Origin of the sequence: Leisingera sp. M658 (assembly GCF_025144145.1) — a bacterium.
Lineage (GTDB): Bacteria > Pseudomonadota > Alphaproteobacteria > Rhodobacterales > Rhodobacteraceae > Leisingera.
Window position 1 is genome coordinate 2,857,033 of record NZ_CP083546.1, and the last position, 111,287, is coordinate 2,968,319.

Annotated in this window: 110 protein-coding genes, 4 tRNA genes and 1 riboswitch (2 of these 115 only partly in view); of the genes, 71 read left to right on the forward strand and 43 right to left on the reverse strand. The window is 63.5% G+C overall.

Annotation, left to right across the window (positions count from 1 at the left end):
• On the reverse strand, positions 1 to 458 hold the start of the coding sequence (locus tag K3724_RS14220; protein WP_259992644.1) for an NAD(P)-dependent oxidoreductase. It extends 499 nt beyond the left edge of the window; 458 of the gene's 957 nt are visible here — the first part of the coding sequence; it begins with the start codon at positions 456 to 458; the stop codon falls past the left edge of the window.
• 122 nt (positions 459 to 580) lie between these two features.
• Here K3724_RS14220 and K3724_RS14225 point away from each other — a divergent pair, with 122 nt between their 5' ends.
• The 4 genes from K3724_RS14225 (at position 581) to K3724_RS14240 (ending at position 3,158) form a co-directional block, all read left to right on the forward strand.
• Positions 581 to 1,456, forward strand: coding sequence for a LysR family transcriptional regulator (locus K3724_RS14225; protein WP_259986240.1), 876 nt, complete (start codon positions 581 to 583; stop codon positions 1,454 to 1,456).
• Between the two features lie 14 nt (positions 1,457 to 1,470).
• On the forward strand, positions 1,471 to 1,764 hold the full coding sequence (locus tag K3724_RS14230; protein WP_311200182.1) for a hypothetical protein: 294 nt from the start codon (positions 1,471 to 1,473) through the stop codon (positions 1,762 to 1,764).
• Positions 1,765 to 1,870: 106 nt separating this feature from the next.
• Positions 1,871 to 2,782, forward strand: a complete 912-nt coding sequence (locus K3724_RS14235; protein ID WP_259986242.1) for a pirin family protein — start codon at positions 1,871 to 1,873, stop codon at positions 2,780 to 2,782.
• Between the two features lie 73 nt (positions 2,783 to 2,855).
• Positions 2,856 to 3,158, forward strand: coding sequence for an antibiotic biosynthesis monooxygenase (locus K3724_RS14240; RefSeq protein WP_259986244.1), 303 nt, complete (start codon positions 2,856 to 2,858; stop codon positions 3,156 to 3,158).
• A 16-nt stretch (positions 3,159 to 3,174) separates the two neighbouring features.
• Here K3724_RS14240 and K3724_RS14245 read toward each other — a convergent pair whose 3' ends face one another.
• Together K3724_RS14245 and K3724_RS14250 are read right to left on the reverse strand one after the other, a co-directional pair.
• A complete protein-coding gene (locus K3724_RS14245) occupies positions 3,175 to 3,654 on the reverse strand; it encodes a GNAT family N-acetyltransferase (protein ID WP_259986246.1) in 480 nt (159 codons plus the stop codon).
• Entirely contained in the window at positions 3,651 to 4,238 is a 588-nt protein-coding gene (locus tag K3724_RS14250; protein ID WP_129371594.1) for a TetR/AcrR family transcriptional regulator, read from the reverse strand. The genes K3724_RS14245 and K3724_RS14250 overlap by 4 nt, the downstream gene beginning before the upstream one ends.
• A 177-nt stretch (positions 4,239 to 4,415) precedes the next feature.
• On the opposite strand from K3724_RS14250, the gene K3724_RS14255 reads away from it, so the two are divergent.
• From K3724_RS14255 to K3724_RS14280, 6 genes are all read left to right on the forward strand, one after another.
• Positions 4,416 to 4,670 carry a hypothetical protein gene (locus K3724_RS14255; RefSeq protein WP_259986249.1) on the forward strand — a complete coding sequence of 85 codons (255 nt, stop codon included), beginning with the start codon at positions 4,416 to 4,418 and terminating at the stop codon, positions 4,668 to 4,670.
• Between the two features lie 116 nt (positions 4,671 to 4,786).
• The gene (locus K3724_RS14260; RefSeq protein ID WP_259986251.1) at positions 4,787 to 6,073 is read left to right on the forward strand and encodes a homoserine dehydrogenase; all 1,287 of its coding nucleotides are present in this window, start codon (positions 4,787 to 4,789) and stop codon (positions 6,071 to 6,073) included.
• Positions 6,074 to 6,229: 156 nt separating this feature from the next.
• Positions 6,230 to 7,216, forward strand: coding sequence for a class II fructose-bisphosphatase (gene glpX, locus K3724_RS14265; protein ID WP_259986253.1), 987 nt, complete (start codon positions 6,230 to 6,232; stop codon positions 7,214 to 7,216).
• Between the two features lie 108 nt (positions 7,217 to 7,324).
• On the forward strand, positions 7,325 to 9,064 hold the full coding sequence (gene recJ / locus K3724_RS14270) for a single-stranded-DNA-specific exonuclease RecJ (RefSeq protein WP_259986255.1): 1,740 nt from the start codon (positions 7,325 to 7,327) through the stop codon (positions 9,062 to 9,064).
• 104 nt (positions 9,065 to 9,168) lie between these two features.
• Positions 9,169 to 9,243, forward strand: a tRNA-Glu gene (locus tag K3724_RS14275).
• A gap of 170 nt (positions 9,244 to 9,413) precedes the next feature.
• Positions 9,414 to 9,488 (forward strand) — tRNA-Glu (locus K3724_RS14280).
• A 426-nt stretch (positions 9,489 to 9,914) separates the two neighbouring features.
• Here K3724_RS14280 and K3724_RS14285 read toward each other — a convergent pair.
• From K3724_RS14285 to K3724_RS14305, 5 genes are all read right to left on the reverse strand, one after another.
• On the reverse strand, positions 9,915 to 10,964 hold the full coding sequence (locus K3724_RS14285; protein ID WP_259986258.1) for a GGDEF domain-containing protein: 1,050 nt from the start codon (positions 10,962 to 10,964) through the stop codon (positions 9,915 to 9,917).
• Complete coding sequence (locus K3724_RS14290; protein ID WP_129371600.1) at positions 10,961 to 11,548, reverse strand: heme NO-binding domain-containing protein; 588 nt, start codon at positions 11,546 to 11,548, stop codon at positions 10,961 to 10,963. The genes K3724_RS14285 and K3724_RS14290 overlap by 4 nt, the downstream gene beginning before the upstream one ends.
• A gap of 441 nt (positions 11,549 to 11,989) precedes the next feature.
• Positions 11,990 to 13,549 (reverse strand): trimethylamine methyltransferase family protein, encoded by a 1,560-nt coding sequence (locus tag K3724_RS14295; protein WP_259986260.1) that lies wholly within the window; start codon positions 13,547 to 13,549, stop codon positions 11,990 to 11,992.
• Positions 13,550 to 13,784: 235 nt separating this feature from the next.
• Positions 13,785 to 14,474: an HAD family hydrolase gene (locus K3724_RS14300; RefSeq protein WP_259986263.1), complete on the reverse strand. Its 690-nt coding sequence runs from the start codon at positions 14,472 to 14,474 to the stop codon at positions 13,785 to 13,787.
• 57 nt (positions 14,475 to 14,531) lie between these two features.
• Positions 14,532 to 14,816, reverse strand: coding sequence for a DUF3572 domain-containing protein (locus K3724_RS14305; protein ID WP_129371603.1), 285 nt, complete (start codon positions 14,814 to 14,816; stop codon positions 14,532 to 14,534).
• 116 nt (positions 14,817 to 14,932) lie between these two features.
• Here K3724_RS14305 and K3724_RS14310 point away from each other — a divergent pair, with 116 nt between their 5' ends.
• Positions 14,933 to 16,327, forward strand: coding sequence for a diguanylate cyclase (locus K3724_RS14310; RefSeq protein ID WP_259986273.1), 1,395 nt, complete (start codon positions 14,933 to 14,935; stop codon positions 16,325 to 16,327).
• A 136-nt stretch (positions 16,328 to 16,463) separates the two neighbouring features.
• Here the strand turns inward: K3724_RS14310 and K3724_RS14315 are convergent, their stop codons facing one another.
• From K3724_RS14315 to K3724_RS14330, 4 genes are all read right to left on the reverse strand, one after another.
• The gene (locus K3724_RS14315; protein WP_259986280.1) at positions 16,464 to 16,967 is read right to left on the reverse strand and encodes a periplasmic heavy metal sensor; all 504 of its coding nucleotides are present in this window, start codon (positions 16,965 to 16,967) and stop codon (positions 16,464 to 16,466) included.
• Complete coding sequence (locus tag K3724_RS14320; protein ID WP_259986282.1) at positions 16,964 to 17,341, reverse strand: hypothetical protein; 378 nt, start codon at positions 17,339 to 17,341, stop codon at positions 16,964 to 16,966. The genes K3724_RS14315 and K3724_RS14320 overlap by 4 nt, the downstream gene beginning before the upstream one ends.
• Positions 17,331 to 17,912: an RNA polymerase sigma factor gene (locus tag K3724_RS14325; RefSeq protein WP_259986284.1), complete on the reverse strand. Its 582-nt coding sequence runs from the start codon at positions 17,910 to 17,912 to the stop codon at positions 17,331 to 17,333. The genes K3724_RS14320 and K3724_RS14325 overlap by 11 nt, the downstream gene beginning before the upstream one ends.
• A 67-nt stretch (positions 17,913 to 17,979) precedes the next feature.
• Positions 17,980 to 18,456, reverse strand: coding sequence for an EF-hand domain-containing protein (locus tag K3724_RS14330; protein ID WP_129371608.1), 477 nt, complete (start codon positions 18,454 to 18,456; stop codon positions 17,980 to 17,982).
• Between the two features lie 200 nt (positions 18,457 to 18,656).
• On the opposite strand from K3724_RS14330, the gene K3724_RS14335 reads away from it, so the two are divergent.
• Both K3724_RS14335 and K3724_RS14340 read left to right on the forward strand, forming a co-directional pair.
• Positions 18,657 to 19,091, forward strand: a complete 435-nt coding sequence (locus tag K3724_RS14335; protein ID WP_259986288.1) for a DUF983 domain-containing protein — start codon at positions 18,657 to 18,659, stop codon at positions 19,089 to 19,091.
• A 4-nt stretch (positions 19,092 to 19,095) separates the two neighbouring features.
• Positions 19,096 to 19,827 carry an NUDIX hydrolase gene (locus K3724_RS14340; RefSeq protein WP_259986290.1) on the forward strand — a complete coding sequence of 244 codons (732 nt, stop codon included), beginning with the start codon at positions 19,096 to 19,098 and terminating at the stop codon, positions 19,825 to 19,827.
• 34 nt (positions 19,828 to 19,861) lie between these two features.
• Here K3724_RS14340 and K3724_RS14345 read toward each other — a convergent pair whose 3' ends face one another.
• From K3724_RS14345 to K3724_RS14355, 3 genes are read right to left on the reverse strand one after another with little or no spacing between them, the layout of a single operon-like run.
• Complete coding sequence (locus tag K3724_RS14345; RefSeq protein ID WP_259986292.1) at positions 19,862 to 20,764, reverse strand: DMT family transporter; 903 nt, start codon at positions 20,762 to 20,764, stop codon at positions 19,862 to 19,864.
• Positions 20,765 to 20,782: 18 nt separating this feature from the next.
• On the reverse strand, positions 20,783 to 21,697 hold the full coding sequence (locus K3724_RS14350) for a fatty acid desaturase (protein WP_259986294.1): 915 nt from the start codon (positions 21,695 to 21,697) through the stop codon (positions 20,783 to 20,785).
• Positions 21,690 to 21,896 (reverse strand): DUF2061 domain-containing protein, encoded by a 207-nt coding sequence (locus K3724_RS14355; RefSeq protein ID WP_259986295.1) that lies wholly within the window; start codon positions 21,894 to 21,896, stop codon positions 21,690 to 21,692. The genes K3724_RS14350 and K3724_RS14355 overlap by 8 nt, the downstream gene beginning before the upstream one ends.
• A gap of 114 nt (positions 21,897 to 22,010) precedes the next feature.
• Here K3724_RS14355 and K3724_RS14360 point away from each other — a divergent pair, with 114 nt between their 5' ends.
• A complete protein-coding gene (locus tag K3724_RS14360) occupies positions 22,011 to 22,874 on the forward strand; it encodes a helix-turn-helix domain-containing protein (RefSeq protein WP_259986297.1) in 864 nt (287 codons plus the stop codon).
• 117 nt (positions 22,875 to 22,991) lie between these two features.
• Here the strand turns inward: K3724_RS14360 and K3724_RS14365 are convergent, their stop codons facing one another.
• From K3724_RS14365 to K3724_RS14375, 3 genes are all read right to left on the reverse strand, one after another.
• Entirely contained in the window at positions 22,992 to 23,765 is a 774-nt protein-coding gene (locus K3724_RS14365; RefSeq protein WP_259986299.1) for an SDR family oxidoreductase, read from the reverse strand.
• Positions 23,762 to 25,234, reverse strand: coding sequence for a carnitine 3-dehydrogenase (locus K3724_RS14370; protein ID WP_259986301.1), 1,473 nt, complete (start codon positions 25,232 to 25,234; stop codon positions 23,762 to 23,764). Before K3724_RS14370 ends, K3724_RS14365 begins: the two co-directional genes overlap by 4 nt.
• A 107-nt stretch (positions 25,235 to 25,341) precedes the next feature.
• Positions 25,342 to 26,259 carry a 3-keto-5-aminohexanoate cleavage protein gene (locus tag K3724_RS14375; protein WP_259986303.1) on the reverse strand — a complete coding sequence of 306 codons (918 nt, stop codon included), beginning with the start codon at positions 26,257 to 26,259 and terminating at the stop codon, positions 25,342 to 25,344.
• Between the two features lie 133 nt (positions 26,260 to 26,392).
• Between K3724_RS14375 and K3724_RS14380 the strand changes: the two genes are divergently transcribed.
• Positions 26,393 to 27,376, forward strand: coding sequence for a GlxA family transcriptional regulator (locus K3724_RS14380; protein WP_259986305.1), 984 nt, complete (start codon positions 26,393 to 26,395; stop codon positions 27,374 to 27,376).
• A gap of 266 nt (positions 27,377 to 27,642) precedes the next feature.
• Here K3724_RS14380 and K3724_RS14385 read toward each other — a convergent pair whose 3' ends face one another.
• Positions 27,643 to 28,686, reverse strand: a complete 1,044-nt coding sequence (locus K3724_RS14385) for an aldo/keto reductase (RefSeq protein WP_259986307.1) — start codon at positions 28,684 to 28,686, stop codon at positions 27,643 to 27,645.
• 122 nt (positions 28,687 to 28,808) lie between these two features.
• Here K3724_RS14385 and K3724_RS14390 point away from each other — a divergent pair, with 122 nt between their 5' ends.
• The 5 genes from K3724_RS14390 (at position 28,809) to K3724_RS14410 (ending at position 33,062) form a co-directional block, all read left to right on the forward strand.
• Entirely contained in the window at positions 28,809 to 29,210 is a 402-nt protein-coding gene (locus tag K3724_RS14390; protein ID WP_129371620.1) for a rhodanese-like domain-containing protein, read from the forward strand.
• Between the two features lie 21 nt (positions 29,211 to 29,231).
• Positions 29,232 to 30,023, forward strand: coding sequence for an alpha/beta fold hydrolase (locus K3724_RS14395; RefSeq protein ID WP_259986309.1), 792 nt, complete (start codon positions 29,232 to 29,234; stop codon positions 30,021 to 30,023).
• A gap of 95 nt (positions 30,024 to 30,118) precedes the next feature.
• Complete coding sequence (locus K3724_RS14400; protein WP_311200184.1) at positions 30,119 to 30,913, forward strand: hypothetical protein; 795 nt, start codon at positions 30,119 to 30,121, stop codon at positions 30,911 to 30,913.
• A 211-nt stretch (positions 30,914 to 31,124) separates the two neighbouring features.
• Complete coding sequence (locus K3724_RS14405) at positions 31,125 to 31,730, forward strand: YceI family protein (protein WP_259986311.1); 606 nt, start codon at positions 31,125 to 31,127, stop codon at positions 31,728 to 31,730.
• A gap of 108 nt (positions 31,731 to 31,838) precedes the next feature.
• A complete protein-coding gene (locus tag K3724_RS14410; protein WP_259986313.1) occupies positions 31,839 to 33,062 on the forward strand; it encodes an MFS transporter in 1,224 nt (407 codons plus the stop codon).
• Positions 33,063 to 33,202: 140 nt separating this feature from the next.
• On the opposite strand, the gene K3724_RS14415 is transcribed toward K3724_RS14410, so the two are convergent.
• Both K3724_RS14415 and K3724_RS14420 read right to left on the reverse strand, forming a co-directional pair.
• Positions 33,203 to 34,915: a flotillin family protein gene (locus tag K3724_RS14415; RefSeq protein ID WP_259986325.1), complete on the reverse strand. Its 1,713-nt coding sequence runs from the start codon at positions 34,913 to 34,915 to the stop codon at positions 33,203 to 33,205.
• 59 nt (positions 34,916 to 34,974) lie between these two features.
• Complete coding sequence (locus K3724_RS14420; RefSeq protein WP_259986327.1) at positions 34,975 to 35,709, reverse strand: YqiJ family protein; 735 nt, start codon at positions 35,707 to 35,709, stop codon at positions 34,975 to 34,977.
• Positions 35,710 to 35,942: 233 nt separating this feature from the next.
• On the opposite strand from K3724_RS14420, the gene metG reads away from it, so the two are divergent.
• From metG to glpD, 12 genes are all read left to right on the forward strand, one after another.
• Complete coding sequence (metG, locus tag K3724_RS14425; RefSeq protein ID WP_259986337.1) at positions 35,943 to 37,661, forward strand: methionine--tRNA ligase; 1,719 nt, start codon at positions 35,943 to 35,945, stop codon at positions 37,659 to 37,661.
• Between the two features lie 367 nt (positions 37,662 to 38,028).
• A complete protein-coding gene (gene hemP / locus K3724_RS14430) occupies positions 38,029 to 38,208 on the forward strand; it encodes a hemin uptake protein HemP (RefSeq protein ID WP_259986339.1) in 180 nt (59 codons plus the stop codon).
• 10 nt (positions 38,209 to 38,218) lie between these two features.
• Positions 38,219 to 38,698, forward strand: a complete 480-nt coding sequence (locus tag K3724_RS14435) for a hypothetical protein (protein WP_259986341.1) — start codon at positions 38,219 to 38,221, stop codon at positions 38,696 to 38,698.
• A gap of 28 nt (positions 38,699 to 38,726) precedes the next feature.
• Complete coding sequence (locus K3724_RS14440; RefSeq protein ID WP_259986343.1) at positions 38,727 to 39,995, forward strand: imelysin family protein; 1,269 nt, start codon at positions 38,727 to 38,729, stop codon at positions 39,993 to 39,995.
• 90 nt (positions 39,996 to 40,085) lie between these two features.
• Positions 40,086 to 41,099: a porin gene (locus K3724_RS14445; RefSeq protein WP_259986344.1), complete on the forward strand. Its 1,014-nt coding sequence runs from the start codon at positions 40,086 to 40,088 to the stop codon at positions 41,097 to 41,099.
• A gap of 211 nt (positions 41,100 to 41,310) precedes the next feature.
• The gene (locus K3724_RS14450; protein ID WP_129371629.1) at positions 41,311 to 41,604 is read left to right on the forward strand and encodes a bacterioferritin-associated ferredoxin; all 294 of its coding nucleotides are present in this window, start codon (positions 41,311 to 41,313) and stop codon (positions 41,602 to 41,604) included.
• The gene (gene bfr, locus K3724_RS14455) at positions 41,552 to 42,040 is read left to right on the forward strand and encodes a bacterioferritin (protein ID WP_259986352.1); all 489 of its coding nucleotides are present in this window, start codon (positions 41,552 to 41,554) and stop codon (positions 42,038 to 42,040) included. The genes K3724_RS14450 and bfr overlap by 53 nt, the downstream gene beginning before the upstream one ends.
• Positions 41,997 to 43,559, forward strand: a complete 1,563-nt coding sequence (locus K3724_RS14460; RefSeq protein ID WP_259986354.1) for a di-heme oxidoredictase family protein — start codon at positions 41,997 to 41,999, stop codon at positions 43,557 to 43,559. The genes bfr and K3724_RS14460 overlap by 44 nt, the downstream gene beginning before the upstream one ends.
• Positions 43,559 to 44,578, forward strand: a complete 1,020-nt coding sequence (locus K3724_RS14465; RefSeq protein ID WP_259986356.1) for an imelysin family protein — start codon at positions 43,559 to 43,561, stop codon at positions 44,576 to 44,578. Before K3724_RS14460 ends, K3724_RS14465 begins: the two co-directional genes overlap by 1 nt.
• A gap of 1 nt (position 44,579) precedes the next feature.
• Positions 44,580 to 45,659 (forward strand): DUF1513 domain-containing protein, encoded by a 1,080-nt coding sequence (locus K3724_RS14470; RefSeq protein ID WP_259986358.1) that lies wholly within the window; start codon positions 44,580 to 44,582, stop codon positions 45,657 to 45,659.
• Between the two features lie 139 nt (positions 45,660 to 45,798).
• Positions 45,799 to 46,584 carry a DeoR/GlpR family DNA-binding transcription regulator gene (locus tag K3724_RS14475; protein WP_259986359.1) on the forward strand — a complete coding sequence of 262 codons (786 nt, stop codon included), beginning with the start codon at positions 45,799 to 45,801 and terminating at the stop codon, positions 46,582 to 46,584.
• Positions 46,577 to 48,154 carry a glycerol-3-phosphate dehydrogenase gene (glpD, locus tag K3724_RS14480; RefSeq protein WP_259986369.1) on the forward strand — a complete coding sequence of 526 codons (1,578 nt, stop codon included), beginning with the start codon at positions 46,577 to 46,579 and terminating at the stop codon, positions 48,152 to 48,154. Before K3724_RS14475 ends, glpD begins: the two co-directional genes overlap by 8 nt.
• A gap of 191 nt (positions 48,155 to 48,345) precedes the next feature.
• Here the strand turns inward: glpD and cobO are convergent, their stop codons facing one another.
• Entirely contained in the window at positions 48,346 to 48,981 is a 636-nt protein-coding gene (gene cobO, locus K3724_RS14485) for a cob(I)yrinic acid a,c-diamide adenosyltransferase (protein WP_259986376.1), read from the reverse strand.
• Positions 48,982 to 49,032: 51 nt separating this feature from the next.
• Positions 49,033 to 49,237: riboswitch (cobalamin riboswitch) on the forward strand.
• A gap of 95 nt (positions 49,238 to 49,332) precedes the next feature.
• On the opposite strand from cobO, the gene K3724_RS14490 reads away from it, so the two are divergent.
• The 7 genes from K3724_RS14490 (at position 49,333) to cobJ (ending at position 57,494) form a co-directional block, all read left to right on the forward strand.
• Positions 49,333 to 49,743, forward strand: coding sequence for a DUF1636 domain-containing protein (locus tag K3724_RS14490; RefSeq protein ID WP_259986378.1), 411 nt, complete (start codon positions 49,333 to 49,335; stop codon positions 49,741 to 49,743).
• A gap of 2 nt (positions 49,744 to 49,745) precedes the next feature.
• Positions 49,746 to 50,780 (forward strand): cobalamin biosynthesis protein CobW, encoded by a 1,035-nt coding sequence (gene cobW / locus K3724_RS14495; RefSeq protein ID WP_259986380.1) that lies wholly within the window; start codon positions 49,746 to 49,748, stop codon positions 50,778 to 50,780.
• A gap of 184 nt (positions 50,781 to 50,964) precedes the next feature.
• The gene (gene cobN / locus K3724_RS14500; RefSeq protein ID WP_259986382.1) at positions 50,965 to 54,210 is read left to right on the forward strand and encodes a cobaltochelatase subunit CobN; all 3,246 of its coding nucleotides are present in this window, start codon (positions 50,965 to 50,967) and stop codon (positions 54,208 to 54,210) included.
• Positions 54,207 to 55,370: a precorrin-3B synthase gene (gene cobG, locus K3724_RS14505; RefSeq protein ID WP_259986391.1), complete on the forward strand. Its 1,164-nt coding sequence runs from the start codon at positions 54,207 to 54,209 to the stop codon at positions 55,368 to 55,370. Before cobN ends, cobG begins: the two co-directional genes overlap by 4 nt.
• A gap of 1 nt (position 55,371) precedes the next feature.
• On the forward strand, positions 55,372 to 56,001 hold the full coding sequence (locus K3724_RS14510) for a precorrin-8X methylmutase (protein ID WP_259986393.1): 630 nt from the start codon (positions 55,372 to 55,374) through the stop codon (positions 55,999 to 56,001).
• A gap of 3 nt (positions 56,002 to 56,004) precedes the next feature.
• On the forward strand, positions 56,005 to 56,733 hold the full coding sequence (locus K3724_RS14515; protein ID WP_259986395.1) for a precorrin-2 C(20)-methyltransferase: 729 nt from the start codon (positions 56,005 to 56,007) through the stop codon (positions 56,731 to 56,733).
• Entirely contained in the window at positions 56,730 to 57,494 is a 765-nt protein-coding gene (cobJ, locus tag K3724_RS14520) for a precorrin-3B C(17)-methyltransferase (RefSeq protein WP_259986397.1), read from the forward strand. Before K3724_RS14515 ends, cobJ begins: the two co-directional genes overlap by 4 nt.
• Here cobJ and K3724_RS14525 read toward each other — a convergent pair.
• Positions 57,491 to 58,231, reverse strand: coding sequence for a cobalt-precorrin-6A reductase (locus tag K3724_RS14525; protein ID WP_259986399.1), 741 nt, complete (start codon positions 58,229 to 58,231; stop codon positions 57,491 to 57,493). The genes cobJ and K3724_RS14525 overlap by 4 nt on opposite strands.
• On the opposite strand from K3724_RS14525, the gene cbiE reads away from it, so the two are divergent.
• From cbiE to cobF, 6 genes are read left to right on the forward strand one after another with little or no spacing between them, the layout of a single operon-like run.
• Positions 58,230 to 59,414 (forward strand): precorrin-6y C5,15-methyltransferase (decarboxylating) subunit CbiE, encoded by a 1,185-nt coding sequence (gene cbiE / locus K3724_RS14530; RefSeq protein ID WP_259986401.1) that lies wholly within the window; start codon positions 58,230 to 58,232, stop codon positions 59,412 to 59,414. The genes K3724_RS14525 and cbiE overlap by 2 nt on opposite strands.
• Positions 59,411 to 59,788: a cobalamin biosynthesis protein gene (locus K3724_RS14535; protein WP_259986403.1), complete on the forward strand. Its 378-nt coding sequence runs from the start codon at positions 59,411 to 59,413 to the stop codon at positions 59,786 to 59,788. The genes cbiE and K3724_RS14535 overlap by 4 nt, the downstream gene beginning before the upstream one ends.
• Positions 59,785 to 60,579, forward strand: a complete 795-nt coding sequence (gene cobM / locus K3724_RS14540) for a precorrin-4 C(11)-methyltransferase (protein WP_259986405.1) — start codon at positions 59,785 to 59,787, stop codon at positions 60,577 to 60,579. Before K3724_RS14535 ends, cobM begins: the two co-directional genes overlap by 4 nt.
• 16 nt (positions 60,580 to 60,595) lie before the next feature.
• Complete coding sequence (locus tag K3724_RS14545) at positions 60,596 to 61,915, forward strand: cobyrinate a,c-diamide synthase (RefSeq protein ID WP_259992645.1); 1,320 nt, start codon at positions 60,596 to 60,598, stop codon at positions 61,913 to 61,915.
• The gene (gene cobA / locus K3724_RS14550; RefSeq protein WP_259986407.1) at positions 61,912 to 62,634 is read left to right on the forward strand and encodes a uroporphyrinogen-III C-methyltransferase; all 723 of its coding nucleotides are present in this window, start codon (positions 61,912 to 61,914) and stop codon (positions 62,632 to 62,634) included. The genes K3724_RS14545 and cobA overlap by 4 nt, the downstream gene beginning before the upstream one ends.
• Positions 62,635 to 62,660: 26 nt before the next feature.
• Positions 62,661 to 63,413, forward strand: a complete 753-nt coding sequence (gene cobF / locus K3724_RS14555) for a precorrin-6A synthase (deacetylating) (protein ID WP_259986409.1) — start codon at positions 62,661 to 62,663, stop codon at positions 63,411 to 63,413.
• Between the two features lie 56 nt (positions 63,414 to 63,469).
• Here cobF and K3724_RS14560 read toward each other — a convergent pair.
• Positions 63,470 to 63,559 (reverse strand) — tRNA-Ser (locus tag K3724_RS14560).
• Between the two features lie 240 nt (positions 63,560 to 63,799).
• On the opposite strand from K3724_RS14560, the gene K3724_RS14565 reads away from it, so the two are divergent.
• The 7 genes from K3724_RS14565 to K3724_RS14595 all read left to right on the forward strand — a co-directional run bounded on the left by K3724_RS14565 (position 63,800) and on the right by K3724_RS14595 (position 70,390).
• Positions 63,800 to 64,699: an SPOR domain-containing protein gene (locus tag K3724_RS14565; protein ID WP_259986411.1), complete on the forward strand. Its 900-nt coding sequence runs from the start codon at positions 63,800 to 63,802 to the stop codon at positions 64,697 to 64,699.
• On the forward strand, positions 64,683 to 65,897 hold the full coding sequence (locus K3724_RS14570) for a D-alanyl-D-alanine carboxypeptidase family protein (protein ID WP_259986413.1): 1,215 nt from the start codon (positions 64,683 to 64,685) through the stop codon (positions 65,895 to 65,897). The genes K3724_RS14565 and K3724_RS14570 overlap by 17 nt, the downstream gene beginning before the upstream one ends.
• Complete coding sequence (gene tmk, locus K3724_RS14575; RefSeq protein ID WP_259986424.1) at positions 65,894 to 66,541, forward strand: dTMP kinase; 648 nt, start codon at positions 65,894 to 65,896, stop codon at positions 66,539 to 66,541. The genes K3724_RS14570 and tmk overlap by 4 nt, the downstream gene beginning before the upstream one ends.
• Positions 66,538 to 67,656 carry a DNA polymerase III subunit delta' gene (locus K3724_RS14580; RefSeq protein WP_259986426.1) on the forward strand — a complete coding sequence of 373 codons (1,119 nt, stop codon included), beginning with the start codon at positions 66,538 to 66,540 and terminating at the stop codon, positions 67,654 to 67,656. Before tmk ends, K3724_RS14580 begins: the two co-directional genes overlap by 4 nt.
• A 41-nt stretch (positions 67,657 to 67,697) precedes the next feature.
• The gene (locus tag K3724_RS14585; RefSeq protein WP_259986428.1) at positions 67,698 to 68,507 is read left to right on the forward strand and encodes a TatD family hydrolase; all 810 of its coding nucleotides are present in this window, start codon (positions 67,698 to 67,700) and stop codon (positions 68,505 to 68,507) included.
• Positions 68,507 to 69,304: an MBL fold metallo-hydrolase gene (locus K3724_RS14590; RefSeq protein WP_259992646.1), complete on the forward strand. Its 798-nt coding sequence runs from the start codon at positions 68,507 to 68,509 to the stop codon at positions 69,302 to 69,304. Before K3724_RS14585 ends, K3724_RS14590 begins: the two co-directional genes overlap by 1 nt.
• Positions 69,305 to 69,457: 153 nt before the next feature.
• A complete protein-coding gene (locus K3724_RS14595; protein ID WP_259986430.1) occupies positions 69,458 to 70,390 on the forward strand; it encodes an AEC family transporter in 933 nt (310 codons plus the stop codon).
• An 87-nt stretch (positions 70,391 to 70,477) separates the two neighbouring features.
• Here K3724_RS14595 and K3724_RS14600 read toward each other — a convergent pair whose 3' ends face one another.
• The 3 genes from K3724_RS14600 to K3724_RS14610 all read right to left on the reverse strand — a co-directional run bounded on the left by K3724_RS14600 (position 70,478) and on the right by K3724_RS14610 (position 72,912).
• Positions 70,478 to 71,212, reverse strand: coding sequence for an aspartate/glutamate racemase family protein (locus K3724_RS14600; protein ID WP_259986432.1), 735 nt, complete (start codon positions 71,210 to 71,212; stop codon positions 70,478 to 70,480).
• Between the two features lie 9 nt (positions 71,213 to 71,221).
• Complete coding sequence (locus tag K3724_RS14605) at positions 71,222 to 71,914, reverse strand: GntR family transcriptional regulator (RefSeq protein WP_259986434.1); 693 nt, start codon at positions 71,912 to 71,914, stop codon at positions 71,222 to 71,224.
• A 95-nt stretch (positions 71,915 to 72,009) separates the two neighbouring features.
• Positions 72,010 to 72,912 (reverse strand): LysR family transcriptional regulator, encoded by a 903-nt coding sequence (locus K3724_RS14610; protein WP_259986436.1) that lies wholly within the window; start codon positions 72,910 to 72,912, stop codon positions 72,010 to 72,012.
• A 102-nt stretch (positions 72,913 to 73,014) separates the two neighbouring features.
• Between K3724_RS14610 and K3724_RS14615 the strand changes: the two genes are divergently transcribed.
• The 6 genes from K3724_RS14615 (at position 73,015) to K3724_RS14640 (ending at position 79,281) form a co-directional block, all read left to right on the forward strand.
• Positions 73,015 to 74,142: an enolase C-terminal domain-like protein gene (locus K3724_RS14615; protein ID WP_259986438.1), complete on the forward strand. Its 1,128-nt coding sequence runs from the start codon at positions 73,015 to 73,017 to the stop codon at positions 74,140 to 74,142.
• Complete coding sequence (locus K3724_RS14620; RefSeq protein ID WP_259986440.1) at positions 74,139 to 75,392, forward strand: FAD-binding oxidoreductase; 1,254 nt, start codon at positions 74,139 to 74,141, stop codon at positions 75,390 to 75,392. The genes K3724_RS14615 and K3724_RS14620 overlap by 4 nt, the downstream gene beginning before the upstream one ends.
• Before the next feature lie 49 nt (positions 75,393 to 75,441).
• On the forward strand, positions 75,442 to 76,416 hold the full coding sequence (locus K3724_RS14625; RefSeq protein ID WP_259986442.1) for a TRAP transporter substrate-binding protein: 975 nt from the start codon (positions 75,442 to 75,444) through the stop codon (positions 76,414 to 76,416).
• A gap of 72 nt (positions 76,417 to 76,488) precedes the next feature.
• Positions 76,489 to 77,022 carry a TRAP transporter small permease gene (locus K3724_RS14630; protein ID WP_259986444.1) on the forward strand — a complete coding sequence of 178 codons (534 nt, stop codon included), beginning with the start codon at positions 76,489 to 76,491 and terminating at the stop codon, positions 77,020 to 77,022.
• Between the two features lie 5 nt (positions 77,023 to 77,027).
• Positions 77,028 to 78,338 (forward strand): TRAP transporter large permease, encoded by a 1,311-nt coding sequence (locus K3724_RS14635; RefSeq protein WP_259986446.1) that lies wholly within the window; start codon positions 77,028 to 77,030, stop codon positions 78,336 to 78,338.
• Between the two features lie 4 nt (positions 78,339 to 78,342).
• On the forward strand, positions 78,343 to 79,281 hold the full coding sequence (locus K3724_RS14640) for a hypothetical protein (protein ID WP_259986448.1): 939 nt from the start codon (positions 78,343 to 78,345) through the stop codon (positions 79,279 to 79,281).
• Here the strand turns inward: K3724_RS14640 and K3724_RS14645 are convergent.
• From K3724_RS14645 to K3724_RS14675, 7 genes are all read right to left on the reverse strand, one after another.
• Entirely contained in the window at positions 79,265 to 80,146 is an 882-nt protein-coding gene (locus K3724_RS14645) for a hypothetical protein (protein ID WP_259986450.1), read from the reverse strand. The two genes, K3724_RS14640 and K3724_RS14645, sit on opposite strands and share 17 nt — an antisense overlap.
• Before the next feature lie 93 nt (positions 80,147 to 80,239).
• Positions 80,240 to 81,613 (reverse strand): hypothetical protein, encoded by a 1,374-nt coding sequence (locus K3724_RS14650; protein ID WP_259986452.1) that lies wholly within the window; start codon positions 81,611 to 81,613, stop codon positions 80,240 to 80,242.
• Between the two features lie 140 nt (positions 81,614 to 81,753).
• Complete coding sequence (locus K3724_RS14655; RefSeq protein ID WP_259986455.1) at positions 81,754 to 83,322, reverse strand: class I SAM-dependent methyltransferase; 1,569 nt, start codon at positions 83,320 to 83,322, stop codon at positions 81,754 to 81,756.
• A gap of 108 nt (positions 83,323 to 83,430) precedes the next feature.
• Positions 83,431 to 85,674 carry a glycosyltransferase family 2 protein gene (locus K3724_RS14660; protein WP_259986457.1) on the reverse strand — a complete coding sequence of 748 codons (2,244 nt, stop codon included), beginning with the start codon at positions 85,672 to 85,674 and terminating at the stop codon, positions 83,431 to 83,433.
• A gap of 244 nt (positions 85,675 to 85,918) precedes the next feature.
• Positions 85,919 to 86,005 (reverse strand) — tRNA-Leu (locus tag K3724_RS14665).
• Between the two features lie 171 nt (positions 86,006 to 86,176).
• Entirely contained in the window at positions 86,177 to 87,775 is a 1,599-nt protein-coding gene (locus K3724_RS14670) for a caspase family protein (protein WP_259986468.1), read from the reverse strand.
• A gap of 208 nt (positions 87,776 to 87,983) precedes the next feature.
• On the reverse strand, positions 87,984 to 89,588 hold the full coding sequence (locus K3724_RS14675; RefSeq protein ID WP_259986470.1) for a peptidoglycan-binding domain-containing protein: 1,605 nt from the start codon (positions 89,586 to 89,588) through the stop codon (positions 87,984 to 87,986).
• A gap of 128 nt (positions 89,589 to 89,716) precedes the next feature.
• Here K3724_RS14675 and lipB point away from each other — a divergent pair, with 128 nt between their 5' ends.
• A complete protein-coding gene (gene lipB, locus K3724_RS14680; protein ID WP_259986481.1) occupies positions 89,717 to 90,367 on the forward strand; it encodes a lipoyl(octanoyl) transferase LipB in 651 nt (216 codons plus the stop codon).
• On the opposite strand, the gene K3724_RS14685 is transcribed toward lipB, so the two are convergent.
• Both K3724_RS14685 and K3724_RS14690 read right to left on the reverse strand, forming a co-directional pair.
• Positions 90,364 to 92,058: an alpha/beta hydrolase gene (locus K3724_RS14685; protein ID WP_259986483.1), complete on the reverse strand. Its 1,695-nt coding sequence runs from the start codon at positions 92,056 to 92,058 to the stop codon at positions 90,364 to 90,366. The genes lipB and K3724_RS14685 overlap by 4 nt on opposite strands.
• Positions 92,059 to 92,412: 354 nt before the next feature.
• A complete protein-coding gene (locus tag K3724_RS14690) occupies positions 92,413 to 92,838 on the reverse strand; it encodes an HIT family protein (RefSeq protein WP_259986485.1) in 426 nt (141 codons plus the stop codon).
• A gap of 235 nt (positions 92,839 to 93,073) precedes the next feature.
• Here K3724_RS14690 and K3724_RS14695 point away from each other — a divergent pair, with 235 nt between their 5' ends.
• Together K3724_RS14695 and K3724_RS14700 are read left to right on the forward strand one after the other, a co-directional pair.
• Complete coding sequence (locus K3724_RS14695; RefSeq protein WP_259986487.1) at positions 93,074 to 94,747, forward strand: cytochrome c oxidase subunit 1; 1,674 nt, start codon at positions 93,074 to 93,076, stop codon at positions 94,745 to 94,747.
• A 155-nt stretch (positions 94,748 to 94,902) separates the two neighbouring features.
• Positions 94,903 to 95,409, forward strand: a complete 507-nt coding sequence (locus tag K3724_RS14700) for a DUF2244 domain-containing protein (RefSeq protein ID WP_259992647.1) — start codon at positions 94,903 to 94,905, stop codon at positions 95,407 to 95,409.
• A gap of 120 nt (positions 95,410 to 95,529) precedes the next feature.
• Here the strand turns inward: K3724_RS14700 and K3724_RS14705 are convergent, their stop codons facing one another.
• Positions 95,530 to 96,129, reverse strand: coding sequence for a hypothetical protein (locus K3724_RS14705; protein WP_259986489.1), 600 nt, complete (start codon positions 96,127 to 96,129; stop codon positions 95,530 to 95,532).
• Positions 96,130 to 96,180: 51 nt separating this feature from the next.
• Between K3724_RS14705 and K3724_RS14710 the strand changes: the two genes are divergently transcribed.
• Positions 96,181 to 96,987, forward strand: a complete 807-nt coding sequence (locus tag K3724_RS14710; RefSeq protein ID WP_259986491.1) for a hypothetical protein — start codon at positions 96,181 to 96,183, stop codon at positions 96,985 to 96,987.
• 34 nt (positions 96,988 to 97,021) lie between these two features.
• On the opposite strand, the gene K3724_RS14715 is transcribed toward K3724_RS14710, so the two are convergent.
• The gene (locus K3724_RS14715; protein WP_259986493.1) at positions 97,022 to 97,495 is read right to left on the reverse strand and encodes a GatB/YqeY domain-containing protein; all 474 of its coding nucleotides are present in this window, start codon (positions 97,493 to 97,495) and stop codon (positions 97,022 to 97,024) included.
• A gap of 179 nt (positions 97,496 to 97,674) precedes the next feature.
• Here K3724_RS14715 and carA point away from each other — a divergent pair, with 179 nt between their 5' ends.
• Together carA and K3724_RS14725 are read left to right on the forward strand one after the other, a co-directional pair.
• Positions 97,675 to 98,835 (forward strand): glutamine-hydrolyzing carbamoyl-phosphate synthase small subunit, encoded by a 1,161-nt coding sequence (carA, locus tag K3724_RS14720; protein WP_259986503.1) that lies wholly within the window; start codon positions 97,675 to 97,677, stop codon positions 98,833 to 98,835.
• Between the two features lie 109 nt (positions 98,836 to 98,944).
• A complete protein-coding gene (locus K3724_RS14725) occupies positions 98,945 to 100,879 on the forward strand; it encodes a glycosyltransferase (protein WP_259986513.1) in 1,935 nt (644 codons plus the stop codon).
• On the opposite strand, the gene K3724_RS14730 is transcribed toward K3724_RS14725, so the two are convergent.
• Positions 100,839 to 101,483: a GntR family transcriptional regulator gene (locus tag K3724_RS14730; RefSeq protein WP_259986515.1), complete on the reverse strand. Its 645-nt coding sequence runs from the start codon at positions 101,481 to 101,483 to the stop codon at positions 100,839 to 100,841. The two genes, K3724_RS14725 and K3724_RS14730, sit on opposite strands and share 41 nt — an antisense overlap.
• Before the next feature lie 142 nt (positions 101,484 to 101,625).
• Between K3724_RS14730 and K3724_RS14735 the strand changes: the two genes are divergently transcribed.
• The 4 genes from K3724_RS14735 to K3724_RS14750 all read left to right on the forward strand — a co-directional run bounded on the left by K3724_RS14735 (position 101,626) and on the right by K3724_RS14750 (position 104,664).
• Positions 101,626 to 102,270: a pyrimidine 5'-nucleotidase gene (locus K3724_RS14735; protein WP_259986523.1), complete on the forward strand. Its 645-nt coding sequence runs from the start codon at positions 101,626 to 101,628 to the stop codon at positions 102,268 to 102,270.
• Positions 102,271 to 102,433: 163 nt separating this feature from the next.
• The gene (locus tag K3724_RS14740) at positions 102,434 to 102,682 is read left to right on the forward strand and encodes a hypothetical protein (protein WP_259986525.1); all 249 of its coding nucleotides are present in this window, start codon (positions 102,434 to 102,436) and stop codon (positions 102,680 to 102,682) included.
• Positions 102,683 to 102,761: 79 nt separating this feature from the next.
• Positions 102,762 to 103,958, forward strand: coding sequence for a UbiH/UbiF family hydroxylase (locus K3724_RS14745; RefSeq protein WP_259986527.1), 1,197 nt, complete (start codon positions 102,762 to 102,764; stop codon positions 103,956 to 103,958).
• 1 nt (position 103,959) lies between these two features.
• Entirely contained in the window at positions 103,960 to 104,664 is a 705-nt protein-coding gene (locus K3724_RS14750; protein WP_259986529.1) for a M50 family metallopeptidase, read from the forward strand.
• Here K3724_RS14750 and K3724_RS14755 read toward each other — a convergent pair.
• The 3 genes from K3724_RS14755 to K3724_RS14765 form a co-directional block, all read right to left on the reverse strand.
• A complete protein-coding gene (locus K3724_RS14755) occupies positions 104,661 to 105,785 on the reverse strand; it encodes an aminotransferase class V-fold PLP-dependent enzyme (RefSeq protein ID WP_259986531.1) in 1,125 nt (374 codons plus the stop codon). The genes K3724_RS14750 and K3724_RS14755 overlap by 4 nt on opposite strands.
• A gap of 189 nt (positions 105,786 to 105,974) precedes the next feature.
• Positions 105,975 to 106,433, reverse strand: a complete 459-nt coding sequence (locus K3724_RS14760; protein WP_259986533.1) for an Lrp/AsnC family transcriptional regulator — start codon at positions 106,431 to 106,433, stop codon at positions 105,975 to 105,977.
• Entirely contained in the window at positions 106,430 to 106,885 is a 456-nt protein-coding gene (locus K3724_RS14765; protein ID WP_259986535.1) for an Lrp/AsnC family transcriptional regulator, read from the reverse strand. The genes K3724_RS14760 and K3724_RS14765 overlap by 4 nt, the downstream gene beginning before the upstream one ends.
• A 132-nt stretch (positions 106,886 to 107,017) precedes the next feature.
• On the opposite strand from K3724_RS14765, the gene ilvC reads away from it, so the two are divergent.
• The 3 genes from ilvC to K3724_RS14780 all read left to right on the forward strand — a co-directional run bounded on the left by ilvC (position 107,018) and on the right by K3724_RS14780 (position 110,039).
• Positions 107,018 to 108,040, forward strand: coding sequence for a ketol-acid reductoisomerase (gene ilvC, locus K3724_RS14770; RefSeq protein WP_259986537.1), 1,023 nt, complete (start codon positions 107,018 to 107,020; stop codon positions 108,038 to 108,040).
• 91 nt (positions 108,041 to 108,131) lie between these two features.
• Entirely contained in the window at positions 108,132 to 109,040 is a 909-nt protein-coding gene (locus tag K3724_RS14775; protein ID WP_259986539.1) for a DMT family transporter, read from the forward strand.
• 93 nt (positions 109,041 to 109,133) lie between these two features.
• Positions 109,134 to 110,039, forward strand: a complete 906-nt coding sequence (locus tag K3724_RS14780; RefSeq protein ID WP_259986548.1) for a DMT family transporter — start codon at positions 109,134 to 109,136, stop codon at positions 110,037 to 110,039.
• Positions 110,040 to 110,054: 15 nt separating this feature from the next.
• Here K3724_RS14780 and glmM read toward each other — a convergent pair whose 3' ends face one another.
• Positions 110,055 to 111,287, reverse strand: partial view of a phosphoglucosamine mutase gene (glmM, locus tag K3724_RS14785; RefSeq protein ID WP_259986557.1) — the 3' portion only. The gene runs 114 nt beyond the window's last position; the window shows 1,233 of its 1,347 coding nt (coding positions 115-1,347); the start codon falls outside the window, past its right edge; the stop codon is at positions 110,055 to 110,057.

A 111,287-nucleotide genomic window follows, 5' to 3' on the forward strand; every position in this document is an offset into this window, starting at 1 on the left:
CGGCGCCCCATGGTGGTCAGGATCGGCAGAATGCGCTCAAAAGTCTCGCGCTCGCAGCCCGCATAGATCGAGATATTGCCTGTATCCGCCCGATGGCAGCCACCGGACACAGGGCAGTCGACCGGCTGACCGCCGCGTTCCACGATCAGGGCGCCCAGGCGCTTTACCTCGGCCACATCGGTGGTGGACATTTCCATCCAGACCTTGCCGGGCTGCACATGCGGCAGCATCTCGGTGACAACCGCATCGGATGCCGCAGGGCTTGGCAGGCAGGTGATGACCGCATCGCAATCCTGCATCATTTGCGCCGGGCTGCCGCCGGCCTTGGCACCGCGCTCCACGAAGTTTTGAACCAGTTCTGCGTCCAAATCGTGCACTGCCACGTCCAAGCCGTTGCGCACCAGGCTGCCCGCCAGTTTTCCGCCGACATTGCCAAGGCCGATAAAGCCGACTTTCAAAGTGGTTGCCATTTCGAGTTTCTCCTCCCGGGGCTGATCTTCTGCGATATGGCTAGCTTGACCTCCGCCGAAATTAAAACGAATAATAAAACGGCCTGACCCCAGAAAAATTTGCAACACTAATGTCCGACCTGCCCAATCTCGTCTGGCTGCGCGCGTTTGAGGCCGCCGCCCGTCTGAAAAGCTTCACCGCTGCGGCGGAGGAACTGGGGCTGACCCAGGCCGCCGTCAGCCATCAGGTGCGCAGTCTGGAGAAAAGCTTTGGCATCACCTTGTTTATCCGCCGGTCGCGCCATCTGGAACTGACAGAGCTGGGCCATGCCTATTACCCCTCGGTGGCGCAGGCGCTGACTGATATCGCGTATTCCACCCGCGGGCTGCTGGGGCATGCGCAGACCCGCACGGTGACGATACGGGCACCGGTCTCGACTGCTGTCCTGTGGGTGGCGCCGCGGCTGGGGGTGTTCCACGCCGCCAATCCGCATATCCGCATCCGGCTTATCTCTGCCGTCTGGGCCGACAGCACCCAGGACGAGGACGTGGATATCGACCTGCGGCTTGGGCCATCCGGCTGGTTCGGCCGCCGTGCGCATCTGCTTTCGGCTGAGACCGTGATCCCCGTGGCACAGCCGCAGCTGGCCGGACGGATGCGGTCCGTGGATCAGCTGTTCGACCAGACGCTGATCCATATCCACGGCTATCAGGACCACTGGCTGCGGCTGTCCGAACAAGAAGGCGTGCCGCTGAAGGACCGCACCGCGCCGCTCTATGTGGACACCTCTTTAGCGGCGATAGAAATGACGGCCTCTGGCGCTGGTGTGGCCATGCTGATGCGCCGCTATGCCGAACTGCCGCTGTCGCAGGGTCGGCTGGCACAGGTTCTTGGTGCAGAAATCCCCATGGGTCAGGGCCACTATTTGATGCCCGCCGCCGGAGAGGCCCCGAACAGCGCCGAAGTATCCCTGGTACGCGATTGGATTGTATCGCTGTTCGGCTGAACAGCAGCGGCCCCTTGCCCGGCCGCCGGGCGCATGATGGCATCCGCGAGGGGTTCCAGGCCGCCATCCGGCCCGGCACGCCGGTGGCCATGGAAGCGCTGGAGATCGATGATCCCGCCAAAATGCCCGCAGAAGTAAAGCGTATCGCCAAGTTCTTCGGCGCCGGTCATTGCGGTATCACCGATCTGGACGAGCGCTGGATAAACACCGCCCGTGTTGATACCCGCGACGATACCAAGCGGCGCTCCCGCCCGGCCTTGGCGCCTGCGGCGCCGCGTTCCGTTGGGCCGGGCAGCCCTGCGGGCTGAAGCGCTCCGTTCGCACACGCACAGAAGCCGTGTTTCAACGCCCGTTTTCCGGCGGCACCGCACAGCCTATCTTGCCGTCAGTCCATAAAACCCAGGAGACAGGCAGATGTCCCTCAGACCGATACTCGAAACCCGTCCGGCACAGCCCCATACCGAGGGCGCCGGCGTGAAACTGCACCGCGCCTTCGGCTTTCAGGATCCGTCAGAGCTGGACCCGTTCCTGCTGTTCGACGATTTCCGCAATGAAAATCCCGAAGACTATCTGCGCGGCTTCCCCTGGCACCCGCACCGGGGCATCGAGACCATAACTTATGTGCTGTCCGGCGCGGTCGAACATGGCGACTCGCTGGGCAATGCGGGCACCCTGGGTGCGGGCGACGTGCAGTGGATGACCGCCGGCTCCGGCATCCTGCATCAGGAGATGCCGTCGGGCAACGCGCAAGGCCAGATGCATGGTTTCCAGCTTTGGGGCAACCTGCCTGCCAGCGAGAAAATGACCGCGCCGCGCTATCAGGATGTGCAGGGCACCGAGATCCCCGAAATCATCGACGACGACGGCACACGGGTGAAAGTGATTGTCGGAGATTTCTGGGGCAAGCGCGGCCCGGTGGACGGGATTGCCGCCGATCCGCAGTATCTGGATGTGTTCATTCCGGCGGGCGTGAAAAAGACCCTGCCGGTCGACACCTACCGCCGCGCCTTCGCCTATGTGTTCGAAGGCCAGGCGGCTTTTGCTGATGCCTCTGCTCCGCAAGGTGTATTGCTGGAAAAAGAAGTTGCAGGTGAAGAGGTCAACATCCGTGACCTGTCCGGCGACCGTACCCTGATCCGCTTTGGCACCGGCGATGAGATCACCGTGCAAGCGGGCCCCGAGGGCGTGCGTTTCCTGCTGATCTCCGGCGCGCCGATCCACGAGCCGGTGGCCTGGCACGGGCCCATTGTGATGAATACCCAGGCAGAACTGCAACAGGCCTTCCGCGACCTGCGCAACGGGACGTTTATAAAGCCTGCGCACTGACCGGGAAAACCGCGTCCGCAAAAACGGACGCGGTATGCTATACTCCCTGCGCCAATAAGCGTTGGGGGGAGTGATGATTATCCGGGTATTCCGTGCCACCGTCCGCGAGGACAGGATCGAGGACTTCAAGGCCTTTCTGACCGGCAGCGCCATTCCGCATGTGCGCCGCCAGCCGGGGCTGGTCTCGGTCACCGCCGGGCTGCCCCGGCCGGACTCGCCTGCCACCTTCTGCGTCGTCATGATTTGGGAGAGCGTGGCCGCGCTGCAGGCCTTTGCAGGCGAGGATTGGGAACAGCCGCATGTGCTGCCGGAGGAAGACCCGATGGTGCTAAGCCGCCAGATCGACCATTATGACATGATCGGGCTGATCAGCTGAACCGCAAACGCAAGCGTCAGCCGTCTGCGCGCCAGCAGTAGACGGTTTCGCCCTGCGCAGCCTCCGGCGTGAAGCCCGCCTTTTCCAGCACCCGGGCCGAAGCCGCGTTTTCCTGCATGACGCCTCCGCTCAGCGTCACCGCGCTGCCGCTGAAATGCACCTGCAAGCCGGCAATCAGCTCACTTGCCAGACCCTGGCCCCAAGCTTTTTCGGCCAGAAGATATCCCAGATTGCGGGTGCGGCTGCCCTCCTCCGGATAAGAGAGGATCAACAGCCCGATGCCCTTTCCTTCAGCAAGCCGCAAAGCAACGATGTCTGCTTGCTGCGATACAGCCGCCAGGAAATCCCGGCGCGCCTGATCGCTGTCTTGCGTTTGAAACCCGGCAGGCAGCCATTGCACCACCTTAGGCGCAAACAGATCCGCCAGTTCCGGCTCCGGCAGATCCTGCCAGCGCCCGGCGCTCAGCCGCTGGGTTTGCAAGCTCAGAAGACTCATGCGCTGACCGCTTTTTGCACCATGTCCCAATAGACCTTCTCGACCTCATCCAGCGTCAGACGCCCCTCGGAACGGTACCATGTGTTGACCCCGTTCAGCATCGCAATCACCGCCAGAGTGGCGATTTTGGTATCGGGGATGCGGAACACACGCTGCTCCACCCCCTCCTTCAGGATCGCCTCCACGCCGTTCTCATAGTCCCGGCGCAACGATTCGAGGGCGGAGAAATTTTCCTCCGTCAGGTTGCGCAGCTCCATATAGGCGATGAACACCGCATCCGGGCGCTCCAGGTGAAAGCGGATGTGAAAGCCGGTAAAGGCCCGCAGCCGCTCTGCCGCGCCCGCGGCCCGCGGCACCGCGTCCCAGGCCGCCTGCAGTTCCACCATATGTCCTTGCATCAGGTTGAACAGCAGGCTTTGCTTGTCCGGTGTGTAGTTATACAGCGCCCCGGCCTGCACCCCCACCTCCTTGGCGATCTGGCGCATTGAGACGGCGGCGTAGCCATGCTGCGCAAACAGCCGTAAAGCGGCCTCGCGGATTTTGGGTCCGGTGATATCGGAATGGGAGCCTTGGGTACGTGCCATACCCGGACCGTAACTGAACACGCGTTCAGAAAAAAGAGCGGGAATGCCGAAAAGATGGTCTGACCCATACCCCTATAGCCCGACCAAGCCAATCCCGGCACCTGCAGGCGGGAAAGCAATTGTGCGGCGGCCCCGGACACCCTAGAACCACCAGGATAAAACACAGGATTTCGTACAATGCAGGTTTGGGTCCGGATTACATGTCTTCTGGTTATGGCAACCGCAGCCGCCTGCACCCGCGTGCCCGAGCTTGAGGATCGGCTGACCCCGGATCTGCGCGGTGCGGGCTATCCGGAATTGCTGCCGCTGGATGACGCGCTGGAACCGCTCGATCAGCCGCAGCAGGCCAGCGCAGACCTGCAGGATGAGCTTGACGCCCGCAGCGACCGGCTGAAACGCCGCGCCGAGGCGGTGAAAAACGCCGGATCTTAGGCCGTTCCCGGCTTTCCCTTCCGCATGTGCCGCACGCAGGCGGCAGCAGCGTTGCACGCCCGCGCCGAACCCGCTAAGGCGGGGCCTGAGCATTTCGGAACAAAGGACCTCCAGCTATGACAGAACCGCTTCGTCTTGGGATTGCAGGTTTGGGCACGGTTGGCATCGGCGTGGTGAAGATCATCCGCCGCCATGCTGCGCTGCTGGAGGCACGGACAGGACGCCCCGTTGTGATCACGGCGGTGTCTGCCCGCGACGCCAATAAGGACCGTGGTGTCTCGCTGAAAGACTACGCCTGGGAAACCGACCCGGTGGCGCTGGCCGTGCGCGACGACGTGGATGTATTTGTCGAGCTGATGGGCGGCCATGAAGGCGCTGCCAAAGCGGCAACCGAGGCCGCACTTGCCGCGGGCAAGGATGTGGTCACTGCCAACAAGGCGCTGCTGGCGATCCATGGCCAGGCGCTGGCCGAACAGGCCGAGACCGCAGGCCGGGTCATCCGGTTCGAGGCTGCCGTGGCCGGCGGCATCCCGGTGATCAAATCGCTGACCGAAGGTCTGGCCGGCAATGAGATTACCCGCGTCATGGGGGTGATGAACGGCACCTGCAACTTTATCCTGACCCAGATGCAGGCCACCGGCCAGGGCTACAATGCCCTGTTCGAGGAATGCGGCCGTCTGGGTTATCTGGAGGCCGATCCGAACCTGGACGTGGGCGGCATCGACGCGGGCCACAAGCTGGCGCTGCTGTCCTCAATCGCATTTGGCACCAAGCCAGCCTTTGACGACGTGCAATTGGAAGGCATCCAGCGCATCCAGCTGGACGACATCAATGCTGCCGCTGATATGGGTTACCGCATCAAACTGCTGGGTGTGGCGCAACGCACTGCCCGCGGGCTGGAGCAGCGCATGTCGCCCTGCCTGGTGCCTGCGAATTCCCCGCTCGGCCAGCTGGAAGGCGGCACCAATATGGTGGTGATTGAGGGCGACTCGATCGAACAAGTGGTGCTGCGCGGCCCCGGTGCCGGCGAAGGCCCGACGGCCAGCGCAGTAATGGGCGATGTGCTGGACCTGGCCCGCGGCCTGCGGATTGCAACTTTCGGCCAGCCCGCCGGCACCCTGCAAGAGGTGCCCGCAGCGCAAACCGGCCTGCCCGCGCCCTTCTACCTGCGTATGGGACTGCTGGACAAACCCGGCGCATTGGCCAAAGTTGCCGCCGTGCTGGGCGATGCCGGGGTCTCCATCGACCGGATGCGCCAGTACGGCCATTCCGAACCAACCGCACCGGTGCTGATCGTCACCCACAAATGCACCCGCGCCGCACTGGATGCGGCACTGGACGGCCTCGCCGCCACCGATGTGGTCGACGGCACTCCGGTTGCGCTGCGCATTGAAGAGGTTTGAGCCTCGCGATAGGCCGAAAACCGGCGGCTTTGGTCACTGCGGCTGGATTTTCCTGCCGCAGTAAACGCTATCTGCTCTTGCGAGCCTGCCCTGCCCCGCGCTATTCGGCTTTAAACGCCCACTTCACATCTGACCCGTTGAGACAGGATTTCCGGTATGACATCGAACACTTCTGACGCGCCTTTTCATGACCGCATGCTGTCGCTCGGCCTGGCCCGCGTTGCCGAGCAGGCCGCGCTGGCCTCTGCCTCGCTGATCGGCCGCGGCGACGAGAAAGCCGCCGACCAGGCAGCCGTGAACGCCATGCGCGAGCAGCTGAACCTGCTGGACATCGCCGGCGTCGTGGTGATCGGCGAAGGTGAACGCGACGAGGCGCCGATGCTGTACATCGGCGAAGAAGTCGGCTCTGGCAACGGCCCCGGCGTCGACATTGCGCTGGACCCGCTGGAAGGCACCACGCTGACCGCCAAAGACATGCCGAACGCGCTGACCGTGATCGCCATGGGGCCGCGCGGCTCGATGCTGCACGCGCCGGACACCTATATGGACAAGCTGGCAATCGGCCCGGGCTATGCCGAGGGCGTTGTGTCTCTGGACATGTCCCCGCGCGAACGGGTTGAGGCGCTGGCCGCGGCCAAGGGCTGCGCGCCCTCCGACATCACCGTCTGCATCCTGGAACGCCCACGCCATGAGGCGATGATCGCCGAAGTGCGCGAAACCGGCGCTTCGATCCGCCTGATCACCGACGGCGACGTGGCCGGCGTCATGCATTGCGCCGAATCCGAGATTACCGGCATCGACATGTATATGGGCCAGGGCGGCGCGCCTGAGGGCGTGCTGGCAGCCGCTGCGCTGAAATGCATGGGCGGTCAGATCTTCTGCCGTCTGGTGTTCCGCAACGACGACGAACGCGCCCGCGCCGCCAAGGCAGGCATCACCGATCTGGACCGCGTCTATACCCGCGACGAGATGGTCACCCAGGACGTGATTTTTGCCGCCACCGGCGTCACCGGCGGTTCGCTGCTGCCCAGCATCAAGCGCACACCGGGCTGGGTTGAGACCACCACCCTTCTGATGCGCTCAAAGACCGGTTCGGTGCGGCGCATGTCCTACCGCACGCCGCTGGCGCCGCATCAAGGCTGAGCGTTGCGCTTGGTAGCGGCTTGCGCCGTTGCCTCCGGCAGGGATATTTAAAGCCAGAAGAAGGGCCGGGTCCGTTTTGGGTCCGGCCTTTGCATATGGGGGAAACGCATGAGCTTTTTGGGTGTTGAGCAGTCCTTGACCGGGCGGCGCTGGGTCGGCCCCGGTGTGGAGATGGACCGCGCCTCCGAGATGATGGCACAGCAGACCGGCCTGCCCCGGTCTGTCTGCCAGGTGCTGGCACGGCGCGGGGTTCCGGCGATGGAAGCCAAGGGTTTTTTGGAACCCCGGCTGAAGGAACTGTTGCCCGATCCGCGTGAAATGAAGGACATGGAAGCGGCAGCTTCCCGTTTTCTGGATGCGGTGCGGCGCAAGGAGCGGATTGCGGTTTTTGCCGATTATGACGTCGATGGCGGCAGCTCGGCCGCGCTGCTGCTGGTCTGGCTGCGGCAGATGGGGCTGCAGGCCACGCTTTATATCCCCGACCGCATTGACGAGGGCTATGGCCCCAATGTGCCCGCGATGCAGGAGCTGGCCGCCGCCCACGACCTGATCATCTGCGTCGATTGCGGCACCCTCAGCCATGAGCCGATTGCTGCCGCCAAAGGCGCGGATGTGATCGTGCTGGACCACCACCTGGGCGGTGAGACGCTGCCGGACTGCGTAGCGGTGGTGAATCCCAACCGCCAGGACGAAAGCGGCGACCTTGGATATTTCTGCGCCGCAGGTGTGGTGTTCCTGATGCTGGTTGAGGCCGGGCGGCAAATGCGCGAAGCAGGCGCCAAGGGGCCGGATCTGATGGCCTTGCTGGATCTGGTGGCATTGGCCACCGTTGCCGATGTGGCGCCGCTGATCGGCGCCAACCGGGCGCTGGTGCGCCAGGGGCTGAAGGTCATGGGCGCACGCAAACGCCCCGGTCTGGTGGCCCTGTCCGATGTCAGCCGCATGGATTCGGCGCCCTCCACCTATCACCTCGGTTTCCTGCTGGGACCGCGGGTCAATGCCGGCGGGCGGATCGGCAAGGCCGATCTTGGCGCACGGCTGTTGTCAACAGACAACCCGCATGAAGCTGCCGCCCTGGCCGAACGGCTGGATGAGCTGAACACCGAACGCCGTGACATTGAAAACGCCGTGCGTGCCGCCGCCCTGGAACAGGCGGAAGACCGCGGGCTGGAGACTCCGCTGGTCTGGGCCGCTGGCGAAGGCTGGCATCCCGGCGTGGTCGGCATCGTCGCCTCGCGCCTGAAAGAAGCCGCCAACCGCCCCGCCGTTGTGATCGGTTTTGATGGCGAGGAAGGCAAGGGCTCTGGCCGGTCCGTGTCCGGCGTCGACCTGGGCGCCTCGATCCAGCGGCTGGCAGCCGAGGGGCTGCTGGTCAAAGGCGGCGGCCACAAGATGGCGGCAGGTCTCACTGTCATGCGGGACAAGCTGGAGCCGGCGATGGCGCGGCTGTCGGAGCTGTTGGAAAGACAAGGCGCCGGACAGGGCGGCCCGGCCGATCTGAAGCTGGACGGCGCCCTGATGCCCGGTGCCGCGACGGTAGACCTGATCGAACAGATCGAACAGGCAGGCCCCTTTGGCGCCGGCGCCCCTGCCCCGCGCTATGCGCTGCCGGATCTGCAGGTGCGTTTTGCCAAGAAGGTGGGGGAAAGCCATCTGAAGATTTCCCTTAGCGACGGTATGGGCGGCGGATTGGACGGGATCTGCTTTGGCGCCTTTGACACCGCGCTTGGTCCCCGCCTGCTGGAACACGGCGGCGCCCGCTTCCACTTTGCCGGCCGGCTGGAGGTGAACAGTTGGGGCGGTCGCCAAAGCCCTCAGCTGCGCCTGGAAGATGCCGCCGAAGCCTGATTTTTCAAAGGCTTATCCCCTGCGGACAAGAAACTTCACTGAGGCCCGCTTTTTCCCTTGCGGGATCCGGCTGTTGCGACTAAATACCCGCTCACACATAGAGTGGCCCGTTCGTCTATCGGTTAGGACGCCAGGTTTTCAACCTGGAAAGAGGGGTTCGATTCCCCTACGGGCTGCCACTTTTCCCACATATGAATGACGCATTCCCCAAGCCGGTGAAGCATGGCTTTTTCCTGTTCTTTCATCCACTTAGCAATTGAACTCGGGAGATGGAAAATCTTTGTGCCTCCGCAAAAAACCTCTTGCGCCCGGCCATGGCAATCAGTAAACACCGCTTCACAGACAGCGTGGCCCGTTCGTCTATCGGTTAGGACGCCAGGTTTTCAACCTGGAAAGAGGGGTTCGATTCCCCTACGGGCTGCCACTTTCTCCTGACATGCGCTCTTAAGCTGAACACACGCAGCAGCCAGCCGGTTGGTGCAGGGATGCTTGGCTGCTTTATGGTTCAAGCAGCTGTCCTAACCTCAGAAAACCGCAGCTGTCCTAGCCCAAAAACACGGCGTGCATGATCCTGCTGCGGATCACGCCAAGCGGTGTCGCCTCCCTGGCCCGTTCGGGACATTTTCGGTGCCAGCAGCCGGCCTTGTACCGGTGTTCTGGATGCTGGACACCAGCACTGCCCGAAACCTCCACAAGGAAATTGGCATGCCGCACTCAGCGCAGCGCTTGCCATCGCACACCCCGATGGCAAGCAAGACGCGGCCGCCTATCGCACCCCAGCGGCTGAGATCCAGGACCGGGGCCGACAGCCGCTGCACTGCCTGTACACAATCTTATAAACCGGTAATCTTCAGGCTGCCGGGCCCCGTGCCGCTGCTTGCGGCTGGGCAGCCTCGCTGATGCCGCATGCGTCTTCTTTCTCCATGCCTTCTCGGTAAAAAAAATGCTGCGCCCGTCCGGCGCGCTTGGCAGCATACAGCGCCATGTCCGCTTGGTTCAGCAGTTGATGAGCATCCGGAACTTTTTGCCAGGTGGACAGCGTGGTGCCGGCACTGGCCGAGATCCGGCACGTCAAGGCGCCAAACGGAACCGGCTCCTCCAGCCGCTGGATCAGCCGTTTGGCAATAGCAGCCAGCCTGGCCGTGTCCAGAACACCTTCGAGAATCATAACAAATTCATCGCCGCCGACACGGGCAACGGTATCGGACTGGCGGGTGCATTCCACCATGATCCGCGCCGCCTGCTGCAGCACCGCATCACCAGCCGCGTGGCCCATCGTGTCATTGACCTGCTTGAAATAGTCCAGGTCCAAATGCATCAGCGCAAATTCGCGGCCGCCGTTGATCAGCCGGCCCAGCACATGATCCATCGCCCGGCGGTTCTTCAACCCGGTCAGCGTGTCGGTAAAGGCTTGTTCCTCGGCTGCGATCTTTGCCCCTTGCAACCGCGTGTTCAACTGGCGCGACGCCTCCATCGCGGCCGATTTTGCCTCCACCAGATAGAGCATCTCGATGGTCAGATCCGTTGGCGAAAAATCAGCGCTGGTCAGATCATAATCGCGTACGGCCTCCAGCACGGAGATCCCAAAGGACAGATTGATGAAAGCGCCCTGACCGCCAGGCAGCGGCGTGCAAACGCCTTTCAGGCCGGTTTGCGGCCCGTCCCGGAACTGCAGATGCAGCTTGCTCCCGGAGGTCCTGACCAGATCCTCTATCGACCGCACCGAACGCGGCCGCGACAGGTCGAACACCCGGAAGAACCGCCGCCCCTCCCAGTTCAGTTGCGGGCGCAATTTTTTCAGCGTCGGCCCGGCAGAGGTGATCCGCCCCTTGGCATCGGCAATCACGTACATCGGGCAGATCACGCCTGCCATCTGTGTCAGCTGCTCGAGAGTCATCATAAGGAATGCGCCCCCAGATCAAATTCACGCCCGGCGGCAAACTCGGTTTCGATAAGGGTGATCGCAATCACCTCTGCCCCGTCCTGACTGCCGCTGTGATCCAGGAAAACAAGATCACCGTAATCATCGGCCATTGCCCGCAGAACCCCCATCAGAACATAGGCATAGCCAGGCAGCCCAGGCTGGCAAACCAGCTCGAACTGTTCCGGTGCCTGTTCCAGAAGCTCCAGCCCCGGCAGGTGCAAATCCGACACTGCCAGCCGGGCCCGGTCCGGCAAGTCGTCCAGCGAATGCAAAAATTCAACGTAATTCACCCCGCCGAAACGCAGCAGCCGCCGCAGTGCCTCCACCTGCGGATTGGACACCAGAAACGTGCCCATATCCTCCAGCATTTCCGGCAGCGGGCGCGCCAGAACCTTTTCCATCGCCGTCAGCATCTGGCTCGATTGCTCTTCAGAATAGAACAGCATCGCCTCGAACTCGGTAAACCCAAGCCCTGCCTCTTCCATAACCTCTTCCCAGCGGTCGGCCCCGTAGGTACTGGTCACAAAAGCCTGAATCGCCCTATTGATCAGACCGTGCATACAATGGCCCCTCTTTGCCTTTGCCACAGTCTTGACGCCTGCAGGTTAAGAAAGAACCAACAAAGCGAACTTGTACGATAAGCCGCGCGCGTTTCTTCTGACATTATCAACTCTTGCACGAACCCTGCACCCCCGGCAGCAGACGCCGGCCATATGCGCAGCGCGGCCATTGCCCGGCAGCCGGCCCTGCGGCCAGCCACATCTGAAACCAACTTCAAATTTGCACGCACCTGCACTCCCGCATTGGACCGTTCAGGCGCCTTTCCCTACTGGACCGGCTGGCGCCAGGAGGCAAGCCTGCTGCTGTGCATCCGCGCCGAACCGGCGGCTTCCAACCTGCCGCCGGCGCGCTGTGTTCGAAACCTGCAGCCCGCGCATAAACGCGCATAAAAAAGCGGAGGGGCTGCCTCCGCTTTTCCTGCTGGTGATAGGCCCGATGGCTCAGAAATCTGTCGGTGCGCCGCCCTCGGCCTTGCGGCGGGTGACGAAATCCGCAAGTTCGTCGCGGATCGCTGCATCCATCGGCGGTTCCTCGAAATCGGCGATGATCTCCTTGAACAGCTTGTGGGCGCGCTCAGCAGTCCAGGTCGCACCGGCCGCCTCCCAGGCCTCATAGTTGCGCCAGTCGCTCAGGAACGGCTGATAGAAGGCCTCGGAATAGCGGTCCTGGGTGTGCTGGATACCGAAGAAATGGCCGTCATTGCCGACCTCCCTGATCGCATCCAGGGCAATCTCTTCCGGGCCGGTGGCCGAAATCTGCGGCTGCATATAGCGTTCGATCTGCTGCAGGATCTCGCAGTCCATGATGAATTTTTCAGGCGAGGCAATCAGCCCGCCCTCCAGCCAGCCGGCCGCGTGATAGACCATATTGGTGCCCGACTGCACCGCCGCCCACAGCGAATTCGAGGTCTCCCAGATTGCCTGCCCGTCCGGCACATTGGCGGCACAAACCCCTGAGGACCGCATCGGCAAGCCGTAAAACCGTGCCATCTGCCCGGTCATCTGGGTTGAGCGCATGTATTCCGGGGTGCCGAAGGCCGGCGCGCCCGATTTCATGTCCACATTCGAGGTAAAGGTGCCGATCACGCAGGGCGTGCCGGGGCGCACGTACTGGAACAGCGCAATGGCACAGAGGCTCTCGGCAATCGACTGCGCCACCGCACCGGCCATGGTCACCGGCGCCATTGCACCTGCCAGCGTGAAGGGCGACACCACGATGGCCTGGCCGCGCCGCGCCAGCCGCAGGCAGCCGTCGATCATCGGAAAGTCGTGCTTCAGCGGCGAGGTGGAGTTGATGTTGGTGTACATATGCGGCTTGGCATCGAACTCCTCATGGCTGAGCCCGCCGGCAATCCGCACCATCTCCATCACGTCTTCGACCCGTTCCTTGCCAAGGGAGTAGGCATGCATCGCTTTGTCGGTGAGCGTGAGCTTGTCGTAGAGCACATCCAGATGCCGGGTTGAGGCATGCAGGTCCACCGGCTCCACCGGATAGCCGCCGGCAAAGTGGATGCAGTTGAAATACTGGGTCAGTTTCAGCAGGTTACGGCATTGCTCGCGGTTGCCGGCCACCTTTTTGTTCAGCTCCATATCCCAGTAGTTCGGCGGCGAAGACACATTGCCGAACAGGATGTGGTTGCCGCCCAGCGGAATGGTCCGGTCCGGGTTGCGCGGCGTGATCGAGAATTCGCGGGGCGCCTTGCCCACCATCTCCATCACAAAATCCCTGTCCATCTTGACCAGTTCGCCCTCGACCTTGACGCCGGCCTGTTTGAAGATCTCCAGCGCTTCCGGGTTCAGGAAAACCACGCCGATCTCTTCCAGGATACGCATGGCGCCCTCGTGGATCGCCATCACGCCTTCCTCGCTCAATGGCTCGGTCGGCCGGTCGATGTTGACCGGGATCTGCCAGGGCATCTGCTCCAGCGCAGCGCTGCCGCGCCGGGCCGCTGCGCCTGCCCTGCCTCCGCCCCGCTTCTTGCGCGCACCTGTGTCTGCCATACCGGTCTCCCCTGGATCCGAATTTCAAAAATGCCGATAGCCACTCACTGTGCCAATCCCGCCCGCCGAAAACAGTCCAAACCCGACTATCGCTGTCGTTTTTGCCATGCGATCCGGCGGTTCAGGATATTTCTGTACACTTGTGCCCAGTATGCCGCAGCAAAAACCGGCGTACAAGACTGCACACCGGCAAAAACGGGCGTCCCCGTTTCAAAACGCGGGAATCAGTGGAGGATCAGCGGTCCATCCAGGCCGGGATATGGCCGATATCGGGCAGCACAATATCTGCGTGCGGCGCCAGCTCATCGTGCAGAGCCATGCCGGTCAGGACGCCGATCCGCTGCATTCCCGCCGCCGCGCCTGCTTCCAGATCATGGCGGCTGTCGCCGACCATGGCCGTCCGGCCGGGAGAGACGCCCGCAGCCTTGCAAAAGGCCAAAAGCGGATCCGGCGCCGGCTTGGCCCCATGGCCGCTGTCGCATCCCGCGACAAAGGCAAAGCGGTCCAGCACGCCTGCCCGCTGCAGCTGGCTCTTGGCAGAGCTCTCGGCATCGTTGGTCATCACCCCCAGCACTTTGCCGCGCGCCAGCAGGCTGTCGAGAAAGGCCGCCAGCGGCACTGCCGGCGTCAGCTCTGCCCCGGCAGCACTTTCCGCCAGGAAATCCGTCAGCTCCGCCAGATCCATATGCGCAACATAAGGCGCAAGGGCTTCTGCCACTTCATCGTTGGAACAGGCAATCACCAGGCTGTCCGGATTGAATGCCTCACGCTCCAGGTCGTAACTGATCGCCTTGGCCATTGCCTGTTTGGCCCCCTGATCGCCCTTGGACAGGGTTTCCAGCAGGTCTGCAGCCCAGCCGTCCCAAGTCGCTGCAAAGTCAAACAAGGTCCCGTCTTTATCAAACAGAAGAGCATCAACAGGCATGGCGGGTCCTTTTTCCGCTGGATTCGGTCCGGACCCTAGGCACAGGGCCGGTCAATCTCAAGTCCAGTTAACCTGCTCACCGCCTGGAAGCGACATCCGCGCCTGCATCGGCGCCTCATAGGCCAGGCCCTCGGAATCGCAGAACTGCATCACCCAATTGTCGTCCATCGTTAAGAAATCGAGCACCGATCCCAGAAACGCCGGCTCGGACGCCTGTGCGCGCAGATCCGCCTCGCTGGCGCCGGTTGCTCCCAGAAACACCGGTAAAAGCTCATCATTCCCGGCCAGCCAGGCCAAAGCTTTCAGCGCCAGCGTCTCTGCTCCATCGGCGGAATTCCGCATGTTCTCCACACTCCTGCCGCATTGCGGCCAATTTAGTAAAAATCCGAAAGGGTTTCTTAACCAGTCTCAGCAAAAACTGAAAGGCATAGGATTTGCAAGGGGCGAAAGGATACCGCGTGCAAGGCACCATCCTGGTCATCGACGGCGTCTCCACCAACCGCATCATGCTGAAGGTACAGCTGGCGGCGGCCTATTACGATGTGGTCCAGGCCGGCAGCGTGGCTGAAGTGCTGCAGGCCGCCCGCCGCCACCGCCCCGACCTGGTGCTTTGCGCGATGTCGCTGCCTGATGGCTCCGCTGCGGATGTGAAACGCGAATTGGCCGGGGATGAAACACTGGGCGATCTGCCGGTGATCGCGGTCACCGACTGGGAGGGGTCCAAAGCCCGGCTGCAGGCATTGGCCGCCGGCATCGACGATGTGCTGCAGCAGCCGGTGGACGACGTGATCCTGCAGGCCCGCATCCGCAGCCTGCTGCGCGCCCGCAGCAGCACCGAGGAGCTGAACCTGCAGCGCGATGCCTCGCATGGTTTCATCCTGCCGCTCAGCGACCGCACCTGCGCCGAAGATCTGCGCAATGCCTCCGTTGCCCTGGTGGCGCAGGATCCCCGCAACGCAATGGCCTGGCGCGACCGGCTCGCCACCCGCCTGCCCTATGACCTGCGCACCCATTCCATCAGCGACATCCAAGGGTTGATGCAGGCCCCGGTGGCCGATGCCATCATCATCGAACTGACAGAGGCCTCGGCCGGCCCCGGCCTGCGCCTGCTGGCTGACTTGCGCGCCCGCGCCGCCACCCGCAAATCGGTGGTGATTGCCGTGCCCAACCCGGCGGATCCGCATATCGCCGCCGAGGCCCTGGACCGCGGCGCCCATGACGTGCTGCAATCCGGCTTTGATGCCGAGGAGCTGCAGCTGCGCCTTACTGCCCAATTGCAGCAAAAGGCCCGCAAGGACCGGCTGCGCGACAGCGTCCGCAACGGGTTGCGGGCAGCCGTGCTGGACCCGATGACAGGCCTTTACAACCGCCGCTACGCCAAACCTTTCCTGGACCGGGTGGCCCATTCCGCCACTGCAAACGGCGAGAAGTTTGCCGTCATGCTGGCCGACCTCGATCACTTCAAGCGGATCAACGACCATTACGGCCACCCGGCCGGGGATGCCGTGCTGATCGAGGCCGCCCGCCGTATGCAGGCGGTGCTGCGCCCGGCAGACCTGCTGGCCCGCGTCGGTGGCGAGGAGTTCATGGCGGTGCTGCCCGGCGCCACCGAGGCCGAGGCAGGCCTAGCCGCCATTGCCCTGTGCAATGCCATCAACAGCACCCCGTTCCAGGTGCCCGGCGCCAATGAGCCGGTCAGGATCACCATCAGCATCGGCGCCGTCATGGGCGGCGGCGGCAATGAAGACAGCACCGCCGCACTGGTCGAGAAAGCCGATCAGGCGCTCTACAACGCCAAGGATGCGGGCCGCAATCAGGTGACCTTGTCGCCGGAGTGCATCCAGGCCGCTTAAGGCCCTTGGACGATGTAACTTTGCCGGCCTGAAAAAGGCAGCCGTCACGGGCTGCCTTCATTGTATAGGACACACAGGCTGCCTTCAGTGTGTAACACACACAGGGGCAAACGGCTGCAGCTGCACGCCTGCGGGCTTAATCCCGCCCGCTGCGCCGCTCATGCCGCCGCCCGCCGCGCCGCTGCATCCGCTCTTCCATGCGATCGGCAAAAGCAGCCCGCTCCTGCGCGGTCATCGCTTCAAGCTTGCGCACCCAGGCCTGTTGCACCTTGGTATGGAACACGTGGCGCGCCTCTGACTGGGTCTGCAGCACCGCCAGCAATGCGGCAGCATCAAAATCCGCGCTGCGCAGCGCGTCGATCACAGCCGCGCCTTCGGCATCGCGGCGCTTGAAGTAACTGCCGTGCCCCCCGCCCGCTTCCTGCCGCAAGGCCTTGCGGGTGTCGCGGTCCAGTTCGCGAAAGATCATCGCCCCGACCGTTGGCGGCCGTTGCCAGTGCCGGTCCTTGCCGCTGTACCGCCAGGCCGCCCCCGCCGCGATGCCGATCACTGCCAGGTTCAGCGCCAGCGACGCCGCCAGCAGCAGTTTCAGCCACAGCTTCATTCCGGGTTGGCCCCCGGTGTTCAATGCAGTGCTCATTGCAGATCCCCGCTCAACATCACCGCCATGTCATAGCTGTCATCGGGCAGCGCGCTGCTGCTGTCTTCATACCCCGCCAGCGCCACGGGGTCGGGCACAAAAGAGGGCGGCGCAATGCCGATCCACAGGCCCGCCGCGCTGGCCGCCGCCAGCCCGCCCAGCGCAGGCCAGCCGCCCAGCGCCTCGATCAGCTGCCGCCACAGCGGCTGCCGGGGCGCCTGCGCCGGCGCCGCAGCCTGAAAGCCCGCTTGCACCCGCTCCGCATCTGCCAGGATGGCCGCATTCAGACGGTCCGCCAGCACCGGCGGCTGACTGCGTGCTGCGGCAAACAGATTGTCCAGCTCTTGCAGTGTTTTATCCGTGTCAGCCATCATTATACCCCAATTCTTCGCGCCGCCCGGCCAAAGCCGCGGCCAGCGCCCGTTTGCCCCGGGCGGTCAGACTTTCGACCGCCTCGACGCTGATGTCCATGATGCCGGCGATCTCCGGGTTGGACAGTTCCTCCAGATGCCGCAGCACCACTGCCTGACGCTGCCGCTCGGGCAATTGCATCAGCGCCGTCTGCAGCGCATCCTGCCGCGCCCCCTCCTGCAGCGCTTCGGCAGCCGAGCGCGCCGGGTCCGGCGGCTCGGGCACCGCATCCAGATCCACATAGCCGCCACGGGCGCGCCGTTTGCGGTCAATGCACAGGTTCATCGCCACCCGGTACAGCCAGGTGGAGACCTGCGCCTCTCCCGGCCGCCACTCCGGCGCCATCTTCCATAGGCGCAGCATCGCCTCCTGGGTCACGTCCTCGGCCTCGGCGCGGATCCCCATCACCCGCATCGCCACGCCAAAGACCCGCGGCGCCAGCCGTGCCGTCAGCTCTGCCGCGGCCCGCCCGTCGCCATTGGCGAACAGCACCAAAAGCGCATCGTCAGAGACCTCCTCTGCCGTGGCGCTCATGGCTGCCGGGCCCGCATCAGGGGCCCGGCGCCGGGAGATTTCCGCTTTGTACAGCACGTCTCAGCGATCAGTTCTGCTCCGTTTCGTCCCCGTTCCCCTGGCCATGACGGTGCTTGCCGCCGTGGCGCATCCGGGCCTCGTCGAATTCCTGCTTCGAGATCCCGCCGCTGCCGTCCGCATCCATCCGGTCAAACATCCTGCCCGCCCGGCGCGGCCCTGGCAATTCGTCTTTACTCAACGCGCCATCGCCGTCCGTGTCAAAGCGTTCCAGCATCCGGGCGGCGCGTTCACTGGCCCGCTCCTGCGCCCGCGCCTGCATTTCCTCAAGCGTCAGTTTACCGTCGCCGTCAGCATCCGCCTTGCTGAAACGGGCTTCTTTCATGGCCTGGATTTCCGCCTTGGTGACCTCGCCATTGCCGTCCGTGTCGATTTCCTCAAAGGACATCTTCGGCCCGTGGTGGCCATAGCCCTTGGCCAGGGCCGCGCCGCCCGCGGCCACACCTGCAGCGGCAACAATCACGGCGATGAAGTTGACGTGTTTCATGTCGTCTTTCCTTTGTTCTGCGGCAGCCTCTTGCTGCCCGATGCATAAGAAAAACGCAGCTGCCCGGCAGATCCGTCGCGGAAATCCCAAATAATTCTTCTGCCCCGCACGTTGCGGCAAACCGGCGCAATACCAGGCCTTTCCCCTTTCACCGCGGCGGCGAAGCGCGCAATGATATGCTCAGCACACAGGATATCTTCATGACCGAGTCGCAGGCCAAACCCCAGGCCGCAATACCCTCAGACGCAGAGAGTGAACGCCCCACCATGCCCGCCCTGGCCAAGGGCTGGCGCTGCAAATGCCCCCAGTGCGGCGAGGGCAAGCTGCTGCATTCCTATCTCAAGGTGAACAGCAGCTGCAGCAGCTGCGGGTTGGATTTGACCCACGCACGCGCCGATGACGGGCCTGCATATCTTACGATCCTGATCGTCGGCCACATCATGGCGCCCCTGATGCATGTGGTCTATTTCTCCTGGCGGCCCGAACCGCTGGTGATGTTCACGGTTTTCACGATTGGCTGCGTTGCCTCTTCCTTGTATCTGCTGCCGCGGATGAAGGGGATTGTCATTGCCTATCAATGGGCGCGGCGCATGCACGGGTTCGACAAGGGTATCCCGGCAGTAAAAGGGCAGTAAGACGATGAGCAAGACATTTCCCAGCGGTGAGACCACCACCGACAAGACCGCAATCCGCAATGCGGCAACCGTCATCGCCATGCGCGGCCGGATGTCCGATGACCCGCAGGTGCTGATGGGCCAGCGCGGCGCCAAGGCTGCCTTTATGCCGAACAAATTTGTCTTTCCCGGCGGTGCCGTCGATCTGGCAGATGCCGGGATCCCTCTGGCTTCGCCAATCCCGCCCGTCTGCCAGGAACGCCTCGCTGATAAGGCGCCCGCTGGGGTACACCATGCCCTCAGCGTCGCCGCGGTGCGCGAGCTGTGGGAGGAAACCGGCCTGATCCTTGGGGAACCAGGTAAGTGGCAGGGAGACATTCCCAACGACTGGCAGGAGTTCGCCGCCACTGGCCATCTGCCATCAGCCAAGGCGATGCAGTTCGTGTTCCGCGCCCTCACCCCGCCGGGCCGCCCGCGCCGGTTTGATGCGCGGTTTTTCCTGATTGATGCGGATCAGATCACCGGCGATCTGGATGACTTCTCCCGCGCCGCGGATGAGCTGTCGCATCTGCAATGGATCCCGCTCAGCCAGGTGCGCAGCTTTGATCTGCCCTTCATCACCGAGGTGGTGCTGGCCGAAGTCACCGCCCGCGTCCGCGACGCCGAGCCGCCGCAAAGTGTTCCCTATTTCCACAACAACGACGAAGCCAGCCTGTTCCTGCGTCTCAAAGGCTACCCGATGCCTGCCGACGGGTAACCTTTGCCGGCGCCCCAGCCGCTGGCGCTTCCGCTCACAGGGCCAGAACAAGCACCAGGATCGATGCCACCAGCAGCGCCATGCCCGCCAGTTCGCGCGCGGTGACCTTCTCCTTGAAGAACAGCACCGAAGCCAAAAGCGACAGCAGCAGCTCCACCTGCCCCACCGCCTTCACATAGGCGGCGTTCTGCAGCGTGAAGGCCCAGAACCAGCAGAACGAGCCGCCCATGCTGGTCAGCCCCACCCAGACCGCCACCCGGCGGGCGGCCCAGACCCGGGCAATCTCGCCCCGGTCCCGCACCCCTAGCCAGACAGCCATGAACAGCGTCTGCAAGCTGACCACCGCCGCCAAGGTCACTCCGGCGCGAAAAACCGGTTCCAAATCACCCAGCTGCAACGACGCCCCGCGATAGCTGACGGCGGAAAAGGCAAACAGCACCCCCGATCCCAGCCCCAGCTGTGCGGCGCGGTTGGTCAGATGGTGCCACCAGGCGCCTGTTGCGTCCGGCGCCCGGGACAGAACCAGCACCGCCGCCAGTCCGATCAGGATCGCCGCCCAGCCGCCAAGGCTGACCGGATCGCCCAGAACTGCCAGCCCAACAATGGCGGTTTGGATGACTTCGGTTTTCTTGAAGGTGATGCCAACCGCAAAATTGCGCTGCTTGAACAGGGCAACCACACAGACCGTCGCCAGGATCTGCGCGGTGCCGCCAATGGCGGCAAACATCCAGAAGGCGGGCGGCAGGGCTGGCAAGGACCGGCCCGAAACGGCCAGATACACCGCCAGCCCCGCCAGGATGAATGGCGCGGAATAGACAAACCGGGCGAAGGTGGCTCCGCCCGGCGACAGCGTCACGCTGCTCAGGACCTTCTGCAGCATGAACCGCACGGTCTGAAAGGAGGCAGCGGCGATGGAAACGGGGATCCAGGCTAACATGCTCCCGCTTATGCGCGCTTATTCCCCCTGCTGCCAGAGCGGATGCGGCACCGGGTCCTTGGCCCGCAGCAGGTAGTTGCGGAAAATCTGCAGGTAGTTGCGGTAGACATAGCCGTCATTGGCGGCCAGGAACTCCGCCCGGCGGGTGCGGTAAAGGCGCGGCAGCGCATGCCAGGGAACGCCGGGGTGCATGTGATGCACCACATGCAGATTGTTGTTCAGGAACAGAAAGGCCAGCGGCCCATTGTCTTCGATCACCACAGTGCGGCCTTGGGCGGTGTCATGCGCCCGGTGCTCCAGATAGGTGCGGATCTTGAGGATGGCGAGACCCAGATAGGCCCCCAGCACCGCCGCCCACAGCGGCGCCGGCGATTGCAGCACCACCCAGATCACCGGCACCAGCCCCAGGACATGCAGAACCCAGTCGCGGGCAATCCCCGGTGCGCCCCTGCGTGCCAGCCGCCAGTCGCCCGCCATGAAGCAAACCTGCCCCATCAGCGGCCCCAGCACCACCCGGCCCAAAAGCGTGTTGTTGATCCGCAGCAGCACCTTGCGCCAGCCGGGCAGCCGGGCCCAGACCGCCGGATCCTGAAAATTGCTTTCCGGATCATCATAGGGGTCAGTCAGCGCCTCGTCCTCGTGATGCGCCAGATGGGTGTCGCGAAAGCGGCCGTAAGGGATCGCCATGCTGAGCGGAAAGAACATCAAAGCCTCGTTCAGCCAGCGGCTGCGGAACGGGTGCCCGTGCAGCGCCTCATGGGTCAGCGAGGAATGCAGCGCCGCCATCACACCCAGCACCAGCACGGTCAGCACCAGGCTGACACCCGGCAGCAGCCACAGCGCTGCCAGCCAGCCGCCGTGGCAGGCCAGGATCAGCGCCAGTGTGCTCCACTCAACGCCGCGCGGCATGTAGTCCCGGCATCCTTCAGACATGGCTGCGTCCCCATTGGATCTTCGACCAGGCGCGCTCGTAGATCAGATAGACAGTGAAGCCAATGGCCGTATTGACCAGCGCCATCATTCCGCCCGCCTTGACCGACCCGGTCACGATCAGCCCCACCAGTGTCATCATCACCAGCCCCAGGATGTTCCAAATCACCGCCTTCACAATTGAACGCCTGTGCGTTTCCATTCTGCCTCCTGCTGTTTTCCGATAAGTGCTTGTTTCCAAACTACCCCGGACCGCAGCTGTGCAGAATTCCGAATGCGGTTAACAAAATCCAGCAGATGTGATAATTTCAAACATATGATAGAAAATATCGACAAACGGGTGCGGGCCGCACAGTTCCGGCAAAGACTGAACCGGGCGCTCCGCGACAGCGGCCTCAGCCAAAGCGCCCTGGCCCGCGCCGTTGGCGTCGACCGCTCAACCATATCGCAGCTTTTGACGGACGAGGGCGCGCGGCTGCCGAACGCCCATGTGGTCGGCGCCTGCGCAGGCGCCCTTGGGGTCTCTGCCGACTGGCTCCTCAGCCTCTCGGACCGGCCCGAAAGTGCGGCGGAACTGCTGGCCTCCAGCCTCAGCCTCAGCGAGGCCCCCCGCGCGCTGGTGGATGAGCGGATCTTTGAATGGCACCAGGAGGCGCTCGGCTACAAGATCCGCCATGTGCCCGCCGCCCTGCCCGATATGCTGAAAACCCGCGCGTTGCTGGAATGGGAATACGCGCCGCATCTGGGCCGCACCGCCGATCAGGCCATCGGCGCCTCCGAGGACCGGCTCACCTGGATGCGCCAGTCGCCTTCGGACTATGAAATCGCCATGCCGCTCTATGAGCTCGACAGTTTTGCCCATGGCGTAGGATACTACGAAGGCCTGCCGCTGGCGATCCGGCTGGAACAGCTGCAGCAATTCGAGCGCCTCTGCGAGCAGCTCTACCCCCGCCTGCGCATCTACCTGTTTGATGCCAAGCGGCTTTATTCGGCACCGGTTACGCTCTTCGGCCCGCTTCTATGCGTGTTCTATGCCGGCACGCATTATCTGGCCTTTCGCGACAAAGAGCGGATCGCAACCTTCACCAGTCATTTCGACAATCTGGTCCGCGAGGCGGACATTACAGCGCGGCAATTGCCAGGGCGGCTCCGGGCGCTGCGGGCGGCAATCAGCGGCTAGCAAGCGCTTCACAGCCGGCCCGGCCAAAGGCCGGGCTGCGCCCCGCAGGGGCGCCCAGGCTCAAGATGCGCCAGCATCTTGAGCCACCAGCAGCCCGCGCCCCGCCAGGGGCGCGCCTCACAGTTTCGGATCCGGGTTCTCGGTATGGCCGTCCACCGCGATCACCTGCCCCGACACCAGCCGCGCCGCTTCCGAGCCGAGAAACACCGCCATATTGGCAATGTCCCGCGCCTCGACAAAGGACCGCATTGAGGTGCCAGAGGCATAGCCATCATAGACCTGATCGCGGGTCATGCCCTTGGCCGCCGCCTCGCGCTCCAGCACGCCCTCCATCCGCGGGCCTTCCACTGCGCCGGGGCAGATTACATTGGCACGGATGCCAAAAGGGCCAAGCTCCATCGCCAAGGTCTTCATCAGCCCGATCACCGCCCATTTCGCCGAAGCATACGGCGCCCGGTTGGGATAGCCGTACAGCCCAGCGGTCGAAGACGTCACGATGATCGACCCGGCCCTCGCTGCCTTCATCAAAGGCGCCGCATATTTCGCCGCCAGAAAGCAGCCCTCCAGGTTGACGCTGACGCATTTGCGCCAATCCTCCAGCGCGATATCCTCGATCAGCGCGGTCGGCCCGGCAACACCTGCATTGGCGCACAGCACATCCAGCCCGCCCCACTCCCCGGTGATCTCTTCAAACAGCGCCTTGACCCCGGCCTCGTCGGTGGCATCCACCGCCGTTGCCCTCCAGCCCGCCGGGAGATCCGACAGGCTGACCGCACTGACATCCGTGACCCAAACCTGATGCCCGGCAGCGGCAAAGCCCTCGGCCATGGCCCGGCCGATGCCGGAGCCGCCGGCCGTGACCAGAACCCGGCTCACCCGGTCCGGACTCATCTCGGCGCTCCAATCGCGCGGCCCAGCCCCTCTGGCGCGGGCAAGACGGCGTGCGCCTCAGCCAGTTTCGCCAGATTGGCCTCGATATGCGCCGCAGGCGGGGCCGAGCGGCGGGTCGCAAGATCCACATGCAGCAGCATATGCTCCCCGGTCGCCAGCAGCCGTTCACCGGAATACATCTCGTGCCACAGATGCATTTTCTTGCCCGCGCCCATGATCACCCGCGTCCGCACCTGGATCGGATCTCCCGCATGCACCTCGTCGATGTGGCGGATATGGGTTTCGGCGGTGAAATAGCTGCCGCCGTTGGCGATATACTCCGCATCGCAGCCGATGATCATCATCAGCCGGTCGGTGGACTGGGCGAAGGCATCCAAATACCGGCTCTCGGTCATATGGCCGTTGTAGTCGGTCCAATCCAGCGGCACCACGCGGCTTTGGGTCAGCACCGGCTGGCTCAGGTCCTCAAGATCCGCAACCAAGCTTACCAGCCCGGCTTCGCCCTCACGCCCCTTGTCATGGGCATTCTGCAGCGCCCCCGCACCCCAGTCGTTGTTGCCAAGGGCCCGCATCATGCCGACCAGATTGTCGTCGCGGATCTGCTCCATCTTGCGGATCGGCAGATGGCCGGATTGCGCATCCGACTGGCCTGCGATCAGATCCACCAGCTCGTCATTGAACTCAGGCACATCCATCAGCTTGGTCCAGGGCCACGACAGGCAAGGGCCGAACTGCGCCATGAAATGCTTCATGCCCGCTTCGCCGCCCGCAACGCGGTAAGTGTCAAACAGCCCCATCTGCGCCCAGCGGATGCCAAAGCCGTAGCGGATGGCATTGTCGATCTCCTCGGTGGTGGCAATGCCGTCCTTGACCAGCCACAGCGCCTCGCGCCAGACCGCCTCCAGGAACCGGTCCGCCACATGCGCGTCGATTTCCTTTTTCAGATGCAGCGGGTACATGCCCAGCCCCGAGATGATCTCCTTGGCCCGTTCAATCACACCTGCCGGATTGGCCGCCGTTGTAACCAGTTCCACCAGCGGCAGCAGGTAGACCGGGTTGAAGGGATGCGTCACCACGATCTGCCCCGGCGCTTCGCGCCCGTCCTGCAATTGCGACGGCTTGAAGCCGGAAGTCGAAGAGCCGATCACAGCATCCGGCGCGCAAAAAGCCTGCAACTGCGCATAGACCTTCTGCTTCAGATCCAGCCGCTCCGGCACGCTCTCCTGAACCCACTCCGCGCCGTCCACGGCTTCGGCAATGGTCTCGTGGAACGTCAGGCTGCCCTCTGCCGGCAGTGCCACATTGCCCAGACCGGGCAAGGAGCGCCGCGCATTGCCCAGCACTTCGCTGATCTTGCGCTCTGCTTCCGGGTCCGGGTCAAAGACCCGCACATCCCAGCCGTTCAGAAGGAACCGCGCGGCCCAGCCGCCGCCGATTACGCCGCCGCCAATGATTGCTGCTGTTTTCATCTGCTTCCCTTTGAGAGCCGCCCGGCTCTTCTTCTGGCCCAAAATATCCTGGGGGCTTGGGGGCCAGCCCCCAATTCCTCCAATTCAACAAAACCGCTGGTCGCCGCTTACAGCGCCGCCGGCGCGCGCTTGGTCAGCCCCAGCTTCTCGCGCACCTCCGCCGGGCCCATCAGCTTGCTGCCCATATTCTCGATGATGGTGCCAGCCCGCTCCACCAGCTGCCAGTTCTCCGCCAGCTGACCCTTACCGAGCCACAGATTGTCCTCCAGCCCGACCCGCACATTGCCGCCCGCCAGAACTGACGCCGCCACATAGGCCATCTGATCCCGCCCCAAGGAGAACGCCGACCAGTTCCAATCGCCGGGCACATTATTGACCATCGCCATGAAGGTATTCAGATCATTCGGCGCCCCCCACGGCACCCCCATGCACAGCTGCACCAGGGCGGGGCTGTCCAGAATACCCTCCTTCACCAGTTCCTTGGCAAACCACAGATGGCCGGTGTCAAAGGCCTCGATCTCGGGCTTCACCCCCAGATCGGTCATCATCTGCCCCATTGCCCGCAGCATGCCGGGCGTGTTGGTCATCACGTAATCGGCTTCGGCAAAGTTCATGGTGCCGCAATCCAGCGTGCAGATCTCCGGCAGGCATTCCGCCACATGCGCCATCCGCTCGGTGGCGCCAACCATATCGGTGCCGGCCGGGTTCACCGGCAGCGGATTTTCAGTATCGCCGAACACCATATCCCCGCCCATACCGGCGGTGAGGTTCAGCACCATATCGACCTCAGCATCGCGGATCCGATCGGTGACTTCGCGGTACAGCGCCAGATCACGGCTCGGCGCGCCGGTCTCCGGATCGCGCACATGGCAATGCACCACGGCGGCCCCGGCCTTGGCCGCGGCAATGGCGCTGTCGGCGATCTGCGCAGGCGAACGCGGCACATGCGGGCTGCGGTCCTGGGTGCCGCCAGAGCCGGTCACGGCACAGGTGATAAAGACGTCCCGGTTCATTTCCAGAGGCATTTTGCTTTTCCCTTCAATGTACAGGGTTTTGCCGCGGGTTATCCCCAGGCTCTTCCCCAGATTCTGATTTGCGCTAAGGGCAACCTTGCCGCAGCCTTTGGGCCTGAACTTTACACCAGGCGAATCGAAGTTGATGAAATCCGCAAAAAACATCCTGCAGCCCGAGCATCAGCCGCTGAAAACCGCGGTGCTGGTCTTGGATGAATGCAACACCCTGTCCTTTGCGGCTGCCGTTGACCCGATGCGCGCCGCCAACCGGCTGGCCGGGCGCGCGGCCTTTGACTGGGATTATGTCAGCGCCACGAACGAGCCGCCGATGCTGACCAGCGGTCTCACCGTGCCCAGCTTTCCACTGGCCCGGCTGCAGGGCTGCGAGCTGCTGATCGTTGTGGCGGGCTTTCAGCTGGCGCGCCACGCCACCCCCAGCCTGCTGGCAGGCCTGCGCCGCATCGCCGCCACCGGCGCCACCATTGCAGGCATCGACGGCGGCCCCTGGCTGATGGCCGAGGCCGGGCTGCTGGACGGCCATCCTGCCACCAACCACTGGGAGGATCTGGAAAACTTCGCCAGCCGCTTCCCCGAGGTTGACGTCCGCAATGACCGTTTCACCGTCTCCGAAGCCCGCCTGACCTCCGGCGGCGCCACCCCCGCGATTGAGATGATGCTGCACATCATCGGCGCCCGCCACGGTGCCGGCTTTGCCGCCCGCGTCGCCGGGCTGTTCCTTTACGATGGCCCCGCCGCAGAACCGCGGCCGCAAAGCCGCCTGGGCGGCCACAAGCACAATGCGCTCACAGCCAAGGCCAACGCGCTGATGGAGGCCGCATTGGACGAACCGCTGCCGCTCAGCGCCCTTGCCGAGACCCTTGGCACCAGCCCGCGCAGCCTGCAGCAGCAGTTCCGCCTGCGGCTCAACACCACGCCGCAGGACCACTACCTGCAGCTGCGCCTCGCCGAAGCCCGCCGTCTGGTCACCGACACCGACCTGCCGCTGATGGAGGTGGCCATCGCCACCGGCTTCACCTCGCAATCCAGCTTTGCCCGCGCCTTCCGCACGGCCCACGGCACCTCTGCCCGCGATTTGCGCCAGGAACAGGCAAGGCCTACAGCGCACTGACCGGCAGCCCGGCCTCGCGGGTCCAGGGCCGCGCAGCACCGTTCACTCTTGACGCGCAATTCTTGAATACAATTGCAATGGCGTTTCAGGGCATGGGCGCCGCCCGTTCGGCCCTGAAACCGTCCCCCGGACGGTTCCCCCGACGGGCCTCACCCCTAAAACGCCTCTCAGCGGACCTCCTGCGCTGCGCAGCAGCGCCCGGCCCAACCGGCCAAGGGCATGTCAATGCCCGCAGACCGGGCGGGAGCCCCTGCCCGATGCGCCGCTCAAAACGGCATCGGATGCGCCCGGTGCGCGGCATTGATTTCGTCCAGCACGTCCTGGCTCAGCTCCAGTTCCACCGATTTCAACGCATGCTCCAGCTGCGGCAGACGCGTGGCGCCAAAGATCGCCGAAGCCATGAACGGCCGTGTGCGGCACCAGGCCAGCGCCATATGCACAGGATCCAGCCCGTGCCGCTTGGCGATCTCCAGATAGGCCGCCACAGCGCCATAGACCCGCGGCGAATGCCGCCCGCCCAGTTCCGGATTGATGGCTTTGCGCGAGCCTTCGGGCACCGCCCCGTCCTGATACTTGCCGGTCAGCAGCCCGGTGCCCAGCGGCGAAAACGCCATCAGCCCCACGTCTTCATTGACGCTCAGCTCTGCCAGATCGGTGTCATACAACCGGCAGACCAGTGAGTATTCATTCTGGATTGAGGCCACCCGCGGCCCGCCGCGCGCTTCTGCGATGCGCAGCCATTGCGCGGTGCCCCAGGCGCTCTCGTTCGACAGGCCAAAGGCGCGGATGGTGCCGCGCTCCACCTCGCGCTGCAGCGCCTCCAGGCAATCCTCCATATGGGCCAGCGTCTCTTCCCGGTTCTGGGAGGACGGATCATAGCTCCAGTTCTGCCGGAACATGTAACTGCCCCGGTTCGGCCAGTGGAACTGATAGAGGTCGATGTAATCGGTCTTGAGCCGCTTCAGCGACGCTTCAATTGCGGGCGCAATAGTCCTGGACGAAATCGGCGCCCCGTCCCGCACATGCTGCATCCCCGCGCCGGAATGCTTGGTGGCCAGGATGTACTCGCCCCGCCGCCCGGTCTGCGCATTCCAATTGCCGATGATCCGCTCGCTGTTGCCCAGGGTCTCCGCACTTACCGGGTTCACCGGATACATCTCGGCGGTATCGACAAAGTTCACGCCGCCCTCCAGCGCCCGGCCGATCTGCGCATGGGCCTCGGCCTCCGGCGTCTGGGTGCCGAAGGTCATCGTGCCCAGGCACAGTTCGGACACCATCATGCCGGTGCGTCCCAATGGGTTCAGTTTCATGCCGCGCGCTCCCCTGTCCTGGATTTGCCTGCGACCCTAAGGCCCTGCCCGGGAAGTGCAAGCCGCTTGCACATAGGCGGCAAACCGGCCAGCCTCTGTGCAACTTAAGGAAAGGATACCCGATGCCGCAGACCATAACCAAGGGCGTCAAGGCGCTGCTGGCCGAGGCAAACAGCCTGGTGGAAACCATGGCTGTCGAGGAGGCCAAGCAGAAGGTCCTGGACGAGGATTACGTCTTCATCGACCTGCGCGACATCCGCGAGCTGCAGCGCAGCGGCATGATCCCCGGCGCGTTTTCCTGCCCGCGCGGCATGCTGGAATTCTGGATCGACCCGGACAGCCCTTATCACAAACCGGTGTTCAACCAGGACAAAACCTATGTGTTCTACTGCGCCAGCGCCTGGCGCTCAGCCCTCAGCGCCAAAGCCGCGATTGAGATGGGTCTGAAACCGGTGGTGCATCTGGAGGGCGGCTTTACCGAATGGGCCAAACAGGGCGGCCCGGTTGTCCCCCGCGAGGGTTAAGACCTGCCGGGGCCGCATGCAGTGAAACCTGTCATCGAGACCATCCGGCGGCATGGCCGCCCGCCTTTTCCGGTTGCTGTGCTGCATGGCGGCCCCGGTGCGGCCGGAGAAATGGCGCCGGTTGCCCAAGAGCTGGCAACCCGCGGCTATGGCGTGCTGGAACTGTTGCAAACGGAAGCATCCATTGCCGGACAGATTTCCGAATTGCGGCAGCAGCTGGAGACCGCCTGTGGCGGCCCGGCGGTTCTGATCGGATTTTCCTGGGGCGCCTGGCTGGCCTGCCTGCTGGCAGCCCGGCATCCGGCGCGGGTCTCGAAACTGGTGCTGATTGGCAGCGGGCCGTTTTCGGATGAATTTTCCGCAGGCATACAAGCAGCCCGGCAGTCCCGGCTGCCGCCAGCGGAATGGCAGGAGCTGAGCGCATTGTTCCGCGGATCCGGTCTCGATACCCCCGAGGGCCTGGAGCGCGCGCTGGAGCTGCTTGAAAAAGCCGAGGCCTATGCGCCTGCCGGGCTTCGCCCTGCACCCATCGCCTTTGACCGCAGCATTTTCGAAGGCGTCTGGCCGGAAGCGGCCCGGATGCGGCGCTCAGGCGGTCTCCTGCGCGCGGTTGCAAAAATCCGCTGCCCGGTCGCAGCCCTTCACGGTGATCATGACCCCCACCCGGCAACAGGCGTGGAACTGCCGCTGCGGGGCCTCCTCCCGGATTTCACCTTTCGCCTGCTGCAGCGCTGCGGCCACAAACCTTGGATCGAGAAACATGCCAGAGCCGGCTTCTTCCAGGCGCTTGAGGACACGCTTGCCCTGGCCTGACGGCATCTGCACCGGCCCGCCGCAAGCCTGGCCCGCCGCAAGCCCGGCCTGGGTCAGCACTTGAGAACAAAGTAAGAACATGTCATGCTGCTCTCATGCCGACTCACCTGCTCACCCGCCGCCGCCACAGATCCCGCCCGGCCCTGTCCGTGATGGAGGAGGTTGCGCTGGAGCATGGCCGCGTGCACGAGGCCTGCGGCCCTGCCCGCGGCAGTTTTGCGCTGTGGCTGGCCGCCGCCGCGCAGGACATCGCGCCGGGGCCGGTCCTGTGGCTGCCGCCGCCGCAGGGCGGCAAGCAGCTGAACCCGGACGGGATAGCGGAATTTGCCAGCCCCGCCCGCTTCCTGTTCGTACAGGCCGCCCGGGCCGAGGATCAGCTTTGGGCCATGGAGGAAGCCTTGCGCAGCGGTGCTGCGGCGCTGGTGGTGGCAGAACTGGCTGAGCCGCCCGCCATCACCCCGGTGCGGCGGCTGCATCTGGCGGCAGAGGCAGGCGGGCGCTTCGGCCCGGCGCCGTTGGGCCTGCTGCTGACCCCCGGCACAGGCGGCGCCCAGGGCATCGAAAGCCGCTGGCACCTGGCGCCTGCCCATATCCCTTTGCCCCATGATCTCTTGCCCCCTGACGTGCCTGCACACAGCCCCCCGCCCGGCCCGGCCGGGGATGGCGCAGCAAAGACCCGGAAGTGCTGGACCTTGCAGCGCCTGCGCGCCCGCACCCTGCCGCCCCGCGGCTGGCAGATCACCCAGGCCGCTGGCAGCTGCCTGCTCCGCTCTGCTTCGTGCCGCCCTGCCACCCGCACCGCAGCCCCGTACGCCCAAGACGAACCGCAGCGCCTAGACGATGCCCTCCCGCGCCCGCAGGCGGGCCTGGCTGCGCCAGCACCGCCTTAGCGGCCTTGGGCCCGGCACCGGGCTATGCCCGGTGCCGGGCCCAACAGGCAGAGGCTTTTGCCAAAAAGCTGATGCCTGGCGGGAGCCCGCCGCCGCGTCACAGGCTCCCCCCGCGAAAGTGAGCAGCCTGCGGCGGAAAATCCGGATAAGCTTAAGGTGCGGCATCGGAAACGCCATGTAAAAGCGCTATGCAACCGGAGAAGAAGCCCCCATGAGCAATCACAGGATGCACCGGCGAAGCCTGATCGCCTGCCTTGCGGCCAGCCTGCTGGCCCCGCAAAGGCTGCCCGCAGCGATCCTGCCTTACCGCCTCATTCCCGATGCCACCGACGTGCGCTTCACCTTCCGGCTCAGCGGCCAGCCGCAGCAGGGGCGGATCCCGGTCCGCGCCGCCCGCATCCGGATCGATCCGCAGAACCTCGCCCGCAGCCAGGCCGATATCACGCTTGACGCCAGCCGCGCCCGGACCGGGCTGATCTTTGCCACCGAGGCGCTGAAAAGCCCCGGCGTGCTCAACACCGCGCGCTTCCCGGAAATCCGTTTCCGCTCCACCGGCGTCCGCCTCGGGCCTGACGGACGGCTTTCAGGCGGCGCGCAGATCGGCGGCGAACTGACCCTGCGCGGAACCACCCGGCCGCTGACCTTGCAGGCGGCGCTCTACCGCCGGCCCGGCACCGCCGCCAGCGATCTGCGCGAACTCGACGTGCATCTCAGCGGCAGTCTCAGCCGCGCGGCCTTTGGCGCCACCGGTTATCCGGATCTGGTCGCCGACCGGGTCACCCTCGCCATCAAGGCCCGCATCCGCCAGGAGGGCTGACCCCCGGGCCGCGCCCGGTGCCGAAAAACACCGCCGCGCAAGAATACGACACCGCAATGACGGAAACCGGCTGGCAATGCCGCCGCAGCCTGTCATGGTCGGGCCGTTATGCGCCTGATCATCTCCTTTGCCGCCCTCTTTCTTTCTGTCATCCTGCTGCAACTGTCGACCGGAGGCGTAGGCCCGCTCGATGCTATCTCAGGCCTGACGCTGAATTTCACCAAGGAGCAGATCGGCCTGCTCGGCTCGGCCCATTTCTTTGGCTTCTTCATCGGCTGCTGGTGGGCGCCGCGGCTGATGGGCAATGTCGGCCATTCCCGCGCCTTTGCGGTCTGCACAGCACTGGGGGCGATGGGGCTCTTGGGCCATACGCTGACGGAAAACCCCTATGCCTGGGCAGCGATGCGGATTGCCTCCGGCCTTTGCGTGGCCGGCGCCTACACGGTGATCGAGGCCTGGCTCAACGCCAAGGTCACCAACGAGAACCGCGGCCGCGCCATGGGCACCTACCGGATTGCCGATATGAGCGCCTCGCTGGCGGCGCAGCTGATCATCGCGGTGCTGCCGCCAGCGGTCTATATTTCCTACAACCTGCTGGCCGTGATTTGCTGTGCGGCGCTGCTGCCCCTGACCCTGACCAAGGCCAGCCAGCCGGAAACCCCCGATGCGCCGCGGCTGCGCCCCAAGCTGGCCTGGCGCTGTTCGCCGCTGGCGGTGGCGGGGGTGATCGTGGCGGCACTCAGCTCAGCTTCGTTCCGGATGGTCGGCCCGGTCTATGGCCAGGAGGTCGGCCTGGAAATCGGCCAGATCGCCTTTTTCCTTGCCGCCTTTGTGCTGGGCGGCGCGCTGGCGCAATACCCGATGGGCTGGCTGGCCGACAAATACGACCGCCGCTGGGTGCTGATCTGGCTTTCCGTGGCTGCCATCGTCAGCTGCGCTGTCACCATGGCTGCCAGCGGCACCGGCACCCTGGGGGTGATGCTGGCGGCGGGGTTCTTCGGCTTCACCACCTTCCCGATCTTTTCGGTCTCCGCCGCGCACGCCAACGACTTTGCCACATCGGAAGAGCGGGTAGAACTGGCCGCAGCGCTGATGTTCTTCTTTGCCCTGGGCGCCATTGCCAGCCCCTATGTCTCCTCAACGCTGATCAGCTTTTACGGGCCGCCTGCCCTGTTTGCCTATGTGGCCTGCGGCCATGTGCTGCTGATCGCCTTTGGCCTTAGCCGGATGAAAGTGCGCCCGACCCCCGAAGAACGCACCAATTATGTCTATGCGCCGCGTACGTCTTTTACTATCGGCCGCCTGCTGAAACGCTCGCGCGGGAGGCAGTGAAACAGGTCAGCATCTCTGCCTGATTGTTTCGCGCGCGAAACATTCCGGCAGCAACATTGACCCATTAAGGATCTGTTTACGCTTAAGAAAAAGGGGCCGGAAAACTCCGGCCCCTTTTGATGTTCCAGGACGCTGGCTAATCAGCTCTCAGCCGCGCTGCCTTCTGCCGCCGGATCTGCCGCAGCGCCATTCAGCCGCGGCAGATCAGAACCTTCAACCGCCTCCGGCTCAACGCCCAGCGCCTGGCTGGCCACACCGCTGACACCGTTTTCCATCGACAGGCCCAGCTCCTCGCCCAGCTTCTTCAGCGCGGGCATCTGCACCGCCATGCCCATGATCGAGTCGAGCGCCTGATTGACCACCGGTTTCTCGGCGCCGGTGCCGGCACCAGCCGCCGCGTAAGGCGCACTGCCGCCGATACCGCTGACCTGGTGGATCTTGATCGAGTCGATCTTTTCGGCCGGTTTCACCATCTCGGTGATGATCGCTGGCATCGCTTCGATACGCGCCATGTCGATCTTCATCCGGATCAGCTCAGCCGACAGCGCGTTCTCGGATTCAACAATTGCGCGTTTGCCTTCTGCCTCGGCCAGCATGTCGTTCTTCTTGGCCTCGGCCCGGATGTTGAGCGCATCAGCCTCGGCCTGGGCTTCTTCACGGCGCGCTTCGGCACGGTCCGCAGCCGCGTCTTTTTCAGCCTGGGCCGCCAGACGGATGCCAGTTGCCTGACGCTCGGCTTCGCGGGTGGCTTCGATCAGCGTGATCTGCTTCTGGCGCTCGGCCTCGGCCACTTCACGGGCGGTTGCCACCGCCTCGGTTGCCTTGGTGGCTTCCGCACGGGCCAGATCCGCCGACGCACGGGCGCGGCTCTCTTCCTCGGATTTCTGCTGGATGATGATCTGGCGTTCCTGTTCTGCAACCTCCAGCTCGCGCTCCTTGGTGATTTCGGCGTCGCGGATCTTGCGCTCCCGTTCGATCTCGGCAGAGCGGATGGCCTCTTCACGTGCGATCCGCGCACGCTCGCTCTCGCGCATCGAATCCTCGCGCCGCTGCGCCACTTCGGACTCCTGCGCGGCCTTCATGGTTTCGATCTGCTGCAGCTGCGAGATCTTGGCCTGTTCTTCATCCTGTTCAATGGTCAGACGCTGACGCTCAGCCTCCATCGCGGCGCGGCGCACCGAGACCTGGGTATCCGCGTCGATTTGCGCACGCTCCTTCTTGGACTGGGCAATCACCTCGGCCAGTTTGCGCATACCCACGGCATTAAAGGCGTTGTTTTCGTCCAGCGCCTCAAATGGGGTCTGGTCCAGTGCGGTCAGCGACACGGATTCCAGCGACAAACCGTTTTTCAACAGGTCCTCAGAGACCGCATTCTGCACCTCCTGCACAAAATCGGCGCGTTTTTCATGCAGCCCGTCCATGGTCATCTGTGCAGCCACAGCACGCAGGCCGTCGATCAGCTTGCCCTCGATCATCTCGCGCAGCTGTTCGACGTCAAAAGTGCGGTCGCCCAGGGTTTGCGCGGCGCGGGCAATGCCCTCAGCCGTTGCCATCACCGAGACGTAGAATTCCACCCCCACGTCCACCCGCATCCGGTCCTGGGTGATCAGCGCGGCGTCGCCGTCCCGCTTCACTTCCAGGCGCAGGGTTTTCATGTTGACGGGGCTGACCTCATGCAGCAGCGGCACAACGATGGTGCCCCCGTCCATGATGACCTTTTTGCCGCCGGCGCCGGTTTTCACCAGGCTGATTTCACGGGTGGCCCGGCGGTAGAGACGGCCAAGGACCAGGCCGAAGATGAGAAGAAAGATAAGAATGCTCGCCACGACGATGAGCAGGAATTGAAATTCCATGCGGAATACTCCCTTGGATAATTGGATTTGTAAGTTTTGGTTTCGGTTGTTCGGACAAGTCAGTCCGAGAGAGGGATCAGCACAAACCGGTCCTTGCGGCGGTCGCGCATCACCAGCACTTCGGTGCCCTGCGACAGTTCCTCGCCCGCAGCAAAAGGTTCGGCGCGCAGGTAATGGGCGTTGCCGTAACCATCAGTGACACGCACCTCGGCCGGGCGGCCCTGTGCGGCGGTGCCTTGGGTGATCACACCGCGGCGGCGGCCCAGGCTGCGCTCCGACAAGGCCTCGGTCTCGGTCTGCGGCAGCAGCCGGGCAAACATCCCGCCAAAGCCGCGTGCGAACCACAGGCCAAAGGCGCCGGCAGGCAGCCCCGCCATCCAGGCCGGTGCGGCAAAGCCCAGATATGACATCAGCACCATCTGCAGGCCAATACCGCTGAGGCCAAAGCCCATCAGCAAGGCCGCGAGCCAGATCAGCGCCGGCATCCGCCCCAGCCCCAGCCAGGACGCCAGTCCGCCCGAGGCATCAGCTGCACCGGCGCTGTCCGGCGCGTCCACACCGTCCAGATCCGCAAGGTCAACGCCTCCCAGGTCGCCCAGATCACCCAGGTCGCCGGCATCCGGAAACGCCCCGATGTCCGCGCCATCCGCCGCGTCCAGCCCTGCGTCGCCATCGCTGCCGATCAGACTGCCGCCCAGCAAAAGCGCCAGCAGCTCCAGAACTGCCAGTCCGCCCAACAGGGCCAGGGCAAGGGTGAACGGCGCAAATGCGCCATCAAGAAGAAAGTCAAACACCTATGGGCGGCTCCTAATTGTATGCACTGGTATACAATGCAGATGGTAACGCCCTCGTGAACTTTCAAGGGTTTGAAACAGATTTTCGCAACCAATGAGTGCGCCAGCCCCCTGTTCAGTTCAAGCGGGAACTGCCGCTGGTTCTCCAATTTTCAGGGAAAACCGCAGCCGGGGTTTCCGCCGCCTGCGCCATGCGGTAGACGGGCCTTTGACGCATTACCTGGATGGATAGCATGGCACGCATTCTGATCACCTCCGCGATCCCTTACATCAACGGGATCAAGCATCTGGGCAACCTGGTGGGCTCGCAGCTGCCGGCCGACCTTTATGCCCGGTTCCAGCGCGGACGCGGCAATGAGGTGATGTTCCTCTGCGCCACCGACGAGCACGGCACCCCGGCTGAGCTGGCCGCCGCCAAGGCGGACAAGCCGGTCGCGGAATTCTGCGCTGAAATGCACGCCGTCCAGTCGGAAATCGCCAAGGGCTTTGCGCTGTCGTTCGACCACTTCGGCCGCTCCTCCAGCCCGCAGAACCACGCGCTGACCCAGTATTTCGCAGGCAAGCTGGCCGAGGCCGGGCTGATCCGCGAAGTGACAGAAAAACAGGTCTATTCCAATGCTGACGGCCGCTTCCTGCCTGACCGTTATATCGAGGGCACCTGCCCCAACTGCGGCTATGAGCGCGCCCGCGGCGACCAGTGCGAGGAATGCACCAAGCAGCTGGATCCCACCGACCTGATCAACCCGCGTTCCGCCGTGTCCGGCTCCACCGATCTGGAAGTGCGCGAGACCAAACACCTGTATCTGTGCCAGTCGCAGCTGAAGGACCAGCTGGACGCCTGGATCGACAGCAAACACGACTGGCCGGTGCTGACCACCTCGATCGCTAAGAAGTGGCTGCATGACGGCGACGGGTTGCAGGACCGCGGCATCACCCGCGATCTGGACTGGGGCGTGCCGGTGAAAAAGGGCGGCGCGGACTGGCCCGGCATGGAGGGCAAGGTCTTCTATGTCTGGTTTGATGCGCCGATCGAATATATCGCCGCTGCTGGCGAATGGGCCGAGGCCAATGGCAAGACCGACGCCGACTGGCAGCGCTGGTGGCGCACCGACAAGGGCGCCGAGGACGTCAAATACGTCCAGTTCATGGGCAAGGACAACGTCCCCTTCCACACCCTGTCGTTCCCGGCCACCATTCTGGGATCCGGCGAGCCGTGGAAGATGGTCGACCACCTGAAGTCCTTCAACTACCTGAATTACGATGGCGGCCAGTTCTCGACCAGCCAGGGCCGCGGCGTGTTCATGGATCAGGCGCTGGAGATCCTGCCCGCAGACTACTGGCGCTGGTGGCTGCTGTCCCACGCGCCGGAAAGCAGCGATTCCGAGTTCACCTGGGAGAACTTCCAGCAGTCGGTGAACAAGGACCTCGCGGACGTGTTGGGCAATTTCGTCAGCCGCATCACCAAGTTCTGCCGTTCCAAGTTCGGCGAGGAAGTTCCCGCAGCCGGCGAATACGGCGAACAGGAGCAGGCGCTGATTGCTGAACTCACCACCCGCATCCGCGCCTATGAAGGCCACATGGAAGCAATGGAGGTCCGCAAATCGGCGCAGGAGCTGCGGGCGATCTGGGTTGCCGGCAACGAATACCTGCAATCCGCAGCACCCTGGTCGGTGTTCAAAACCGACCCCGACCGCGCCGCCGCACAGGTGCGTCTGGGCCTGAACCTGATCCGGCTTTACGCGGTGTTGTCGGCCCCCTTCATCCCCCAGGCCTCAGACACGCTGATGGCAGCAATGAACTCGGACGACCGCAACTGGCCCGAAGATGCGGCGGCTGCCCTGTCCGCCCTGCCCGCAGGCCACAGCTTCACCGTGCCAGAGGTGCTGTTTGCCAAGATCACCGACGAGCAGCGCGAAGACTGGCAGGCGCGTTTTTCCGGCACCCGCGCCTAATCCGTTGCACATAGAATTCTGAAAGGCCGCCCATTGGGCGGCCTTTTCTGTTCCTCTATCTTCTTCTGTCATCGCAAAAATTATTCCCTACTAAAAAACTCGGATTGACATAGCTGAGTAAATAAATCAGGTATACGGCATTCCAGCCAGCCTGACTCGGTTCAGGCGAGCCCGAGTGACATTTAATCAACCGAGATCGCCCCATGCCGACCAGAGACAACCGCCACCGCGGCCCGCAGACCCAAGAGCTGGAGCCCGAGGACATGCGCCAATTGTGGCCGCAGGTTTTTGCGCCCTCCGGCGCTCTGTCCGGTTTTTGTCTGGAATGGCTTCTGGACAGGGCGGAATTCAGCAATGGGCGGAAGATATGAACCAGATTGCCTCCAAGCCGGTGCCGGCCAACGCCACCACCGCAACCACCGAAGTGTTCCCCACCTACCACGCCGAGGACCTGACCCGCGGCGGCGTGCAGGCCCGTATTCTGCTGAACGGGCAGATCTATTCGCTGCGCATCACCCGCGCAGGCAAGCTGATCCTGACCAAGTGAGCGGACGGCCATGAGCATTGCGCACCCTTCCCCCCGCGGCGGCGTGACCGTCGGCACCCTGTCCGAGCTGCCGCCGCTGGAAGCCGGCGCGGTGATCTATCTGCGCCACTGGTTTTCCGGCGCCGAGACCCGCGACCAGATGCGCCGGGACTTCGAGGTGAACTTCGGCCCCGAAATGGCCGAAGCCGCGTTTGAGGCATTTGGCTATCTCTGCAACTTCTGCGCCACCCATGGCCGCCGCCCGCTGGTGCGCCACGGCATGACCTGTAAATGCCTGGGCGCGGATGAAAACTGCTTTGCCAATCTTCTGGCCTGTGCTGCCGAAGGCCAGCAGGACGATGCGCAAATCCTTGCCTCGCTGATCGTCACCCCGCGCAAGGCGTCCGAGCTGACCCGGCTGGCATCTGACTGCGGCCTGCTGCTGCAACAGATCATGACGCCGCGCCCGCCGCTGCAACCGGCCCGGCCTGCTACCGCCACCCTCCACTGAATTCACTATAGAACTAAGGACTTAGCTGATGAAATCCCTGTTTCTCACGGGCACTGCCCTTGCCGGTCTCGCCTTTGGCGCCACCACAGCCTTTGCCGCCGACAAGGCCGCGGTGCTGACCAACTATGCCAATATCGCCGAGGCCAAATACCAGGACAGCCTGGCCACCGCGCAGGTGCTGAAAGCCGCTGTTGACGCGCTGGTCGCACATCCGTCGGCTGAGAACCTGGAAGCTGCCCGCGCCGCCTGGATCGCCGCCCGCGTGCCCTATCAGCAGTCCGAAGTCTTCCGTTTCGGCAATGCCATTGTCGATGACTGGGAAGGCAAGGTGAACGCCTGGCCGCTGGACGAAGGACTGATCGACTATGTTGACGCCTCTTATGGCGGCCCGACCGACGAGAACACCCTGGCATCGCTGAACATCATCGCCAATCCCAGCTTCGAGCTGTCCGGCAAAGCCATCGACGCCGCCAAGATCACCCCGGAGCTGCTGGAAGGCGCCCTGCATGAGGCCGACGGGGTAGAAGCCAACGTCGCCACCGGCTACCACGCCATTGAATTCCTGCTGTGGGGCCAGGACCTGAAGGGCACCGAACACGGCGCCGGCGACCGCCCCTGGACCGACTACGCTGCGGGCGATGCCTGCACCGGCGGCAATTGCGACCGCCGCGGCGAATACCTGCAGGCAGCAACTGAGCTGCTGATCAATGACCTGGAATGGATTGCTGCCCAGTGGAGCGCCGAAGGCGAAGCCCGCACCACGCTGCTGGGCGATGAAAACGCCGGCATCACCGCGATGCTGACCGGCATGGGCTCGCTGTCTTATGGCGAGCAGGCGGGCGAACGGATGCGCCTGGGCCTGATGCTGAACGACCCGGAGGAAGAACATGATTGCTTCTCCGACAACACCCACAACAGCCACTACTACGACGGGTTGGGCGTGCAGAACGTCTATCTGGGCGAATATGTGCGCGTGAACGGCGAGCTGGTCTCGGGCGCGTCGCTGGCCGATCTGGTGGCCGCCAAGGACGCGGATCTGGACATCGAGATGCGCAGCAAGCTGGCGGGCACCATGCAGGCCCTTGGCCGGATCAAGACCGCAGCCGAAGCAGGCCTGTCCTACGACCAGATGCTGGCCCAGGGCAACAAAGCGGGCGAAGCGCTGGTAATGGGCGGTGTCAACGGTCTGATCGACCAGACCCGCTCCATCGAACGGGTGGTCTCTACCCTGGACCTGGGCGGCGTTGCCATCGAAGGCTCTGACAGCCTTGACAATCCCTCGGCAGTCTTCGAATAAGGCATAGCAACGTAATAACATAACAGAATCAAAATGAAGGGACCTGGCCGCCATCAGCGGCCAGGTCCCTCAACAGAAAGAAGACTCCCAATGAAAATCAAACCCTCCGCGGCGCTGGCTCTCAGCGCGCCCGTTTTCCTGTGCGCAAACGCCGCCCTGGCCCAGGGATTCAGCTGGGAAGGCGAGATCGAGATCGCCAATGAAAGCGTGCTGTCTTCCGATGACGCCACTGCCGAGATCCGCGACACCTTTGCCGTGATCACCGCTTCCGGCACCTATACATTCGGCAATGGTGTGGAACTTTTTGCCACCGTCACCGCCGAGTCGCTGACGGACGCCGCCGATGACCGGACCTTTGATGACATGGGCGTCTATATCGAAGAACTCGGCGTTTCCTTTGGTATCGGCAGCGCCACCACCGTCTCAGTTGGTAAACTGCACCCGGTGTTCGGTACCGCCTGGGACGACGCCGCTGGCTATTTCGGCAGCTCCATCGCCGAAGATTATGAGCTGGTCGAACAGATCGGTATCCTGGCGGACGTAGAGCTGAACGGCGCGGGCACCCTGTCCTTCGGTGTGTTCTACGCCGATGATTCCGGCCTCAGCCGCTCTGTCGGTTATGACCGCGGCCGCACCGCCACGGCTGACGGCGGCGCCGGCAACACCGGCGAGCTGGACAACTTTGCCATTCAGTGGACGCAGGAAACCGGCAACACCCGCTACCACATCGGCGCCCGCCACCTGAGCGCAGGCGCCGGCGACGTGGATGACGAACAGGGTTTTGTCGCAGGCCTCGCCCATGCCTTTGACGGCGGTTTCGGCCTCTACGGCGAGGTGGCCTCCTTCTCGAACGCTGGCGGTTCGGCGGATGATGCGCTGTATGCCACTCTGACCGGCGCCTACACCATCGGCAACGTGACCCTGTCCGGCGGGCTGGTGCATCGCGATCTGGACAGCGCGGGCGAGACCGACCTGATCACCATCGGCGCAGATTACGAATTTGAAAACGGCTTCACACTGGGCGGCGGCCTGGCCCGCGTCGATGAGGCCGGCACCAAAAGCACCGTCCTGGGCGTGAACCTGATCATCCCGCTTGGTGCGTGAGATTTCCCTCGGTGACGTTTGGCATCCCCTGAACAGAACCACACCTCGGGGCCGCGTACTGCGGCCCCTTTTTTGTCAGTCCGGGTCCCGCCCCCGGCATATACCCAAGTATTTTACTCTGGATACCCCTTGAAACCCCAGTAATTCTGTCGGATATATTTCCCAACGGAATCACTTGGCCTTTGCGCCACTGGGCAAGGACGCGAGCAGCATGATCGTTTGCCACTGCACACAGATCTCGGACCACGACATCCGCGCAGCCATCGACTGGATGCGAAATGCCGATCCCGAAACGATAATCACCCCTGGCAAGATCTATCACGCCTTGGGGAAAACCGCTGATTGCGGCGGCTGCATGCCGCTTTTCCTCGACACCATGCGCGCGAATGCTAATCTGGAAGTCCCTGCGCAGCTTCAGAATTTAGGCGCAGGCCGAATTCAGGAGAGTGAATATGCAGGGCGACGCCAAGGTCATCGACTATCTCAACAAAGCATTGCGACATGAGCTGACAGCGGTCAGCCAGTACTGGCTGCATTACCGGCTGCAGGACGATTGGGGCCTGGGCAGCATGGCCAAGAAAAGCCGCGAGGAAAGCATCGAAGAGATGCAGCACGCGGACAAATTGATTGAAAGGATTTTGTTCCTCGGCGGTCACCCGAACCTGCAAAAGCTTGACCCGCTACGGATCGGCCAGACCCCGAAAGAAACCCTCGAATGCGACCTTGCCGCCGAAGTGGACGCCCGCGCGCTTTACAAGGAAGCCCGCGATGCCTGCAACAAAGCGGGTGACTACGTCACGCAAAAGCTGTTTGAAGACTTGATGGCGGATGAAGAAGGCCACATTGATTTCCTCGAAACGCAGCTTGAACTGCACGACCGGATCGGCGCCGAAAACTATGCCCAGCTCAACGCCACCAAGATGGCAGAGATCGAAGACTAAACTGTTTCTGGCTGCCGCATTTGCGGCGGCCACCCCCGTTGCGGCGCTGGATCTGGCCAGCCAGTATCAGGCAGAACCGCATCTTTCCCCCCTCCCCCGCACCGATGCCGAACGCGCCCGGATTGAGGCCGTCACCGCTCCGGCCACGGATTTCTCCGCGCCGGAACACTTCGAAGACCTGCCCGCTGGTGCAGCCACTGTGCGTGCGCGGACGGATGACGAGGCGTTCTCCCAGCACTCCGCCAACCTCAGCTTCGAGCAGGAGCTGGAGTTCAAACTGGGCAACGGGCTGTTCAAGAAGATCTGGGTATTCTCGCCCGCGTCCACTCTGGCCTCCGACGGGCTGGGACCGCTGTACAATGCCCGCTCCTGCCAGCGCTGCCACCTGAAGGACGGCCGCGGCCATGTGCCGGAGCAGCCGGACTACACCTCCACCACCATGTTCCTGCGGGTTTCCGTTTCCGGCCCGGTCCCCGCGGAATTGCAGGAAGTCCATGATTACATCGGCACCGCGCCCGATCCGCACTATGGCAGCCAGCTGCAGGATTTCTCCGCCCCCGGCATCGCGCCGGAGTACAAGCTGCAAGTGGAGTACGAGGAATTCGAGGTTGCCCTGAACGGCGGTGAAGCGGCCACCCTGCGCCGTCCCAGCTACACGGCTGCAAACCTCGGCTACGGCCCGCTGGCCGAAGGCGCCATGCTCAGCCCCCGCGTCGCCCCGCCGATGATCGGCCTGGGCCTCTTGGAGGCGATCCCCTCCGCCGATATCCTTGCCCATGCAGATGAGGGTGACACAGACGGCGACGGCATCTCAGGCCGCGCCAATCTGGTCTGGTCGCGGGAATTCAGCCGGATCATGCTGGGCCGCTTTGGCCTGAAGGCTGGAATGGCGACAGTTCACGAACAATCCGCCGGCGCGTTTTCCGGCGATATCGGTATCTCCACCCCGCTGTTCCCGGCCCATGCGGGCGAATGCACCGATTTGCAAACCACCTGCCGGACCGCCCCGCATGGCGGCGGTGATTCCCGTGAAACCGAGATCGACCAGCCGAACATGGATCTGGTCACCTTCTACAGCCGCAACCTCGGCGTTCCCGCACGGCGCAACACCAGCGACGCCCAGGTACTGCGCGGAAAACAGGTATTCTACGACACCGGTTGTGCGGCCTGCCACGTGCCGAAATACGTGACCCACCGGCTGCAGGACCGCCCCGAGCAGAGTTTCCAACTGATCTGGCCCTACAGCGACCTGTTGCTGCACGACATGGGCGAAGGCCTGGCCGACAACCGCCCCGAGGCCCGCGCGACGGGGCGCGAATGGCGCACCGCGCCGTTGTGGGGGATTGGCCTGACCCAGCAGGTCTCGCCGCGCGCAACCTTCCTGCACGACGGCCGCGCCCGCACCCTGCTGGAGGCCATCCTGTGGCACGGCGGCGAGGCAGAGGCGGCCAAAACCGGCGTGGTGGAGCTGCCGCCGGAAGACCGCGCCGCCCTGATCGCCTTTCTGGAGAGCCTCTGATGCGCGCCCCTGCCCCGTCTCTTGCTCCGTCCCTCGTCCTGGCCTTTGCACTCGCCGCAGCCCCTGCTGCCGCGTCGGAGCTGTCCAGCAGCATCACCGATCAGCTGATCCTCCCCGCCTTTCAGGAGCTTGCAGAGGACGCCGAAGCTCTGGCAAAAACGGCCAAGACGGACTGCGATCCGCAGTCCGACTCTCTGCGCGCGGCCTATGGCGCCGCCTTCGATGCCTGGATCGCCGCCAGCCATTACCGCTTTGGCCCAACCGAAACAGACAGCCGCGCCTTTGCGCTGGCTTTCTGGCCCGACAGCCGCAGCAAAACGCCCAAGGCGCTAGGCAATCTGATCCGCAGCGAAGACCCGGACATCTCTGACCCGGCGCAATTCGCCAGCCACTCCATCGCGGCCCGCGGCTTTTATGCGCTGGAATACCTACTGTATGATCCGCAGCTCTCCGCCGCGGGCAGCGATGATTACCGATGTGCATTGACCCGTGCCATCAGCATCGACATCGCGGCCACAACTCAATCCATCAATACGGACTGGGAACAGACCTATGCCGCCGAAATGCACAACCCCGCGGACCGCTACCAAAGCGACGAGGAAATCACCCAGGAACTGCTGAAGGCGCTCAGCACAGGGCTGCAAGTACTGGACGACATGCGCCTTGGCCGCCCGCTGGGGACGTTTCAAAAACCACGCCCCAACCGCGCTGAGGCCCGCCGTTCGGGACGCAGCCTGCGCCATGTGCTGGTTTCGCTGAACGCGCTGGAGCCATTGGCCCTGGCGCTGGCAGACAGCCGCGCGGATCTGCAAGCCAAGATCACTGCCGGTTTTGCCAAAGCCCGCAAGAAGGCCGGGACCCTGAACGATCCGGTCTTTGCCGGCGTGGCGGATCCCGCCAGCCGCTTCCGCATCGAATCCCTGCAGCAGGAGATCAAGAACCTGCGCGCGCTGGTGTCCGGGGAACTGGGCCCGGCCCTGGGTGTTGCGGCTGGCTTCAATTCTCTGGACGGCGATTGACATGGCCACCCGCCGCGGCTTTTTGGCCGGTCTTCTGGCCACAGGCCTGGCCCCGCAGGCCAGTTGGGCCAACGCTGGCAGCCCCGTTTTCCTGTCTGCGGGCAAGGACGCCAGCGGCGCCTTCCTTCTAGCGGGTCTTACAGAAAACGGCGAAATCCTGTTCCGCCACCCTTTGCCTGCCCGCGGCCATGCCGCCGCGGCGCATCCGGTCCGGCCCGAAGCCGTGGCATTCGCCCGCCGTCCCGGCCGCTTTGCCGATGTGATTGACTGCCGCACGGGCACTGCCCTCGCCCGGCTGGAGCCACCTGCGGGGCATCATTTCTATGGCCACGGCACATTCTCCTCCGATGGCAGCCGCCTGTTCACCACCGAAAACGATTTCGGGAATGCGCGCGGTGTGATCGGCGTTTGGGATGCAACGGACGGCTACAAGCGCATTGCCGCCTTCGCCTCCGGCGGCATTGGCCCGCACGATATGCTGCTGCGCCGGGACGCGCCGGGACTGGTCATCGCCAATGGCGGCATTGAGACCCACCCCGATAGCGGCCGCGCCAAACTGAACCTTCCGGACATGCGCCCGAACCTCAGTTACTTGGGCTTTGACGGCACCCTGCAGGCGCAAATGGAACTGCCGCAAGAGCTGCATCTGAATTCCATCCGTCACCTTGCCATGCGTGCCGACGGCACCGTTGGTTTTGCCATGCAATGGCAGGGGGATCCGGGCGAAGCCCTGCCTATCGTGGGCCTGCACCAGCCCGGCAGCACGCCCCGCCTGATGGCCGATGGCGACCCGCGGGTGCTGAACCTCAATGGCTATGGCGGCTCCATCGCTTTCTCAGCGGACGGAGCGCAGATCGGTGTCACCTCTCCGCGCGGCGGGGTGCTGCAGGTGATGGATACCGGAACCGGGGATCTGCTGCAGGAACACCGCATGACGGATGTCTGCGGCCTTGCAATGTCCGATGCAGGCTTTACCGCAAGCACCGGCAGCGGGCAGTTTTTCGGGGTTTCAGCATCCGGCAAACACCCGCTGCACCGGTCGGATCTGGCCTGGGACAATCACCTGATCCCGCTCACCTGAGAAGACACAGGCTGGCAGCAGTCCCGGCGTGTCCGAAACCGCGCGCCGTTTCGTTTTGCGTATCGTCGAATTCAGGACGAAAACACAAGGTGACATTTCATCCGTACTCCGCTATGGAATCGCGGTGAAAGGAAAGCAAATGGATGCCACGGCCCGTCAGAACGAAATCATCACCTTGCTGAACCGGCAGGACCGGGTCGAGGTTGACGACCTGTCCCAGCGCTTTGGCGTATCTTTACAGACGGTCCGCGCAGACCTGCGCGACCTGTCTGCGCGCGGCGCCTTGTCCCGCGTGCATGGCGGCGCCGTCCGGATAAGCTCTGCCGCCAGCCAGGGATACGAGGACCGGCGCAAGCTGAACGCAGGCAACAAGCTGGCTATGGCGGCACTGGCGGCTGAGCTGATCCCAGACAATTGCTCCCTCACTCTTAACATCGGCACCTCAACCGAGCAGGTGGCGCGGGCGCTTTCCGGCCACAGCGGCCTCACTGTGATTTCCAACAATATCAATATTATCAACCTGATGATGGGCGGCCAGGCCAAGGAATTGATCCTGGCCGGCGGCACTGTGCGGCAAAGCGACGGTGCTATTGTGGGCGAGGACGCGGTTGAATTCCTGTCCCGCTACAAGGTCGATTTCGCCGTCATCGGCGCCTCGGCACTGGATCCCGACGGCGCCGTGATGGATCACGACGCCCGCGAGGTTTCGGTTGCCCGAGCGATCCTGAAAAACGCCCGCCAGCGTGTGCTGGTTTGCGACGGCAGCAAGTTCGCCCGCTCTGCTCCGGTGCGGATCTGCGATGTGGCAGAGCTGGACGTGGTGATCACCGACCGCCCCGTTCCCAATGAGTTTGCCGAGGCGGCGCAGGCCGCAGGCACCCGGATCCTGACCGCAGGACAAAACGAAAGCAGCGAAAATGACTGACACGCCTGTTATGGACCTTTTCATCATCGGCGGCGGCATCAACGGCTGCGGCATCGCCCGCGACGCCGCGGGCCGCGGCCTGTCGGTGACACTGGCAGAGATGAACGATCTGGCCTCCGCCACCTCCTCGGCCTCGACCAAACTGTTTCACGGCGGCTTGCGCTATCTGGAATACTTTGAATTCCGCCTGGTGCGTGAGGCGCTGATCGAGCGCGAAGTGCTGCTGAAGGCGATGCCGCACATCTCCTGGCCGATGCGGTTTGTGCTGCCGTTTCACAAGGACATGCGCTTTGATAGCGAAACGCCGACGTCGAAACTGCTTACCACCTTCATGCCCTGGACCCGCGGCCGCCGCCCGGCCTGGCTGATCCGGCTGGGGCTGTTTCTGTATGACAGCCTGGGCAAACGCGGCATCCTGCCTGGCACCGCGAAACTGGACCTGTCGCACGATCCCGCAGGCAGGCCGCTGAAGGGCAAGTTTCAGACCGCGTTCGAATACTCCGACTGCTGGATCGAAGACGCCCGCCTGGTGGTGCTGAATGCCCGCGATGCACAGGCGCGCGGCGCCGAAATCCTGACCCGGACCGAGGTTCTGTCAGCCCAGCGCCACTCTGATCACTGGGTTGTCACCGTGAAGGATCACGCCACTGGCGAGGAGAAGGAACACCGGGCCAAGATGCTGGTCAATGCAGGCGGGCCCTGGGTTGCCGACGTGCTGAAGCAAAAACTGGGCCAGAACAGCCGCGAAAACGTCCGCCTGGTGCGCGGCAGCCACATCGTGGTGCCAAAACTGTTCGACCATGACCGCTGCTATTTCTTTCAGGGCACTGACGGGCGGATCATCTTTGCCATTCCTTACGAGCAGGATTTCACCCTGATCGGCACCACCGACGCCGACCATCCGGATCCGGAGACCAAACCGCACTGCACGGAGGCCGAGCAGGATTATCTAATTGATTTTGCGTCGCAATACTTCGAACAGCCACTGAAGCGCGCGGATATTGTCTGGACCTATTCCGGCGTGCGGCCGCTTTATGACGACGGTGCCAGCTCGGCCACTGCGGCCACCCGCGAATATGTGCTGACGCTGGATCAAGCACAGGCGCCGCTGCTGAATGTCTTTGGCGGCAAGATCACCACCTACCGCAAGCTGGCCGAGGCCGCGCTGGCGAAAATCGGCAAGGTTTTCCCGCAATTGCCGTCGGACTGGACCGCAGGCGTGGCCCTGCCCGGCGGTGATTTTGCGGTGGCGGATGTGGAGACGCTAAAAGCCAAGCTGGCAGCGGACTATCCGTTCCTGAGCGCCTATTGGGCCGCCCGGCTGATCCGCGCCTACGGGCTGGAGTCCTGGGAGGTGCTGGGCGATGCCAAATCCGCCGCTGATCTGGGCCAGGATTTCGGCGCAACAATCACCGCACGGGAACTCGACTGGTCAATTGCCCGCGAGTGGGTGCGTTCAGGCGACGACTACCTGTGGCGCCGCACTAAATTGGGTTTGCGCCTGGATGAAGGACAGCGCGCAGCGGTCGATGCCTATATCAGCGAGAAAGCCGCCCGGCTGGCAGCTTAATTCCGCATGCGCGCTAACAGTCCGGACTTCAAAGGCCGGGGCACTCCCGCCCCTTTTCAATGAACCAGAGGTTCCCTGAAAAGCGTTGGGCCGGGCGGGGGCGCTGCCGAAGGCAGCGCCCCCGCCCCCCGGCGATTTGCGAAGCAAAGCGCAAAACCTCAAGCCCGCTCAATACTGCAGCCTGAAAGGGATTAAAACTCCACCCCCTTCTGCGCTTTCACACCGGCGCGGAACGGGTGCTTGATCTGCCCCATCTCGGTCACCAGATCGGCAATCTCGATCAGCTCTTCCTTGGCGTTGCGGCCTGTCAGAACCACATGGGTCATCGGCGGCTTCTGCTCCACCAGGAACTCCAAAACCTCCTCAAGATCCAGATAGTCATAGCGCAGCGCGATGTTGATCTCGTCCAGCAGCACCATGGTGTTGCGCTCATCCAGGATCATCTCCTTGGCCTTCTCCCAGCCCTTCTGCGCGGCGGCAATGTCGCGGGCCTTGTCCTGTGTCTCCCAGGTAAAGCCTTCGCCCATCGCGTAGAACTGGCAGAGATCGCTGAAGTTCTCCTCGATCAGCGTGCGTTCGCCGGTCTGCCAGGCACCCTTGATGAACTGCACCACGGCGGACGGCATCCCATGCGCGATGCAGCGCATGATCATCCCGAACCCCGACGAGGATTTGCCCTTGCCCGGTCCGGTGTGGACGATAATCAGGCCCTTCTCGCCCTCCTTGGTCTTCATCATCCGGTCGCGCGCGGCCTTTTTCTTGGCCATCTTGGACGTATGACGGGCGGCTTCTTCTTCTGAGATGCCGGTTTCAGACTTTTCGCTCATTGGGGGCTCTCCAGCTGTTTGACCCATGTCTTGACAAAGAAGGGCACGATAGCGCAAGGGGGTTCAGCTGGTTCCTGTGAAAACAGGCGAAGAGGGAATGTGAAGGCTTTCGGGCCGAAGCACAGCCGCCCCCGCGACCGTGACCGGATGAGGCCGCCATGCCACTGGGTGATCCCCGGGAAGGCAGGATAGCCGGCAAGGCCCTGCGCCTTGGCATCCGCAAGCCGGGAGACCTGCCAGCGAAGGAGAGATCAACGGGCAGACGGGGTGTTCTGCGACCGGGTAAGGGGCTCGCACGACTGGTCCCTTTTCGGCCATCCCGCACGCCCTGCCGCGACAGGAGACGCGCCAATGGCTGACGACATGGCAGGCCAATCTGCCAGCACCCCGGGACCGGTCACGCTGACCGTATGCCTCACCTGCCGCCGCGAGGGCGCCGACCCCGAGGCCGCCCGCCCTGGTGCCATCCTGCACGCAGCGCTGGAAGAGGCCGGAATGCCCGAAGGCGTCCGTCTGCGTGGCGTCGAATGCCTGTCGTCCTGCAAGCGCGGCTGCGCTGTTGCGCTGATCGGCGGCGCAGAACGCTGGACCTATGTCTACGGCGACCTCGACCCTGACCAGCATGTTCCCGAAATTCTGGAAGGCGCGGCAGCTTATGCCGGCACCGCTGACGGCGTCGTGCCGTGGCGTGAACGCCCGCAAACCTTCCGCAAGCAATCTGTTGCCCGCATCCCGCCGGCCAAGTTCTTCTCCGAGGAGTAATCATGAGCGATCTCAACAAGATCCCCGTCACTGTCATCACCGGCTTTCTGGGCGCAGGCAAAACCACCCTGATCCGCCACCTGATGCAAAACCCGCAGGGCAAGCGTCTGGCCGTGGTCGTGAACGAATTCGGCACCGCCGGTGTGGACGGCGATATCCTGAAATCCTGCGCCGATGACAACTGCCCGGCGGAAAACATCATGGAGCTGGCCAACGGCTGCATCTGCTGCACCGTGGCCGATGACTTCATCCCCACCATCGAACAGTTGATGGCCCTGCCCGAAAAACCGGACCATATCGTGATTGAGACCTCCGGCCTGGCCCTGCCCAAGCCGCTGCTGAAGGCGTTTGACTGGCCCGCGATCCGCTCCCGCATCACCGTCGACGGGGTGATTGCCCTGGCGGACGCCGAGGCCGTGGCCAAGGGCCAGTTCGCCCCCGATCTGGACGCCGTGCAGGCCCAGCGCGAAGCGGACGACAGCATCGACCACGAAACCCCGCTGTCCGAGGTATTCGAGGACCAGATCTCCTGCGCTGACATCGTTCTGCTGTCCAAGGCCGATCTGGCCGGCGACGCAGGCGTCGAAAAAGCCCGCGCGGTGATCGAGGCCGAAGCGCCCCGCAAGCTGCCGATCCTGCCGATGAGCGAAGGCGTGATCGACCCGCGCATCATCCTGGGCCTGGGCGCCGCTGCCGAGGATGATCTGGACGCCCGCCCCAGCCACCACGACGGCCACCACGACCACGAGCATGACGATTTTGAAAGCATCGTTGTCGAATTGGGCGAAGTATCCGACCCGGAAGCGCTGCAAAATGCCATCGTGAAACTCGCCCGCGAGCGCAACATCCTGCGCGTCAAAGGTTATGTGGCGGTGGAAGGAAAGCCGATGCGGATGCTGGTACAGGCCGTGGGCGAGCGCCTGCGCGCCCAATACGATCAGCCCTGGGGCGCGCAGCCGCGCAAAACCGCCCTGGTGGTTATCGCCGAGCATGACGACATCGACGCCCCGGCCATCCGCGCCGCACTGGGCGCCTGAAGCTATGCGGGTTTGGCACATCATTTCAGATGACACCGCCCGGCCGCAGGCCGGGCTGCGCCCGACCCTCCCGTCAAACCGGAGGTTTGCCTTCGGCAAAATGGGAGGGCGCATTCGCACCCTCCCAGGCTCGGGCGCAGCCCTCAGAGCGCCCACCGCCTGCCAGACAACAAAGGCCTGATCCATGCACGTCGTCTTCCGCGAAAGCCACGGCCTTGATGAGACCGATACCCCGCAGGATCTCGGGCAGACGCCCGGCGATCTTGTGGTGCTGTCGTTTTCCGACAGCGACCTCGGCGCTTTTGCGGCGGGATGGCATCGCGCGGACGGCAGGCTGCCCTCCTTGCGCGTCGCCAATCTGGTCGCGCTCAAGCACCCGCTCTCGGTCGACGTCTACGCGGAACAGACACTTGAAGGCGCCAAAGGCATCCTGGTCCGCCTGATCGGCGGTGAAAGCTACTGGTCTTATGGCCTCGCCACCCTGCAGGACCTCGCCCGCCGCAAGGGCATTGCGCTGGCGATCCTGCCTGCTGACGGGCGCGAGGATGCCCGGCTGGATGAGCTGTCCACCCTGCCCGTCTCCACCCTGCGCCGCCTGCAGGCCTTGTGCGATGCCGGCGGCGCCGTTGCCGCACAGGCCGCCCTCGCCCAGCTGTCCCTCGCGGCAGGGCTTTATGCCGGCCCGGTGCTGGGCCTCAAATCCATGCCGCAGCATGGGTTTTATGACCCGGCCAAAGGCGTACTGGCGGATCTGCCCGCGCAAGACAAACCGCTGGTGCTGGTCAGCTTCTACCGCTCCTACCTCACTGCTGCCGACACCGGTCCGGTCGATGCGCTGATCGCTGAGCTGCGCGCCCGCGGATACGCCGCCTATGGCATCTTCGCCGCCAGCCTCAAGGCCCCCGCCGCCGCTGACTGGCTGCGCGAAACTCTCCCCGCGCTGTCCCCTGCCGCCATCATCAACGCCACCGCGTTTTCGGCCCAAGGCACCGACGGCAGCGCCTCGCCGCTCAGCACCACCGGCTGCCCGGTGTTCCAGGTCGCCCTCTCCACCGCCCGCCGCAAAGACTGGGCCGAGGCCGACCGGGGGTTGTCGCCTGCCGACCTCGCCATGCATGTCGTGCTGCCCGAAGTCGACGGCCGCATCTTCGCAGGCGTTGTCAGCTTCAAATCCCCGGGCCGGAAAGACCCGGACCTGCAGTATTCCCGCTTTGCCCACCGCGCCGATGCGGATCGCGTCAAAGCCGCTGTTGACCGGGTCGAGGGCTGGCTGCGCCTTGGCGAACTGCCCAACGCAGACAAACGCCTTGCCCTGATCCTCTCCACCTATCCGGGCCGCGACCACAACCTTGCCCATGCCGTCGGGCTGGACGCGTTGGCCTCTTGTGACGAGATCCTGCGCGAATTGTGGGATCAGGGCTATACCGTGGAGCCGCAGGAAAACACCGGCCTGAGGCTGATGGATGAGACCCTCAGCGTCCCGCTGGAAGACTACCGCGCAGCCCTCGCCAGCCTGCCGCAAGACCTGCAAAACACCCTGGCAGAGGCCTGGGGCGCCCCGAACCAAGACGCAGACTGCCGTGATGATGCCTTTCATTTCAAGGCCCTGCGCGCAGGCAAGGCCCTGATCGCGCTGCAACCCGAACGCGGCGAAGTCAAAACCCGCGTCGATGATTACCACGATCTCGACCGCACCCCGCGCCACGCCTATGTAGCGTTTTACCTGTGGCTGCGCATCCAGTCCGATGCCCTTGTCCACATCGGTGCCCATGGCACGCTGGAATGGCTGCCGGGCAAGGCGGTGGCGCTGTCGGGCGCCTGCTGGCCCGAGGTTCTGACCGGCCCGCTGCCTGTCGCCTACCCCTTCATCGTCAATGATCCGGGCGAAGCCGCCCAGGCCAAACGCCGCATCGGCGCCATCACCCTCGGCCACCTGCCGCCACCCTTGGCGCAGACCAGCCTGCCCGACGGGATGGCCCGGCTGGAAAGCCTGCTGGATGAGTATTCCACCGCCGACGGTCTGGATCCGGCCCGCCGCGACCGGCTGATCGGTGACATCCGCGCCGAAGCACAGGGAACAGGTGTGGAGGCTGACCTTGGCCTCACCCCCGGCACCTCCCCCGCCGAGGCGATCACCCGCATCGACGCTTTTGTCTGCGACATCAAGGAAAGCCAGTACGGAGAGGGGCTGCATATCTTCGGCACCGGCCAATGCGGGGCTGAGGAACGCGCAGGGCTGATCACCGCCCTCGATGGCCGGATCGTGACGCCCGGCCCCTCCGGCTCGCCATTCCGGGGCCGCTCGGACGTGATCCCAACGGGGCGCAACCTCTTTACCACCGACCCGCGGGCGGTGCCGTCGCGGGCGGCGCATGCGCAAGGGGTCAAACTGGCGGAAGAGCTGCTGCGCCGCCACCTTCAGGACCACGGCGACTGGCCCAAGGGCCTGGTGATCGACCTCTGGGGCTCCGCCACCATGCGCACCGCCGGCGAGGAATTTGCCATGGCGCTGCACCTCGCAGGGATCGCCCCGAAATGGGATGAAAACTCCGAGCGCGTCTCCGGCTTCGACGTGCTGCCGCTCTCAATGCTGCACCGCCCGCGCATCGACGTGACCCTGCGCGTCTCCGGCCTGTTTCGCGACGTCTTTCCCGGCCTGGCGCAAATGTTCGAAACTGCTGCCGCCGCTCTCGCCCAGCGCGAGGAAGCGCAAACGGACAACCCCTATCTCACCGAGATCCCCCGCGTTTTTGGTCCAAAACCGGGCCAGTACGGCCTCTCGATGAACCCGCATCTGGATGACTACACCGACGAGGCCCGCGCCGCCGCAGGCGAGGCCTGGCTCAACGCCTCCTCCCACGCCATCGACGCCAAAGGCGCCATAAGCGACGCCCGCGAGGCACTGGAGACCCGCCTGCATAGCGCCGACAGTTTTGTGCATTTGCAGGATCTGCCGGAAACCGACCTGCTGGTCGCCTCGGACTATGCCGCGCATGAGGCTGGATTTGCCGCCGCAATGGCCCGCATCGGTCAGAAAACGCCCGCCCTCTACCACATGGACGCGACCCGCCCGGACAAGCCGCAGGCGCGCAGCTTGGGCGAAGAAATCGCCCGCGTCACCCGCGCCCGCGCCGCCAACCCGGACTGGGCGACCTCAATGATGAACCACGGCTTCCGTGGCGGCGCCGAGATCGCCGCCACGCTGGACCACATGGCCGCCTTTGCGCATCTGGCGCAGGTGGTGCAGCCGCATCTGTTTGACCTCTATTTCGAGGCCACGCTGGGCCGCGACGATCTGGTGGCGTTCATGGAGCGCGAAAACCCCGCCGCTCTTCAGGCGATGCGCGACCGCTTCCGCGCCTTGTTCGACGCGGGCCTCTGGAGCACCCGGCGCAACTCCATCATGGCCGGTCTGGAGGGCGCCGCATGAGTGCTGCACCCGAACCCAAAGTTTACGGCTGGTGCCCCGGTGCGCTGCGCCCGATGATGTCGGGCGACGGTCTGGTGGTGCGGGTGCGCGCGCCGCTTGGTAAACTTTCCGTAACCCAGGCGCGCGGTGTGGCAAGACTTTCGCAAGAGTTCGGCAACGGCCTGCTGGATATTTCCGCCCGCGCCAACCTGCAGATGCGCGGCATCCGCGAAGACGGTCACGCAGAGCTGATCGAAGCCTTGCGCGATCTTGGCCTGATCGACCCGGACGCTCGCGCCGAAGCCCGCCGCAATGTCCTCCTCGCCCCGTTCTGGGCAACGGGTGACGACACCCACGCCATCGCCACGGATCTCAGCGCCGCACTGACCGCCGCCGCAGACCTCACCCTGCCCGGGAAATTCGGCTTTGCCGTCGACTGCGGCGCGGCGCCGGTCCTGCAGGACACCGCCGCCGACATCCGAGTTGAGCGAATAGGCGAGGCCCTCATCCTGCGCGCCGACGGTTCTGAGACCGGCCTGCCCGTCACACGTGAATCCGCCGTTGCCGAAGCCCTCGCCCTTGCCCGCTGGTTCCTGAAACAAGGCGGCGCGCCCGAGGGCCGTGGCAGGATGCGCCGTCTCATCGCGCGCCGCGGGCCGCCGGCGGCGTATGCCGCAACCATGGCAACCACCAGCTTCACCGCAAAACCGGGCGCTGTCCCCGCGGGGACACTCGCCGCTTTGGAATTCGGCCAGATGCCCGCCGCCACATTGGCGGACCTTGCAGATCACGGCGCAATCCGCCTCACTCCCTGGCGCGCGCTGCTGGTGGAAGGGGCCGCCAGCCTGCCGCCCCTGCCGGGGCTGATCCTGGATGCAACGGATCCGCGCCTGCAAGTCATCGCATGCACCGGCGCACCCGGCTGCCTGCAGGCGCTGTCTTCCACCCGCGATCTCGCACGGGACTTAGCGCCGCATGTTCCCGCGGGGACAAAGCTGCATATCTCCGGCTGCGCCAAGGGCTGCGCCTGCCCCGGCGCCGCCGCGCTCACCCTGACCGCAACGGCCCAAGACGACTTCTCCCTGATCCGCCATGGCACCGCCGCGGATCAGCCGCTAAAGACCCACCTGAGCGCCGATGCCTTGCGCGCCGCTCCCGAACTTCTGACAGAGGGCAGCTGACATGCGCCACACCTATGAAACCAACGGCGCCGCGATCTACGCCGAAAGCTTTGCCACCATCCGCCGCGAGGCCGATCTGGCCCGCTTCAACAAGGACGAGGAAAGCGTTGTTGTCCGCATGATCCACGCCGCTGGCATGGTGGGGCTGGAAGAGCATGTGCGGTTTTCCGACGGCATGGCCGAGACCGCCCGTGCGGCCCTTGCGAGTGGCGCGCCGATCCTGTGCGACGCCTATATGGTCAGCGAAGGCATCACCCGCCCGCGCCTGCCCGCGGACAACGAGGTGATCTGCACCCTGCGCGACCCGAAAGTGCCGGATCTGGCCAAGGAAATGTCCAACACCCGCTCCGCTGCCGCGCTGGAACTGTGGCGCCCGAAACTGGAAGGCGCCGTGGTCGCCATCGGCAACGCCCCTACCGCGCTGTTCCATCTGCTGAATATGCTGCTAGACCCCGCGTGCCCCCGCCCCGCCGCGATCATCGGCTGCCCCGTGGGTTTTGTCGGTGCGATGGAATCCAAGGATGCGCTGATGCAGGACCTGCCGGTGCCGTCAATGATCGTCAAAGGCCGTCTTGGCGGCTCTGCCATCACCGTCGCCGCCGTCAACGCGCTGGCGAGCTGGAAAGAGTAACCCATGACCGTTTCCAAGGGTAAAGTCATCTGTGCCGGGCTTGGTCCCGGTGATCCCGATCTGATGAGCGTGCGCTCGCACCGGATGATCTCCGGCGCGCGCCACATTGCCTATTTCCGCAAAGCAGGGCGTCAGGGCCAAGCCCGTGCCATTGTCGAGGGCATGTTGGCCGACGGCGTCACCGAACACGCGATGGAATACCCGGTCACCACCGAAATCCATTTCTCGGACCCTGAGTACAACCGGGTGCTGGCGGAGTTCTATGACCAATGGGCTGATACGCTGGCCGAGATTGCACAGACCGAAGACGTGGTGGTGCTGTGCGAGGGCGACCCGTTCCTCTATGGCTCTTACATGCATCTTTATACCCGCCTGCAGGGACGGGCCGCGCAGGAGATTATCCCCGGCATCACTGGCATGTCCGGCTGCTGGACCGCCTCCGGCCAGCCGATTACCTGGGGAGACGATGTGCTGACCGTCGCCATGGCCACCCTCAGCGAGGAGGAATTGGCCAAACGCGCGGCGGAAACCGACGCGCTGGTGGTGATGAAGATCGGCCGTAACCTGCCCAAACTGCGCCGCGCGCTGGAACGCGCGGGCCGCGCCGAAGACGCCTGGCTGGTCGAACGCGGCACCATGCCAGGGCAGACCGTGCAGAAGCTCTCGGAGATCGACGGCGAGGTGCCTTATTTCTCCATCGTATTGGTTCACGGACAGGGGCGCCGGCCATGAAACTATCGCAAAACGGTTGGGTAGTGATTGCGGGGCTTGGCCCCGGCAACGAGGCATTGGTGACGCAGGAAGTGCGCGACGCCATTGATGAGGCCACGGATATCGTGGGCTACATCCCTTATGTGAAGCGCATCGCGCCGCGCGAGGGGCTGACCCTGCACGCCACTGACAATCGGGTCGAAGTGGACCGCGCCACCCATGCGCTGGAAATGGCGGCTGAAGGCAAGCGCGTTGTTGTGGTGTCCTCTGGTGATCCCGGTGTGTTCGCCATGGCATCTGCCGTGTTCGAAGCGCTTGAAAACAATGCGGAAAGCCATCCGGCATGGTTGGATCTGGAGATCAAGGTTCTGCCCGGCATCACCGCAATGCTGGCCGCCGCGGCCGCCATCGGGGCACCGTTGGGGCATGATTTCGCAGCCATCAACCTCAGCGATAATCTGAAACCCTGGAGCCTGATTGAAAAGCGCCTGCAGCTGGTCGGCGAGGCTGGTCTGGCAATGGCGTTTTACAATCCGCGCTCTAAGTCCCGGCCGCATCAGTTTGCCCGCGCTTTGGAGATCCTGCGCGAGGCCTGCGGTGAGGAGACGCTGATCACATTTGCCCGCGACGTGACCAAGCCGGGGCAAGAGCTGCTGACCGTGCCGCTGAAGGATGCCACACCCGAGATGGCCGATATGCGCACCGTGGTGATTGTCGGCAACCGCGACACGCGGCGGGTTGGCAATTACGTCTATACCCCCCGCTATGCGGCTGAAGTCTAAGCCGAGGGATGAGACAGCCAGGCCATCACCTCTGCCACGCTGCTCAAAATGGGGCGTTTGGGCACCTGCGGTCTGCCGATCATGATGACCGGCAGGCCGAGGGTGCGCGCAGCCGTGAGCTTGGCCGCAGCCCCCGCGCCGCCGGAGTTTTTGGCAACCACATCGGTGATGCCGTGGCGCTGCATCAGGGCAGTGTCGCCCGCCGCGTCAAACGGCCCGCGGGCGATTTCGACCGTGGTGTGCGGCAGCGGCAGGTTGGTCTCCGGCGCATCCACCAGCCGCAGCAGGTAGTGATGCTGGGGTTTCACTGCGAACTGGGTCAGGTTCTGCTTGCCGATGGCCAGAAACACCCGTGCCGCGGCGTCGGGCAAAGCGTTGACGGCTTCATCAATAGTCCCGGCATGAACCCAAGTGTCGCCCTCCCCCGCTTGCCAGGCCGGGCGTTCCAAGGCGCAGAGTTTCACACCCGCCGCTTCGCAGGCGTGGACCGCATTGGTGCTCATCTGCGCGGCAAAGGGGTGGGTTGCATCGACCACATGGGTAATGTTCTCACTCTTCAGGTAGGCTGCCAGCCCGTCAGCGCCGCCAAAACCGCCGACACGGGTGGGCAGCGGCTGGCTGACGGGGTTGGCTGTGCGACCCGCGTAGGAAAACACCGCATCCGCGCCAGTTTCCGCAAGGGTTTTGGCCAATTGCGAGGCCTCGGTAGTGCCGCCCAGAAGAAGGATGCGTGTCATGTCTAACCCGTGGCTCACAATCATTGGTCTGGGCGAAAATGGACTGGAAGGCTTGGGCGATGCAAGCCGGAAGGCGCTTGCGGAAGCCGAAGTGATCATAGGCGGCCCGCGGCATCTGGAATTGGCTGGCGCTGGAACCAAGGGCCAGCCCTGGCCGGTGCCGTTCTCCATCGAACCAGTGCTGGCGGCGCGGGGGCGGCGCGTTGTTGTTCTGGCCTCGGGCGATCCGTTCTGGCATGGGGCCGGCGGCTCGCTGATGCGGGACCTGGAGGCGGGTGAGTGGGTGTCGCACCCGGCGCCATCGTGTTTTGCACTGGCGGCCAACCTTCTGGGCTGGAAACTGGAAGAGGTGCTATGCTTGGGGCTGCATGCGGCGCCTTACGCGCGGCTGCTGCCGCTGCTGGGCCGGGGTGTTCGGGTGATCTGCACCTTGCGGGATGGGGCGGCGCCTGCGGAATTGGCGGCCTGGCTGGTTGCCAATGGCCAGCCGGATGCGCGGCTGCATGTGATGGAGCGGCTTGGCGGTCCCAAGGAAAGGCTGTTCCATGCCACTGCCGAAGCTTGGGACCTGCCGCCAGGGGGGACTCCGGTCCTTATGGCCATCGAGGCCATGCGGCCCGGGCTGCCGCAGGCTTCGGGGCTGGCGGAGGCGCATTTCGCCAGCGACGGGCAGATCACCAAGCGGCCCATCCGGGCGCTGACACTGTCGGCGCTGGCGCCGCGTGCGGGAGAGCTGTTGTGGGATATTGGCGGCGGTTCCGGGTCCATTTCTGTTGAGTGGTGTCTGGCCGCACCGGGCGCACGGGCAATTGCATTTGAGCCGCGCGAGAGCCGGTTGGAGAATATCCGCGCCAATGCGGCGGGGTTTGGGTTAGATCACCGGATGACGGCGGTTCTGGGCAAAGCCCCGGATGTGCTGCAGGGCAATCCCCTGCCCGATTGCGTGTTTATCGGCGGCGGCGGCTCACAAGAGGTGCTGGATCATTTGTGGGAGATCCTGCCGGAAGGAACCCGGCTGGTGGCCAATGGTGTCACGCTGGAAACGGAAACACTGCTGATGCAGGCCCATGCGGCGCGCGGCGGTCATCTGCTGAAGGCTGAGATCGCCGAGGCCGGCCCCTTGGGAACCATGCGCGACTGGCGGCGGGCGCGGCCCGTTATTCAGTGGAGCGTCACCCGATGAAAGTGGCGGGGATCGGTTTTCGCGAGGCTGCAACGGCAGCGGATTTGCAGGCGGCGCTGGCGCTGACTGGTGAGCATGTGGATGCGCTGGCTTCGGTTGCGGAGAAAGCCGGTACGCCTGTCATGCAAGCGTTTGCGCGCAGCATCGGCCTGCCGGTGATTGCCTTGCAGGAACAGGATATTGCCGGAGAGCAGACCTTGACCTGCTCGCCCCGGATCAAGGCACGGTTCGGCACCGGGTCGCTGGCGGAAGCCGCGGCGCTGGTCGGCGCGCGCCATGGGGTGCCGGGCGCAAAGGCGCGCCTTCTCGCCCCAAGAGTTGTCACCGCGGATGGGCTTGCCACCGCGGCCATAGCAGAGAGACTTGAGCCATGACCGTTCACTTCATTGGCGCCGGACCGGGCGCTGCCGACCTTCTTACCTTACGCGGGCGCGATATCCTCGCGGCCTGCCCGGTGTGCCTATATGCGGGTTCGCTGGTGCCGGAGGAAATCCTGAGCCACTGCCCCCCGGACGCCAAGGTAGTGAACACGGCGGCGATGGATCTGGACGCCATCGTGGGTGAAATCAAGGCGGCGCATGCGGCAGGTCAGGACGTGGCACGGCTGCATTCCGGCGATCTGTCGGTGTGGTCCGCGATGGGCGAGCAGATCCGGCGGTTGAAGGCCGAGGGCATCCCGGTCAGCGTCACCCCCGGCGTGCCGTCCTTTGCTGCGGCGGCTGCGGCACTGGGAACCGAGCTGACACTGCCCGGCCTTGGCCAGTCGGTGGTGCTGACGCGCACACCGGGGCGGGCGTCTTCGATGCCTGCGGGCGAGTCGCTGGAGAATTTCGCACGTACCGGCACCACGCTGGCAATCCACCTGTCGATCGGCAATCTGGATCATGTGGTGGAGAGCCTGACGCCGCATTACGGGGCTGACTGCCCGGTCGCTGTGGTCTACCGCGCCAGCTGGCCGGATCAGCAGATCATCCGGGCAACGCTGGAAACGCTGAAGGACTCGCTGGACGAAAAGATTTCCCGTACTGCGCTGATCCTAGTGGGACCGGTGCTGAAGGGCGAAGGTTTTGACGAGAGCTGCCTTTACGCCACCGAATACGACCGCCGCTACCGGCCGCAAAGTGCTGAAAGCCCGTGGTCGAGCTGGACCCATGGCGACGATTGAGGGGACGATTGAGACCATGACAGATATGAACCCTCCCGGATTGATGATCTCGGCGCCCTCTTCGGGAACCGGCAAGACCACCGTGATGCTGGGCCTGCTGCGTGCCCTGGCCGAAGACGGCCTTGTGGTGCAGCCCTACAAAAGCGGGCCGGACTATATTGACCCGGCCTTCCATCTGGCAGCGGCCAAGCGCCCCAGCTTCAACCTCGACACCTGGGCGATGGACGCACACCTGCTGGATGCGGTCACCAGTCAGGCGGCAGGTGCTGAAATCTGCATCGGTGAAGGCTCGATGGGGCTTTATGACGGTGTTGCCACGCGCGGGCAGTCGGGTTTCGGCTCCTCTGCCGAGACCGCCAAGCGCATGGGCTGGCCGGTGGTGCTGGTGGTGGATGTGGGCGGACAGGCGCAATCCGCTGCCGCCACGGCGCTGGGGTTCAAGAACTATGACACCGATGTGCCCTTTGCCGGGGTCATTCTGAACCGGGTTGCCAGCCCGCGGCATGAGCGGCTGACCCGTCTGGGGATGGAAAAGGCCGGCATCAAGGTGCTGGGCTCCCTGCCCCGGCGCGGCGATCTGGCGCTGCCGGAACGGCATCTGGGACTGATCCAGGCGGTGGAGCATCCCGATCTGGAAGCGGCGATTGCAGGCTATGCGGCGTTCCTGCGCGAGAATGTCGATCTGGAGGCAATCAAGGCTGCAGCCCTGGCCGGTCAGGCACCTGCACCGGCCAGCCTGCCCCAGCCGCCTGCGCAGCGGATTGCGCTGGCGCGGGATGCGGCGTTTTCCTTTACGTACCCGCATCTGCTGACCGGATGGCGGGCGGCGGGGGCAGAGATCCTGCCGTTCTCGCCGCTGGCGGATGAGGCGCCCGCTGCGGACGCCGATCTGGTCTGGCTGCCTGGCGGCTATCCGGAACTGCATGGCGGCACACTGGCGGCGGCGGAGACCTTCCGCGCAGGGCTGCGCAAACATGCTGAAACCAAGCCGGTGCATGGCGAATGCGGCGGCTATATGGCCCTGGGCGAAGCGCTGATCGACAAGGCGGGCAACCGCCACCGGATGCTCGGCCTTCTGGGTCTTGTGACCTCATACGAGAAGCGCAAATTCCACCTCGGCTACCGCCGGGCGTTCCTGCAGGCGGGCATGCCGGGGTTTGACGCGGGCTGCGCCTTACGCGGGCATGAGTTCCACTATTCCACCATTTTGGAAGAACCCGACGCGCCCCTGGCCAACGTCATGGATGCTGACGGCGGGCCGGTGCCCGAGACCGGCTCGATCAAGGGCAATGTCACTGGCACCTTCTTTCACCTGATCACCGGAGAGCAGGCATGAGCGGCTTTGTCAGCTTTGTCTCTTCCGGCCCTGGCGATCCGGAGCTGCTGACCGTGAAGGCGGTCAAACGGCTGGAAGCGGCGGATGCGGTGCTGTTTGACGATCTGTCCTCGGGGCCGATCCTGAGCCACGCGCGCGAAGACGCCGATCTAGTCGGCGTCGGCAAACGGGCGGGCCGCCCCTCGCCCAAACAGGACCATGTGAGCCGGCTTTTGGTGGATTATGCCTCCTCCGGCCTCAATGTGGTGCGGCTGAAGTCGGGCGACGCGGGCGTTTTCGGGCGGCTTGAGGAAGAAATGACAGCGCTGCGCGAAGCAGGCATAGCGTTTGAGATCGTGCCCGGTGTGACCGCAGCCTCGGCGGCGGCGGCGGCGGCAAACATCCCGCTCACCCGGCGCAAGACGGCGCGGCGGCTGCAATTCATCACCGGCCATGACGTGACTGGCGGCTTGCCGGATGACCTGAACATGGCAGCCCTTGCAGACGGCGAAGCCACCACGGTTGTGTATATGGGCAAGCGCACCTTTGCCGACCTGTCGGAAAAGCTGATGGAAGCCGGCCTGCCGGACGCCACACCGGCGCTGGTGGCGCTTGGCGTCTCGACACCGGAACAGTCGCTGCACCGCCACACTGTGGGCGCGCTGCCCAGCCTGCTGCGGGAGATGAAAACCTCTGCGCCGGTGCTGATCCTTTACGGCCCGCTGGCAGAGCCGGAATGAGTCCGGACCTTGAGAAAGACACAGCCATGATAGAGCTTAGCCTGATCGGCATCGGCACCGGCAACCCGCAGCACATGACGCTGCAGGCGATCGACGCGCTGAATGCGCAGGACCTGATCCTGATCCCCAACAAGGGTGCGGGCAAGGACGATCTGGCCGGCCTGCGGCGCGCAATCTGCAACCGGGCATTCAAGGGCGGCGGCCCGAAGATCGTCGAATTCACCCTGCCGGTCCGCGACGAGGCCACCCAAAGCTACCGCCAGCGGGTGGATGACTGGCACGACGCCATTGCCGGGATCTGGTGGCAGACCATCACCGCCAATCTGCCTGCGGGCGGCAAGGCCGGGTTTCTGGTCTGGGGCGATCCGTCGCTGTATGACAGCACCATGCGGATTGCCGAGCGGCTGAAGACCCAGGCGGACATCAAACTGACAGTGATTCCCGGCATCACTTCGGTCCAGGCGCTGACCGCGGCGCACGCGATTCCCGTGAATGAGATCGGCGCCCCCTTCACCATCACCACGGGGCGGCAACTGCGCGAGGCCGGCTGGCCGGACAGCGCGGATACGCTGGTGGTCATGCTGGACGGGGAATGTTCGTTCCAGTCCATTGATGCGCAGGATGTAGAGATCTTTTGGACCGCCTACGCGGGCATGGAAAACCAGATTTCCGTTGCCGGCCCGCTGGCGGAGGTTGCCGAGCAGATCATTGCAACCCGCGCCAAAGCACGGGCCGAGCATGGCTGGATCATGGATATCTACCTGCTGCGGCAAGGCTAGTCCGCCCCCGGGCTGGCGGCTGGTTTTGCTGCTGGTTTTCTGCTGGGGGAGGCAAGTGGCGGGGAGACAGGGATTCGAACCCTGGGAACGCTCTCACGTTCAACGGTTTTCAAGACCGCCGCATTCGACCACTCTGCCACCTCCCCGGTCCGTTCAGCGGTTTAGGACGCAATACCGGATGAGGCAAGGGGAAATCCACAGCGCAAGGGAAATCTCAGCCCTGTCCCGGCCGCGCGGATTCATGCCGTCCGTGCGGGTTTCCCTTGTGCCGCGGCCCGTCAGGGTTTTCATGGCCGTATGCGCAGGCTATCATGCCGCCAAATCAAGAAGACCGGGCATTCCGGCGGGGGCGCAAAAGCGCCGCGGGCACAGGCAAGGATGAGAGCATGAAAGACACCATGTCGGCAGCAAAGACGGCCCCGCGGGTTGCCGCGGCGGTCTTGGGTCTGCTGTTGATGGCAGGCTGTGAAGACGGTCCGAAACTGGCCTTTTTGCAGCCCAAAGCCAAAGGCGGGGGGGAGGTTCAGGCCTCCAGCAGCACCAAACTGGTCGAGCGCGACGTGGAAGCCCCTGATGTGTTCCAAGTGACCGAAGCGGGGCTGTGGGACGGGCGCCCGTCGATCGGCGGGGTCTGGGTTGCGCATCCGGACACCAAGGACCCGGAGCGGGTGATCATCCGCAACAATGCCAATGGCCAGTTTGTGATCGGCGCCCTGTTCCGGCGCGAACGGGAAATTCCGGGTCCGCGGCTGCAGGTGTCCTCTGACGCGGCCGCCGCGCTGGGAATGCTGGCAGGCGCCCCGGCTGAGCTGAACGTCACCGCCCTGCGGCGCGAAGAAGTCAGCAACGAGGCCCCGGCTGTGGACCAGACAGCCGAGCTGCCCGCAACCGCCGAAGAAGTTGATGCCGCCCAGGTGCTGGCCGCAGCCGCCGGACAGGAAATCTCGGAAACGCCGCTGGATCCGATTGCCGGAGCTGCCGCCGCGATTGAAGCCTCTGCCCCGGCTGCGCCTGTGCCGGCGGCGCCGGCAGCCAAAACGCAGAATTCCGCGCTGGACAAACCCTACATCCAGATCGGCATCTTCAGCGTTGAAGCCAATGCCAAACGGACGGCCAACATGATGCGCAGCGCCGGCATGGTGCCAGTGGTGCGCGAGCAAGCCTCCAGCGGCAAGGCGTTCTGGCGGGTGCTGGTTGGCCCGGCGCAGAACAAGACTGAACGCAGCCAGCTGTTGAAAAGCGTAAAGGAAACCGGATTTGCGGATGCCTATGCTGTCACCAATTGATCCCGGCGCCAAGCGCCTGGGGCGCACTCTGATCTCGTCTCTGCAGCTGGCTTTGGCGGCGGGGCTGGCGGTCAGCCTGCCGGCGCTGCCGGCCGCCGCCTTTGATACCAAGGCGCGCGCCGCCTATGTTCTGGACGCAGGCACCGACACGGTGCTTCTGTCCAAGAACGCCGACGTGCCGCTGCCGCCTGCCTCGATGTCCAAGCTGATGACGCTGTATGTGGCGTTTGAGGCCCTGCGCGACGGGCGGCTGACGCTGGACGAGACGCTGCCGGTCAGCGAGCACGCGATGAGCTACAAAGGCTCCACCATGTTCCTGGACACCCAGGATCGGGTGCGGGTTGAGGACCTGTTGCGCGGCATCATCGTGCTGTCCGGCAATGACGCCTGTGTGGTGATCGCCGAGGCGCTGAGCCCGGACGGAACCGAGGCCGGCTTTGCCCGCTATATGACCAAACGCGGCCAGGATCTGGGCATGACCGCCTCGACCTTTGCCAACTCCAACGGCTGGCCTGCCGCCGGGCACCGGATGTCGGTGCATGATCTGGCAATTCTGGCCGAGCGGATGATAGAAGACTTCCCGGAATATTACCCGCTGTTTGCCGAAACCAAGTTCGAATTCGACGGCCGTGCGCCGTCCAACATCCGCAACCGCAATCCGCTGCTGAAGCTGGGCATCGGCGCCGATGGTTTGAAGACAGGCCATACCGAAGAAGCAGGCTATGGCCTGGTCGGCTCTGCCCAGCAGGGCGACCGGCGGGTGATCTTTGTGGTCTCCGGGCTGGACAGCGAGCGCGGGCGCGCAGAGGAGGCCGAGGCCCTGGTTAACTGGTCGTTTCGCCAATTTACCAAAAAAACCGTTGCCCAGGAGGGCGTCGCCATCGCCGAAGCCGAAATTTGGCGCGGGGCCGAGCAATCGGTAGGGCTGGTGCCGGCCAAGGATCTGGAGATCCTGCTGCCGTCGCTGTCAGCCAAAACCATTCAAGGCGAAGTTGTCTATAACGGCCCGATCGAGGCGCCGGTCGCCAAGGGCCAGCGCCTGGCAGAGCTGGTGCTGCAGCCCGAGGAATTGCCAGAGGTCCGGCTGCCGCTGGTGGCCGAAGCTGACGTGCCCGCCGGCGGTTTTGTGGTCCGTGTGAAGACCGCCGCGCTGGTGCTGATCAAGCAGTTTCTGACCGGTCCCGAGGGGGCGCTGTGACGGCTGGCGCAGGGCGCGGCCTGTTCATCACCTTTGAAGGCATCGACGGGTCCGGGAAATCAACACAATGCCGCCTGCTGGCGGAATCCCTGCAGGACGCAGGCCGTGACGTGGTGCTGACACGCGAGCCGGGCGGCTCTCCCGGTGCGGAAGAGATCCGCCGCCTGGTGCTGGAAGGCGATCCGGACCGCTGGTCGGCGGAGACCGAGCTGCTGTTGTTCATGGCAGCGCGGCGCGACCATCTGGAGCGCACCATTGAGCCTGCTCTGACGGCGGGCAAGGTGGTGATCTGCGACCGTTTTGCTGACAGCACGCGGATGTATCAGGGGTTGTCCCGCGGTGATTTGCGCGCGGCAGTGGACCAGATGCACAAGCTGATGATTGGCCGCGAGCCGGACCTGACCCTGCTTATCGACATGGACCCGGCCACAGGGCTTGCCCGTGCCAAGGGGCGGCAGGGCAAGGAAGAACGGTTCGAGGATTTCGGCATCGGGCTGCAAGAAAAGATGCGCGCGGGCTTCCTGGCGCTGGCGCAGGAGTTTGCGGACCGCTTCCGGGTTGTCAATGGCGCCCGCCCGGTGGAGGCCGTTGCCGCAGATGTGCGCCGGCTGGCGGACGCGGCCTTGGAAGGATCCCGGGCATGAGCACCGATGACGACCTGCCGCGCGCAGATCAGGCCGAAGGCGCCCCGCATCCGCGCGAAACCCGGCAGCTGATCGGCCAGGACGCGGCGGAACAGGATTTTCTGACCGCCTACACCTCCGGCCGGTTGCACCACGGCTGGCTGCTGACTGGCCCGCAAGGCGTGGGCAAGGCCACGCTGGCCTGGCGGATAGCCCGTTTTCTGCTGGCCACTCCCCCGGCGGAGGAAGGCCTGTTCGGCGCCCCGCCCCCGCCGCAGACATTGGACATTGATCCCGAACACCCGGTCTCGCACCGCATTCAGGCACTGGCGGAACCGGGGCTGGCGCCAATCACCCGTTCTTATGATGACAAGGGCAAGCTGCGCAGTCAGATTGTGGTGGACGATATCCGCAAGCTGAACCGCTTCTTCGGCCTGTCGGCCACCGATGGCGGGCGCCGGGTGGTCATTGTCGATGCTGCCGACGACATGAATATCAGTGCGGCCAACGCGCTGCTGAAGATGCTGGAGGAGCCGCCCGCGCGGACGACCATCCTGCTGATCTCGCACCAGCCCTCGCGCCTGCTGCCCACCATCCGTTCGCGCTGCCGCACCCTGCGGCTGGGGCCTCTGTCCGCCCCGGACATGGAGGCCGCATTGGCGCAATCCGGCGTTGAACTGCCTCAGAACATGGAAAATCTCGCCGCTTTGGCCGGCGGTTCCGTGGGCGCGGCGCTGCGGCTGATCAATCTGGGCGGGCTCAGGATCTATGCCGAGCTGGTGCAGATCCTTGCTTCCATGCCGCAGCTGGACCGCCAGCGTGCCATGGCGCTGGCCGAAGCGGCCGCCCAGCGCGGGGCCTCCGCGCGTTTTGAACTGCTGCTCACGCTGACTGAGATGGCGCTGGCCCGGCTGGCGCGTACAGGCGCAACCGGAGTACCGCCAGCGCCGGAAGCAGCACCGCAGGAGGCGGCGATGCTGTCGCGGCTGTCGCCTGACACGCGCAAGGCGCGCGCCTGGGCTGACCTCGCAGCAGAAGTGACCGCCCGCGCCCGCCACGGGCAGGCGGTGAACCTTGACCCTGCCGCGCTTGTCCTAGATACGGTTTTCAAGATGCAGGAAACCGCGTCGCGTTGAGGCCGGGAAGGCCCCGCGGCACTTACGGCGGCAGAGGATAGATGACCCAAGCGACCCCCCAGATAACGGACAGCCATTGCCACCTGGACTTCCCCGATTTCGAGGGCCGGCTGGATGAGGTGATTGCCAGCGCAGCAGAGGCTGGCGTGACCCGGATGGTGACGATTTGCACCAAGATGAAGAATGAAGCGTCCGTGCGTGCGATTGCCGAGGCACATGCGCCGGTGTTCTATGCCGCGGGCACCCACCCGATGAGCGCGGCGGATGAGCCGCTGGTCTCGGTGGATGACCTGGTTGCCCTTGCCAAACACCCCAAATTTGTCGGCATCGGCGAGACCGGGCTGGACTATCACTATACCGCCGACAGCAAGGACGTGCAGCAGGAGTCCTTGCGCATCCATATCGCTGCCGCCCGCGAAACCGGCCTGCCGCTGATCATCCACGCCCGCGCGGCGGATGACGACATGGCCCGCATTCTGGGCGAGGAGATGAAGAACGGCGCATATTCTTGCGTGATGCACTGCTTCTCTTCCTCGGCCGAGCTGGCCAAGGAAGCACTGGATCTGGGGTTCTACATGTCGATGTCCGGCATCGCCGCCTTCCCCAAAAGCCAGGAGCTGCGCGATATCTTTGCCACCGCCCCGGTGGAGCGCATTCTGGTCGAGACCGACGCCCCCTATCTGGCGCCGCCGCCCTATCGCGGCAAACGCAATGAACCGGCCTATTCCGCCTTTACCGCCAAAGCGGGTGCCGAGGTTTTCGGTATGGATTACGTCGATTTTGCCGCGCAGACGCAGGCGAATTTCGACCGGCTGTTCTGGAAGGCTGCCCAGTATAAGGCCGCCGCATGATGGCTGAGATGCGGTTCACCATCCTCGGCTCGGGGTCCTCGGGCGGGGTGCCGCGGATCGGCGGCCATTGGGGCGACTGCGACCCCAAGAACCCGAAGAACCGGCGCCAGCGGTGTTCAATGCTGGTAGAGCGTGTTGATGAGGGCGGCACCACATCCGTGCTGATCGACACCACCCCCGACATGCGCAGCCAACTGCTGAATGCAGAGGTCAGCCGCCTGGACGCCGTGGTTTACACACACTCCCACGCCGACCATCTGCATGGCATCGACGATCTGCGCATGGTCTATTTCAATATGCGCCAGCGCATCCCTGTCTATGCCGATGGCGCCACTCAGAACGATCTTCTGAACCGGTTCGGTTATGCCTTTGCGCAGCCGGATGGTTCTCCCTATCCGCCGATCCTGGACCTGAAGACCATTGACGGACCTTTCAGCGTGAATGGCCCTGGCGGCGAAATCACCTTCCGCCCGTTTGAAGTCGATCATGGCTCGATCGACGCGCTGGGGTTCCGGATCGGCGGGTTGGCCTATCTGCCGGATGTGTCCAGAATTCCCGACGCCGCCTTGCCGGAGCTGGAGGCGTTGGATATCTGGATCCTGGACGGGCTGCGGCGCACCCCGCATCCTACGCATTTCAGCTACTCCGAAGCGCTGGAGTGGTTCGCGAAGATGTCCCCCAAACGCGGCATCATCACCAACATGCATATCGACATGGATTACGCCACGGTCGAAGCCGAGACTCCGGACCACATCACGCCGGCCTATGACGGTATGGTGATCCGGGTTGAGCTATAGCGCAATGCCCAGGTCTGCCGTCTTGCGCCCCGGCCCGCTGGGCAGACCGCAGACTTCATCTTTGCAAAAATACTCCCGCCGGAGGCATCTGCGGCCAGAAGCCAAACACTGCCCCCTGAACGGCAGCATCCCTTGCCTTCAAGGGACAGGCTGATGTTTCAAAGCCTGATCGACGTCATCCTGCCGGTTTTCCTGGTAGTCGGCGCGGGTTATGCCGCCACCGCACGGGGAGTGCTGAGCGAAGCGCACATCGAAGGTGTGATGAAATTCGCGCAGGGCTTTGCCATCCCCTGCCTGCTGTTCAAGGCGATGGCGGAACTGGACCTGTCTGCCAGTTTCGACCCGCGGCTTCTGGGGAGCTTTTATACCGGCGCCTTTACCTGCTTCCTGATAGGCGTATTCGGTGCGCGGGCGCTGTTCAAGCGGGAGTGGGAGGATTGCATCGCCATCGGGTTCTGCTGCCTGTTCTCCAACTCGGTGCTGTTGGGCCTGCCGATCACTGAACGCGCCTTTGGCCCTGAGAACCTGACCGGAAACTACGCGATCATCGCCTTCCATTCGCCGTTCTGTTACGGCGTCGGCATCACCGTGATGGAGATCGTGCGCAATCGCGGCGCGGGCGGGATCAAGACCGTCTCGGCTGTGCTGAACGCAATGTTCCGCAATGTGCTGATCCTGGGGATCGCGCTGGGGTTTGCGGTGAACCTTTCAGGGCTCACCATTCCGATGGTTGTGAGTGAAGCCCTGTCGCTGATTATTCGCGCGGCCCTGCCCTGCGCGCTGTTTGCCCTTGGCGGCGTGCTGGTGAAATACCGTCCCGAGGGCGATCTGCGGGCGATCCTGTTTGTCTGCTTCACCTCTTTGATGATCCATCCGGCAATCGTATGGGTTCTGGGCTCGGCCCTGGCCTTGCCGCAGGATCTGTTCCGCTCGGGCGTGTTGAACGCGGCGATGGCAACCGGGTTCAATGGTTACATCTTTGCCAATATGTACGGACGGGCCAAACGGGTTGCGGCGTCTTCGGTGCTGATTGCCACCGGGGCAAGCATCCTGACCGTATGGTTCTGGCTGCTGGTGCTGAGCTGACAGCTGCAGCGCAGCAGCGTTGCGCCCGGCATCAGCCGGGCAGCGCCCGCCGTCACAGTGTCGGCGGGCGCTCGCGCCGGTGACAGGTCACCAGCGCGGGTCGTCCAATTCCAGCGGGAAGCCTTTGGGCAGCAGGCCGGCCTGGAACCAGTTGATGAAGGAGTGGATAGAGAACACCGGCAGCCCGGTGGCCTTCCTCACATCGCGGGCATAGGGCACCATATTGGTGCATTCCAGCACGATGGCGCCCAGATCGGGCATGTCCGCAACCATCGCACGGGCGGCGTCGATCATGTCCAGGCGGCAGGCTGCAAAGTCGATTTCCGGCGCGTCGCCCAGAATGTCGCGGGTAAAACAACGCAGACCGTCAGTGCCTGCGATGGGCGTATCCGGCGCAACACCTGCGGCCTCAAGATGCGCCGGGGTCAGCGTGGCCTTGGAAATCGTCAGGATGCCGCAGCGCTTGCCTGCGGGCAGAAGAGTCTGCACCATTGGCACCTGCATCAGCGACGACGTGGCCACCGGCACGCCCAGCGCCTGTTTCACCTCGTCCTGGATCAGCGCCAGGAAGCCGCAGTTGGTGGTGATGCCGTCGGCGCCCATGGCGACCAGATCGCGGCCCGCATCCACAAAAAGCTCCACCAGTTCCCGCGGGTTGCCACGCACCACATTTTCGGGATTGGCACCGCGCACTACCTTGTAATGAACCGGAAAGTCCCAGGTCATTGCATTGCCCATATCGCCATGGATGCGGGGAAAGCGCGTTTCCAGCATCAGGATGCCAACCGCGGCGCCAAAGACTGTTTTTCCGCCTTGTTCCATGAGGACCCCCTATTCGTCTGGCACGTAGAGCTGGGAAAAGGCGATGCGGACAGCTTCCGTCGCCTCCTCGCGCCGTTTTTCGATATGGCTGCGCATGGCCGCTGTGGCAGCATCAGTATTGCGGGCGGCGATGCCTTCGACGATCTGGCGATGAGCCGAGATATCGCCCGGCGCCCTGCCCCCTGCCCGGTCGCGCATGCGCTTGAGGTCAATGAGGCGGATATAGCGGATCCGGCCATTGAGATTGTTGAGGATCCGCTGCAGCTCGCTGTTGCCCGAAAGCTGCGCCAGCCGGGCGTGAAAGCTTTCATCCATCGCCAGGAGTGCCTCCGGCTCCGTCGCGCTTTGATACTCCGGCTCCATCCGGTTGAGGTAGTCCGCCAGCGCCGCGATGTCGTCATCCGGGGCGCGGGTGCAGGCAAAGCGCACCGCCTCGCATTCCACCGCCACACGGGCCTCATACAGGTCCATGATATAGCTGGGGGTCAGCGGACGGCAGAAGAAGCCGCGGTTGTTCTGGAAGGTCAAAAACCCTTCGGCCACCAGCCGGTTCAGCGCCTCGCGCAGCGGCGTGCGGCTGGCACCCAGCACTTCGGACAAGGCGCTTTCGTTGATCCGCTGATCAGGCTTGAAGGCAAAATCCGCCGCCATCCGGCGCAATGCCTCGTATACCCTGTCCACATTGCTTTCGCGTTTGGCCATGTTCCCGCCATTTGTTCAATCCGCGGTGCAAGGTACGGCGGCACCCGTTCCTTGGCAATATTGAATTCGAAACTGCATACAGTTTTGAAGGCGGATCAAGGACCGTTTTCCGAATAGGGCGCCAGCTCCTGTTTCAATAGCGCCAGGAACTCCTGCCCCACCGCTGACAGCGGGCGCGACTTGGAGGTGATCACCGCCATATCCATCATGATCCGCGGCCGGAACCGGCGGGAAACAAACCGGCCGCCGCTTTCGAAATTCAGCACAAAGGGATCAAGGATCGAGACCCCCATGCCTTCCTGCACAAAGCTGAGGAGGTTCTTGAACAAATGCGAATGCACACGGGTTTTCAGCGGGATACCGGCCTGCTGAAACACTTCTCGGGTGCGGCGATGGGTCATGTGATCGGGGCCCATGACGATGAACGGCACGCCTTCCAACAGTTCCGGCGTCAGCACGTCATGTTCCGCCAGCGGGCTGTCCGCAGGCATCGCCAGCAGGGTTTCGACGTTGATAGGATGCGCCTCCAGCCCGTCGTGGATCAGCGGCATTTCGCAAACACCGATTTCGAAAAGGCCCGCGATCACCCATTCCTGGATCTTCAGCGAATACTGCGCCTGAAAGGAGATCGACAGGTCCGGCCTTGTGCGGGCGAAGCGGGCGATCAGTGCGGGCATGAAACCGAAAGACAAGGAGTGCTGCGAAGCAACCTGCAGCTGCCCTGCCTGTTTGTTCTGCAGGTCGGTTACCGCCTGCGCCACATGATCAAAACCACGCACCACGGTATCGACCTCCTGAAACAGGACGCCTGCTTCGGGTGTCGGGATCAGACGGCCTTTGCTGCGCTCGAACAGTTTGAGGCGGGTCTGGCGTTCGAGCTGGTACAGCAGGTTGGAAATACCGGGCTGCGAGATGCCCAGCTGCTCGGCCGCGCCGGTGACGGTGCCGGTTTCGACAATCGCGTGGAATGCCTGCAACTGGCGGAAGCGGAGGGACATCGGCAGTACATCATTTTTTATGATAGTATATCGAGTTCTTTGTATTGGTAATGATGGTCAAGTCAAGGCAAGCTTTGCCCAGCTTTTGGGAGGAAGAGCAAAGTGCTGGAACAAAAGATTGCCGGGATGGATCTGTGGCATCTCGCGCTGCCGGTGATGTCGCGCCGCGACCATGGGATCGGCTCTGTCGAGGGCTCCTGCGAGGTTGTGATTGTCCGGCTGCGCAGCGAAAGCGGCGCCGAAGGGTTTGGAGAGGCGTCGACCTGGTCGGTGTTCACCGGCACGCCGGAAGCGAGCCTGGCAGCGCTTGACCGCTACATCCGCCCGCTGGTGGAGGGCCGCCGGGTGGCAGACCGCGCGGCGATTATGGAAGACGCGGCCAAAGCCGTCGCCCATTGCACCGAGGCCAAGGCAGCGCTGGAAAGCGCCCTGCTGGACCTGACCGGGCGGATCACCGGCGCGCCGGTCTGGGCGCTGCTAGGCGGCAAGTGCCGCGATACCATCCCGCTCAGCTGTTCGATTGCCGATCCTGATTTTGCCAAGGACATCGACCTGCTGCACCGGCTGCGTGCTGACAAGGTGGGACTGATCAAGCTGAAAACCGGCTTCAAGGATCACGCGTTCGACATCATGCGGCTGGAGCGGATTGCCAAGGATTTCCCGGAATTCCGGGTGCGGGTGGACTATAATCAGGGCCTAAGCATCGAAGATGCGCCGTGCCAGGTGCGGGATGTCGCGCAGTTCAAGCCGGATTTCATCGAGCAGCCGGTGCGGTTCCATCATTTTGGCATGATGGCCAAATTGCGCGGGATGATTGATGTGCCGCTTTTGGCGGATGAAAGCGTATTCGGCCCCGAGGAGATGGTGCGCGCCGCCCGCGAGGGCATCTGCGACGGCGTCTCGGTCAAGATCATGAAATCGGGCGGGCTGACCCGCGGCCAAACGGTGGCGCGGATTGCCGCGGCCAACGGGCTGTCCGCCTATGGCGGCGATATGTTCGAGGCGGGTCTGGCGCATCTGGCGGGCACTCACATGATTGCGGCAACCCCCGAAATCAGGCTGGGCTGCGAATTCTATCAGGCGAGTTACTTCCTGAAGGAAGACATTCTGGAAACCCCCTTCCAGGTGGTGGACGGCCAGGTGGTGGTGCCGGATGGGCCGGGGCTGGGCATCAAACCTGACGTGGGTAAGCTGGACCGCTATGCAGTTTCCAAGAAGGTTGCGGCATGACGCCGGAGAAGAAAACCGTTGCCATCCTCGGTGCCGGCATTGTCGGTGTTTCGGCTGCGATTGAGCTGCAGCGCGACGGGCATCAAGTGATCCTGATCGACGGCAAGGGACCGGGCGAAGGCACCAGCCACGGCAACGGCGGCATTCTGGCCTCCTGCTCGATCGTGCCGGTCACCGGCCCGGGGCTGTGGAAGAAGGCGCCGAAGATGCTGCTGGACCCGAACCAGCCGCTGTTTTTGCGCTGGGGATACCTGCCCAGGCTGGCGCCCTGGCTGATGAAATACATGAGCCATGCCAATGCCCAAGATACCGCCCGCATTGCCGCTGCGCTGGCGCCCATCGTCGGTGATTCGCTGGCGGACCATCAGGCGCTGGCGGCAGGCACGCCGGCGGAACGGCACCTGAAGCCGTCCGATTACCTGTTCCTCTACAATGACCGGGCGCATTTCGGAGAGGACACCTTTGGCTGGGGTTTACGGAGGAAACACGGCTTTAACTGGGATGAGTTGGAGGGCGCGGATGTCCGGGCCTATGATGATATCTATGCGCCGGAGCTTGGCTTTGCCGCGCGGCTGAAGGATCACGGCATCATCTCGGATCCCGGCCAGTATGTGAAGGATCTGGCGGCACATGTGGTGGCCAATGGCGGCCAGTTGATCCAGGCTTTTGTTACTGATGTGGCCCGCGAAAACGGGCAAGTGACCGGCGTGCGGGCGGGCGGTGAGACCATTGCTTGCGATGCCGTTGTTGTTGCCACCGGCGTCTGGTCTAAGCCGCTGGCAGAGAGATTGGGAATTTCCGTACCACTGGAAGCAGAACGCGGCTATCATCTTGAATTATGGGAGCCTTCGGCGATGCCAAAGGCGCCTGTCATGGTGGCAGCGGCCAAATGCGTGGTGACCCCGATGAAGGGACGGATCCGGATTGCGGGCATTGTGGAATTCGGCGGGCTGGAGGCCGGACCGTCAAAAGCCCCGCTTGAACTGTTGCGCAGGAACGCGCGGCGCATCCTGCCCGGTGTCACTTGGACACACGAAGAGGAATGGCTGGGCTACCGCCCGGCGCCTGCAGATTCGATCCCGGTGATTGGCGAAGTGCCGGGCCTGTCCGGCGCCTTTGTCGGCTTTGGCCATCATCATATTGGCCTCACCGGCGGGCCAAAAACAGGCCGCCTGTTGGCGCAGATGATTTCGGGCCGCACCCCGAACATGGACATAAGCGCCTATGACCCGGCGCGCTATGCGATTTGAAACCAACCAGTGCCCCATAAGGGGCCGAAACTGAAACAGGGAGAAGACCATGAAGAAACTGACCAGATTGCTGGCCGCCACCGCGTTGACGGCGGCTGCCGCCCTGCCCGCCGCGGCGGAAACCTGGGACATGCCGATGGCCTATTCGGCCTCCAACTTCCACTCGGCCACCGGCGCCGAGTTTGCTGAATGCGTGACCACCGGCACCGGCGGCGAAGTTGAGATCAAGACGCATCCGTCGGGCTCGCTGTTCAAAGGTGCTGACATCAAACGCGCGGTGCAGACCGGCCAGGCACCGATCGGCGAGCGGCTGCTGTCCGGCCACCAGAATGAGAACGCGTTGTTCGGCTTTGACTCGATCCCGTTCCTGGCGACCTCGTTTGATGACAGCGACAAGCTGTGGAAAGCGGCCAAGCCTGCAATCGAGAACCTGCTGGCCGAGCAGAACCTGACACTGCTTTATGCCGTGCCGTGGCCGCCGCAGGGCCTCTATTTCAAGAACGAGGTGAATTCGGTTGCCGAGATGAAGGGCATCAAGTTCCGCTCCTACAACAATGCCACCTCGCGGCTGGCCGAGCTGACGGGCATGCTGCCGGTGACCATTGAGGCGGCTGAAATCAGCCAGGCCTTTGCCACTGGTGTGGCGGAATCCATGGTCTCGTCCGGCTCCACCGGTTACGACCGCAAAGTTTGGGAAAGCCTGAGCTATTTCTACGAGGTGGACGCCTGGCTGCCGCGCAACTACGTGTTTGTGAACACTGAAATCTGGAACGGCACATCCGCGGCCAATCAGAACGTGATCCAGGGCTGCGCCAAACTCGCCGAATACGCAGGCAACTGGCGCGCCAAGGAATACACCGGGTTCACCCTGCAGGGTCTGCGCGATGGCGGCATGAATGTGGGTCCGGCATCCGATCAGATGGCGGGCGAGCTGAAGGAAATCGGCGTCACCATGACCAATGAATGGCTGGAAGCCGCAGGTGACGAGGGCAAGGCCATCGTCGACGCCTTCCGCACCGAATAATCAGACCGATTGAGACGGGCGGCGCGGCAGGTGCCGCCCGTATTCACATATAAAAATGCCGATGGGGATGATATGACTGTGCTCAGGGGGCTGCGCTCCGGACTGGATTTTTTGTACTTTGCGGCGGGGGTGCTGGCCGCCCTCTGCCTGATAGCCATTTTAGGCCTGATCGTTGTCCAGATGCTGGCCCGCTGGACCGGTGAAGTCTTCCCCGGCGCGCCGGATTATGCCGGTTACGCGATGGCGGCGGCGTCGTTCCTGGCCTTTGCCAATGCGCTGAACCGCGGCAGCCATATCCGTGTGTCCATTCTGCTGAATGCAGTGCCCGATGGCTTCCGCCGGGTGCTGGAGATCTGGTGCTTTGGCATCGGCACTGCGGTGATGTGGTATTTCACCTATTACGCCTATCGCTTTGTCTACTGGAGCTGGAAGTTCAACGATGTGAGCCAGGGCCAGGACCGCACACCGCTGTGGATACCGCAAAGCGTGATGCTGTTCGGCGGGGCTGTTCTGGCCGTCGCCCTTACCGATCATCTGATCCATGTGATCTTTCGCGGCGACCACCGCATCACCCGGGATCTGGACGACCAGAGCCACGCGGAGTAAGCCCCATGGAAAATATCTCAGTCATCATTCTGTTTCTCTTTGTGCTGTTCACCCTTCTCGGCAGCGGCGTCTGGGTTGGCCTGGCGCTGATGGGCGTGGCCTGGGTCGGCATGGAGCTGTTCACCACCCGCCCCGTCGGCGACGTGATGCTGACCACGATCTGGTCGGCGTCTTCCAGCTGGACCCTGACGGCGCTGCCGATGTTCATCTGGATGGGCGAAATCCTCTATCGGACGCGATTGTCCGAGGACATGTTCAAAGGGCTGGCCCCCTGGATGGCGCCCTTGCCCGGCGGGCTGGTGCACACCAATATCGTCGGCTGCACGGTGTTCGCCGCGGTCTCCGGCTCGTCTGCGGCAACGCTGACCACCGTGGGCAAGATGTCGATCCCGGAACTGCGCAAGCGCAACTATCCCGAACCCATGGTGATCGGCACGCTGACGGGGGCTGCAACGCTGGGCCTGATGATCCCGCCGTCGCTGACGCTGATTGTCTATGGCGTCACCATCAATGAATCGATCACCAAGCTGTTCTTTGCCGGCATTCTGCCCGGCCTGGTGCTGGCAGCGATGTTCATGGGCTATGTGGCGATTTACTCCAAAGTCGGCAAGGACTGGAACCCAACCCCCGAAGCCAAGCTGAGCTTTGCCGAGAAGGTGAAGAACTCCCGCTTTCTGGCGCCGGTGATTGCGCTGATCATCGTGGTGATCGGGTCAATGTACCTTGGCATTGCCACCGCGACCGAGGCGGCGGCATTCGGGGTCATCGGTTCGCTGCTGCTGGCATTGGGCCAAGGCTCGCTGAACTGGAGAACCTTCACCGAGAGCCTGATGGGCGCCACCCGCACCAGCGCGATGATTGCGCTGATCCTGGCCGGGGCTGCATTCCTGTCACTGTCGATGGGGTTCACCGGCCTGCCGCGCGGGCTGGCGGATCTGATCGCGGGGTGGGAGCTCACGCGTATTGAACTCTTGATGGTGCTGCTGGTGTTCTACATCGTGCTGGGCTGCTTCCTGGATGGCATCTCCTCGGTGGTGCTGACCATGGCGGTGGTCGAGCCGATGATCCGGCAGGCGGGCATTGACCTGATCTGGTTCGGCATCTTCATCGTGGTGGTTGTGGAAATGGCGCAGATCACCCCGCCGATCGGCTTCAACCTGTTTGTGATGCAGGGCATGACCCACCACGAGATGAGCTATATCGCCCGCGCTGCGATCCCGATGTTCCTGATCATGGTGCTGATGGTGTTTGTGCTGATCGCCTTCCCGGAGCTGGCGACCTATCTGCCGAACAACCTCAGGCCAGGGCCGGTCTAGCCCCATGCTGCGCGCGCTTGCCTTTGCCGCCCGGCATGGGCGGGCCGCGCTGGTTCTGGGGCTATTGGCCGGGTTGCTGCTGCCCGGTCTTGCCGCGACGCTTCAGCCCTGGCTGCCGGAAATGGTGGCCGGGCTTTTGTTTTTGAACGCCTACAGGATCGGCTTGCGCAAGGCTGCCGGCGGGTTGGCGGACGGCATTGGCACCGTCAAAGCCATTGCGCTGCTGCAAGTGGGGCTGCCGCTGCTAGCCCTGGGACTGGCGTCATTGTTCGGCGTGGCGCAGACGCCCGCCGCCGTGGCACTGATCCTGATGCTGAGCGCGCCGTCTGTGACCGGCAGCCCCAATATCACCGCGCTGATGGGGCATGCGCCGGAACCAGCCTTCCGCCTGCTGATCCTTGGCACCGCGCTGATGCCGCTGACAGTCATTCCGGTATTTCTGCTGGCTCCCGGCCTGGGAGGCCTTGGGGATGTGCTGCGCGCGGCAGGGCGGCTCATTGGCGTGATTGGCATCACCGTGATCTGCGCCTTCCTGCTGCGCCGCCTGACCCTGCCGCAACTGCGCGAGGATCAGGCCAAGGCTATCGAGGGGCTGACTGTGATCGCGCTGGCAGTGATCGTTGTTGGCCTGATGGCGGCGCTGGGGCCTGCGTTGCGCGCCACGCCTGTGCTGGTGCTGCAATGGCTGGGCTTTGCGCTGGCTGCCAACCTCGGCCTGCAGGCGCTGGCCTTCGCAGCGATGCGCCGCCGCGCGGGCAGTGGCGCCGTGCCTGTATCCGTTGTCGCCGGCAACCGGAACTTCGCTCTGTTTTTGATCGCCCTGCCCGCAGCCACAACCGATCCGCTGCTGATCTTTCTGGGCTGCTACCAGATCCCGATGTATCTGACCGCGATCCTGATGAAACCGCTATACGGGCACGCAGCTCTCAGGACAGAAATGTAACGCCAGACATCCGGCGGATCAGCTCGGCATCAGCCTGGTAGCTTTCACTCATCTCATCCACCAGCGCCTGCGACCAGCCCGGCAGATCGATTTCCTCTTCGATTGCCTCCTCCTCGTGGAAGTAGCTGAGGAACAGCGCGCGCACCCGTTCACGCTGGTCTTCCGACAGGCCGGGGCGGTTTGCCAGATAGGTCTCCAGCCGCTCATATCCCGCCTCCGAGATAATGCCGCGGGTAATGTCCAGTTCGCCGGCAAAACGGAAACCGTCACCCAGCCCCGTCACCTGCCCCAAAATGTTGGGCCAGATCACCGGCGTTTCCTCGTTGCACCAGACCGTGATGCGGCAGCCGGGGTTGCTGTCCTGAATATCTGCAACAACGTCCGACCAGCGCAGATTCAGGAAATCCGTGCCTGCGGAAAACTTCTCCCAGGTCCGGCTGGACTGGGATTTGAACACCGGTCCGATCAGCGTAGCCGGATTGCGCAGGCCCAGGAAAAATTCGCACGGATTGCCCGGGAAGACTGTTCTCAGCGCCGCGGTATTGCTGCCCGCATTGCGATAGAGCCGCCCGCCGCTGAGCATCCAGCCCGGCACCCCGAGAAAGCCGGAGTTGGTCAGGATGATCCGCGAAACACTCTGATCCTTGACCATGCCGTCCAGCAGCGCCGCGCGTTCCTGATCGGTGACGGTGTCCTGGTTTTGCTTGCGCAGCATTTGATTGAGCGCTGCCAAATAGGTGCCCGGTCGGCGGATCATCACGCCCTGTTCCAGAAGCCGCTGCGCATCCTTACGCAGCGACCAGGTCAGCTGGCCGTTGTCTGTGTTTGGCGCCCCAACGTGGAAAGCAAGGGTTACGTCCCGCATGTCAGTTCCTGCCTGGTTCATCGTCCTGTCCGGCCTTCGCCCTTTCCCTGCTCAGCGTTTGGTCCCGGCGCGCGGCCCGGCGGATTTCACATGTCATAACCGCGCCTTCATACGGCGGAAGAACCGGTCATCCCGTTGGCGCAAAATATACTCGCAGGCTTGTTTCGCAAGGCGCGGATGGCCGCGGTCCAAAGCCAGATTGGCCAGCTCCCGCTGAAACCGGGGGAATTCGTGGCGTTTGCGCAGCAGGAGGTGGAACTGGTGCGGTGTCAGGCCGCCGGAAATGGCACCGCGGGCAATCTCCTGCAGGACCCCCATCTGCTGCAGCGAAGAACCCAGCCGGTGGCCCAGCAGCGGGCAGCGCCAGAAGGTGACATTTGCCCCGGAAAACCGCGCCGCATGGGCCGCATCCGGCGCCACGTAGGGGTCGAACATGATATGCACGTCGCCTGCCGCCTGGCTGGCCAGGGAGGCATCCCCGAAGGGTCCGGAAAAATCCCTGTCCCACACCTTCTTGTAGCGCATTTCCCAAGGCACCAACGCCTTGTCGAGGGTGGATTGCGGGCTGATTGCAAACACCGTTGATCCGGGCGCTGCCGCCGCAAAGGCCGCCGCTGCATAGCCCCCCATCGAAGCGCCATAGAACACCACCCGGGAAAACTGTGCAAAGAAACCGCTGTCGCGCAGTGCCTCGAACTTGGCGGTGACCTCCTGGTGGCGGAACCAGGTCCAGCCGTTGGCCATCACCCCCAGCATCGACCAGCCCTGCGCCTCGATGAAGCTAAAGCCCCAGGGCCGCCGGTCATCGCGTTTGGTCATGGCAATATCAAGGTTGTCGAAGGTCACCACCAGCGTTTCGCCACGCGGCATGAACAAAAAGGAATGCTCTTCCAGCTCGTCAAAGAAGCCTTCCTTGCCGGCCAGCTGGCGGGCCACCTTGGACCACTCCCCCGAAGGCGGCAGCACCTCCTGCGGCTCGGCAGAGAGGATTGCCAGGCCGTTCTTGCCAGTCTCAGGCGGCACCAGCGTATTGCAGCTGCCATAGGCCTTGAGAAACGGGTAGCTGCCCGACCCTTTGCGGATTTCAATCACCAGACGGCTAAGCGGATGCAGCGCGCGGTCCAGCATGGGCGCGGCGTTCTGGATCTTGTGGCGTGCGCCAAAGCCGTTCAGCGCCAGGATCACGTCATAGCTGCCCAGATCACGCGGCCGGCTTACAACGCGGATCGCGTCCCGGTCCACACCGCCCTGTTCAAGCCGCGCCTGCCAGGTTTGCAGCTGCGCCGCATCGGGTTCTTTTGCCTGCCCCTTGCGGTCGCAGGAGATCAGATCGATTGTGCAGCCGTAGCGCTGATATAAAAGAATACACAGTTCCGGCGCCTGGCCGTTGATATCGGCAACCGTGCGAACGTCGTCGGCATCCAGTGCCGGCAGCACGCCTTTGAAATCAAAACCTTCACTCATCATGCGTCGTCAACTGCCCTTCAGGGAACCCCCGGCACCGGACCACCCCGTGCCGGCAACCATCTGCCCGTGGAAACCAGCGCAATTCCACAGCTCTCCTTTGCGCTGCTTTACCCGAAAAGGATTAAGGATCCGGTTACCGGTCACGCCTCTTGTCCGGCACAGGCCAGAACTGTGGAGTATTTGCCGTGCTTGGCCAGTACCTTGACGGTGCCGAAGCTTTTCATGGCGCCGATGCCGCCGGACCCCTTGCGGATATCCAGAACAATCCCGCCGCCGGGGCTGATCTGCTTGCTGAACAGATCCTGGTAGGTGGCTACGGGATAGTGGAACCCGCAAGACGCAAGACTGATCACCAGATCAAAGGCACCAAGCGCTGCGGTGTCTTCGGTCTTGGGGTTGATGGTGGTGATTTTTTCAGCAGGCACGCCGTTCTTTTCCAGAAACACGCGGGCGGTTTCCAGGCTGGTATAGCCTGCGCCCTCCCCCTCAAACCCGAAATGACGGCTGTTGCCCTCTTCGATATCAATCAGCGTGATGCTGCAGCCATAGCGGCGGTGCAGCAGCAGGCTGGCAAAGGCATACCCGCAGCCGATATCCGCGGCCCGTCCGGGCGCAATGGGATCGGTGGCCTTCAGGAAGAAATCGCATTCCCGTTCCGCAATCCGGATCGATTCATGCAGAATGTAGTCCCGCTGCGACCGGGCTTCTGCCAGCAGCAGCTTTTCGTCACCTGCCATCCAGTCCTTGATGGTCTGGCCTGAGCTGGCCAGTTCGGACCGCTGCAGCAGGATATTGGCGACATCCTGGTCGCTGAACATCGAGTAATCCAGCGCTGCCGGGTCGATTTTTTCCACAGGTATCTCTTCCGGTTCAGGGGCCGGTTGCAGCAGGTGGCGGGTTTTTTCCGCATCAATCCCATGCTGGGCCAGCAAGTCATGGACATAGCAGCCTTCGGCGGGCACGCCGCCATATTTGGCCGCGATATTGCGAAAGCGGCGGCCCCAGAAATGGATCGACAGCGTATCGTCGCGGATATGGCCGCGTGCCTGGTTCGGGCGGTTCGGGTTCAGCACCACCCCGGCCCGTTTGAACGGCACGGGATAAATCACATGGCCTGGCCGCGAATTCTTGACCTCGCCGGTTTCCTGAAGGAACCAGGTAAGCGCGTCCGGCCCCCAGACCCCCCAGGGTAAAAGCGAGACATGAACCCCCTGCCCGCTGTCCTTAAGCGCTTGCAGTTCGGCCTGTTTTTCAGCGCTGTACCAGGGCGGAATGGGGTATTCATCGCTGGTGAAGCGCAGCATCGCCGCCAGGGTCTTGGAGGTTTTGGGCAGCCGCAGAACCCCATTGTTGACCATCGGTTTATCGTCTGAGATCCAGCCATGGAAATGCTTGCCTTTGATGTTCCAGGGCTGGCAGCAATAGGCATCGGTATCGGCCCAGATGTAATTGGTCTTGCGCAGCAAATGCAGGCGGAAGACATCGGCATGATAGGCCGGGCTGCCGGTGCGGGCGTGGCGGATGATGCGGTCGGCAGGCAGGATCTCATTGGCATCCGCCACTTGCACCCCGTCTGGCACGCCCTTGACCTCGTCATAGGAGAACAGCACCACCTCGTGGCCGTGATCCAGAAAGGACTGAAGGCAAAGCTGCTCCAGCCAGCTGAGTTCTGGACCCACCCATAGTGACGCAATGGCCGGAAGTGCCATGATGACTGCCCCTCAAAAAACTAATTAATGCAGCTGTTTATCAGCGCTTCTTTGTTAACGGAATTTAGCCCGCGGCCCGGAGTCCTGTCAATGTGCAGACCACCGGGATCAATGGTTGGTTTCGCCCCGCTCAACCGTGAACCAGAAATCGCTGCCCGGCTCCTTTTCGGCGATCTCGTCAGGGATAACTCCGGGGCCGCTCAGAAAGACATTGGCGCCGAAATGCGCGTGCATCCGCGACAGCTTGCACAGCTTACCGCTGGTCAGCTCCTGAAACAGCTCCAGCATGTCATCGCGGAATTTCAACTCCTCGATCTTCTCGCGGTGTTTGCGGCTGGCGTATTCATGTGCCGTGGCAATATCCGGGTCTGCCAGCAGCCGCGCCATCTCCGCTTCCAGCGCCGGGATCATGCGCTGGATTGAGCGTTCCTCCTCGGCGTTGTTGTTCATCCGGAACCAGTAGGAAAGCCCCTGGTCGCGGTCCACGTGGTTCACCCGGCCGCGGTCGCGCTTGACCAGAAAGCTTTCGGCGCTGCGCACGGCGTAATGATTGAGCTGCACCAGGTCATAGCCATAAGTATCTATCGACGAACGCCAGCCGTTGCGGAACATCTCGCGCGGCATGTCCTGGCCGGAGCCGTTGACCCAGCGGATGTCCTCCCACAGCTGCGGCTTCAACCCCTTGGGGCGGTGAACCCCCAGCTTCTTGAAGATACCGCTGTTGCGGAACAGGGTCTTGAAACCCCAGGCCTGGTGCGGTTTGCGGGTCACTTCAAAGGCACAGCGGGTGAATTCCCGGGTGATCAGATCGCCGGTGAAATCGCGCACGTCATTGTTGCCGAACAGCCGCCAGGTCATTGCGATCATATTGGCATCGCCCACGGCCTCAAACAGGTCCGGCAGCCGGCCATCGCCGCATTTGATGTTGATGAACTCATCCACATCCATGCAGACCAGCCAGTCGGCCTCCCGGATCACCGGCTCTTCCTCCGCCGCCTGCAAGGCTGCGTGCTGCGGCTTCAGATCTGTGTTGCGGAACGGGTTTTCGCGGTGCTGGACGATGCCCCTATCCTGCAGCAGCTGCAGCATTGTGTCGGTGCCATCGGTGCAGTCGTTGGTGTAGACGATAAAATCATCCACCCCGATTGCGCGGTGGTAGGCCAGCCATTCCAGAATGAACGGCCCTTCGTTTTTCATGGTCGTGACGACAGTGGTCTTGGGCTTGCCACGGCGCCGCTTAATCGCATCCTCCGGAGGGATACGCACAGGCTTGGCGTTGAAATAGCCCGTGGCCAGCGCCAGCAGCTCCGGCGTTTCCACCAGGCTGGTCTTCGGCACGATCTTGGACACCGTGTCGGTTGGATGCCGCAGGGCCATGCAGCGGTAGAACCGCAGATCCTCCGCCGGATCAGGCTCTGCCCCGACCACCCGGATCAGCCGCCAAATGCAGTTCCCGCCGGCTGTGGCCGGTGCCACACACCAGCGCGGCCGCAGCCCGGTGGCATCAAACTGCGTGCAGATGTGATCCGCAAAAGACGCCTGGCCGCCCTTGCGCACCCGCCATGGATAGGCCTGCACTCCGCCCAGCCGCAGACAGCCCGTCGGCGCGGCGACGGCCCGGTCAAACACATTCGGCCCCTCATCCGGCGCCAGCAGGTCGAATAGGTCGATGTTGGCCACTGCCCGTGCCCGCGCCAGAAAGCGGGCACGCAGGATTTCATAGATCAGAAACTCACCCAGCGGTGCCCGCCAGGGATCGGCAGGCGGGATCTCCATCCGGTCTTTGCCCGGCGCCCCCGGCACGTTGAACGGATGCGCCTCCTCCGGCAGGCCATCCTTGCCCAGGGGCAGCTTGGAATGCACCACCACGACCCGCTCAAGCCCCTTGATGGAGCCAGCAAGCGCTTGCAATTCCTCTATAAAACGGCGGCTGTCTTGCGGATGCGCCCGGTCGAGAATGACAGCCCCTTGCAGACCATGCTGCGCCGCATGGAACCGCAGCCATTCGGCCGCAGTTCGGGCCGTTTCACCATTACGGACAGCAGCCAGTACATTGAGCCCGGCAAACAGGTCTGTCTCCTCCGGGTGGAGCGGAACATTGTAAAGCGCCCCCTCAGCAGAAACCGTGACCTCGCCGGGACCGTCCGAAATCCCGGTCTCCAGAACCGGCGCGCCGCCATAGTTGTGCAGAACTGTCTTGTCCGCCGGGGACGCAATGCCAAGCCCCTCCCGCGAGGTTCCGGATTTGAAGAACAGGCGGGCAATCCGGCCGCTGGACGCAGGCAGTTCCACGGCGTCCAGCAGGATGCTTCCCGCCAGGGACAACGCGCTGAGTTCGCGTTCAAGGATCATGCCGTCGCAATTTCCGGGGTCTGAACTGGGCATACTGCTGCATCACGTTTTTGCGTTGTTGGCTCCGAATGCCAGGCACAAGGAACGCAGCCGGTTATAGCCGGCCCGCAGATCTGCCGGAACCGGCAAACGCCGCCAGCACCCGCCAAAGGGTCCGGCAGCTGATATTCCCGCAACAGACCGGCGTGCGTATAACGTGGACGCACAGGCGCATCGGCGTTTTAACAAATTTTCAGGTGTAATTTGGTGCGGTCGAGAAGACTCGAACTTCCACTCCGGTTAAGGAACAGCGACCTCAACGCTGCGCGTCTACCAATTCCGCCACGACCGCACTGTCTTAGGCTTGGTGTCGAGGCGTATAGACCAGCCCGGATGCGATGTGAAGCTGAAAATCATCTTTTTTGAACAGAATATGCGCCCCGGCAGGCCACGCAGCATAAGCGTTGGAAAACAGCCGGGTATCCGGCTGCCTCCGGTTTCTCAGCACCCCTTGGGAGCAGCCTCAGTTGTCCTGGGCTGCCAGCTGGCGGCGCAGCACCATCTCGCCCGACATCTGGTCATAATAAGCCGGGAACTGATTGTGATTCACGGTGGCGGCCAGATCCTGCACATCCCGGCGCACCTGTTTGGCAAGCTGGTGCAGCGTCATGCCCGGCTGGTTCAGGCGCGACAGCAGCGCGCGGGTGAACACCGAATTCGGATTGGCGTCATTGTCCGACAGCCGGTCCAGCGCGGTTTGCCCTGCCCCGGCGGAATACAGAATAAAGGCGCCCTCCGGCGGTTCCATCCGCACCAGGCCGCGGGTGCCGCCGACCGAACGCTGGCCGTCCTTCGGGAACGGATTGTTGCGGCAGGCGTCCAGGATCATGATAGTAGACCGCGCGCCCTTGCGCTGAAAGGTGCCAAGCACCCGGTCGGCGGCAATGCTTTCCCCGGTCAGGAAGCTTTCATCGCCGAAATTCACCATCGGCACATCAGAAGGCAGCAAGTAATTGCGCCCGTCGACCTCAACCCCGTGGCCGGCAAAGTAGAACAGAACTTCATCCCCCGGCTTGATCTGGTTGGCAAAGGCCGAGACCGCGCTGTTGATGTCGCGGCGGCCTGCGTCGTACAGCGTGGTCACCTCAAATCCGAGCGCCCCAAGCGTATTGCTGACCGCCAGGGCATCATTGCGCGCCTTTTGCAAGGCGGCGAGGTTCTGGTAGCCGTCGACACCGATCACCAATGCGCGGCGGCTGATCAGCGGTGCGGCACTATCGTTTTGCGGCAACAGGACCGGTGTTGCAGCGGTGCCGCTGCCCTGGATAACCGCGCCGTTCTGGATCAGCGCCTGCCCCTGTGCAGCGGCCATTACCTGCCCCTGCTGCACGAACTGGCCCTGCTGCTGGCCTGGCGGCACAAATTGGCCTTGCACTTGTGACCGCGGCACGAACTGCCCTTGCTGGCCCTGAAACTGAGGCTGCTGCGGAATTCCGTATGTCTGGGCGGTGGCTGCAAACCCCATCTGCTGCTGGCCGTATTGCTGCTGCGCGCTCTGCCCGTACTGCTGCGGCACGCCATAGGTGCCGGTGCTGTTCCCGGCCATGGCGGCCTGGGGCAGGCCATAGGGCTGCTGCGGCTGAGGTTGCGGCGCCATCCGCTCGGCCAGGTAGATCTTCAGCAGCCCGCGCGGCCCGTCGGGATGTGCCATCGCCTGCTGGCTGGCGAGATAGCCGCTGGTTTGCGCCCGCTGGAATGAGCTGATCAGCAGATCTTTTTCGAAATCATTCAGCTGCCCGCTGACCGGATAGCCAAGGTAAGCCTGATAGGTGGAAACAGCCTCGCGCGTTTTACGGCCCAGCTGCCCGTCAACTGCGCCTGCAGGGAAGCCGAAGTAATTCAGCGATTCCTGAATTTGGCGGCCTTCCTGCGTGGACGGCAACCGGGAACGCCGGGGCGCCTTGCCCCCCGAGCGCCGCTGATTCTTGGACAGAGCGCCGCCGATGATACCGCCAAGGATGGCACCGGCAGCAAAGTCGCCCGCATCAGCAGAAACACGGGCAGCCGGCGTCAACGCCAGCGAAGAACAGATAATGAATTTGGAAAGCAGCTTGAATCGCATAAACAACCCCTAAGACAATGCACTTTTTGATTGCATCAATTGCATTCAAGACCGCGCGGTGTCAAAGGCAGAAATCCAGCATTTAATGGAAAAACCCGGCCACAGCTGCCAGGACGCCCCAGGGTACTGGCAGTAAAGAAATTCTACGCAAAAAAGTGGCCGGCAATTCTGCCGGCCACTTGCATTCAACAGCTGCGGCAAACAGCGGTCAGTCAGTGGAGAACGACGGCAGGGCCGTACTGCCGGAGGCCTGCACCGGCTGCACCCGGCCGCCTGCCAGCTTGGCCGAAGCAGTCTTGATCAGCTCTGCCCGCTCTGGCTGTCCGGGGGCAAAAACAGGTGCCGCGCCGCCTTCCAGCGAGATCACGGCCATGCCGTACCAGTCCTGCGCCCGCTCTGCCGTAACCGGCGCGCCAAAGCCCAGCGCCAGATGGTGGCCGATCAGCTCAGCATAGGGGCGCTGGCCGGTGCCGGTCAGGATCAGCGCAGCACCCAGCGCCACGTCCATGTCATCGCGGCGGTAGCCGGAGAACAGACAGATCCCGGCGGTATTGGCCAGCTGCTCCAGCGACATGCCGGATTGCAGCACGAACTTCTGCACATCACCCATCACTTCACCGCTGCCCGCGGTTCCCAGTTTGGCCAGGAAGGGCTGCACAGCCGGGCCGAATGCATCGCATTGGCTGTCGATCTGTGCTTGCGAAACACCCTGAACCTTGCCGGCCCGGGTCTCGCCCGCGTTGATGGCATAGGTGCGGGCCAGACAGAATTGTTCGCCCAGCGCCAGCTCCGGATCGGTCATGCTTGCCGCCGTCATGAAGCCGCCGTTGGAGCTGGTCAGCAGGCTGACCTTGCTGCAATAGCTGGTGAGCGAGGCGCTTTGCGCCGGCTGGTCAAACAGGGTGATGCCGCCCAGCGAGGCGCTTTCCTGCCCGGCAAAGGCTGTCACTGTGCTGCGGTTTTGCTGCGCCGCTTGGACCGGAGCGGTTTCACCCGTATCCGCCATCCTGCAGGTGCCCTGATGGCAGGCAAAACTGGCGGGTGTCACGCCACGCGCCAAGAAGTCATTGCGCTGATAGCCTTGCGGGGTGGAGGCAAACACCATCACCGAGCAATTCGAAGCACCGCACCAGAAGGAGGAGCCGGAGACCGAAGTGTCGAGCACATAATCGTTCCGGCCATCGCCGTTCAGATCCGCCAGCTGCATGAAACCGGTGCGCTGCAGCAGCTGTTCCCCGGTCGGCTCGGAGCTGGCGGCGATTTCATCCACCGCATGGCTGACTTCGGACGGCAACCCGCCGTAGCCGCCGTAACCGCTCCCTGCGGTCCTGACGCCCGCGGCTTCATCCCGCCAGCTGTGCAGCAATCCCCGCACTCCGTTGGGGCCTTGCATCGCCTTGATCACCTGCGGGCCGCCGATTTGCGCCCGGCTGTAGGAACTAACCAGGAAATTACGCTCATACGGGGCCAGATAGCCGGTGGCCGGATAGCCCATGTGAACCTGATACTGGGAAACGGCTGCACGGGACCGCCTGCCCAGCACCCCGTCCGGCGTGCCGGAATGGAAACCGAAGTAATTCAAGGCAACCTGGGTTTCACGGTTCTGCGCCCTGGTGGCGGAACTTGCCGGCGCCCGGCGGTAGGTGGTGGCGCGGCGCTGGCGTTGTTTATTCCTGTGAACTTCATTGACAATAACACCGCCAATCACCCCTCCGACAATTGCGGCGCCCAAATCGCTCGCATTGGCAGGGCTGGTGAATGACGTTGCCAGAAAAGCGGCCGTCAATGCCGACTTAAGCGGCTTGGAAAGCATGATACTCGCCCCCTATGGATACTAACAATGGAATCAGGATACCCCACTGTCAGGGCTGCCACCTAGGGATTTTACGACCTATTTACCGGCGGGCCTCCAAGGCGGGACGGAAAAGGACGGCAGGAACCATGGTTGAATGGATCGCATCGGACGGTCTTGTTGAATATGATCAAGCGGTTGCCTTCATGGAGGAGCGCGCGGCCTTGATCGCTGCGGGCACCGCGGAAGAATGCATCTGGCTGGTCGAACATCCGCCGCTTTACACTGCCGGCACCTCAGCCAAGCGCGAGGATCTGACCGATCCGGACCGTTTCCCGGTCTATGACAGCAAACGCGGCGGCCAGTACACCTATCACGGGCCGGGCCAGCGGGTGGTCTATGTGATGCTGAATGTGGGCGCGCGCGGCCATGACGTGCGCCGGTTCGTGCAGCAGCTGGAAAGCTGGGTGATCGCCGCATTGGATGAGTTCAACATCAAGGGCCATATCCGCGACGGCCGGGTCGGCGTCTGGGTCGAACGCCCGGACAAGCCGCAAACCGCGGCGGGCGGCATGGCAGAGGACAAGATCGCCGCCATCGGCATCCGCCTGCGTAAATGGGTCAGCTTCCACGGCATCTCGATCAACGTCGAGCCGGAGCTGGAGCATTTCACCGGCATCGTGCCCTGCGGCATCACCGAATACGGGGTAACCAGCCTGGTGGACCTGGGATTGCCGGTCACCATGGCGGATGTGGACGTTGCCCTGAAGCGCAGCTTTGAACATGTGTTTGGCGGCTAACCCTTGCCCTGCGCCGCCGAAACGCAGTCCTGCAGCGCTGTCAGCACCAGTTCCGGAAGGATGTAAAACAGCAGCGCTCCCGCCTCCTGGCTGACACAGAGCTGAGCGTTTTGCTGACCGCCGAAAGTATCGCGGATATCAGACAGCGGCGCGACGTGGTCCTCGCCGCCATGCACAAAAACCGCCCGCGTACGCTGTTTCAGCGCCATCTTCTGCGTCCCCTGCCGAATCATCTGCACATCTGCCAGAAAGCCGGCACCGCCCTGCTGCCGGAACAGCAGCTGGCTTTGTTTAAGCAGCGGCAGCAGGTCCAGCTGATCCAGCATGGCCCTTTCCCGGCTGTTGCGCGCAGTCTGAAACTTCAGCAGCGCCTTGTGCCCGTACCAGTGCAGGGCGCCTGACCAGGCCTTCATCAGCACCGGCAGCATCCAGCGGGCACGGGCAGCGGAAAAGGCCACCAGCCAGGCATAACCGCTAAGTCCGGAGAACTGCCGCGGCGAGGTAATTGTACAATTCGAGGCGACAGCCACCAGCCCGGAGATCCGGCTGTGCAGCCGGTTGGCCGCCGCGCAGCCGTACAACGCGCCGCCACGGTGGCTGAGCAATACCGGTCTTTGCAGATTTTCGCGGGTGATCAGCGCATCCAGCTGTTGCACAAAGGCATCCGCCGGGTCCTGCCCCCGCTGCAGCGGCGCCGAGCCGCCGTAGCCCGCGCGCATCGGCGCATAGACCCGGAACCCCAGGGTCCTAAGCTGCGGCTGCAGGCGCTGCAGCGGCACGATCCCGTCCAGCACCCCGTGCACAAAAATAACCGGCTGTCCGGTTTCCGCACCAAACCGGAAAAACTGGCTGCGCCGCCCGGTTTTGTCCTCAATCTCTTCATAAGGCGGCAGCAGCTCACCCCGGGCAATTTTCATGTCCCGCACATGCTCGTTGATCAGGAATGCGGCCAGCCGGATCAACTCGGCTGCCCCGGGCGCTCCAGCCCTTGCTGCAATCTGTTCCAGCTCCGCTGCCACCCGGCCGCCGGCGCCGCTCATCACCGCCTTCAGCGGGTCAAGATCAGATTTCTGCAGTCCGAAAGCAGACGCCACGGGGCCTGCGGCCTCTGCGCTCCATTCGCAATCCAGCCGCTCTGCCATGACGGCCGCGGCAGGGCCGCCTGCCCCCTCCAGCCGGACGGGGCGGCATAAAAACCGCTCGCCCGGGCGGCCGGTGCCGAGAAGCAGAACGTCCTGCCAGGAAAACTCCCCCTCGCGCACCTGCTCCAGAAAGATGCTCCACCGGTCTGTTGCGGCCCGCGTCAGCCCCATGGCTGCGGCAAGATCGCCGCCGCTGACAAGCTGCCGGGCAGCGCGCTGCGACGCATTCAGCAGGCGCCCCTCGGAGCCGCCGCCAGCCAACAGCCAGAAGCGGCAGCACTCGCCCGAGTATTCACCGGGGTGCGGCCGCCCGGCCCGCTCCCACTGCTGTTCCTGGATCTGTGCCGCCCGCGAGAAATGCGCCTTGAGTGCCGGCACGGGCCTGGGCTGCCCAAAGGTGCGCCAGCGTCCATTGCCCTCTCCGGCGTCCCCCCCGGTTGGCGGACCAGCAGAAAACCGGTCGAATTGCTCCGCCCGGATCATCGTTTCATAAATTGCGGCAACAACCTGGTCCTGCGACAAGGCCTGCGCGCGGCACAAGAGCGTCACTTCGCTCCCTCCAATACTGCTTTCCGCGTCAATGCGACGGCGCGCCCTGCAAGCATACGTTCCGGCACGGGCGTTTTGCCCGCATGTTTCAGGCTGTCAGCCTGGCAACTGAAAATTCCCGGCTGATGCCGCCCCAATCCGGGCTGGCATACCGTGCCGGTCCACCCAATTCTTGGGTTCCCATACACTTGGGCGCGGGCGCCCTCTTTGACCTACAACTAATTTGCGAAACAGCTATGATCAAATTCAACTAAAATTCAACATTTATTTCGAATGCACAAATTCACATTGAAATCACCGCTCTAATTACAGAGGTGATTTCATTTTCTCAAAGGTCCTGCCGCCAAGCCTGCATCAATGTCCGGCGAGTGCTGCGCGGATCTGTTCCGCCTGCGCCTGGATCAGTGCCTGATCCCCCATCGTTCCCGGCGGGCGCAGCCGGTCGCCCTCTTTGCGCGGCAGCACATGCACATGCAGGTGGAACACTTCCTGGCCGCCGGCGGCCTCGTTGAACTGCTGAACGGTCACCCCGTCCGCGCCAAAGGCCCTGATCACCGCATGCGACAGTTTCTGCACCGTCTGCATCACCGCTGCCATCTGCGCAGGGCTGGCGTCCAGCAGGTTGCGGCACGGGGTTTTCGGGATCACCAGAAGATGCCCGTCGCTGCGCGGCATGATATCCATGAAGGCCAGCGTATCGTCATCTTCATAGACACGGGCCGAGGGAATCTCACCGCGCAACAGCTTGGCAAAGATATTATCGGGATCATAAGCGGGCATGCGTCCGGCCTCCTGATTTTGGCATTGCTGCGGTTGTGCGCGCGCCGTGCGGCCAGGTCAAGCACTCCGGGGCGATGCAGCTTTGCCTGGCATTCAAGCCCCTGCGGCAATAAATCTTGATCCAGATCAAACTCCGCCATTGAAGGCCCCGGCACGCCATTCTAATACTCCAAGGAATCCAGGCCGCCCGGAGTCCGTCTCCGGGGGCCTTTCGTTATGCAGCAGGAGGCACATAATGGCAGACGCAGCCATTCATGGTCACGGCCACGAGGACGAGCGGGGCTTTTTTACCCGCTGGTTCATGAGCACGAACCATAAAGACATCGGCATTCTCTACCTCATCGTTTCGGCGTTTGCAGGTCTCATCTCTGTCATCTTCACCGTCTACATGCGGCTTGAGCTGATGGATCCCGGCGTTCAGTACATGTGCCTCGAGGGCGCGCGCATGTTCGCAGACGCCTCTGCGGAATGCACCCCGAACGGCCATCTCTGGAACGTGATGATTACCGCCCATGGCATCCTGATGATGTTCTTCGTGGTGATTCCGGCGCTGTTCGGCGGTTTCGGCAACTACTTCATGCCGCTGCAGATCGGCGCGCCGGACATGGCGTTCCCGCGGATGAACAACCTCAGCTTCTGGATGTATGTCGCAGGCACCTCGCTGGCGGTCCTCTCGGTTGTCTCCCCGGGCGGCAATGACCAGCTGGGCTCTGGTGTCGGCTGGGTTCTGTACCCGCCGCTGTCGGTGAACGAAGGCGGCTACTCGATGGATCTGGCGATCTTTGCCGTGCACGTCTCGGGTGCTTCCTCGATCCTGGGTGCGATCAACATGATCACCACCTTCCTGAACATGCGCGCCCCCGGCATGACCCTGTTCAAGGTGCCGCTGTTCTCCTGGTCGATCTTTGTCACCTCCTGGCTGATCCTGCTGAGCTTGCCGGTTCTGGCCGGCGCCATCACCATGCTGCTGATGGACCGCAACTTCGGCTTCACCTTCTTTGATGCAGCCGGCGGCGGCGACCCGATCCTGTACCAGCACATCCTGTGGTTCTTCGGCCACCCCGAAGTCTACATCGTGATCCTGCCGGGCTTTGGCATCATCTCCCACGTCATTGCCACCTTCGCGCGCAAGCCTGTCTTCGGCTACCTGCCGATGGTCTGGGCGATCATCGCAATCGGCGTGCTGGGCTTTGTCGTATGGGCGCACCATATGTACACTGTCGGCATGTCGCTGAACCAGCAGGCCTACTTTATGCTGGCCACCATGGTGATTGCGGTGCCTACGGGCGTGAAGGTGTTTAGCTGGATTGCCACCATGTGGGGCGGCTCAATCGAGTTCAAAGCCCCGATGATGTTCGCCTTCGGCTTCCTGTTCCTGTTCACCGTCGGCGGTGTGACCGGTGTGGTGCTGTCGCAGGCCTCCGTGGACCGCGCCTATCACGACACCTATTATGTGGTTGCGCACTTCCACTATGTGATGAGCTTGGGCGCTGTCTTTGCGATCTTCTCGGGCATCTATTTCTACTTCGGCAAGATGACCGGCCGTCAGTACAACGAGCTGGGCGCCCAGATCCATTTCTGGATGTTCTTCATCGGCGCCAACCTGACGTTCTTCCCGCAGCACTTCCTGGGCCGCCAGGGCATGCCGCGCCGCTACATCGACTATCCGGAAGGCTTCGCCTATTGGAACAAGATCTCGTCCTATGGCGCGTTCCTGTCCTTTGCATCCTTCCTGCTGTTCTTCGGCGTGGTGATCTATTCGCTGCTGCGCGGCGCCCGCATCACCCAGAACAACTACTGGAACGAATACGCGGACACCCTGGAGTGGACCCTGCCCTGCCCGCCGCCCGAGCACACCTTTGAAATCCTGCCCAAGCAGGAAGACTGGGACCGCTCGCATTCGCACTAAGCGGCTGAGACCCTGACATCAAAAAAAGGCCCCGGAGCAGATGCTCCGGGGCCTTTTTCATGCGCGCGCCCCGCGGTAAAAACCCGCAGTGGAAATCCGGACTTTCCGGCACATCATTTATGAAGAACCCACTTTGCGCAGCAGGCGTTGAACAGATGCCCTACAACTGGACCCGACCGAAGCAAGACGCCGAACGCGAGCTGCACCTCTGGCCGCATCAATCGCTGCCACCGCAGGGCTATGTGCGGTTCCTTGGCTTGACTGCGGCACTGATCTGCGTGCCGCTGATCCCTGTTCTGGGATCGTTCCTGCTGTGGGGGCTGCTGCCGTTCCTGCTGCTGGCCCTGTTCGGCATGAAATGGGCGCTGGACCGCAACCGCCATGACCACCAGATCCTGGAGGTGCTGACCATCGGGAAAGAAGAGGCCCGTCTGGAGCGGATCAATCCCGATGGCGGCCGTCAAAGCTGGCGCTGCAACCGCTACTGGACCCGCGTCGGGATGCACCACCGCGACGGCCCGGTGCCGCATTATGTCACCCTGCAGGGCGGCGGCCGCGAAGTGGAGATCGGAGCGTTCCTCTCAGAAGAGGAGAGAATTGCGCTGTTTGATGAACTAAGTTCCGCCATCCCCGGCACTGAAGTGCCCTTGCCGCCCCGGTGACCACACGCGCAGCCTGAAGACAAACACATCTGCCAAAGTACCGCTTACCTTCAAGCGCCCGGCTGCGATAATTCTTCACCGCTTGTCATCTTCTCTGAAACGGGCCAGAAATCTAGCAAGCTATTTTGAAACAGGCCCTTTTCGCACATGACCGAACACTCTCTGGCAGAACGCAAATGCGCCCGGCAACAACGGGATTTCAAAGAACTGTTCCGCGCGCAATATGTTCTCAGCCGTGACGCCGGGCGAACCTATCCCGGCTGGGAAAAGACCAGCCTGCAGGGCTGGACATTGCACCATGGTACGGCGCTGATGATCCGTCCGATACTGGATAGCACCGGATACAAATGCGGCCTGCTGCTCGGCCATGCATGGAAACCGGGCGGTACATTGGTTCAGGATGCTCTGCTCCTGCCAGCGGCGGCCACCAGCCCGGATTTCGCGCATTGCGTCGATCGGGAAATTACAGAGCTTGGCGGCCGTTACCTTGCTGTTGTTCTGACCCAGGACCTGTCGCGCGTCTATGGCGATCCGGTTTTCGACCTTCCAATGCTCTATGATTCCGCAGAGCAGAAACTTGCCAGTTCGCTTGGGCTGATTCTGGACAGGAACATCGAACCGGATCCAGACATCAATATACGTGCGGTTCTGGCCGGACGGGAGAATATGAGCTTTCAGCGCAGTCTTGACCGCAATGTGCGCCGCGCCGTGGCCAATCACTATGTGGATCTGACAGATTTTTCACTGCACCGCCATTGGCCATACCCAGATATGCAGCTGGACCTTCCGCCGAGCGGGATCGGCGCAGCCGCCGCCGAAATCTCAGTTGGCCTTGCGGCCAATATTGCCGCGCTTGCTGCCAGGCATGATTGTGCACTGCCCGTCACCGGAGGCCGTGACTCCCGCATACTGCTGGCCGCCGCCCTGCCCGCGGCTCAGCAGATCCGGCAGTTCGTTTGCCACAGGTTTCACAACCCATCACGCAAGGATGCCAAAGCCGCTCAGAGGATCCTGGCCTCAGTTGACTTGCCCTTGACCCAATATTTCAAACAGCCCCACAGTCACGCCCTGCTAAAGGACATGCGTCTGAAAATGGGGTGGTCGGGGTTCCGGGGCGAGCTTGCGGCGCTGCCCATGATCCATGATTACCCGCGTGACCACCTGATCCTGCGTGGCAACAATCTTGAGCTTCTGCGCGCCACCCAGTGGCGGCGTGACAAGATTGGCGAGCCGCTGCATATGAAACATGCTATCCGACGCCTGGGCGTCTCGGCTTCGCTGGGCCCCCGCAAGGCGATCCGCAAGTGGCAGGACGACTACATACGCTGGTATGACACGCTGCCATCAAATGCCCGGCCCAAGGTCTACGATTGGGCCTGGCTGGAGTTCTCACAACCTAATTTCCAAGGCCCGTATTTCACCGGCTACCACCATTTGACGATGATTAACCCGTTCAACGAGCGCCGCCTGCTTGCGCAGGCGATCGCCATGCCAGTTCTGGAACGTCATCAGGGGCAGGCAGTAAACAGCGTAATCGAAGCGGCCTACCCGCCGTTCCTGGAGATCCCGTTCAACTAAGACCTGCCAGGCTGCCAATCAGCAGGGCGCGGGATCAGCAGTCGCCTTTGCTGCAAAGCTGGTCCTTGACCATGGGCCCGGCTTTGCCGAAATCCATCTGGCCGGTGTATTTCGCCTTCAGCGCGCCCATCACCTTGCCCATGTCGCGAATCGATTCGGCGCCGGTTTCCGCCACCGCCGCAGTGATCGCCTCGCCGGCTTCCTCGTCGCTCAGCTGCTGCGGCAGGAATTCCTCGATGATGGAGATTTCGCCCAGTTCCCGCTCCGCAAGGTCCAGCCGCCCGCCTTCTTCATAGGCGCGCGCACTTTCGTTGCGCTGCTTGGTCATCTTTCCCAGGATGGCAAGGATTTCCCCTTCACCGATACCGCCCTCTTCACCATCGGCGCGGGCGGCGATTTCCCGGTCCTTGATCGCCGCGTTGATCAGCCGCAGCGTACACAGCCGCTCCGCTGCCTTGTCTTTCATCGCTTGCTTCAAGGCCTGATTGACCTGTGTGCGCGTATCCATCGTAGTAAGCATCCCATGGTTGCCGGACACCGATGGTTATCCATTCTGCACCCGCTGTGCAAGTTTACTATAAATTTCCTATTCCAGACCCCGCGTCTGCCTGCCCGCCGCTGCAGGCTTGACCCGCTTGGGCGCTCCCCTTACAAGCCGATGAATTTCACCGCATGGAGACTCGCGCAATGGCCGCTTCCGCCCCGTCCAAGCCCACCGCATGCCTGGCGCTCGCAGATGGCACCGTCTTTTACGGCACCGGTTTCGGCGCCACCGGCGACACCGTGGCCGAGCTCTGCTTCAACACCGCAATGACCGGCTATCAGGAGATCATGACCGATCCCTCTTACGCCGGCCAGATCGTCACCTTCACCTTCCCGCATATCGGCAACACAGGCGTGACGCCCGAAGATGACGAGACCGGCGATCCCGTTGCGGCCGGCATGGTGGTGAAGTGGGACCCGACCCTGGCCTCCAACTGGCGTGCCACGGAAGAGCTGAAGGACTGGCTGACCCGCACCGGCCGCATTGCCATCGGCGGTATCGACACCCGCCGCCTGACCCGCGCGATCCGTCAGCAGGGCGCACCGCATGTCGCCCTGGCACATGATCCCGACGGCAATTTCGACGTTGAAGCGCTGGTTGCCAAGGCGCGTGAATGGCCGGGTCTTGTCGGCCTCGATCTGGCCAAGGACGTGTCCTGCGCGCAAAGCTACCGCTGGGACGAAATGCGTTGGGCCTGGCCGGACGGCTATGCCCGCCAGGAAGCGCCTGCGCATAAGGTTGTGGCCATTGATTACGGCGCCAAGCGCAACATCCTGCGCTGCCTGGCCAGCGCGGGATGCGACGTGACTGTGCTGCCCGCCACCGCCACCGCCGAGGAAGTGCTGGCGCACAACCCCGATGGCGTGTTCCTGTCCAACGGCCCTGGCGACCCCGCCGCAACCGGCGAATATGCGGTGCCGATGATCCAGGACGTCCTGAAGACAGAATTGCCGGTTTTCGGCATTTGCCTGGGCCACCAGATGCTGGCACTGGCGCTTGGCGCCAACACCGTCAAGATGAACCACGGCCACCACGGCGCCAACCATCCGGTCAAGGAGCATTCCACCGGCAAGGTTGAGATCACCTCGATGAACCACGGCTTTGCGGTGGATGCGCAGACCCTGCCGGAAGGCGTGGAAGAAACCCATGTTTCGCTGTTTGACGGCTCCAACTGCGGTATCCGCATTTCCGGCCGCCCGGTCTATTCGGTGCAGCACCACCCCGAGGCAAGCCCCGGCCCGCAGGACAGCTTTTATCTGTTCGAACGCTTTGCCGAGGCCATGGCCGCACGCAAATCTGCGTAAAAAAGCTGTTAACCATGCCGCCGGGCGGCATGGTTAACGTCGCATTTACCAATTCTTAAACCCCCGCCGCCAGCCTGAAGCCCTCAGGTTTTTTTGTTACGGGGTGGCGATGGGTTTTGTGTCTCAGCCGCTGCGGCAGTTCCGCCCGCCGCGGCCCGCCGGGGAGTATTCTCCGGCGCTGCCGCCGCCGGTAAATGGCCGCAGCATGATGAAGGCGCTGGTGCTACGCCAGCACCAGAAGGCCGCCCTTGGGCGGGTGCTGGTGGCCGAGGGGCTGGCCAGTGAAGACCAGGTCCAGGACACGCTGGCCCGGCAATACCGGATGCAGCGCGCCGACCTCAGCGGCCAGGTCGTCAATCCCCGGCTGCTGGCCCGCAAACCCGCACAGTTCTGGCTCCGCCACTCTGCGCTTCCGTGGATGCAATTCGGCCAAACCGTCACCGTTGCCATTGCCCACCCGGACCAGTTCGAGATGCTGCGCGGCGAACTGCAGGACAGTTTTGGCTGCATCACGCCGGTGCTTGCCTGCGAAGCGCAGATCACCGCTTTGTTGACCGCGCATTTCAGCCCCGCCCTGGTGCGCCAGGCCTGCTGCAGCGTGGCTTCGCGGCAAAGTTGCCGCAGCCTGCAGCCTGCAAGGGGCCGCGCATTGCTGACAGTCTGTGCCCTGCCCGCGCTTTACCTTGGCTGGACCGCCCCCGCGGCGGTCTTCACCGCTCTCAGTCTGCTGGCGCTGCTGTCGGTGCTGCTGTTCACCATGCTGAAGCTTTGCGGGCTTGCAGCCTATTGGTCCGGCCGGACCCGCTGCCGGCCTCCGGCGCAGATGCCCCTGGCCTGTCAAACCGGCTTGGGCAACCGGCCCGTCATCTCAATCCTGGTGCCGCTTTACCAGGAGGCCGAGATCAGCCGTGCACTGCTTACCCGCATCCGTAAGCTCAGCTACCCGCCGGCCCTGACCGATGTGATCCTGGTGCTGGAGGAACATGACGCCGTCACTCGGGCAGCCCTTGCAGCCACCCGCCTGCCACCTTGGATCCGGGTGGTTGAGGTTCCGGCCTTTGGCGGGCTGACCACCAAGCCGCGGGCGCTGAACTATGCATTGAACTTCTGCCGTGGCGACATCATCGGTGTCTGGGACGCCGAGGATGCGCCGCAGGCGGATCAGTTGGACCAGGTGGCACAAGCCTTTGCCCGCGCTGGCAGAAACACGGCCTGTTTTCAAGGTGTTCTTGACTACTACAACCCCGCCACCAACTGGATTTCCCGCTGCTTCACGCTGGAATACGCCAGCTGGTTCCGCATCGTTCTGCACGGAATTTCCCGGCTTGGCCTGGTGGTGCCGCTGGGCGGCACGACAATGTTCATCCGCCGCAAGGTGCTGGAGGAGCTGGGCGGCTGGGATGCCCATAACGTCACCGAGGATGCGGATCTGGGTGTCCGGCTCTACCGCGCCGGCTACCGCACCGGAATGTTGCCCAGCACCACGTTTGAGGAAGCCAACTGCCGTCCCTGGCCCTGGGTCAAGCAGCGCTCGCGCTGGCTGAAAGGGTTCATGGTGACCTATCTGGTGCATATGCGCCAGCCGCTGCGGCTGCTGGGTGACCTTGGCTGGAAACGGTTCCTAGGGTTTCAGGCGTTCTTCCTGGGCACCATCGGGCAGTTCCTGTTTGCGCCGGTATTGTGGTCGTTCTGGCTGATAGCGCTTGGCCTGCCGCACCCCAGCGCCGGCACGGCTTCGCCGCTGCTGCTGTCGCTGGCGGCCGCGGCGCTGGTGTTTTTCGAGTTGCTGGGACTGGTCATCAGCGCCACCGCCGCCTTTGCCATGGGGCGGCCCTGGCTGGCGGCCTGGGCGCCTGCGATGATCCTCTACTATCCGATGGGCGCCATTGCTGTCACCAAAGCAGCGCATGAGCTGCTCGTCCGGCCGTTTTTCTGGGACAAGACGGCGCATGGCATCAAACCCGCATCCAAATGCCGCGGTGCCTGGCTTTGGGGCTGGCGGTTTATCCCCGCCCGCTGGCGTCCTGCTTCAGCCGGGTCATGAAAGCAATCGAGATATGTTCCTTCAACGCCTCGCCCGCTGCTGCCTCGTCGCGGCGGCCGATTGCATCAACGATACCCTTGTGCTCGGACTGGGCAATCTCGCTGCGGCCCTCGGCGGCCAGCGAGGTCGTCGCCATCAGCGCCATGGTCCGGTGCACCAGGTCCAGCTGCTGCACCAGATAGCGGTTGTGCGACGCCAAATGGATCTGTTCATGGAACCGGCGGTTAGCCTTGGACAGCGCCAATGGATCACTGATCAACTGGTCGTCGGCCTCGACCATTTCTTTCAGCACCTTGATCTCTTCTTCGGTGGCATGGCGCGCCGCCAGCTGCGCTGCCAGCCCTTCCAGCTCGCGCCGGACCACATACAGCTCGGCCATCTGGTTGTGGTCGAGCGAGGCAACAATCAGCGACCGCCCGTCACGCTCCAGCAGCGATTGCGTCTCCAGCCGCTGCAGCGCCTCGCGGATCGGAGTGCGCGAGACGCCAAAGCGTTCGGCAAGATCGCTCTCCACCAGCCGGTCGCCGGGCTTGTAAACGCCGACGTCGATCGCCTCGAGGATCAGCGCATAGGCATCTTTCTGGTTGCTGCGGCTCTGGCTCATGGGTCTTCCTGTCATTTCCGGTTTGCCAATCTCTACAGCGCAGCGGGCAGCAATCAAGCCTGATGGCGCTAAAGCGCTGAAAACCCGCAGTCAAAATGCGCTTTTGATTGCAATAGCGGCATCCGCCCCCTAATCCGGCACCATGCCCAAGCAATCCTTTTCCCATGTCACCCAATGGGTGTTCGATCTCGACAACACCCTGTATCCGCCGTCAGCACGGCTGTTTGACCAGATCGAGGTCAAGATGACGGCCTATGTGATGGCGGCCCTAGGCGTGGATAAGGCCAAGGCCGACCACCTGCGCAGCCATTACTGGCGCGAGCATGGCACCACATTGGCCGGGCTGATGCGCGAGCATGATCTGGATCCGGAACCCTATCTGGTGGCGGTGCATGACATCTCGATGGAACCTCTTGAAAAGGACGCTGGCCTGGCTGCGAACATCCGCAATCTGCCTGGTCAAAAGTTCGTCTACACCAATGGTACCGCTCCATATGCCGAGCGGGTGCTGGCCGCGCGCGGGCTGTCGGGGCTGTTTGACGGCGTCTATGGCGTGGAACACGCGGATTACCACCCCAAGCCGGAACGGCGCGCCTTTGACCGGGTCTTTGCCCGCGCCGGCGTAACCCCGGACCAGGCGGCAATGTTCGAGGATGACGCCCGCAACCTTGCCGCCCCGCACCAGATGGGAATGCGCACGGTGCATGTGGCGCCGGAACCGGTCAGGGCTGCGCACATTCATCACCATTCGGAAGATTTGACGGGTTTTCTGGCTGCTCTAGCCTGAGGTCCTGTCTCTGCAGGCGGCGCATTCCGAGGTCTTTTGCCGCCTCCAGGGATGTGTACAACTGCACACCGGCAAATCTTTGCAACTGCGGCAAAATATACCTGTTTGCCGCATGTTTTCCTCCCTATATGCGCCCCGAAACCGAATGCTTGGAGCCCGACCGATGAGCGCATATGCCCTTCCCAAACGCCTGACCCTGATGCAGCGCATGCTGTTTGCCGTGCCGCTGCTGGGACGGATGATCAAAGAGGTCGCTTACGGCCCGGATGAAAATCTCTATTACGCCATTGCAACGCTGGTCAGCCTTTGGGGCTGTTCGATCCTGCTGTTCGGCATTCCCGGTCTGTACATCCCGGCGGTCTGCATGGTGCCGGTGGTGTTCACACTGCTGATCTCCATCACCCGCGGCTAAGCGCCCTATCTGCCGCTATCGGCTTGTCTTCCCCCGCTGTCCGGGCCTATTTCTGGCGGCAGAACGGAGGGCTGATACGATGGCCGATACCTGCGATATCCTGATTTCCGGCGGCGGCATTGCGGGTCTGACCGCGGCCGCCGCTTTTGCCTCCAGCGGTTTCAGCGTGATCTGCGCCGATCCCGCCCCGCCGGTGACCGAGCGCGACGCCGAAGGCTCCGACCTGCGCACCACAGCCTTTCTGCAGCCCGCCCAGGCGCTGCTGGAGCGCTGCGGGATCTGGGCGCGGCTGGCGGATCACGCCGCGCCGTTGCAGGTCATGCGCATCGTCGATGCCGGCGGTGCGCGGCCCGAACCGCGGGTGGTCAAGGATTTCAACGCCGCCGATATCTCCGGCCAGCCATTTGGCTGGAACCTGCCCAATTGGCTGTTGCGGCGCGAGATGATAGCCCGGCTGGCAGAGCTGCCCAATGTCGATTTGCGCTTTGGCACCGGCACCACCGGCCTGTTTACCCGCACCGATGAGGCACGCGTCACCCTCAGCGATGGCAGCCAAGTGACCGCAAAAATGGTGGTGGCTTGCGACGGCCGCAACTCGCCGATGCGCGAGGCGGCGGGCATTCCGGTCAAGACAACCCGCTACGGGCAAAAGGCGCTGGCCTTTGCCGTCACCCATGTGGTGCCGCATGAAAATGTCTCAACCGAGATCCACCGCTCCGGCGGGCCGTTCACTCTGGTACCCCTGCCCGACTACCAGAGCCAGCCGTCCTCCGCGATTGTCTGGATGGAGCGCGGCCCCAAGGCGCAGGACCTCTTAAACCTGGAGCCAGCCGCCTTTGAGGCCGCCATGACGGAACGCAGCTGCGGTTTGTTCGGCGATCTGAAACTGGCCTCGCGCCGCACCATCTGGCCGATCATCAGCCAGTCGGCAGAGCGGCTGAATGGCGAACGGCTGGCACTGATGGCCGAAGCCGCCCATGTGGTGCCGCCGATCGGCGCGCAAGGCCTTAACATGTCCCTGGGCGATCTGCGCAGCCTGCTGGAGCTGGCCGAGGCCCGCCCCGAAGGTCTGGGGGATGCGCAAATGCTGGCGACCTACCACAAGGCCCGTCACAACGAGATCATGCTGCGCGTGAAAGGCATCGACCTTTTGAACCGCACCTCGATGCTGGCGCCGCGCCCCCTGCGCGACCTGCGCGCCTTCGGCCTCAACGCGCTTTATTCGCTGGCCCCGGTGCGCCGGACGCTTATGCAGATGGGGCTTGGTGTGAAATAGCATGCGGGCTGCCGGACGCTTTCTGAAAGGCCACTGGCAGCTCCTCTGCCTGACGCTGGCCATCGCCGCGCTCTGGCAGACCCCGGCACTGCTACCCTTGCGCATCCTCACTGTATTTCTGCATGAATTCTCCCATGCTGCCATGACCTTGCTGACCGGCGGCGATGTAGTCAGCCTGTCCATCGACCCTTACGAGGGCGGCAGGGTGGTTTCACGCGGCGGCAGCCGGTTCCTGACGCTTACCGCAGGCTATACCGGCTCGCTGCTGATCGGCTCTGCCCTGTTCGTGATTGCCCTGCGCACGGATTGGGACCGCAAGGTGCTGGCGCTGTTCGGAACCGTTACCCTTGTGATCGCAGTTTTTTATGTCCGCGATCTCTTTGCCCTCACGTTTTCCTTTGCAACGGGCGCACTGATGCTGGCGGCATCCCGGTATCTAAGCCTGAATATCAATGACATGATCCTGCGGGTGATCGGGGTCAGCAGCATGATCTACGCGCCGCTCGACATCTGGGACGACACGATTGCGCGCTCCTACCTGCGCTCCGACGCGCGGATGATGGCCGAGGAGTTCGGCGGCGCAACCATGCTGTGGGGAGGAATTTGGCTGGCCATCAGCCTTGGGGTGATCTGGCTCACCCTGCGCCGCGGGCTGGGCCGCACAAGCAATATTCCCTTGCGCAGCCCAGTCCGGATTTTGCGCTAAAGCACCTGATCCACGACCGCTTTCAGACGCGCGATGGTGGCATCCACATCATAGAGCTTATCCAGGCCGAACAGACCCAGCCGGAAGGTGCGGAAATCCGCAGGCTCATCGCACTGCAGCGGCACGCCCGCGGCGATCTGGGTGCCCAGCGCCAGGAACTTCTTACCGTTCTGCACATCCGGGTCGCTGGTGTAGCTCACCACCACACCCGGCGCGCCAAAACCGTCCGCGGCAACCGAGGTGATGCCCTTGTCCTTCAGCATCGCCCGCACGCCGTCGCCCAGCGCCCATTGCGCATCGCGCAAGCGGCCAAACCCGTATTCCTTGGTTTCGAGCATGGTATCGCGGAACGCCTTCAGCGCGTCTGTCGGCATGGTGGCATGATAGGCGTGGCCGCCGTCCTCATAGGCCTTCATGATGGTGCGCCACTGTTTCAGGTTGATGGCAAAGCTGTCCGAGGCGGTCTCTTCCAGCCGCGCCAGCGCACGGTCCGAGAACATCACCAGGCCGGCAGAGGGCGACGCGCTCCAGCCCTTCTGCGGCGCGGAGATCAGCACGTCGACACCGGTTGCCTTCATGTCCACCCAGGCGCAGCCCGAGGCAATGCAGTCCAGCACCACCAGCGCGCCAACCTCATGGGCAGCCGCGGCCATGGCGGTCACATAGTCATCGGGCAGGATCACACCGGCGGCGGTTTCCACATGCGGGGCAAAGACGATATCCGGCTTCTGCTCATGAATCGCTGCCACCACATCACCAATCGGTGCAGGCTCAAAGGGCGAGGCACTCTCATTGCCGGTGCGGCGCGCCTTCATCACGGTCGAGGACGCGGTGAAACCGCCGGTCTCGAAAATCTGGCTCCAGCGGTAGGAGAACCAGCCGTTGCGCACCACCAGCGCGTTTGCACCTCGGGCAAACTGGCGCGCCACGGCTTCCATCGCATAAGTCCCGCCACCCGGCACCAGAGCCACGGCTTCGGCGTTATAGACCTCTTTCAGCATCCCGTTGATGTCCAGCATCACCTGCTGGAAGGTCTTGGACATATGATTGAGCGAGCGGTCGGTGAAAACCACTGAGAATTCATCCAGACCCTGCGGGTCCACGGTATCGAGCAGTGCCATCTGGGCCTCCCTAGTATTCCTAATGAAACGGCTAGCCGGTACCGATGGATTTGGCAAAGCCTACCTTGGCATACAGCGCGGGCCGTTCTCCGGAGGGGGATACTGACGGCAGCTTAGCAAAAAGACAGCTCAGTCACGACAGAAACCACCCGGATTTGCGCCAAGCCGGTTTCCCATTGGAAACAAGTGTCAGCCCAGCGGCCCCGGCCTGCGCTCCTCGCTCAGCAGCACGTTGGCCTCGACATTGCCCACCCCCGGCAGGGTCATCACCCGGCGGCGCAGCACGCGTTCGAAATCCGAGATGTCCCGCGCTGTCACCCGCAAGCGGTAGTCATACATGCCCAGCACATGCTCCACCGTCTGTACTTCTGGAATGGCGGAAACTGCGCGTTCGAAATCCTCCAGGCTGACCCTTCCCTTGGTGGCCAGTTTCACACCAAGGAAAACGGTAACGCCAAATCCCAGCTTCTCCTTGTCGAGATCCAGCCTGCGGCCCGCGATGATCCCCGCCTCCTGCAGCCGCTTGATCCGCCGCCAGCTGGCGGGCTGGCTGAGGCCCAGCTGCCGCCCCAGCGCCCCTGCTGACAGGGTCGCATCTTCTGACAGTGCCCGCAGCAGGGCAAAGTCAAGATCGTCCAGCGCATTCATACCGGCAGCACCTCATCCGACTTGATCCGTGCCACATGCATCAGCGCCTCAATGTCCGTTATATGCGGCAGGTTCAAAATGGCGGCGCGGTAGATCTGCTGATAATGCGGCATGTCCCGCGCGATCACCGAAAGCCGCACGTCGACCTGGCCGAGGAATGTCTGGATCTCGATCACCTCGGCAATACCGCGGGCCGCCTCGATGAACTCGTCAAAGGCGCGCGGGTTGGTCTTGTCCAGCGTCACCCGCAGCGAGACTTCCACCTCATAGCCCAGGGCCCGCCAGTCGATTATCGCCCGCTGGCCCAGGATCACGCCGCCCTCGCGCAGCTTCTCCAGCCGCCGCGACAGGCGCGAGGCCGTCATACCCAGCCGTTCGGCCAGATCCGGAATCGGTTGCCCCGGCTCGCTTTGCAGATGGCGGAGAATGCGCCGGTCAAGATCATCAAGCATGAATTTGTCACTATCATGGAAAATAGAGAATAACTACGGCAAATAATCCGCCAAATTCATACGGAACGGCAATCGCCTTCCCCGCTCACTTCCTTATGATGCCCTCAAACACCAATGGAAAGGACGTGGATCATGCGCGTTTATTACGACCGCGATTGCGATGTGAACCTGATCAAGGACAAAAAAGTGGCCATCCTGGGCTATGGCTCCCAGGGCCACGCTCACGCGCTGAACCTGCGCGACAGCGGCGCCAAGAACCTTGTCGTTGCGCTGCGCGAAGGCTCCCCCTCCGCCAAGAAAGCCGAAGGCGAAGGCCTGACAGTCATGGGTATCGCAGAAGCTGCAGCCTGGTGCGACGTGATCATGTTCACCATGCCCGACGAACTGCAGGCTGAGACCTACAAGAAATACGTCCACGACAACATCCGTCCGGGTGCCGCCATCGCGTTTGCCCACGGCCTGAACGTGCACTTCGGCCTGATTGAGCCGAAAGAAGGCGTCGACGTCATCATGATGGCGCCCAAAGGCCCCGGCCACACCGTGCGCGGCGAATACACCAAAGGCGGCGGCGTGCCCTGCCTGGTTGCGGTTCACAACGACGCCACCGGCAAAGCACTGGAAACCGGCCTGTCCTATTGCTCCGCCATCGGCGGCGGCCGCTCGGGCATCATTGAGACCAACTTCCGTGAAGAATGCGAAACCGACCTGTTCGGTGAACAGGCGGTTCTGTGCGGCGGCCTGGTTGAGCTGATCCGCTGCGGTTTCGAGACCCTGGTCGAAGCTGGCTACGCGCCGGAAATGGCCTATTTCGAGTGCCTGCACGAAGTGAAGCTGATCGTCGACCTGATCTATGAAGGCGGCATCGCCAACATGGACTACTCGATCTCCAACACCGCCGAGTACGGACAGTACGTCACCGGCCCGCGCATCCTGAAGTACGACGAAACCAAAGCCCGCATGAAAGAAGTGCTGAACGACATTCAGCAGGGCAAGTTCGTCCGCGACTTCATGCTGGAAAACGCAGTTGGCCAGCCGACCATCAAAGCCTCCCGCCGTGCCAACGACGAGCACGCGATCGAGGCAACCGGCGCCAAGCTGCGCGGCATGATGCCCTGGATCTCGGCCGGCAAGATGGTCGACAAAGAGAAGAACTAAGGCGCCCGCGGACATTTCCGCTGACCTTACCTCTGCAGGGCGCTCCATTTTGGGGCGCCCTTTTTTTGCTCCGAGACATTGAGACATTTTTATGCCAGACTCCCCCGGCGCCGCCAATTGGGCCAAACTTCTGTTCCTCGGAGTGATCTGGGGTGCGTCCTTCATGGCGGTGTCGCTGGCTCTCAGAGGCTTTCCGCCAATGACCATCGCCGCGCTGCGGATCTCGATCGGCGCGCTTTGCCTGCTGGCAGTGATTTCTGCTATGGGGATCGGATTGCCCTCCCTGCGCAACCGCGAGGGCCGGATCATCTGGGCCTGTGCCATCGGCATGGGGTTCTTCACCAACGCCCTGCCGTTCACCCTGCTCAGCTGGGGGCAGACTTATGTGGCCAGCGGCTTTGCCGGGGTCTGCATGGCCGTCGTACCGCTGTTTGTGCTGCCGCTGGCGCATGTGCTGGTGCCGGGCGAGCATATGACCCTGCGCCGCACCATCAGCTTCCTGATTGGCTTTGCCGGTGTGGTGGTGCTGATCGGGCTCGACGCCTTCCGCTCCGCCGGCAGCGATTTTGAATCGCTTGCGCGCCTCGCCTGTCTTGGCGCCTCTCTGTGTTATGCCATCGGTTCGATTATCACCCGGCTCTGCCCGCAGGTGAACATGCTGTCGCTCTCTGCTGCGGCCCTCCTGTGCGGTGCCGTCATGATGACCCCGGCCGCGCTCTGGGCCGAAGGCGTGCCGGACCTGCCCGCCGCGCTGCCACTGGGCGCCGTCATCTACCTCGGCCTTCTGCCCACCGCGCTGGCGCAGGTGCTGCTGGTCCAGGTCGCCCGCAGTGCAGGTCCTGCATTCCTGTCGACCGTGAACTATCAGGTGCCGGTCTGGTCGGTGATCTTTGGCGCCACCCTGCTGGGGGAGACACTGCCGCCGCAATTGTTTGCAGCTTTGGCTTTGATCCTCGGCGGGCTGCTCCTCAGCCGCAACCGCCGCCCGCGCGCGGTCTAGGGTTAAAAACACTTCGATAGATAACAAAGCAATTGCCATTGACCCCGTCCGCCCGGCGGAGTCTTTTCGCCCTGTAAACCGCAGGAGAACCCCATGCCCGGCATCGCCCCGCGTTATTGGATGATGATCGCCGCCCTTGGCTTGGTTTGGGGTGCCACCTTTCTGCTGATCAAGCTGGCACTGGAAGGCATCACACCGTTCTGGCTGGCCGCCGGGCGGATCGGATTTGCGGCCCTTTTGCTTGGCGCAATCTGGGGCTGGCGCGGTTTCAAGCTGTTCCGGGGCGAGGCCAACTGGCCCTCAATCATCATCATCGGCATCCTTAGCACCGCCCTGCCTTTCATGATGATCTCCTGGGGGCAGCAGCATGTCTCCTCGGGTTTTACCGGCGTCAGCATGGCGGCAATCCCGTTGATGGTGCTGCCGCTGGCGCATTTTTTTGTGCCAGGAGAGCAGATGACCCTGCGCCGCCTGATTGGCTTCAGCATCGGATTTGCAGGTGTCGCCCTATTGATTGGCAGCAAGGCGTTTGAAACCAGCGGTGCTGAACTGGAGGCCTATGGCCGCGCCGCCTGCCTGACGGCGGCGGCCTGTTACTCGGTCAGCTCGATCCTGACCCGGCGCCTGCCGCCCGCCGATCCGGTCGGGTTGGCAGCCATCTTTCTGGTGATCGGCTGTTTCATCATCTTCCCGGCCGCCTGGGCCGCCGAAGGCCCGCCGGTGATGCCGGACACCCAAACGCTGCTGATCGCCGCTATCCTCGGCCTGATCCCCACAGCTGCTGCCAACCTGCTGCGGGTCATCGTGGTCCGGGAAGCGGGACCGACCTTCATGACCTTGACCAACTATCAGGTGCCGGTCTGGGCCGTGGTGCTGGGTGCTGTCTTCCTGGGCGAGGATCTGCCACCCTCGATGCTGCTGGCAATGGGGATGATCCTGGGCGGTCTCGGCCTCAGCCAGTTCGGCAAGCTAAGCCGTCTGTTCACCAAAGGCGGCTAAGCGCCCCCAGCCAAGTTATTCTGCGACGGCGGCCTCAACCGCAGCCACCACGCTGTCAACGGCCAGCGCCATCAGCCCCGCGTCCTCACATTCCGCCATTACCCGCACCAGAGGTTCGGTTCCGGACTTGCGGATCAAAAGACGCCCCTGACCGGTCAGTGCTTTCTCAGCAGCGGCAATCGCCTCCTGCACGCGCTCATCGTCCAATGGCGCCTGGCCGGACTGGAAGCGCACATTGCGCAGCCGCTGCGGCACGGTCTGGAACTGATGCGCCAGCTCAGACGCCAATTTGCCGGTCTGCACCATCTCAGCCAGGAAATGCAGCCCTGCCATCAGCCCGTCGCCGGTGGTGGCGTAATCGCTCATCACGATATGGCCCGACTGCTCACCGCCCAGGTTAAAGCCACCCTCGCGCATCCGCTCCACCACATAGCGGTCGCCGACGGCAGTGCGCTCCAGCCCCAGCCCCTTGCTTTCCAGGTGCCGTTCCAGCCCGAGGTTCGACATCACCGTAGCGACCAGCGCTCCGCCTGCCAGCTGGCCCTGCTCCGCCCAGCGGGTGGCCAGCAAGGCCATCAGCTGATCGCCATCGGCCACGGTGCCGGTCTCGTCAATCACGATCACCCGGTCGGCATCGCCATCCAGGCAAATACCGGCATGGGCGCCATGCGCCACAACCGCCTCAGCGGCGGTTTGCGGCTGGGTCGAGCCGCAGCCGCGGTTGATGTTCAAACCATCCGGCGAGACGCCAACCGGAATGACCTCGGCGCCCAGCTCCCACAGGACCTCGGGCGCTGCCCGGTGGGCTGCTCCATTGGCGCAGTCGATCACCACTTTCAGCCCGTTCAGGCCAAGATTGCGCGGCAGCGAGCTTTTGACCCGCTCGCCGTAACGGAAACGGGCATCGTCGATCCGCTTGGCACGGCCGATATTAGCGGCCTGCGCGGCTTCGACCCCCGCATCGATGAGGGCTTCGATCTCCATCTCGGCGCTGTCCGACAGTTTGAACCCGTCGGGGCCGAAGAACTTGATGCCGTTATCCTCGGAAGGGTTGTGGCTGGCCGAGATCATCACCCCCAGGTCGGCCCGCATCGACCGGGTCATCAGCCCCACCGCAGGTGTCGGCACCGGACCCAGCAGCAGCACGTTCATGCCTGTGGAGGTCAACCCCGCCGTTAGCGCGTTCTCAAACATATAGCCGGACAGCCTTGTGTCCTTGCCGATCACCACCCGGTGCACGCCAGACCC

Excerpts from the sequence above, each read along its gene's own strand:
- K3724_RS14225 (WP_259986240.1), top strand. The coding sequence starts at position 581 with ATGTCCGACCTGCCCAATCTCGTCTGGCTGCGCGCGTTTGAGGCCGCC.
- K3724_RS14235 (WP_259986242.1), top strand. The coding sequence starts at position 1,871 with ATGTCCCTCAGACCGATACTCGAAACCCGTCCGGCACAGCCCCATACC.
- K3724_RS14240 (WP_259986244.1), top strand. The coding sequence starts at position 2,856 with ATGATTATCCGGGTATTCCGTGCCACCGTCCGCGAGGACAGGATCGAG.
- K3724_RS14245 (WP_259986246.1), bottom strand. The coding sequence starts at position 3,654 with ATGAGTCTTCTGAGCTTGCAAACCCAGCGGCTGAGCGCCGGGCGCTGG.
- K3724_RS14250 (WP_129371594.1), bottom strand. The coding sequence starts at position 4,238 with ATGGCACGTACCCAAGGCTCCCATTCCGATATCACCGGACCCAAAATC.
- K3724_RS14255 (WP_259986249.1), top strand. The coding sequence starts at position 4,416 with ATGCAGGTTTGGGTCCGGATTACATGTCTTCTGGTTATGGCAACCGCA.
- K3724_RS14260 (WP_259986251.1), top strand. The coding sequence starts at position 4,787 with ATGACAGAACCGCTTCGTCTTGGGATTGCAGGTTTGGGCACGGTTGGC.
- glpX (WP_259986253.1), top strand. The coding sequence starts at position 6,230 with ATGACATCGAACACTTCTGACGCGCCTTTTCATGACCGCATGCTGTCG.
- recJ (WP_259986255.1), top strand. The coding sequence starts at position 7,325 with ATGAGCTTTTTGGGTGTTGAGCAGTCCTTGACCGGGCGGCGCTGGGTC.
- K3724_RS14285 (WP_259986258.1), bottom strand. The coding sequence starts at position 10,964 with ATGATGACTCTCGAGCAGCTGACACAGATGGCAGGCGTGATCTGCCCG.
- K3724_RS14290 (WP_129371600.1), bottom strand. The coding sequence starts at position 11,548 with ATGCACGGTCTGATCAATAGGGCGATTCAGGCTTTTGTGACCAGTACC.
- K3724_RS14295 (WP_259986260.1), bottom strand. The coding sequence starts at position 13,549 with ATGGCAGACACAGGTGCGCGCAAGAAGCGGGGCGGAGGCAGGGCAGGC.
- K3724_RS14300 (WP_259986263.1), bottom strand. The coding sequence starts at position 14,474 with ATGCCTGTTGATGCTCTTCTGTTTGATAAAGACGGGACCTTGTTTGAC.
- K3724_RS14305 (WP_129371603.1), bottom strand. The coding sequence starts at position 14,816 with ATGCGGAATTCCGCCGATGGAGCAGAGACGCTGGCGCTGAAAGCTTTG.
- K3724_RS14315 (WP_259986280.1), bottom strand. The coding sequence starts at position 16,967 with ATGAGCACTGCATTGAACACCGGGGGCCAACCCGGAATGAAGCTGTGG.
- K3724_RS14320 (WP_259986282.1), bottom strand. The coding sequence starts at position 17,341 with ATGATGGCTGACACGGATAAAACACTGCAAGAGCTGGACAATCTGTTT.
- K3724_RS14325 (WP_259986284.1), bottom strand. The coding sequence starts at position 17,912 with ATGAGCGCCACGGCAGAGGAGGTCTCTGACGATGCGCTTTTGGTGCTG.
- K3724_RS14330 (WP_129371608.1), bottom strand. The coding sequence starts at position 18,456 with ATGAAACACGTCAACTTCATCGCCGTGATTGTTGCCGCTGCAGGTGTG.
- K3724_RS14335 (WP_259986288.1), top strand. The coding sequence starts at position 18,657 with ATGACCGAGTCGCAGGCCAAACCCCAGGCCGCAATACCCTCAGACGCA.
- K3724_RS14340 (WP_259986290.1), top strand. The coding sequence starts at position 19,096 with ATGAGCAAGACATTTCCCAGCGGTGAGACCACCACCGACAAGACCGCA.
- K3724_RS14345 (WP_259986292.1), bottom strand. The coding sequence starts at position 20,764 with ATGTTAGCCTGGATCCCCGTTTCCATCGCCGCTGCCTCCTTTCAGACC.
- K3724_RS14350 (WP_259986294.1), bottom strand. The coding sequence starts at position 21,697 with ATGTCTGAAGGATGCCGGGACTACATGCCGCGCGGCGTTGAGTGGAGC.
- K3724_RS14355 (WP_259986295.1), bottom strand. The coding sequence starts at position 21,896 with ATGGAAACGCACAGGCGTTCAATTGTGAAGGCGGTGATTTGGAACATC.
- K3724_RS14360 (WP_259986297.1), top strand. The coding sequence starts at position 22,011 with ATGATAGAAAATATCGACAAACGGGTGCGGGCCGCACAGTTCCGGCAA.
- K3724_RS14365 (WP_259986299.1), bottom strand. The coding sequence starts at position 23,765 with ATGAGTCCGGACCGGGTGAGCCGGGTTCTGGTCACGGCCGGCGGCTCC.
- K3724_RS14370 (WP_259986301.1), bottom strand. The coding sequence starts at position 25,234 with ATGAAAACAGCAGCAATCATTGGCGGCGGCGTAATCGGCGGCGGCTGG.
- K3724_RS14375 (WP_259986303.1), bottom strand. The coding sequence starts at position 26,259 with ATGCCTCTGGAAATGAACCGGGACGTCTTTATCACCTGTGCCGTGACC.
- K3724_RS14380 (WP_259986305.1), top strand. The coding sequence starts at position 26,393 with ATGAAATCCGCAAAAAACATCCTGCAGCCCGAGCATCAGCCGCTGAAA.
- K3724_RS14385 (WP_259986307.1), bottom strand. The coding sequence starts at position 28,686 with ATGAAACTGAACCCATTGGGACGCACCGGCATGATGGTGTCCGAACTG.
- K3724_RS14390 (WP_129371620.1), top strand. The coding sequence starts at position 28,809 with ATGCCGCAGACCATAACCAAGGGCGTCAAGGCGCTGCTGGCCGAGGCA.
- K3724_RS14400 (WP_311200184.1), top strand. The coding sequence starts at position 30,119 with ATGCCGACTCACCTGCTCACCCGCCGCCGCCACAGATCCCGCCCGGCC.
- K3724_RS14405 (WP_259986311.1), top strand. The coding sequence starts at position 31,125 with ATGAGCAATCACAGGATGCACCGGCGAAGCCTGATCGCCTGCCTTGCG.
- K3724_RS14410 (WP_259986313.1), top strand. The coding sequence starts at position 31,839 with ATGCGCCTGATCATCTCCTTTGCCGCCCTCTTTCTTTCTGTCATCCTG.
- K3724_RS14415 (WP_259986325.1), bottom strand. The coding sequence starts at position 34,915 with ATGGAATTTCAATTCCTGCTCATCGTCGTGGCGAGCATTCTTATCTTT.
- metG (WP_259986337.1), top strand. The coding sequence starts at position 35,943 with ATGGCACGCATTCTGATCACCTCCGCGATCCCTTACATCAACGGGATC.
- hemP (WP_259986339.1), top strand. The coding sequence starts at position 38,029 with ATGAACCAGATTGCCTCCAAGCCGGTGCCGGCCAACGCCACCACCGCA.
- K3724_RS14435 (WP_259986341.1), top strand. The coding sequence starts at position 38,219 with ATGAGCATTGCGCACCCTTCCCCCCGCGGCGGCGTGACCGTCGGCACC.
- K3724_RS14440 (WP_259986343.1), top strand. The coding sequence starts at position 38,727 with ATGAAATCCCTGTTTCTCACGGGCACTGCCCTTGCCGGTCTCGCCTTT.
- K3724_RS14445 (WP_259986344.1), top strand. The coding sequence starts at position 40,086 with ATGAAAATCAAACCCTCCGCGGCGCTGGCTCTCAGCGCGCCCGTTTTC.
- K3724_RS14450 (WP_129371629.1), top strand. The coding sequence starts at position 41,311 with ATGATCGTTTGCCACTGCACACAGATCTCGGACCACGACATCCGCGCA.
- bfr (WP_259986352.1), top strand. The coding sequence starts at position 41,552 with ATGCAGGGCGACGCCAAGGTCATCGACTATCTCAACAAAGCATTGCGA.
- K3724_RS14460 (WP_259986354.1), top strand. The coding sequence starts at position 41,997 with ATGCCCAGCTCAACGCCACCAAGATGGCAGAGATCGAAGACTAAACTG.
- K3724_RS14465 (WP_259986356.1), top strand. The coding sequence starts at position 43,559 with ATGCGCGCCCCTGCCCCGTCTCTTGCTCCGTCCCTCGTCCTGGCCTTT.
- K3724_RS14470 (WP_259986358.1), top strand. The coding sequence starts at position 44,580 with ATGGCCACCCGCCGCGGCTTTTTGGCCGGTCTTCTGGCCACAGGCCTG.
- K3724_RS14475 (WP_259986359.1), top strand. The coding sequence starts at position 45,799 with ATGGATGCCACGGCCCGTCAGAACGAAATCATCACCTTGCTGAACCGG.
- glpD (WP_259986369.1), top strand. The coding sequence starts at position 46,577 with ATGACTGACACGCCTGTTATGGACCTTTTCATCATCGGCGGCGGCATC.
- cobO (WP_259986376.1), bottom strand. The coding sequence starts at position 48,981 with ATGAGCGAAAAGTCTGAAACCGGCATCTCAGAAGAAGAAGCCGCCCGT.
- K3724_RS14490 (WP_259986378.1), top strand. The coding sequence starts at position 49,333 with ATGGCTGACGACATGGCAGGCCAATCTGCCAGCACCCCGGGACCGGTC.
- cobW (WP_259986380.1), top strand. The coding sequence starts at position 49,746 with ATGAGCGATCTCAACAAGATCCCCGTCACTGTCATCACCGGCTTTCTG.
- cobN (WP_259986382.1), top strand. The coding sequence starts at position 50,965 with ATGCACGTCGTCTTCCGCGAAAGCCACGGCCTTGATGAGACCGATACC.
- cobG (WP_259986391.1), top strand. The coding sequence starts at position 54,207 with ATGAGTGCTGCACCCGAACCCAAAGTTTACGGCTGGTGCCCCGGTGCG.
- K3724_RS14510 (WP_259986393.1), top strand. The coding sequence starts at position 55,372 with ATGCGCCACACCTATGAAACCAACGGCGCCGCGATCTACGCCGAAAGC.
- K3724_RS14515 (WP_259986395.1), top strand. The coding sequence starts at position 56,005 with ATGACCGTTTCCAAGGGTAAAGTCATCTGTGCCGGGCTTGGTCCCGGT.
- cobJ (WP_259986397.1), top strand. The coding sequence starts at position 56,730 with ATGAAACTATCGCAAAACGGTTGGGTAGTGATTGCGGGGCTTGGCCCC.
- cbiE (WP_259986401.1), top strand. The coding sequence starts at position 58,230 with ATGTCTAACCCGTGGCTCACAATCATTGGTCTGGGCGAAAATGGACTG.
- K3724_RS14525 (WP_259986399.1), bottom strand. The coding sequence starts at position 58,231 with ATGACACGCATCCTTCTTCTGGGCGGCACTACCGAGGCCTCGCAATTG.
- K3724_RS14535 (WP_259986403.1), top strand. The coding sequence starts at position 59,411 with ATGAAAGTGGCGGGGATCGGTTTTCGCGAGGCTGCAACGGCAGCGGAT.
- cobM (WP_259986405.1), top strand. The coding sequence starts at position 59,785 with ATGACCGTTCACTTCATTGGCGCCGGACCGGGCGCTGCCGACCTTCTT.
- K3724_RS14545 (WP_259992645.1), top strand. The coding sequence starts at position 60,596 with ATGACAGATATGAACCCTCCCGGATTGATGATCTCGGCGCCCTCTTCG.
- cobA (WP_259986407.1), top strand. The coding sequence starts at position 61,912 with ATGAGCGGCTTTGTCAGCTTTGTCTCTTCCGGCCCTGGCGATCCGGAG.
- cobF (WP_259986409.1), top strand. The coding sequence starts at position 62,661 with ATGATAGAGCTTAGCCTGATCGGCATCGGCACCGGCAACCCGCAGCAC.
- K3724_RS14565 (WP_259986411.1), top strand. The coding sequence starts at position 63,800 with ATGAAAGACACCATGTCGGCAGCAAAGACGGCCCCGCGGGTTGCCGCG.
- K3724_RS14570 (WP_259986413.1), top strand. The coding sequence starts at position 64,683 with ATGCTGTCACCAATTGATCCCGGCGCCAAGCGCCTGGGGCGCACTCTG.
- K3724_RS14580 (WP_259986426.1), top strand. The coding sequence starts at position 66,538 with ATGAGCACCGATGACGACCTGCCGCGCGCAGATCAGGCCGAAGGCGCC.
- K3724_RS14585 (WP_259986428.1), top strand. The coding sequence starts at position 67,698 with ATGACCCAAGCGACCCCCCAGATAACGGACAGCCATTGCCACCTGGAC.
- K3724_RS14590 (WP_259992646.1), top strand. The coding sequence starts at position 68,507 with ATGGCTGAGATGCGGTTCACCATCCTCGGCTCGGGGTCCTCGGGCGGG.
- K3724_RS14595 (WP_259986430.1), top strand. The coding sequence starts at position 69,458 with ATGTTTCAAAGCCTGATCGACGTCATCCTGCCGGTTTTCCTGGTAGTC.
- K3724_RS14600 (WP_259986432.1), bottom strand. The coding sequence starts at position 71,212 with ATGGAACAAGGCGGAAAAACAGTCTTTGGCGCCGCGGTTGGCATCCTG.
- K3724_RS14605 (WP_259986434.1), bottom strand. The coding sequence starts at position 71,914 with ATGGCCAAACGCGAAAGCAATGTGGACAGGGTATACGAGGCATTGCGC.
- K3724_RS14610 (WP_259986436.1), bottom strand. The coding sequence starts at position 72,912 with ATGTCCCTCCGCTTCCGCCAGTTGCAGGCATTCCACGCGATTGTCGAA.
- K3724_RS14620 (WP_259986440.1), top strand. The coding sequence starts at position 74,139 with ATGACGCCGGAGAAGAAAACCGTTGCCATCCTCGGTGCCGGCATTGTC.
- K3724_RS14625 (WP_259986442.1), top strand. The coding sequence starts at position 75,442 with ATGAAGAAACTGACCAGATTGCTGGCCGCCACCGCGTTGACGGCGGCT.
- K3724_RS14630 (WP_259986444.1), top strand. The coding sequence starts at position 76,489 with ATGACTGTGCTCAGGGGGCTGCGCTCCGGACTGGATTTTTTGTACTTT.
- K3724_RS14635 (WP_259986446.1), top strand. The coding sequence starts at position 77,028 with ATGGAAAATATCTCAGTCATCATTCTGTTTCTCTTTGTGCTGTTCACC.
- K3724_RS14640 (WP_259986448.1), top strand. The coding sequence starts at position 78,343 with ATGCTGCGCGCGCTTGCCTTTGCCGCCCGGCATGGGCGGGCCGCGCTG.
- K3724_RS14645 (WP_259986450.1), bottom strand. The coding sequence starts at position 80,146 with ATGCGGGACGTAACCCTTGCTTTCCACGTTGGGGCGCCAAACACAGAC.
- K3724_RS14650 (WP_259986452.1), bottom strand. The coding sequence starts at position 81,613 with ATGATGAGTGAAGGTTTTGATTTCAAAGGCGTGCTGCCGGCACTGGAT.
- K3724_RS14655 (WP_259986455.1), bottom strand. The coding sequence starts at position 83,322 with ATGGCACTTCCGGCCATTGCGTCACTATGGGTGGGTCCAGAACTCAGC.
- K3724_RS14660 (WP_259986457.1), bottom strand. The coding sequence starts at position 85,674 with ATGATCCTTGAACGCGAACTCAGCGCGTTGTCCCTGGCGGGAAGCATC.
- K3724_RS14670 (WP_259986468.1), bottom strand. The coding sequence starts at position 87,775 with ATGCGATTCAAGCTGCTTTCCAAATTCATTATCTGTTCTTCGCTGGCG.
- K3724_RS14675 (WP_259986470.1), bottom strand. The coding sequence starts at position 89,588 with ATGCTTTCCAAGCCGCTTAAGTCGGCATTGACGGCCGCTTTTCTGGCA.
- lipB (WP_259986481.1), top strand. The coding sequence starts at position 89,717 with ATGGTTGAATGGATCGCATCGGACGGTCTTGTTGAATATGATCAAGCG.
- K3724_RS14690 (WP_259986485.1), bottom strand. The coding sequence starts at position 92,838 with ATGCCCGCTTATGATCCCGATAATATCTTTGCCAAGCTGTTGCGCGGT.
- K3724_RS14695 (WP_259986487.1), top strand. The coding sequence starts at position 93,074 with ATGGCAGACGCAGCCATTCATGGTCACGGCCACGAGGACGAGCGGGGC.
- K3724_RS14700 (WP_259992647.1), top strand. The coding sequence starts at position 94,903 with ATGCCCTACAACTGGACCCGACCGAAGCAAGACGCCGAACGCGAGCTG.
- K3724_RS14710 (WP_259986491.1), top strand. The coding sequence starts at position 96,181 with ATGCAGCTGGACCTTCCGCCGAGCGGGATCGGCGCAGCCGCCGCCGAA.
- K3724_RS14715 (WP_259986493.1), bottom strand. The coding sequence starts at position 97,495 with ATGGATACGCGCACACAGGTCAATCAGGCCTTGAAGCAAGCGATGAAA.
- carA (WP_259986503.1), top strand. The coding sequence starts at position 97,675 with ATGGCCGCTTCCGCCCCGTCCAAGCCCACCGCATGCCTGGCGCTCGCA.
- K3724_RS14725 (WP_259986513.1), top strand. The coding sequence starts at position 98,945 with ATGGGTTTTGTGTCTCAGCCGCTGCGGCAGTTCCGCCCGCCGCGGCCC.
- K3724_RS14730 (WP_259986515.1), bottom strand. The coding sequence starts at position 101,483 with ATGAGCCAGAGCCGCAGCAACCAGAAAGATGCCTATGCGCTGATCCTC.
- K3724_RS14735 (WP_259986523.1), top strand. The coding sequence starts at position 101,626 with ATGCCCAAGCAATCCTTTTCCCATGTCACCCAATGGGTGTTCGATCTC.
- K3724_RS14740 (WP_259986525.1), top strand. The coding sequence starts at position 102,434 with ATGAGCGCATATGCCCTTCCCAAACGCCTGACCCTGATGCAGCGCATG.
- K3724_RS14745 (WP_259986527.1), top strand. The coding sequence starts at position 102,762 with ATGGCCGATACCTGCGATATCCTGATTTCCGGCGGCGGCATTGCGGGT.
- K3724_RS14750 (WP_259986529.1), top strand. The coding sequence starts at position 103,960 with ATGCGGGCTGCCGGACGCTTTCTGAAAGGCCACTGGCAGCTCCTCTGC.
- K3724_RS14755 (WP_259986531.1), bottom strand. The coding sequence starts at position 105,785 with ATGGCACTGCTCGATACCGTGGACCCGCAGGGTCTGGATGAATTCTCA.
- K3724_RS14760 (WP_259986533.1), bottom strand. The coding sequence starts at position 106,433 with ATGAATGCGCTGGACGATCTTGACTTTGCCCTGCTGCGGGCACTGTCA.
- K3724_RS14765 (WP_259986535.1), bottom strand. The coding sequence starts at position 106,885 with ATGCTTGATGATCTTGACCGGCGCATTCTCCGCCATCTGCAAAGCGAG.
- ilvC (WP_259986537.1), top strand. The coding sequence starts at position 107,018 with ATGCGCGTTTATTACGACCGCGATTGCGATGTGAACCTGATCAAGGAC.
- K3724_RS14775 (WP_259986539.1), top strand. The coding sequence starts at position 108,132 with ATGCCAGACTCCCCCGGCGCCGCCAATTGGGCCAAACTTCTGTTCCTC.
- K3724_RS14780 (WP_259986548.1), top strand. The coding sequence starts at position 109,134 with ATGCCCGGCATCGCCCCGCGTTATTGGATGATGATCGCCGCCCTTGGC.